At 52.4% G+C, this 112,033-nt stretch carries 115 protein-coding genes, 1 tRNA gene and 1 riboswitch (2 of these 117 only partly in view); of the genes, 64 read left to right on the top strand and 52 right to left on the bottom strand.

The features are described from left to right. From G549_RS0110270 to ybgC, 7 genes are all read left to right on the top strand, one after another. Nucleotides 1-255: the final stretch of a hypothetical protein gene (locus G549_RS0110270; RefSeq protein WP_027834959.1), read on the top strand. It extends 282 nt beyond the left edge of the window; 255 of the gene's 537 nt are visible here — the last part of the coding sequence; its start codon lies beyond the left edge, outside the window; the stop codon is at nucleotides 253-255. A gap of 45 nt (nucleotides 256-300) precedes the next feature. Beyond that, nucleotides 301-1,350: a Holliday junction branch migration DNA helicase RuvB gene (ruvB, locus tag G549_RS0110265; protein WP_027834958.1), complete on the top strand. Its 1,050-nt coding sequence runs from the start codon at nucleotides 301-303 to the stop codon at nucleotides 1,348-1,350. Nucleotides 1,351-1,418: 68 nt separating this feature from the next. Continuing rightward, complete coding sequence (locus G549_RS19870) at nucleotides 1,419-2,231, top strand: metallophosphoesterase (protein ID WP_036221869.1); 813 nt, start codon at nucleotides 1,419-1,421, stop codon at nucleotides 2,229-2,231. Between the two features lie 20 nt (nucleotides 2,232-2,251). Beyond that, nucleotides 2,252-2,740 carry an NUDIX hydrolase gene (locus G549_RS21375; RefSeq protein ID WP_051213613.1) on the top strand — a complete coding sequence of 163 codons (489 nt, stop codon included), beginning with the start codon at nucleotides 2,252-2,254 and terminating at the stop codon, nucleotides 2,738-2,740. 3 nt (nucleotides 2,741-2,743) lie between these two features. Beyond that, on the top strand, nucleotides 2,744-3,229 hold the full coding sequence (locus tag G549_RS21370) for an NUDIX hydrolase (protein ID WP_051213612.1): 486 nt from the start codon (nucleotides 2,744-2,746) through the stop codon (nucleotides 3,227-3,229). Nucleotides 3,230-3,245: 16 nt separating this feature from the next. Continuing rightward, nucleotides 3,246-3,701, top strand: coding sequence for a hypothetical protein (locus G549_RS21365; protein WP_051213611.1), 456 nt, complete (start codon nucleotides 3,246-3,248; stop codon nucleotides 3,699-3,701). Beyond that, nucleotides 3,701-4,123, top strand: coding sequence for a tol-pal system-associated acyl-CoA thioesterase (gene ybgC / locus G549_RS0110240; RefSeq protein ID WP_027834957.1), 423 nt, complete (start codon nucleotides 3,701-3,703; stop codon nucleotides 4,121-4,123). Before G549_RS21365 ends, ybgC begins: the two co-directional genes overlap by 1 nt. Here ybgC and G549_RS19850 read toward each other — a convergent pair. Then, nucleotides 4,120-4,686 (bottom strand): TetR/AcrR family transcriptional regulator, encoded by a 567-nt coding sequence (locus G549_RS19850; RefSeq protein ID WP_051213610.1) that lies wholly within the window; start codon nucleotides 4,684-4,686, stop codon nucleotides 4,120-4,122. The two genes, ybgC and G549_RS19850, sit on opposite strands and share 4 nt — an antisense overlap. A gap of 38 nt (nucleotides 4,687-4,724) precedes the next feature. On the opposite strand from G549_RS19850, the gene G549_RS0110230 reads away from it, so the two are divergent. The 12 genes from G549_RS0110230 to glmM all read left to right on the top strand — a co-directional run bounded on the left by G549_RS0110230 (nucleotide 4,725) and on the right by glmM (nucleotide 17,883). After that, nucleotides 4,725-5,807 (top strand): DUF418 domain-containing protein, encoded by a 1,083-nt coding sequence (locus G549_RS0110230; protein ID WP_156905533.1) that lies wholly within the window; start codon nucleotides 4,725-4,727, stop codon nucleotides 5,805-5,807. Between the two features lie 199 nt (nucleotides 5,808-6,006). Then, complete coding sequence (tolQ, locus tag G549_RS0110225) at nucleotides 6,007-6,711, top strand: protein TolQ (protein ID WP_027834955.1); 705 nt, start codon at nucleotides 6,007-6,009, stop codon at nucleotides 6,709-6,711. Beyond that, entirely contained in the window at nucleotides 6,711-7,160 is a 450-nt protein-coding gene (tolR, locus tag G549_RS0110220) for a protein TolR (protein ID WP_036221866.1), read from the top strand. Before tolQ ends, tolR begins: the two co-directional genes overlap by 1 nt. A gap of 2 nt (nucleotides 7,161-7,162) precedes the next feature. Beyond that, nucleotides 7,163-8,197 (top strand): cell envelope integrity TolA family protein, encoded by a 1,035-nt coding sequence (locus tag G549_RS21830; protein WP_027834953.1) that lies wholly within the window; start codon nucleotides 7,163-7,165, stop codon nucleotides 8,195-8,197. A gap of 56 nt (nucleotides 8,198-8,253) precedes the next feature. After that, complete coding sequence (tolB, locus tag G549_RS0110210) at nucleotides 8,254-9,567, top strand: Tol-Pal system beta propeller repeat protein TolB (protein WP_245985801.1); 1,314 nt, start codon at nucleotides 8,254-8,256, stop codon at nucleotides 9,565-9,567. Nucleotides 9,568-9,656: 89 nt separating this feature from the next. Then, nucleotides 9,657-10,481 (top strand): 4,5-DOPA-extradiol-dioxygenase, encoded by an 825-nt coding sequence (gene ygiD, locus G549_RS0110205; protein WP_027834951.1) that lies wholly within the window; start codon nucleotides 9,657-9,659, stop codon nucleotides 10,479-10,481. Nucleotides 10,482-10,636: 155 nt separating this feature from the next. Then, nucleotides 10,637-11,125, top strand: a complete 489-nt coding sequence (gene pal / locus G549_RS0110200) for a peptidoglycan-associated lipoprotein Pal (RefSeq protein WP_051213609.1) — start codon at nucleotides 10,637-10,639, stop codon at nucleotides 11,123-11,125. A 146-nt stretch (nucleotides 11,126-11,271) separates the two neighbouring features. Beyond that, nucleotides 11,272-12,294 carry a tol-pal system protein YbgF gene (gene ybgF, locus G549_RS19840; RefSeq protein WP_051213608.1) on the top strand — a complete coding sequence of 341 codons (1,023 nt, stop codon included), beginning with the start codon at nucleotides 11,272-11,274 and terminating at the stop codon, nucleotides 12,292-12,294. Further along, nucleotides 12,288-13,586, top strand: a complete 1,299-nt coding sequence (gene tilS / locus G549_RS19835) for a tRNA lysidine(34) synthetase TilS (protein WP_051213607.1) — start codon at nucleotides 12,288-12,290, stop codon at nucleotides 13,584-13,586. Before ybgF ends, tilS begins: the two co-directional genes overlap by 7 nt. Before the next feature lie 167 nt (nucleotides 13,587-13,753). Next, entirely contained in the window at nucleotides 13,754-15,691 is a 1,938-nt protein-coding gene (gene ftsH / locus G549_RS0110185; RefSeq protein ID WP_027834949.1) for an ATP-dependent zinc metalloprotease FtsH, read from the top strand. 104 nt (nucleotides 15,692-15,795) lie between these two features. Beyond that, on the top strand, nucleotides 15,796-16,425 hold the full coding sequence (locus G549_RS0110180) for a LysE family translocator (RefSeq protein WP_027834948.1): 630 nt from the start codon (nucleotides 15,796-15,798) through the stop codon (nucleotides 16,423-16,425). Between the two features lie 114 nt (nucleotides 16,426-16,539). Further along, nucleotides 16,540-17,883, top strand: coding sequence for a phosphoglucosamine mutase (glmM, locus tag G549_RS0110175; protein WP_027834947.1), 1,344 nt, complete (start codon nucleotides 16,540-16,542; stop codon nucleotides 17,881-17,883). A 15-nt stretch (nucleotides 17,884-17,898) separates the two neighbouring features. On the opposite strand, the gene G549_RS0110170 is transcribed toward glmM, so the two are convergent. After that, nucleotides 17,899-18,834, bottom strand: a complete 936-nt coding sequence (locus G549_RS0110170) for a DMT family transporter (RefSeq protein ID WP_027834946.1) — start codon at nucleotides 18,832-18,834, stop codon at nucleotides 17,899-17,901. A 166-nt stretch (nucleotides 18,835-19,000) separates the two neighbouring features. On the opposite strand from G549_RS0110170, the gene G549_RS0110165 reads away from it, so the two are divergent. From G549_RS0110165 to serA, 3 genes are all read left to right on the top strand, one after another. After that, nucleotides 19,001-19,693, top strand: coding sequence for an outer membrane protein (locus tag G549_RS0110165; protein WP_027834945.1), 693 nt, complete (start codon nucleotides 19,001-19,003; stop codon nucleotides 19,691-19,693). 170 nt (nucleotides 19,694-19,863) lie between these two features. Further along, nucleotides 19,864-21,024 (top strand): phosphoserine transaminase, encoded by a 1,161-nt coding sequence (locus G549_RS0110160; RefSeq protein WP_027834944.1) that lies wholly within the window; start codon nucleotides 19,864-19,866, stop codon nucleotides 21,022-21,024. Nucleotides 21,025-21,102: 78 nt separating this feature from the next. After that, the gene (serA, locus tag G549_RS0110155; RefSeq protein ID WP_036221860.1) at nucleotides 21,103-22,686 is read left to right on the top strand and encodes a phosphoglycerate dehydrogenase; all 1,584 of its coding nucleotides are present in this window, start codon (nucleotides 21,103-21,105) and stop codon (nucleotides 22,684-22,686) included. 100 nt (nucleotides 22,687-22,786) lie between these two features. On the opposite strand, the gene G549_RS0110150 is transcribed toward serA, so the two are convergent. Next, nucleotides 22,787-23,002: a SlyX family protein gene (locus G549_RS0110150; RefSeq protein ID WP_036221858.1), complete on the bottom strand. Its 216-nt coding sequence runs from the start codon at nucleotides 23,000-23,002 to the stop codon at nucleotides 22,787-22,789. Beyond that, nucleotides 22,989-23,999 (bottom strand): DMT family transporter, encoded by a 1,011-nt coding sequence (locus tag G549_RS19830; RefSeq protein WP_051213606.1) that lies wholly within the window; start codon nucleotides 23,997-23,999, stop codon nucleotides 22,989-22,991. Before G549_RS19830 ends, G549_RS0110150 begins: the two co-directional genes overlap by 14 nt. A 165-nt stretch (nucleotides 24,000-24,164) precedes the next feature. Between G549_RS19830 and G549_RS0110140 the strand changes: the two genes are divergently transcribed. Both G549_RS0110140 and G549_RS0110135 read left to right on the top strand, forming a co-directional pair. Next, nucleotides 24,165-25,457 (top strand): adenylosuccinate synthase, encoded by a 1,293-nt coding sequence (locus G549_RS0110140; RefSeq protein ID WP_027834941.1) that lies wholly within the window; start codon nucleotides 24,165-24,167, stop codon nucleotides 25,455-25,457. A 60-nt stretch (nucleotides 25,458-25,517) separates the two neighbouring features. Beyond that, the gene (locus G549_RS0110135; protein WP_027834940.1) at nucleotides 25,518-27,890 is read left to right on the top strand and encodes a hypothetical protein; all 2,373 of its coding nucleotides are present in this window, start codon (nucleotides 25,518-25,520) and stop codon (nucleotides 27,888-27,890) included. A gap of 1 nt (nucleotide 27,891) precedes the next feature. On the opposite strand, the gene G549_RS19825 is transcribed toward G549_RS0110135, so the two are convergent. The 3 genes from G549_RS19825 to thiB are packed head-to-tail and all read right to left on the bottom strand — an operon-like array spanning nucleotide 27,892 to nucleotide 31,169. After that, entirely contained in the window at nucleotides 27,892-28,509 is a 618-nt protein-coding gene (locus G549_RS19825; RefSeq protein WP_051213605.1) for an ATP-binding cassette domain-containing protein, read from the bottom strand. Further along, on the bottom strand, nucleotides 28,502-30,187 hold the full coding sequence (locus G549_RS0110125; protein WP_027834939.1) for an ABC transporter permease family protein: 1,686 nt from the start codon (nucleotides 30,185-30,187) through the stop codon (nucleotides 28,502-28,504). The genes G549_RS19825 and G549_RS0110125 overlap by 8 nt, the downstream gene beginning before the upstream one ends. Next, nucleotides 30,159-31,169: a thiamine ABC transporter substrate binding subunit gene (gene thiB / locus G549_RS0110120; protein ID WP_051213604.1), complete on the bottom strand. Its 1,011-nt coding sequence runs from the start codon at nucleotides 31,167-31,169 to the stop codon at nucleotides 30,159-30,161. Before thiB ends, G549_RS0110125 begins: the two co-directional genes overlap by 29 nt. A 70-nt stretch (nucleotides 31,170-31,239) precedes the next feature. Further along, a riboswitch (TPP riboswitch) is annotated at nucleotides 31,240-31,334 on the bottom strand. Between the two features lie 39 nt (nucleotides 31,335-31,373). Here thiB and G549_RS0110115 point away from each other — a divergent pair. Both G549_RS0110115 and G549_RS0110110 read left to right on the top strand, forming a co-directional pair. Then, nucleotides 31,374-32,084 carry a thiamine diphosphokinase gene (locus G549_RS0110115; RefSeq protein WP_027834937.1) on the top strand — a complete coding sequence of 237 codons (711 nt, stop codon included), beginning with the start codon at nucleotides 31,374-31,376 and terminating at the stop codon, nucleotides 32,082-32,084. Further along, nucleotides 32,062-32,691: an FMN-binding negative transcriptional regulator gene (locus G549_RS0110110; protein ID WP_027834936.1), complete on the top strand. Its 630-nt coding sequence runs from the start codon at nucleotides 32,062-32,064 to the stop codon at nucleotides 32,689-32,691. Before G549_RS0110115 ends, G549_RS0110110 begins: the two co-directional genes overlap by 23 nt. Nucleotides 32,692-32,703: 12 nt before the next feature. Here G549_RS0110110 and rpoH read toward each other — a convergent pair whose 3' ends face one another. Further along, nucleotides 32,704-33,576 (bottom strand): RNA polymerase sigma factor RpoH, encoded by an 873-nt coding sequence (gene rpoH, locus G549_RS0110105; RefSeq protein ID WP_027834935.1) that lies wholly within the window; start codon nucleotides 33,574-33,576, stop codon nucleotides 32,704-32,706. Between the two features lie 168 nt (nucleotides 33,577-33,744). Next, nucleotides 33,745-34,773, bottom strand: coding sequence for an RluA family pseudouridine synthase (locus G549_RS19820; protein ID WP_036221855.1), 1,029 nt, complete (start codon nucleotides 34,771-34,773; stop codon nucleotides 33,745-33,747). Between G549_RS19820 and G549_RS0110095 the strand changes: the two genes are divergently transcribed. Continuing rightward, on the top strand, nucleotides 34,772-35,128 hold the full coding sequence (locus G549_RS0110095) for a DUF6476 family protein (RefSeq protein ID WP_027834934.1): 357 nt from the start codon (nucleotides 34,772-34,774) through the stop codon (nucleotides 35,126-35,128). The two genes, G549_RS19820 and G549_RS0110095, sit on opposite strands and share 2 nt — an antisense overlap. 9 nt (nucleotides 35,129-35,137) lie before the next feature. Here the strand turns inward: G549_RS0110095 and G549_RS0110090 are convergent, their stop codons facing one another. Together G549_RS0110090 and G549_RS0110085 are read right to left on the bottom strand one after the other, a co-directional pair. Continuing rightward, entirely contained in the window at nucleotides 35,138-36,217 is a 1,080-nt protein-coding gene (locus G549_RS0110090; protein WP_169449638.1) for a coiled-coil domain-containing protein, read from the bottom strand. 225 nt (nucleotides 36,218-36,442) lie between these two features. Beyond that, a complete protein-coding gene (locus G549_RS0110085) occupies nucleotides 36,443-37,015 on the bottom strand; it encodes a DUF1134 domain-containing protein (RefSeq protein WP_027834932.1) in 573 nt (190 codons plus the stop codon). A 134-nt stretch (nucleotides 37,016-37,149) separates the two neighbouring features. Between G549_RS0110085 and G549_RS19815 the strand changes: the two genes are divergently transcribed. The 8 genes from G549_RS19815 (at nucleotide 37,150) to G549_RS21355 (ending at nucleotide 44,887) form a co-directional block, all read left to right on the top strand. Beyond that, on the top strand, nucleotides 37,150-37,680 hold the full coding sequence (locus G549_RS19815) for a YHS domain-containing (seleno)protein (RefSeq protein WP_051213603.1): 531 nt from the start codon (nucleotides 37,150-37,152) through the stop codon (nucleotides 37,678-37,680). 126 nt (nucleotides 37,681-37,806) lie between these two features. Further along, complete coding sequence (gene chpT / locus G549_RS0110075) at nucleotides 37,807-38,454, top strand: histidine phosphotransferase ChpT (protein ID WP_036222307.1); 648 nt, start codon at nucleotides 37,807-37,809, stop codon at nucleotides 38,452-38,454. Between the two features lie 131 nt (nucleotides 38,455-38,585). Next, nucleotides 38,586-41,216, top strand: coding sequence for a hybrid sensor histidine kinase/response regulator (locus G549_RS0110070; RefSeq protein WP_027834930.1), 2,631 nt, complete (start codon nucleotides 38,586-38,588; stop codon nucleotides 41,214-41,216). Further along, complete coding sequence (locus G549_RS19810) at nucleotides 41,216-41,671, top strand: chemotaxis protein CheW (RefSeq protein ID WP_036221849.1); 456 nt, start codon at nucleotides 41,216-41,218, stop codon at nucleotides 41,669-41,671. Before G549_RS0110070 ends, G549_RS19810 begins: the two co-directional genes overlap by 1 nt. A gap of 16 nt (nucleotides 41,672-41,687) precedes the next feature. Further along, nucleotides 41,688-42,053 carry a response regulator gene (locus G549_RS0110060; protein ID WP_027834929.1) on the top strand — a complete coding sequence of 122 codons (366 nt, stop codon included), beginning with the start codon at nucleotides 41,688-41,690 and terminating at the stop codon, nucleotides 42,051-42,053. 27 nt (nucleotides 42,054-42,080) lie between these two features. After that, on the top strand, nucleotides 42,081-43,166 hold the full coding sequence (cheB, locus tag G549_RS19805; protein WP_051213602.1) for a chemotaxis-specific protein-glutamate methyltransferase CheB: 1,086 nt from the start codon (nucleotides 42,081-42,083) through the stop codon (nucleotides 43,164-43,166). Then, the gene (locus tag G549_RS19800; protein WP_051213601.1) at nucleotides 43,166-43,978 is read left to right on the top strand and encodes a CheR family methyltransferase; all 813 of its coding nucleotides are present in this window, start codon (nucleotides 43,166-43,168) and stop codon (nucleotides 43,976-43,978) included. Before cheB ends, G549_RS19800 begins: the two co-directional genes overlap by 1 nt. A gap of 198 nt (nucleotides 43,979-44,176) precedes the next feature. Beyond that, a complete protein-coding gene (locus G549_RS21355) occupies nucleotides 44,177-44,887 on the top strand; it encodes a DUF4386 domain-containing protein (protein ID WP_084634112.1) in 711 nt (236 codons plus the stop codon). Here the strand turns inward: G549_RS21355 and G549_RS0110040 are convergent. Both G549_RS0110040 and ctrA read right to left on the bottom strand, forming a co-directional pair. Beyond that, the gene (locus G549_RS0110040; protein WP_036222295.1) at nucleotides 44,868-45,362 is read right to left on the bottom strand and encodes a GNAT family N-acetyltransferase; all 495 of its coding nucleotides are present in this window, start codon (nucleotides 45,360-45,362) and stop codon (nucleotides 44,868-44,870) included. The two genes, G549_RS21355 and G549_RS0110040, sit on opposite strands and share 20 nt — an antisense overlap. 138 nt (nucleotides 45,363-45,500) lie before the next feature. After that, nucleotides 45,501-46,202, bottom strand: a complete 702-nt coding sequence (ctrA, locus tag G549_RS0110035; protein WP_027834926.1) for a response regulator transcription factor CtrA — start codon at nucleotides 46,200-46,202, stop codon at nucleotides 45,501-45,503. Nucleotides 46,203-46,589: 387 nt separating this feature from the next. Between ctrA and fliI the strand changes: the two genes are divergently transcribed. Continuing rightward, nucleotides 46,590-47,918, top strand: coding sequence for a flagellar protein export ATPase FliI (gene fliI, locus G549_RS0110030; RefSeq protein ID WP_027834925.1), 1,329 nt, complete (start codon nucleotides 46,590-46,592; stop codon nucleotides 47,916-47,918). Nucleotides 47,919-47,949: 31 nt separating this feature from the next. Further along, complete coding sequence (gene fliJ, locus G549_RS0110025) at nucleotides 47,950-48,363, top strand: flagellar export protein FliJ (RefSeq protein ID WP_027834924.1); 414 nt, start codon at nucleotides 47,950-47,952, stop codon at nucleotides 48,361-48,363. 279 nt (nucleotides 48,364-48,642) lie between these two features. On the opposite strand, the gene G549_RS21825 is transcribed toward fliJ, so the two are convergent. Next, the gene (locus G549_RS21825) at nucleotides 48,643-48,849 is read right to left on the bottom strand and encodes a hypothetical protein (RefSeq protein ID WP_156905531.1); all 207 of its coding nucleotides are present in this window, start codon (nucleotides 48,847-48,849) and stop codon (nucleotides 48,643-48,645) included. Between the two features lie 318 nt (nucleotides 48,850-49,167). Here G549_RS21825 and G549_RS19790 point away from each other — a divergent pair, with 318 nt between their 5' ends. Further along, nucleotides 49,168-49,422, top strand: a complete 255-nt coding sequence (locus tag G549_RS19790; protein WP_156905530.1) for a hypothetical protein — start codon at nucleotides 49,168-49,170, stop codon at nucleotides 49,420-49,422. A 109-nt stretch (nucleotides 49,423-49,531) separates the two neighbouring features. Here G549_RS19790 and G549_RS0110005 read toward each other — a convergent pair whose 3' ends face one another. Further along, nucleotides 49,532-50,221, bottom strand: coding sequence for a DUF4386 domain-containing protein (locus tag G549_RS0110005; RefSeq protein ID WP_027834922.1), 690 nt, complete (start codon nucleotides 50,219-50,221; stop codon nucleotides 49,532-49,534). Nucleotides 50,222-50,458: 237 nt separating this feature from the next. On the opposite strand from G549_RS0110005, the gene G549_RS0110000 reads away from it, so the two are divergent. After that, nucleotides 50,459-51,445 carry a phosphoribosylaminoimidazolesuccinocarboxamide synthase gene (locus G549_RS0110000; protein ID WP_036221843.1) on the top strand — a complete coding sequence of 329 codons (987 nt, stop codon included), beginning with the start codon at nucleotides 50,459-50,461 and terminating at the stop codon, nucleotides 51,443-51,445. 82 nt (nucleotides 51,446-51,527) lie between these two features. Continuing rightward, entirely contained in the window at nucleotides 51,528-52,562 is a 1,035-nt protein-coding gene (locus G549_RS0109995) for a glutathione S-transferase C-terminal domain-containing protein (RefSeq protein WP_027834920.1), read from the top strand. 2 nt (nucleotides 52,563-52,564) lie between these two features. On the opposite strand, the gene G549_RS0109990 is transcribed toward G549_RS0109995, so the two are convergent. Beyond that, nucleotides 52,565-53,101 (bottom strand): winged helix-turn-helix transcriptional regulator, encoded by a 537-nt coding sequence (locus G549_RS0109990; protein WP_027834919.1) that lies wholly within the window; start codon nucleotides 53,099-53,101, stop codon nucleotides 52,565-52,567. 39 nt (nucleotides 53,102-53,140) lie between these two features. Between G549_RS0109990 and G549_RS0109985 the strand changes: the two genes are divergently transcribed. Next, nucleotides 53,141-53,509 carry a VOC family protein gene (locus G549_RS0109985; RefSeq protein ID WP_027834918.1) on the top strand — a complete coding sequence of 123 codons (369 nt, stop codon included), beginning with the start codon at nucleotides 53,141-53,143 and terminating at the stop codon, nucleotides 53,507-53,509. A 9-nt stretch (nucleotides 53,510-53,518) separates the two neighbouring features. Continuing rightward, nucleotides 53,519-53,926 carry a VOC family protein gene (locus G549_RS0109980; protein ID WP_027834917.1) on the top strand — a complete coding sequence of 136 codons (408 nt, stop codon included), beginning with the start codon at nucleotides 53,519-53,521 and terminating at the stop codon, nucleotides 53,924-53,926. Between the two features lie 6 nt (nucleotides 53,927-53,932). On the opposite strand, the gene G549_RS21350 is transcribed toward G549_RS0109980, so the two are convergent. After that, on the bottom strand, nucleotides 53,933-54,646 hold the full coding sequence (locus tag G549_RS21350) for an SDR family oxidoreductase (protein ID WP_027834916.1): 714 nt from the start codon (nucleotides 54,644-54,646) through the stop codon (nucleotides 53,933-53,935). A gap of 75 nt (nucleotides 54,647-54,721) precedes the next feature. Here G549_RS21350 and arfB point away from each other — a divergent pair, with 75 nt between their 5' ends. After that, the gene (arfB, locus tag G549_RS0109970; protein WP_027834915.1) at nucleotides 54,722-55,135 is read left to right on the top strand and encodes an alternative ribosome rescue aminoacyl-tRNA hydrolase ArfB; all 414 of its coding nucleotides are present in this window, start codon (nucleotides 54,722-54,724) and stop codon (nucleotides 55,133-55,135) included. Between the two features lie 159 nt (nucleotides 55,136-55,294). After that, complete coding sequence (locus G549_RS0109965; RefSeq protein ID WP_027834914.1) at nucleotides 55,295-56,656, top strand: S41 family peptidase; 1,362 nt, start codon at nucleotides 55,295-55,297, stop codon at nucleotides 56,654-56,656. Between the two features lie 33 nt (nucleotides 56,657-56,689). On the opposite strand, the gene G549_RS0109960 is transcribed toward G549_RS0109965, so the two are convergent. Genes G549_RS0109960 through G549_RS0109945 form a run of 4 tightly spaced genes read right to left on the bottom strand, consistent with a single transcriptional unit; the run spans nucleotide 56,690 to nucleotide 60,027 of the window. Continuing rightward, on the bottom strand, nucleotides 56,690-57,241 hold the full coding sequence (locus G549_RS0109960) for an ATP-binding cassette domain-containing protein (protein WP_027834913.1): 552 nt from the start codon (nucleotides 57,239-57,241) through the stop codon (nucleotides 56,690-56,692). Then, the gene (locus tag G549_RS0109955; RefSeq protein ID WP_051213599.1) at nucleotides 57,238-58,182 is read right to left on the bottom strand and encodes an iron chelate uptake ABC transporter family permease subunit; all 945 of its coding nucleotides are present in this window, start codon (nucleotides 58,180-58,182) and stop codon (nucleotides 57,238-57,240) included. The genes G549_RS0109960 and G549_RS0109955 overlap by 4 nt, the downstream gene beginning before the upstream one ends. Next, nucleotides 58,172-59,107: an ABC transporter permease gene (locus G549_RS0109950; RefSeq protein WP_246778365.1), complete on the bottom strand. Its 936-nt coding sequence runs from the start codon at nucleotides 59,105-59,107 to the stop codon at nucleotides 58,172-58,174. Before G549_RS0109950 ends, G549_RS0109955 begins: the two co-directional genes overlap by 11 nt. Nucleotides 59,108-59,136: 29 nt before the next feature. Then, nucleotides 59,137-60,027 (bottom strand): siderophore ABC transporter substrate-binding protein, encoded by an 891-nt coding sequence (locus G549_RS0109945; RefSeq protein WP_027834910.1) that lies wholly within the window; start codon nucleotides 60,025-60,027, stop codon nucleotides 59,137-59,139. Between the two features lie 231 nt (nucleotides 60,028-60,258). Between G549_RS0109945 and G549_RS0109940 the strand changes: the two genes are divergently transcribed. Both G549_RS0109940 and G549_RS0109935 read left to right on the top strand, forming a co-directional pair. Continuing rightward, entirely contained in the window at nucleotides 60,259-62,412 is a 2,154-nt protein-coding gene (locus G549_RS0109940) for a heavy metal translocating P-type ATPase (protein ID WP_027834909.1), read from the top strand. A gap of 14 nt (nucleotides 62,413-62,426) precedes the next feature. After that, nucleotides 62,427-63,350 carry a cation diffusion facilitator family transporter gene (locus tag G549_RS0109935; RefSeq protein WP_027834908.1) on the top strand — a complete coding sequence of 308 codons (924 nt, stop codon included), beginning with the start codon at nucleotides 62,427-62,429 and terminating at the stop codon, nucleotides 63,348-63,350. Nucleotides 63,351-63,359: 9 nt separating this feature from the next. Here the strand turns inward: G549_RS0109935 and G549_RS0109930 are convergent, their stop codons facing one another. After that, entirely contained in the window at nucleotides 63,360-65,075 is a 1,716-nt protein-coding gene (locus G549_RS0109930) for an ABC transporter ATP-binding protein (protein ID WP_027834907.1), read from the bottom strand. A 183-nt stretch (nucleotides 65,076-65,258) separates the two neighbouring features. On the opposite strand from G549_RS0109930, the gene G549_RS0109925 reads away from it, so the two are divergent. From G549_RS0109925 to G549_RS0109905, 5 genes are all read left to right on the top strand, one after another. Continuing rightward, nucleotides 65,259-65,684: a hypothetical protein gene (locus G549_RS0109925; RefSeq protein ID WP_027834906.1), complete on the top strand. Its 426-nt coding sequence runs from the start codon at nucleotides 65,259-65,261 to the stop codon at nucleotides 65,682-65,684. A 167-nt stretch (nucleotides 65,685-65,851) separates the two neighbouring features. Further along, nucleotides 65,852-66,196 carry an ArsR/SmtB family transcription factor gene (locus G549_RS0109920; protein WP_036221840.1) on the top strand — a complete coding sequence of 115 codons (345 nt, stop codon included), beginning with the start codon at nucleotides 65,852-65,854 and terminating at the stop codon, nucleotides 66,194-66,196. Beyond that, nucleotides 66,189-67,226 carry a permease gene (locus G549_RS0109915; RefSeq protein ID WP_027834904.1) on the top strand — a complete coding sequence of 346 codons (1,038 nt, stop codon included), beginning with the start codon at nucleotides 66,189-66,191 and terminating at the stop codon, nucleotides 67,224-67,226. The genes G549_RS0109920 and G549_RS0109915 overlap by 8 nt, the downstream gene beginning before the upstream one ends. Nucleotides 67,227-67,371: 145 nt before the next feature. Beyond that, nucleotides 67,372-68,766, top strand: coding sequence for an L-serine ammonia-lyase (locus tag G549_RS0109910; protein WP_027834903.1), 1,395 nt, complete (start codon nucleotides 67,372-67,374; stop codon nucleotides 68,764-68,766). A gap of 20 nt (nucleotides 68,767-68,786) precedes the next feature. After that, the gene (locus G549_RS0109905; protein ID WP_210162416.1) at nucleotides 68,787-69,470 is read left to right on the top strand and encodes a formylglycine-generating enzyme family protein; all 684 of its coding nucleotides are present in this window, start codon (nucleotides 68,787-68,789) and stop codon (nucleotides 69,468-69,470) included. Here the strand turns inward: G549_RS0109905 and G549_RS0109900 are convergent. After that, on the bottom strand, nucleotides 69,467-69,913 hold the full coding sequence (locus G549_RS0109900) for a winged helix-turn-helix transcriptional regulator (protein ID WP_027834901.1): 447 nt from the start codon (nucleotides 69,911-69,913) through the stop codon (nucleotides 69,467-69,469). The two genes, G549_RS0109905 and G549_RS0109900, sit on opposite strands and share 4 nt — an antisense overlap. A gap of 154 nt (nucleotides 69,914-70,067) precedes the next feature. Between G549_RS0109900 and G549_RS0109895 the strand changes: the two genes are divergently transcribed. Both G549_RS0109895 and G549_RS0109890 read left to right on the top strand, forming a co-directional pair. Next, complete coding sequence (locus G549_RS0109895; protein ID WP_169449637.1) at nucleotides 70,068-70,343, top strand: VOC family protein; 276 nt, start codon at nucleotides 70,068-70,070, stop codon at nucleotides 70,341-70,343. 12 nt (nucleotides 70,344-70,355) lie between these two features. Further along, the gene (locus G549_RS0109890) at nucleotides 70,356-70,751 is read left to right on the top strand and encodes a hypothetical protein (protein WP_027834899.1); all 396 of its coding nucleotides are present in this window, start codon (nucleotides 70,356-70,358) and stop codon (nucleotides 70,749-70,751) included. A gap of 41 nt (nucleotides 70,752-70,792) precedes the next feature. Here the strand turns inward: G549_RS0109890 and G549_RS19780 are convergent, their stop codons facing one another. After that, the gene (locus G549_RS19780; RefSeq protein WP_169449636.1) at nucleotides 70,793-71,185 is read right to left on the bottom strand and encodes a YybH family protein; all 393 of its coding nucleotides are present in this window, start codon (nucleotides 71,183-71,185) and stop codon (nucleotides 70,793-70,795) included. A 114-nt stretch (nucleotides 71,186-71,299) separates the two neighbouring features. Beyond that, complete coding sequence (locus tag G549_RS19775; RefSeq protein WP_051213597.1) at nucleotides 71,300-72,109, bottom strand: RNA polymerase sigma factor; 810 nt, start codon at nucleotides 72,107-72,109, stop codon at nucleotides 71,300-71,302. 164 nt (nucleotides 72,110-72,273) lie between these two features. Between G549_RS19775 and G549_RS0109875 the strand changes: the two genes are divergently transcribed. After that, the gene (locus tag G549_RS0109875; protein ID WP_027834898.1) at nucleotides 72,274-73,491 is read left to right on the top strand and encodes an MFS transporter; all 1,218 of its coding nucleotides are present in this window, start codon (nucleotides 72,274-72,276) and stop codon (nucleotides 73,489-73,491) included. Between the two features lie 30 nt (nucleotides 73,492-73,521). Here the strand turns inward: G549_RS0109875 and G549_RS0109870 are convergent, their stop codons facing one another. Continuing rightward, a complete protein-coding gene (locus G549_RS0109870; RefSeq protein ID WP_169449635.1) occupies nucleotides 73,522-74,208 on the bottom strand; it encodes a hypothetical protein in 687 nt (228 codons plus the stop codon). Between the two features lie 126 nt (nucleotides 74,209-74,334). Here G549_RS0109870 and G549_RS0109865 point away from each other — a divergent pair, with 126 nt between their 5' ends. Further along, a complete protein-coding gene (locus G549_RS0109865) occupies nucleotides 74,335-74,751 on the top strand; it encodes a hypothetical protein (protein ID WP_027834896.1) in 417 nt (138 codons plus the stop codon). Nucleotides 74,752-74,778: 27 nt separating this feature from the next. Here the strand turns inward: G549_RS0109865 and G549_RS0109860 are convergent, their stop codons facing one another. The 10 genes from G549_RS0109860 to G549_RS0109815 all read right to left on the bottom strand — a co-directional run bounded on the left by G549_RS0109860 (nucleotide 74,779) and on the right by G549_RS0109815 (nucleotide 85,368). Then, nucleotides 74,779-75,141: a GFA family protein gene (locus G549_RS0109860; protein ID WP_027834895.1), complete on the bottom strand. Its 363-nt coding sequence runs from the start codon at nucleotides 75,139-75,141 to the stop codon at nucleotides 74,779-74,781. 9 nt (nucleotides 75,142-75,150) lie between these two features. Beyond that, on the bottom strand, nucleotides 75,151-77,289 hold the full coding sequence (gene flhA, locus G549_RS0109855; RefSeq protein ID WP_027834894.1) for a flagellar biosynthesis protein FlhA: 2,139 nt from the start codon (nucleotides 77,287-77,289) through the stop codon (nucleotides 75,151-75,153). A gap of 19 nt (nucleotides 77,290-77,308) precedes the next feature. Beyond that, the gene (gene flbD, locus G549_RS0109850; protein WP_027834893.1) at nucleotides 77,309-78,679 is read right to left on the bottom strand and encodes a sigma-54-dependent transcriptional regulator FlbD; all 1,371 of its coding nucleotides are present in this window, start codon (nucleotides 78,677-78,679) and stop codon (nucleotides 77,309-77,311) included. Between the two features lie 10 nt (nucleotides 78,680-78,689). Beyond that, nucleotides 78,690-79,055 (bottom strand): flagellar motor switch protein FliN, encoded by a 366-nt coding sequence (gene fliN / locus G549_RS0109845; RefSeq protein WP_027834892.1) that lies wholly within the window; start codon nucleotides 79,053-79,055, stop codon nucleotides 78,690-78,692. Continuing rightward, nucleotides 79,055-79,765, bottom strand: coding sequence for a FliH/SctL family protein (locus G549_RS21345; protein WP_051213596.1), 711 nt, complete (start codon nucleotides 79,763-79,765; stop codon nucleotides 79,055-79,057). Before G549_RS21345 ends, fliN begins: the two co-directional genes overlap by 1 nt. A 3-nt stretch (nucleotides 79,766-79,768) precedes the next feature. Beyond that, nucleotides 79,769-80,836 carry a flagellar motor switch protein FliG gene (gene fliG / locus G549_RS0109835; protein ID WP_027834891.1) on the bottom strand — a complete coding sequence of 356 codons (1,068 nt, stop codon included), beginning with the start codon at nucleotides 80,834-80,836 and terminating at the stop codon, nucleotides 79,769-79,771. Between the two features lie 2 nt (nucleotides 80,837-80,838). Then, entirely contained in the window at nucleotides 80,839-82,452 is a 1,614-nt protein-coding gene (gene fliF, locus G549_RS0109830; protein WP_027834890.1) for a flagellar basal-body MS-ring/collar protein FliF, read from the bottom strand. A gap of 238 nt (nucleotides 82,453-82,690) precedes the next feature. Continuing rightward, nucleotides 82,691-82,969, bottom strand: a complete 279-nt coding sequence (gene sciP / locus G549_RS0109825) for a CtrA inhibitor SciP (protein WP_027834889.1) — start codon at nucleotides 82,967-82,969, stop codon at nucleotides 82,691-82,693. A 147-nt stretch (nucleotides 82,970-83,116) separates the two neighbouring features. Next, the gene (locus tag G549_RS0109820) at nucleotides 83,117-83,794 is read right to left on the bottom strand and encodes a flagellar hook assembly protein FlgD (RefSeq protein WP_027834888.1); all 678 of its coding nucleotides are present in this window, start codon (nucleotides 83,792-83,794) and stop codon (nucleotides 83,117-83,119) included. A gap of 11 nt (nucleotides 83,795-83,805) precedes the next feature. Beyond that, the gene (locus G549_RS0109815; protein WP_027834887.1) at nucleotides 83,806-85,368 is read right to left on the bottom strand and encodes a flagellar hook-length control protein FliK; all 1,563 of its coding nucleotides are present in this window, start codon (nucleotides 85,366-85,368) and stop codon (nucleotides 83,806-83,808) included. Between the two features lie 258 nt (nucleotides 85,369-85,626). Here G549_RS0109815 and mnmA point away from each other — a divergent pair, with 258 nt between their 5' ends. Continuing rightward, nucleotides 85,627-86,766, top strand: a complete 1,140-nt coding sequence (mnmA, locus tag G549_RS0109805; protein ID WP_027834886.1) for a tRNA 2-thiouridine(34) synthase MnmA — start codon at nucleotides 85,627-85,629, stop codon at nucleotides 86,764-86,766. Between the two features lie 424 nt (nucleotides 86,767-87,190). Here the strand turns inward: mnmA and G549_RS0109795 are convergent, their stop codons facing one another. From G549_RS0109795 to G549_RS0109775, 4 genes are all read right to left on the bottom strand, one after another. Then, complete coding sequence (locus G549_RS0109795; protein WP_027834885.1) at nucleotides 87,191-88,759, bottom strand: pentapeptide repeat-containing protein; 1,569 nt, start codon at nucleotides 88,757-88,759, stop codon at nucleotides 87,191-87,193. Continuing rightward, nucleotides 88,752-89,510: a hypothetical protein gene (locus G549_RS0109790; protein WP_036221834.1), complete on the bottom strand. Its 759-nt coding sequence runs from the start codon at nucleotides 89,508-89,510 to the stop codon at nucleotides 88,752-88,754. The genes G549_RS0109795 and G549_RS0109790 overlap by 8 nt, the downstream gene beginning before the upstream one ends. A gap of 318 nt (nucleotides 89,511-89,828) precedes the next feature. After that, nucleotides 89,829-90,023: a hypothetical protein gene (locus tag G549_RS0109785; protein ID WP_027834883.1), complete on the bottom strand. Its 195-nt coding sequence runs from the start codon at nucleotides 90,021-90,023 to the stop codon at nucleotides 89,829-89,831. A 943-nt stretch (nucleotides 90,024-90,966) separates the two neighbouring features. After that, nucleotides 90,967-91,611: a YiaD family glycine zipper/OmpA-like lipoprotein gene (locus G549_RS0109775; RefSeq protein WP_036221831.1), complete on the bottom strand. Its 645-nt coding sequence runs from the start codon at nucleotides 91,609-91,611 to the stop codon at nucleotides 90,967-90,969. A 257-nt stretch (nucleotides 91,612-91,868) separates the two neighbouring features. Here G549_RS0109775 and G549_RS0109760 point away from each other — a divergent pair. The 4 genes from G549_RS0109760 to G549_RS0109745 all read left to right on the top strand — a co-directional run bounded on the left by G549_RS0109760 (nucleotide 91,869) and on the right by G549_RS0109745 (nucleotide 94,403). Next, nucleotides 91,869-91,945 (top strand) — tRNA-Met (locus tag G549_RS0109760). 169 nt (nucleotides 91,946-92,114) lie between these two features. After that, complete coding sequence (locus G549_RS21340; RefSeq protein WP_027834881.1) at nucleotides 92,115-92,702, top strand: Eco29kI family restriction endonuclease; 588 nt, start codon at nucleotides 92,115-92,117, stop codon at nucleotides 92,700-92,702. A gap of 1 nt (nucleotide 92,703) precedes the next feature. Further along, nucleotides 92,704-93,798: a DUF262 domain-containing protein gene (locus G549_RS0109750; protein ID WP_036222278.1), complete on the top strand. Its 1,095-nt coding sequence runs from the start codon at nucleotides 92,704-92,706 to the stop codon at nucleotides 93,796-93,798. Next, nucleotides 93,795-94,403 (top strand): MAE_28990/MAE_18760 family HEPN-like nuclease, encoded by a 609-nt coding sequence (locus G549_RS0109745; RefSeq protein WP_027834879.1) that lies wholly within the window; start codon nucleotides 93,795-93,797, stop codon nucleotides 94,401-94,403. The genes G549_RS0109750 and G549_RS0109745 overlap by 4 nt, the downstream gene beginning before the upstream one ends. On the opposite strand, the gene G549_RS0109740 is transcribed toward G549_RS0109745, so the two are convergent. The 3 genes from G549_RS0109740 to G549_RS19760 all read right to left on the bottom strand — a co-directional run bounded on the left by G549_RS0109740 (nucleotide 94,400) and on the right by G549_RS19760 (nucleotide 96,277). Further along, nucleotides 94,400-95,590, bottom strand: a complete 1,191-nt coding sequence (locus G549_RS0109740; protein WP_036221823.1) for a DNA cytosine methyltransferase — start codon at nucleotides 95,588-95,590, stop codon at nucleotides 94,400-94,402. The two genes, G549_RS0109745 and G549_RS0109740, sit on opposite strands and share 4 nt — an antisense overlap. Nucleotides 95,591-95,681: 91 nt before the next feature. After that, nucleotides 95,682-95,879: a hypothetical protein gene (locus G549_RS0109735; RefSeq protein ID WP_027834877.1), complete on the bottom strand. Its 198-nt coding sequence runs from the start codon at nucleotides 95,877-95,879 to the stop codon at nucleotides 95,682-95,684. A 65-nt stretch (nucleotides 95,880-95,944) separates the two neighbouring features. Continuing rightward, nucleotides 95,945-96,277: a helix-turn-helix domain-containing protein gene (locus tag G549_RS19760; RefSeq protein ID WP_051213595.1), complete on the bottom strand. Its 333-nt coding sequence runs from the start codon at nucleotides 96,275-96,277 to the stop codon at nucleotides 95,945-95,947. Nucleotides 96,278-96,406: 129 nt separating this feature from the next. Here G549_RS19760 and G549_RS0109725 point away from each other — a divergent pair, with 129 nt between their 5' ends. After that, nucleotides 96,407-96,667 (top strand): hypothetical protein, encoded by a 261-nt coding sequence (locus tag G549_RS0109725; protein ID WP_027834876.1) that lies wholly within the window; start codon nucleotides 96,407-96,409, stop codon nucleotides 96,665-96,667. Nucleotides 96,668-97,434: 767 nt separating this feature from the next. On the opposite strand, the gene G549_RS0109720 is transcribed toward G549_RS0109725, so the two are convergent. From G549_RS0109720 to G549_RS0109700, 5 genes are all read right to left on the bottom strand, one after another. After that, nucleotides 97,435-98,421: an AAA family ATPase gene (locus tag G549_RS0109720; protein WP_027834875.1), complete on the bottom strand. Its 987-nt coding sequence runs from the start codon at nucleotides 98,419-98,421 to the stop codon at nucleotides 97,435-97,437. Then, the gene (locus G549_RS0109715; protein WP_027834874.1) at nucleotides 98,418-99,371 is read right to left on the bottom strand and encodes a DNA-primase RepB domain-containing protein; all 954 of its coding nucleotides are present in this window, start codon (nucleotides 99,369-99,371) and stop codon (nucleotides 98,418-98,420) included. Before G549_RS0109715 ends, G549_RS0109720 begins: the two co-directional genes overlap by 4 nt. 99 nt (nucleotides 99,372-99,470) lie before the next feature. After that, complete coding sequence (locus G549_RS0109710) at nucleotides 99,471-99,704, bottom strand: helix-turn-helix transcriptional regulator (RefSeq protein WP_027834873.1); 234 nt, start codon at nucleotides 99,702-99,704, stop codon at nucleotides 99,471-99,473. Nucleotides 99,705-99,793: 89 nt separating this feature from the next. After that, nucleotides 99,794-100,180: a hypothetical protein gene (locus G549_RS0109705; RefSeq protein WP_036221820.1), complete on the bottom strand. Its 387-nt coding sequence runs from the start codon at nucleotides 100,178-100,180 to the stop codon at nucleotides 99,794-99,796. 131 nt (nucleotides 100,181-100,311) lie between these two features. Next, on the bottom strand, nucleotides 100,312-101,556 hold the full coding sequence (locus G549_RS0109700; protein ID WP_027834871.1) for a tyrosine-type recombinase/integrase: 1,245 nt from the start codon (nucleotides 101,554-101,556) through the stop codon (nucleotides 100,312-100,314). Between the two features lie 107 nt (nucleotides 101,557-101,663). On the opposite strand from G549_RS0109700, the gene G549_RS0109695 reads away from it, so the two are divergent. Next, the gene (locus G549_RS0109695; RefSeq protein WP_027834870.1) at nucleotides 101,664-103,223 is read left to right on the top strand and encodes an AAA family ATPase; all 1,560 of its coding nucleotides are present in this window, start codon (nucleotides 101,664-101,666) and stop codon (nucleotides 103,221-103,223) included. Between the two features lie 6 nt (nucleotides 103,224-103,229). Next, the gene (locus tag G549_RS0109690; protein WP_027834869.1) at nucleotides 103,230-104,063 is read left to right on the top strand and encodes a hypothetical protein; all 834 of its coding nucleotides are present in this window, start codon (nucleotides 103,230-103,232) and stop codon (nucleotides 104,061-104,063) included. A gap of 214 nt (nucleotides 104,064-104,277) precedes the next feature. Here G549_RS0109690 and G549_RS0109685 read toward each other — a convergent pair whose 3' ends face one another. After that, nucleotides 104,278-107,001 (bottom strand): UvrD-helicase domain-containing protein, encoded by a 2,724-nt coding sequence (locus tag G549_RS0109685; RefSeq protein ID WP_246778364.1) that lies wholly within the window; start codon nucleotides 106,999-107,001, stop codon nucleotides 104,278-104,280. 787 nt (nucleotides 107,002-107,788) lie between these two features. On the opposite strand from G549_RS0109685, the gene G549_RS19755 reads away from it, so the two are divergent. Further along, the gene (locus G549_RS19755; RefSeq protein ID WP_156905528.1) at nucleotides 107,789-109,489 is read left to right on the top strand and encodes a c-type cytochrome; all 1,701 of its coding nucleotides are present in this window, start codon (nucleotides 107,789-107,791) and stop codon (nucleotides 109,487-109,489) included. Here the strand turns inward: G549_RS19755 and G549_RS21820 are convergent. The 3 genes in view from G549_RS21820 to G549_RS0109665 are tightly spaced (each overlapping or abutting the next) and all read right to left on the bottom strand, a layout consistent with a single transcriptional unit that may run on beyond the window. Next, nucleotides 109,476-110,471, bottom strand: a complete 996-nt coding sequence (locus tag G549_RS21820) for a nitroreductase family protein (RefSeq protein WP_156905527.1) — start codon at nucleotides 110,469-110,471, stop codon at nucleotides 109,476-109,478. The genes G549_RS19755 and G549_RS21820 overlap by 14 nt on opposite strands. Continuing rightward, a complete protein-coding gene (locus G549_RS0109670) occupies nucleotides 110,468-111,580 on the bottom strand; it encodes a hypothetical protein (protein WP_027834867.1) in 1,113 nt (370 codons plus the stop codon). The genes G549_RS21820 and G549_RS0109670 overlap by 4 nt, the downstream gene beginning before the upstream one ends. Beyond that, nucleotides 111,577-112,033: the end of a hypothetical protein gene (locus G549_RS0109665; protein WP_027834866.1), read on the bottom strand. 773 nt of this gene lie beyond the right edge of the window; 457 of the gene's 1,230 nt are visible here — the last part of the coding sequence; the start codon falls outside the window, past its right edge; it ends in the stop codon at nucleotides 111,577-111,579. Before G549_RS0109665 ends, G549_RS0109670 begins: the two co-directional genes overlap by 4 nt.

The following is a 112,033-nucleotide window of genomic DNA, read 5'->3' as shown; positions in this document are numbered from 1 at the left end:
TACGCGCGCGCAGTCGGCAAAGGGCGGGCCTTGATGCGCAGCACGTTTATGCGTCGCGCGGTGATCGCGGGCGGCCTTTATGGGTTGGCGGTTGTCGCTATCTTAATGGTGTTGCTCAGCCAAAGTGTTAGTTCGGTTGGTGTGGTGCAAATCTTGTTTAGTCTGGTGCTAAGCGTTATAGCGGGCACAGCGGTGTCGTTTGTTTGGGCGCAGGTGATTTGGATGTTGGCCAGCCCAACGGCCAAACGGGACTGAAAATTGCGGGCAAAATGCGCGTTTTGAAAATGGTGATCCTTTTTTATGTCGGATAGTGAAGTTCGAAATATTGAAAATCCAAAGCCGGACGAGCTAGACGTCAGCCTTCGACCCTCCTTGTTCAACGACTTTGTGGGGCAGGAAAAGGCGCGCGAGAATTTGCAGGTCTTTATCGATGCCGCCAAAAAGCGCGGCACGGCGCTGGACCATGTGTTGTTTGTCGGCCCGCCGGGCTTGGGCAAAACCACATTGGCGCAGATTGTGGCGAAGGAATTGGGCGTTGGCTTTCGCGCCACCTCCGGCCCGGTGATTTCGAAAGCTGGGGATCTGGCGGCGCTGCTCACCAATTTGGAAGAGCGCGATGTGTTGTTTATTGACGAGATTCATCGCCTCAACCCGCAAGTGGAAGAAGTGCTTTATCCCGCCATGGAAGATTTTCAGCTCGACCTGATCATTGGCGAAGGGCCGGCGGCGCGTTCGGTGCGGATTGATTTGGCCAAGTTCACGCTGGTGGCCGCAACAACGCGAGCGGGCCTGTTGACCACGCCCTTGCGTGACCGTTTTGGCATTCCGGTTCGGTTGCAATTTTATACGCCGGAAGAACTGGTGAAAATTGTGCGCCGTGGGGCACGGCTTTTGGGCGTCGGGATGAGCGAAGATGGGGCGATGGAAATTGCCCGTCGTTCACGCGGCACGCCTCGGATCGCTGGTCGCTTGCTGCGGCGTGTGGCTGATTTTGCGCAAGTAGATGATGTGGCGGAGATCAACGCGCCCGTGGCTGACAAGGCGCTGGGGCGGTTGGACGTGGATGCACGGGGATTGGACCAGCTCGATCGGCGCTATCTGGGCACCATCGCCACCAATTATGGCGGCGGCCCTGTGGGCATTGAAACCATTGCGGCCGCATTGTCGGAACCACGCGATGCGGTGGAAGAAATCGTGGAGCCTTATCTTATTCAGCAGGGATTTATCCAACGCACCCCGCGCGGACGTATGCTGACGGCCCATGCGTTCCAGCATTTGAATATGGGTGTGCCGCAAGGCTTTATCGGCGTTCAAGCCAGCTTGTTTGAAGAAGAGAAGGGCGAGGACTAAGCTCGCCCTATTGGTGCCTGATTGTTTGCGATGATGGGGCCACCCGGACACGCGATTGGAAGGCCTTTATGGTTCGTTTGCACGTACAGCATGATCAACTCACGCCAAAAGACTGGCCGAAGGGCTTTCGGCTCCGCATTGTGGTGCTGGCGGATATTCACGCGTGCACCGCGTGGATGAACGTGCCGCGGATTGACAAAATTGTTGCGCGCGCCAATGCCTTGAAGCCCGATATTGTACTGCTGTTGGGTGATTATCTGTCGGGCATGCATTTGATGTTCAAAAGCTTGCCGCACAATCATTGGGCCGAATCCTTGGCGCAATTGAAGGCCCCGTTGGGTGTTCATGCTGTGTTGGGCAATCATGATTGGTGGGAAGATTTGCAGGCGCAAGCGCGCCGTGGCGGCCCCACCATGGCGGGCAACGCGCTCGAAGAGGTGGGCATTAAAGTTTACAGCAACGAGGCGGTTCGGTTTGAAAAAGATGGCCATGGATTTTGGCTGGCCGGTTTAGAGAGCCAATTGGCCTTGCTGTCCAATCGGCGCATTCCTCGCCGTGGCGTGGTTGGATTGGATGATCTGGACGGCACTTTGGCGCAAGTGACCAATGATGAACCGATCGTGCTGATGGCGCACGAACCGGATATTTTCCCGAAAGTCCCAAGCCGTGTGTCGGTGACTTTGAGCGGGCATACGCATGGCGGGCAAGTGCGGGTGCGGGATCGTTCCCCAGCAGTGCCCTCGCGCTATGGCAATCAATATGCTTATGGGCATGTGGTGGAAGATGACCGGCATTTGATTGTCTCGGGCGGCTTGGGCTATTCGGTTTTGCCGTTGCGCTTTGGGGTGCCGCCTGAAATAAATCTGATTGAGCTGGGCTGATTTGTTTTAGGAAATAATTGATGAGCAATTTGACGTTTGATGAGGGCAATGAGCGGGTCAATGTTCGCTGCGCCGGGATTATTCGGCACGAAGACCATTTGTTGGTGGTGCGTGAAGATGATGATGATTTTGTCTGCCTGCCCGGCGGGCGAGTGCAGCGCGGGGAAAGCTCTTTAGACGCGATCCATCGTGAAATGGATGAAGAACTGAACGCCCAGATCGAAACGCCGCAATTGCGCTATATGCTCGAGAATTTCTTTTGGCGTTATGGCAAACGGTTTCACGAGTTTGCCTTTTATTATGAAGTGGCCAAACCCCTGCACGTGCCCTTTCAGCCGGGGGTGTGCATCACCGGCGAAGATGATGGCAAAGTCCTTAGTTTTGAGTGGGTGCATACCGCGCCGGATGCCTTGGCTGAAATCAATCTGCACCCCTTTTCCATGCGCACGCGGGTGGCGGAATTGCCGCAAGGTTTTGTGCATGAATGTGTTGTCGACCCGGATTATTGATCCATGTCGGTTGATCTGAGCTTCAGCACCTCCACCGCGCATTTTAATGTGCGCAGCGCAGCGATTATCCGGCAGCATAATCACCTTCTTTGCACCACTTTTGACGGCATCGATTTCTGGTTTTTGCCCGGCGGACGGCCTAAGCGCGGCGAAACTTCGATTGAAGGGCTAAAGCGCGAATTTCGCGAAGAGCTGGATGCAACGATTGAGGTGGACGCCCCGCATATCATCGCCGAAAGTTTTTTTGATCTGGCGGGTGAGCACTATCACGAATTGGCCTTCTATTATGTCGCCGACTGTCCGCCGCAAGTGCGGTTTGTTACGGGGGAAGATTGTCATCATCTGGAGGAAGAGGGACGGCATTATCGCTATCGCTGGATAGAACTTTCTCCCACGGTGCTGGCCAATATTGATCTGCAACCGCGCGCTTTGCATAGCCATTTTATTGACCTGCCGCCGTTGCCGCTGCACATTGTGTTTGATGGCTGAAATTGGGAGAGGGCTTATGAAGAAATTTTTGGCTTTGGTGATGATGGCTGGGTTGGCGCTGCCGACGGGTGGTTTAGCGCAAGACAAAGCTGGCGTGCCGGAGGTGTCCATGTTCAAGATGATGCTGGACGCGAACAAATCAGGGTGGGTGGCGTTTCGTGAATATGATGGGCGGCAGTTTATTTATTTCACGAATATGCTCACGTCGCGCTGTCGGTTGAAGGAAATCCGATATTCGATCAATGCAGACAGTCTGGACCAGACATTCGACATGCCAGCCTGTATTCCGGATTCGCCGTTTATGATCCCCAGTGACGGTGGCATTGACGATATTGCCCTGACGCTGGAGCCGGGCACGGCAAAAACCATCACGGTGCAAGCCGTGTTCGAAGATGATAGTGAAACCGAAATATTGACGTTCCGTCCCTGTGAAGGGGTGGGCGATAGCTCGTGTGCAAAGGTGGTTGAATAATGCAATTTGGCGGTGCGCTGCAGGCGGATGGGTCACATGTGTTTCCCGTCCGGGTTTACTATGAAGACACCGACTTTTCCGGCAATGTCTATCATGCGGCCTATCTGAAGTTTTTTGAGCGTGCCCGCACTGAGTTTTTGCGGGCCCATGATGTGCACCACCAACAATTGTTTGAACAGGAGGGGATCGCTTTTGCGGTCCGCTCCATGCAGATCGATTATGATCGCGCTGCGCATATTGATGATATTCTGGAGGCCACAACGTCCGTGCTGGAAATGAAGGGCAGTCGCTTTATTCTGGAACAGATTTTGCGCCGGGGGGAGGACGTGATCACGCGGGCAAAAGTGGTGGCCGTGACCATGAAAGCCAATGGCCGTCCCACGCGCCTGCCCGAACGTTTGCGCGCGCGGTTCGGCGGCTAGGTTAGCGTTTCCGCCAATCTATACAGGGCTGATTTCTCAGCCCGTCTCGGTTTGCGCTGTTCCAAACCGCAGCGCATGCCGAGCGCCTCTGTGGCGTCCAGCAGCATTTCCAAATCCGCCGTCGTCGCCTGGGTGTTCTGAACCAGTGCCTTGGTCATGGCCTTTCGGTTGGCCTCGAAGGGTTCGGCCAGTTTTGGCTGACGGATGGCTGCGGCCAATATTTCAACAGACAGGATTGCATGGGCGGGCGATGATATTTGGCGTAAATAGGCGTCGATAAATGGCTTCAGATCGGCGGATGTGGGGAGAGCAGTTTGCAGTTCGCTGATCAGCGGCGCTAAGGCCTGCGCTTCAATCTGGGCGATCTCGGCGATCAGTTCGTCTTTACGCCGAAAATGATTATAAAGATTGCCCAAGCTGATCTCGGCGTGGTCGGCGATGTCGCGAATGCCGGTTTGCGCGATCCCTTGTTCAACAAAGCAATCCATTGCGCTCTCAAGGATCAGTTGTCGCTTGGCGCGTTTGGCCTGTTCTCTTTTGGTCAGCTCTTTTTTATCCATCATTTTTCTTAGCCTCTTGCAAAATTCAAATCAATCGCCAAATGAATGAACGAACGTTCATTGAAAAGGATTTGATTGTGGTTAATGTGAAGGCTTCCGGCACGCGGCTTGATGGTTTGGATTTGGCGCGACTCATCGCCTTTATCGGTATGGTGGTGGTCAATTTCAACTTGGTGATGGGCTGGCCCGAGCTAGGCGAAAGCCTTGCCCATAAGCTGATTTATGGGTTGGAAGGGCGCGCTGCCGCCAGCTTTGTCGTTTTGGCAGGCGTCGGGCTTGGTTTGGCATTCGAAAACGGTGTGAATAATCTGCTTTTGCTTAAGCGCGCCGGATTTTTGTTGGCCATTGGCTTGATCAATATGCTGATTTTGCCGGCTGATATTATTCACTATTACGCGATCTATTTCCTGTTTGCCGCGTGGTTGTTGACGCTGAACAATCGGGGGCTGTGGCTTGCCATTGTGGGCATCAATCTCGCCTTTATGATCGGGCTGTTGTTTTTCAATTATGATGCAGGTTGGGATTGGGGCACCAATAGCTATCTGGATTTTTGGACCATCGAAGGTTTTGTCCGCAATCTCCTCTTTAATGGTTGGCATCCTGCTTTGCCTTGGCTCAGCTTTTTGGCTTTCGGCATCTGGCTCAGCCGTCGGGCGCTGGGTTCAATTAAATTACAATGGGGGCTGGCGGTCGGCGGGCTCGTCTTCTATCTGACCGTTGAGATGTTGGCGACTGCGCTGCAACAGGCTGCACCCGTTCCCGAACTTGCGCTGTTGTTTGGTACAGCGCCCATTCCGCCAACGCCGCTTTATATGCTGGCGGGGGCCAGCGGCGCTGCCTTTTTGATTGGGACATGTTTGCTGGTTGCACCGGTCCTTTTGCGGATGAAACTCCTGCGGTATGTACAGCCCGCTGGGCAGCAAACCCTGACCCTTTATATTGCGCATATAGCGCTGGGCATGGGGATGTTGGAAGCGTTGGGGATGCTCGAAAACCAACCTGTCGAACATGTCTGGATCGCTTCGGGGGTGTTTTGCACTATCGCGATCATATTCGCCTATTTTTGGTCGTTGCGGTTCAAACGCGGCCTCTTGGAAAGTCTTATGCGCAAAATTTGCGGCTAAACCACATTCATTCCCCGTTCAGCAAGGTTTTATTAACCATAAATGAACCATGGACGGCGTAAAGCATTAAGCTGAAGTGACAATCGAGCAATGTTGGGTTGTGACTTCTTAAATTTGACAAATTTGCCCGTCATGCCAAAAGCAACGGGTGAGTTGTGTCAGGCTTACCGCTTAGTATGTGAAGGATTAGGGGAAAATCATGGAAGCAGAACTCGCCGCGCACGGCTCGGCCGATCTGTCGCTTTTTGCATTGTTCTGGGCTGCGGATTGGGTGGTGAAGGCGGTTATGCTTGGGCTGCTCGCGGCCTCGATCTGGACGTGGGCCATCATCATTGAAAAAAGCGTGATGTATGGCCGGGCGCAACGGGCCATGAACAAATTCGAAAAGAATTTCTGGTCTGGGCAATCACTTGAAGATCTTTACCAACGTCTATCGGACGAAGACCCGCGCGGCATGGGTGCGGTTTTTGTGGCCGCGATGAAGGAATGGAAGCGCAGCCATGAGCAGGGCGCTTCTTCTTATATCGGGGTGCAACAGCGCTTGGATAAGGTGTTGGATATTACCATCGGCCGTGAAAGTGACGTGCTGGAATCGCGCTTGGGCTTTTTGGCCACGGTCGGGTCTGCCGCGCCATTTGTGGGCCTGTTCGGCACGGTTTGGGGCATCATGAACTCGTTTCAATCTATTGCTGCCTCTAAAAGCACCAATTTGGCGGTTGTGGCGCCGGGCATCGCTGAGGCGTTGTTCGCCACGGCCATTGGCCTGTTGGCTGCGATCCCAGCGGTGATTGCCTACAACAAGCTTTCATCCGACGCCAATAAATTGATTGGTCGTTTGGAAGGGTTCGCGGATGAGTTTTCATCGATCCTGACCCGCCAGTTGGAAAGCCGGGAGCAACAATAATGGGTATGGGTGTTTCACGCGGCGCAGGTGGTGCGCGGCGCGGCAGACGCCGCGGCCGTTCACAACCAATGAGTGAGATTAACGTCACGCCCCTTGTGGATGTGATGTTGGTGTTGCTGATTGTGTTTATGGTGGCGGCACCATTGCTCACCGTTGGTGTGCCGATCGATTTGCCGCAGAGCGAGGCGAAAAGCCTCAACACTGAAAGCAAGCCCGTTACCGTGACGGTGACCGCTGATGGTCAGATTTATGTGCTGGAAGAGTTGGTCGATCGTGCAACGCTGTTGACCAAGCTCGACGAAGTGGCCGTCAATGGCACTGAAGAGCGCATCTATGTGCGCGGTGACAATGTGGCCGACTATGGCACCGTTATGCAGGTGATGGGACAATTGTCCGGCGCCGGCTATAGCAAAATCGGGCTTATTACCGAGCAGGAACAGGTTCAGTAAATATGCGCCTGGGGATCACCATATCTGCGGTTTCACACGCCGCCTTGATTGCTGTTGGGCTGATGTCCTTTGGCCAGGCTGATGCGTTTGATCCGCAAGAGATTGAGGCGATCCCGATTGAGTTGGTGCCGATTGAAGAATTTTCCAATATTCGGCAAGGCTCGCTCGACAGCAATGTGATCGAGACGGAGACGCCGTCTGCAGTGGATACGGATACACCTGCTGAGCTGGCGGAGCCAACGGGCAACACGCAAGAAGATCAGGTGACGCCGAAAGACACGCCGGACCCAAGCCCAGCGCCCACAGATAATTCTGCGCCTGAACCGACGCCGCCAACGCCCCCCGCGCCCGAACCTACACCGGAGCCGGTTGAGCCTGAGCCACAGCCGGAACAGGTGGAGCCAAGTGCGCCAGCCCCAGTTGAGGAGCCGACACCAGAACCTGTTGAAGAGCCGACCGAGCAACCTGTGGTGACCGAAGAACCTGCGCCGGAGCCAACGCCTGTGCCGCCATCGCCGCCAGCGGCCACCAGTGCGGTTGAAAAAGCGCGGCAAGTCTTTGCCGCGCAGGAGGCGGAGCGCCAAAAGCAAGCTGCAGCGGAACGGGCACAACAGGAAAAGCAAAGCGAAGAAGCGGACAAGATTTCCGATATCATCAACAAAGAAGAAAGCCGTGGTGGCACCACCGGACAGGGCGGACAGAAAACGGCTGGCAAAACCAGTGGTACAGCGGCTCGGTTGACCCAATCAGAGCGGGCGGCCTTGGCTGCGCAAATGCGCAAATGCTGGAACCCGCCGATTTCTGCCTTGGATGAGGATGGCTTGACCGTGCGGCTTTTGGTTGATTTGAATCGTGATGGTTCGGTTGCTGGCACGCCGCAAGTGATGGATATTTCAATATCCGGTCAGGTTGGCCAGGCCACCGCGTCCGCGGCGCAACGTGCGGTGCGTCGGTGCGGGCCTTATCAATTGGCGGCTGAAAAATATGAAGAGTGGCGTCAGGTTGATGTCACATTTGATCCACGGGATCTGAGATAGATTATATGCAAAGCCGGTCCGAGTTATGCGTTAAAGGGGCGGAATAGGAGATGGAAATGATAACATTCTCGCGTCGAAATGCCTTGAAACTGGGTGCTGCCAGCATGGGGGCCAGCCTATTTGCGCAACCTGCAGCAGCATTGGTGAAAATTGTGGTCACAGGCGGTGACTTTGAACCGATGCCGATTGGGGTGCCGACTTTCAGCTCTGCCGATCCACAATTGGGCAGTGAACTGACGCAAATCGTGATCGATAATTTACGCGGTTCTGGCCTTTTTGCGCCTTATCCAACCGAGCAGATGCCGTTGAAAATGGGTGATGTGAACCAAACACCTGAGTTTGGGGCCTGGCGGCAATTGGGCGCTGATGCGTTGGTGATGGGTTCTGTACAGCGCACGGGCGGGCAAATCCGTGCGGATGTGCGCTTGTGGGATGTGGTCGCGGGTGAAGAAGGCTTTGGCCGTTCCTTTGCCGCCGACGAAAACAATAAGCGTCGGGTGGCGCATATCTTGTCGGATGCGGTCTACAAAACATTGACTGGTGAGGATGGGTATTTCGATACCCGCGTGGTCTATGTGGCAGAAAGCGGCCCCAAGGCCAACCGGGTTAAGCGCCTGGCGATTATGGATCAGGATGGGGCGAATAACCGTTATCTGACGGATGGCGGCTCAATCGTGTTGACGCCGCGCTATTCGCCCACGGGCAACATGCTCTCCTATATGAATTTTTCCGGTGACGTGCCGCAGATTTATTTGTTGGATTTGTCGACAGGTCAGCAGCAGCGCGTGGCAGATTTTGGCAAGATGACTTTGTCGCCGCGGTTTTCGCCCGATGGCAGCCACTTGGCATTCAGCGTCACCACGGGGGCCGACACAAATCTGTATCTGATGAATTTGCAGCAGCGCAAGCCGATGCAACTGACATCTGGTGCGTCGATCAATACCAGCCCCAGCTTTTCTCCAGATGGTCAACGCATTGCCTTTGAAAGTGACCGCGGTGGCTCACAACAGATTTATGTGATGAGCGCAAATGGTGGCGGTGCACAGCGTATTAGTTTTGGTGATGGCCGTTATTCAACGCCCGTCTGGTCGCCCAAGGGTGACTTGATCGCCTTCACCAAGCAAAAGGATGGTCAATTCCATATTGGCACCATGCGGCCTGATGGTTCGGGTGAGCGCGTTCTTTCGTCAAGTTACTTGATGGAAGGGCCAACCTGGGCACCGAACGGTCGGGTATTGATGTATTTCAAAGACCCGGGTGGCGACAGCGGACCGCAGCTTTACACGATTGATGTGTGGGGCCGGAACGAGCGGCGGATTGAGACACCAACTTATGCGTCGGACCCAACCTGGTCGCCGCTATTGGGTTAAGGCACAAAATTGTGCCTTCTTGACCGGTTGCGCTAAGGTGCTTAGCTCGAACAGACACAGCACTTTGGCTGTGGGTCAGGAAGGCGAACATGCTAAATTCTTTGCGATTTGATCAAATGCTTGACCAATTGGCGCCGGCAGAGCGGGCGCCCGTTGTGTTTTTGGGGCATGGCAATCCGCTTTATGCCATCACGGATAATGCGTTTGCGCAAAGCTGGCAGCAACTGGGGCAAAAGCTGGCACGGCCACAAGCCATATTGTGCATATCGGCCCATTGGGAAACACGTCATTCCACGCTGGTGCATGTGGGGGCAATGCCCAAAACCATTCATGATTTTTATGGCTTTCCGCAGGATTTGTTTGATGTGCAATATCCTGCCGCTGGTGCGCCAGAACTGGCGCATGATGTGGCGCTCATGCTCAAAAACCATGCGGCGATCCCCACTGAGGAGTGGGGGTTGGATCATGGTGCCTGGGCGGTGTTGCGGCATCTTTATCCGGAAGCGGATATTCCCGTGTTTCAAATCTCGATCAATCGGGATTTGGATTTTGCCGGGCAACTTGCTTTAGGGCGCGACCTTAAAGCGCTTCGTGATCGCGGGGTACTGATCTTGGGCAGCGGCAATTTGGTGCATAATTTGCGGGCAATCTCGCGCGACGTTGAGGCGTTTGATTGGGCGCAGGAGTTTGACCAAAAGGTTTCGCAATATCTCATTGATCGCAATTTTGGCGAGATGGCGGATCCGGAGCAATATGGTAGCCTGCTGCCACAAGCGCATCCGAGCGTGGAGCATTTTGCACCCACCTTTTATTGCGCTGGCTTGGTGGATGAAAAGGATCAATTGGCGTTCTTTAATGACCAGTTTGATATGGGCAGCTTATCTATGCGATCATTTATTTATTACACGAATTGATTGCGGGTTGCATTTAGGCAACGGAATTGGGCGTTTTTCGCCTTAAAATAGCCGGATTAAGACCGCATTAACCGCGTTAACAAACCCCAAATTAAGATAAATAAGGGTATAACCGGGTCAATCAATTTCGACCTTTTCTGGAGCTATTAAGGACCATGTCCATGGCAAATAATATGATGCGCCTTTTGAAAGGCATTACAATGGTGGCGTTGGTGGCATTTGTTGCTGCTTGTGCGCGTACACCAGACGCAGGTGTTGGCAATTTGGGGCCAGGTCAGGCTCAGCCCGGCACACCGCAAGAATTTTTGGTTGCTGTTGGTGACCGTGTGTTCTTTGAGACCGACAGCTCAGTATTGACTGCCGAAGCCCGTGCGACTTTGGACAAGCAAGCCGTTTGGTTGCAGAAATATTCACAATACAGAGTTTTGGTTGAAGGCCATGCCGATGAGCGTGGCACCCGCGAATACAACATCGCGTTGGGTGCACGTCGGGGCAGTGCTGCTGTCAACTATTTGGTTAGCCGTGGTGTGAGTTCCACACGCATCACCACCAAGAGCTTTGGTAAAGAGCGTCCTGTGGCAGTTTGTGACGATATTTCATGTTGGTCACAGAACCGCCGTGCGGTGACCGTGTTGCTGCCATAAGCACCATTTAAGAATCCTCTGCTGGAGGCGGGCGCCGGGCTTCGCAATTTGCGGACCCGGCGTTTTTTTGTCTTATTTTTGTTTTACCTTCAATCTATTAGGTGGTTTGATGCGTGACGGTTCGTTACGAACGAAGGAGTGACTTTATGTCGGTTATGAACAAACGTTGGGCAAAAATGATTGCTGCAGCGACGATGGGTGTGGTTTGCGCCGGGGCAACCGGTGTGGCGCAAGCAGGCAGCCAGACGAATGACACGGCGTTCAGCCGTTTGATCCAGCTCGAACAGCAGGCAGATTTGTTGAGCAACCATGTTTTGGTGCTTGAACAAGGGTTTGACGGATTGGGCATCGAACGTGTTTCGGATCGCCAGCCAATCACGGTGAAAGTGGCGCAGTCGCGGCAAGTGGCCGAGGTGAATGTGCGCATTGATGCGATTGAAGAGCGGATGCGGACATTGACGGGTCAAGTTGAGGGGCTTCAATTCCAGCTCACTCAAATGCAGACTTTGCTTGAACGCATGCAAGAAGATTATGAATTCCGGTTCCAAGAACTCGAAGGCGGTGCGCTGGGAAAAACTAGTGCGGCACCCCAATCAGATCGCGAGACGCCATCTGGGGGAGTGCCGCAGAGCCAAAGCGAGGGAACTTTAGCCGATCAAGACGTGCCCTTAACACTTGGTACGCCTGAAGGCACGCTGGGTACACTTTCTGATGACGCATTGGCGGGCATCGGCGCGGGGCAGCCTATGGACCTTGAGTTTGATCCGGGTGCAGCCTTGTCGGATGCGGATGCCAAGGCGCAATATGATGCGGGTTACGAAGCCTTGCTGCGCGGCGATTATGTGTTTGCGGAAGACCAGTTCCGGCAATTTATTGGACTGTTCCCGAACAACAGGCTGGCCCCCGACGCCTATCATTGGTTGGGCGATAGTTTGCTCAATCGCGGTGAATATGAAGAGGCGGCGGAAGTGCTGCTCAGGGGCTTTGAAGCCCATCCAAATGCTGCACGTTCACCCGACATGGTGATGAAATTGGGGATTTCCCTAAACAGTGCTGGCGAAAGGGAGACGGCTTGTCGTACGTTTGTGGAGGTGTTGCGTCGATATCCCGACCAACCCAAGGCATTTAAACAACGCGTCTCAGAGGAACAGCGAAAGGCACAATGTTAAATATTGAACGTCAACATCAGTATTTGCTTGAGCCAGATTTTCTGAATTATATTTTCGCGCCGCTTTTTGAAACCCAAAAGGCGGCGCTTGCTGTTTCTGGAGGACCAGACAGCATGGCCCTGATGCATTTGGCCGCGCGCTTTGCAGCGCAGCAGGATCAAGACATTGAATTGGTTGTGCTCACCGTCGACCATGGTTTGCGCCCGGAAGCGGCTGAGGAAGCACAGTTGGTGCAACGTGCGGCACAAGCCTTGGGACTTGCCTGTTCCATTCTGACGCCTGATGCATTTGCCCCCACGTCCCGCATTCAAGAAAGTGCGCGGGAGGTCCGCTATCAATTAATGCAAAATAAAATGCAGGAATTGGACCTTACCCAGCTTTTTACCGCACATCATTTGGATGATCAGGCGGAAACATTTTTCATGCGGCTGGCGCGGGGCAGCGGGCTTTCCGGGCTTGGGGCCATGGGGCGCAGTTCGGTGGCGTTCGGGCTTGATATTATTCGCCCCTTCCTCGACTTGCCTAAGGCCGATTTGGTGTCATTTTTGGATGCAGAGCAAATTACCTATGTGGTGGACCCATCCAATAATGATGAAAAGTTTGAACGCGTGCGATGGCGGCAGGCGTTGAAAGGGTTGCAGCGCTTGGGGCTGCAAACAAAAAATATTGGTCTTTCAACCCGACGATTGCGGCGTGCGGACGCCGCCTTGAATGCCGTTGCAGAGGGTGTTTATAGCGAGCGATTCTTTATCGACCCCTTTGGCTGCGTGTTGTTTGACCATGCGCTGATCAAGTCTGAACCCGCCGAAATCGGGGTTCGTTTGCTGGTGCGGGCGCTTGATGATGCAGGTGGCGCGTCGGCGGCGCCAGACCTCGCCAAAGTTGAAGCGCTCTATGATTTATTGTGCATGGGGCAACTGCATTTGCGGGGGCAAACGCTTGGCGGTTGCGGCATTCGTGGTCATGGCGCTTTAATTCAAGTGTTCCGAGAGGTGGGGCGCCTGAATGATCAACCCTTGTCGCTGGAGCCGGGCGAGAGTTTGATATGGGATGATCGGTTTAAAATCATCTTGGCGGCTGATGCGCCCGCGTCGGTGCAAGTGCAACCAGCGATGGCGATGACCCGCGCTAAATTCGATCAATTGTTGCCTGATTTGAGTTTTGTGCCGATGGAAGCTGTGCGCGCTGCGCCAGTGGTGACCAGCGGTGACGAGATTTTAGCGCTCGGCGAACATGTTTTAGGCCCCAATATTGACGTTTTTCGGATATTTGGTCCCAATGCGCTGTCTTAAGCGCCGCAAGTGCGGCAATTGGTCGGGCGTTTGTTAAACACATTGTGTTAAGAACAGTCATCAAATTGAAGGTCGCGCCCTTGTAACTAAGGGCATTGGACCTTACATTCGATCCAAATTCTCATTGTGTGCGTATAGAGTATGCACATTTATTCAAGGCAGGTTAAATGAACGGTAATTTTCGCAACCTTGCAATTTGGATGATTATCCTTGTTATGTTGCTTGGCCTCTTCCAAATTTTTCAAACATCGTCGCAAACTGCGGGGCTGACACAAAAGACCTATTCACAATTCGTTTCGGATGTGGATGCTGGGTCTGTTCAAAACGTCACCATCACCCAAAATCGGTTGCGCGGCACCCTAAGTAACGGGCAGCAATTTGAAACCTATCTGCCTGAAGGGGTGGATGTGGTGTCCCGTCTTGAAGCCCGTGGCGTGACGATTGAAGCTAAGCCACCGGAATCAAGCCCGTTCTGGACAATCCTATTGTCCTCATGGTTGCCGTTTATTGTGATCATTGCCGTATGGTTCTTCTTTATCCGCCAGATGCAAGGTGGCGGTCGCGGCGGCGCGATGGGCTTTGGCAAGTCGCGCGCAAAACTGCTGACGGAGAGTAATGGCAAAGTAACATTTGAAGATGTTGCTGGTGTCGACGAAGCCAAACAAGACCTTGAAGAGATCGTGGATTATTTGCGCGATCCAGGTAAGTTTCAGCGCTTGGGCGGTAAAATTCCGCGCGGCGTGCTGCTGGTGGGTCCTCCAGGTACAGGTAAAACATTGTTGGCACGTTCTGTTGCCGGCGAAGCCAATGTGCCGTTCTTCACCATCTCAGGTTCTGACTTTGTTGAAATGTTTGTGGGCGTTGGTGCGAGCCGTGTGCGCGACATGTTTGAACAAGCCAAGAAAAACTCGCCCTGTATTATCTTTATTGACGAGATCGATGCGGTGGGCCGTTCACGTGGCGCAGGCTTCGGCGGCGGCAATGATGAGCGCGAGCAAACATTGAACCAGTTGCTGGTTGAAATGGATGGCTTTGAAGAAAATGAAAGCATCATTTTGATTGCGGCGACCAACCGTCCAGATGTTTTGGATCCAGCCTTGATGCGTCCGGGTCGTTTTGACCGTCAGGTTGTTGTGCCAAATCCAGATGTGACCGGCCGCGAACAGATTTTGAAAGTGCATGTGCGCAAAGTGCCGTTGGCACCAGATGTGGATTTGAAAATCCTGGCACGTGGTACACCCGGTTTTTCTGGTGCGGAAATCATGAACTTGGTCAACGAATCAGCATTGTTGGCAGCGCGTCGCAATAAGCGTTTTGTGACGATGGCCGAATTTGAAGATGCGAAAGACAAAATCATGATGGGCGCGGAACGCCGCACCTTGGCCATGAAAGAAGATGAGAAGCGCAACACGGCCTATCACGAAGCTGGCCACGCGCTTGTCTCGCTGATCATGTCGCATGTGTTGGACCCGATCCACAAAGCCACCATCATCCCGCGCGGTCGCGCATTGGGCATGGTGATGAGCTTGCCCGAGAGCGATCAATATTCGTTCTCGAAAGAAAAAGCGTTGGCCCAATTGGTGCTGGCCTTTGGCGGACGTGAAGCGGAGATCCACAAGTTTGGCCCTGATAAAGTAACGTCAGGCGCCGCAGGTGATATTCAGGGTGCCACAAAGTTGGCGACCTCCATGGTCACCGAGTGGGGCATGTCTGAAAAGTTGGGTCGTGTGCTTTATAAGTCAGATCCGCAGGGCATTTACGGCCCAGCAAATGTCGATCACATGTCCGACGATACAGCGCGTCTTATTGATGAAGAAGTTCGCACCTTGGTGGAAGAAGCTGAAACCAAAGCCCGCAACTTGATCAAAGAGCATGAGCAATTGTTTGAAGACATTGCCCAATCTTTGCTTGAGTTCGAAACCTTGACGGGTGACGAATTGCGCGCCTTGCGTGATGGCAAGAAACCAACACGCTCGGATGACGACAACACGCCAACAGCGAAGTCAACAGGCGTGCCACGTGCGGGCAAAGCTGTGCCGAAGAAAAAGCCAAATGATGATGGCAAGGGCACTGAAGGTGATGCGGAACCGCAAACCGATAGTTAAGGTTCTTCAAGATACCAAACGAACAATGAAAGAGGCCTCCGGGCCTCTTTTTTATTGGTGCAGCGGGTGCTAAAGTTGAGGGTGTGCGAACCGGAGTTTGTCTGATGCCGTCGTTTGAAATCCTACTTGCCTTTTTGATCACTACAGCCTTGTTTGCCTATTTGCCCGGCCCGGCGATGATTTATGTTTCCGCGCAGACAATTGCGCGTGGCCAATGGGCTGGCCTAATGGCTGCCCTTGGTGTGCATTTGGGGGGCTATGCCCATGTGATGCTGGCCGCCTTCGGTTTGGCCGCACTGTTGCTGGCAGTGCCTACGCTTTATTTGGTGGTGAAGATTGCCGGTGCGCTCTATCTCATTTATCTCGGCCTGATGATGATCTTCCGCCGCGGCAAGGCGGACCAAGCGGATGAGCCACGCACCAAAAGCGCCAAGCGGGCGTTTGTTGAAAGCATCAGTGTTGAAGTGCTCAACCCCAAAACAGCATTGTTCTTTATTTCGTTTTTACCGCAATTTGTGTCGCTTGATGCCAGCTTGCCGCTTTGGGCACAAATGCTGATTTTGGGCACCATTGTGAATGTTATGTTTTCAAGCGCAGATTTGGCGTGTGTTTTATTCGCGGGTTGGATGCTCAAACGGTTAACAGCCGCTAGCGCCCGCTCAGCTTGGCTTCCACGTATCGGCGGCACGTTTTTGATTGGCCTGGGCGCCAAATTAGCACTGGATAGGTCTTGACCTGAGGGCTAAAGGTATTATTGCCATAATTTAGATTTGGTTTTTGTTTAACTCGTATTTTGAGTTTTGTATTTTCGAACGGATAGGCGTGGCCTATCGCAATTGGATGGGTTTATGGCACGTAAATATTTTGGAACAGACGGTATTCGGGGGAAGGCAAACGGCGATAAGCTGACGCCAGATCTCGCCATGCGCGTTGGCCAAGCTGCCGGGATGGCGTTTCGTCGCGGCGATCACCAGCATCGCGTGGTGATTGGCAAGGATACGCGGCGTTCCGGCTATATGATCGAATATGCCCTGACCGGCGGTTTTACATCTGTGGGTATGGATGTCTATTTGCTTGGCCCGGTGCCGACCCCAGCAGTGGCCATGCTGACCCGCTCGTTGCGGGCTGATTTGGGGGTGATGATTTCCGCCTCCCATAATCCATTCGAAGATAATGGCATCAAGTTTTTCCAGCCGGACGGATTTAAACTGTCTGACGAGATTGAGGAAAAGATTGAAGCGCTGGTGGAAAAAGGCGTGTCGGCCGGGTTGACGCAGGGCCGAGAAATCGGCCGCGCCAGACGTATCAATGAGGTGACCACCCGCTATACCGAGTTCGCCAAGCGCACACTGCCGCGCCACACGGACTTCACGGGCCTTAAAATTGTTGTCGATTGCGCCAATGGTGCGGCATACAAGACAGCACCAGAAGCGCTCTGGGAACTTGGCGCAGAGGTCATTGCGATGGGTGTTGAGCCCGATGGCTTTAACATCAATAAGGATTGCGGCTCTACCGCCCCGGAAGCCCTGTGCAAACGGGTGGTTGAAGAAGGCGCTGATATTGGCATTGCCCTAGATGGCGACGCGGATCGTGTTGTGATCGTTGATGAAAAAGGTCAGATTGTCGATGGCGACCAGTTGATGGCCGCATTGGCCCTTTATTGGCATGAGCTTGAATGGCTGAACGGGGGCGGCATTGTCGCCACCATCATGTCAAATCTCGGCCTTGAACGGTGCTTGAGTGACAATCATTTGCGGCTTGAACGCACCAAGGTTGGCGACCGTTATGTGCTCGAGCGCATGCGTTCGGGTGGCTACAATATGGGCGGCGAGCAATCCGGCCACATCATTCTGTCGGATTTTTCAACAACAGGTGACGGCCTTGTTTCGGCGCTGCAAGTGATGAGCTTGGTACAAAAGCGCCAGCGCCCTGTTTCTGAGGTCTGCAAGATGTTTGATCTTGTGCCGCAGCTTTTGACCAATGTGCGCATTTCTGGCGGCACGCCATTGCATGATGATCGGGTGATCAAGGCCATTGCCAGTGGTGAACAAAAGCTGGGTGCAACAGGCCGCCTGGTGATCCGTCCGTCAGGTACAGAACCTTTGATCCGCGTCATGGGCGAAGGCGATGATGAGGGGCTTGTCAAACAAGTCGTTGGCGATATTGCTCAGATTATTGAGGGCGTGGCCTAAGCCACACCCGCAGATTTAAGCAGAAGGCGGCGGTGGATACTGCCGCTTTTTTTTGCGCCGACGCCGGATAACGCCCTCGGATACGGCAACCCCGAAAAGAATCAATCCAAAGCCCACAAATTGCAATGCGGCCAAACGCTCACCAAACAAGATTGCTCCAAATATGATTGAGGCCGCGGGAATTAAATAGTTGGATTGGGCGACAAAGGCTGCCGTGGTGTTGTCGAGCAGGCGATAGAGCACAATGGTTGTGGCCCATGTTGGCAAAATCGCCAGATAAATCACAGCGGACCACCCGCTGATTGGCACAGATTGCGGCAAGGGCTCAAAGATCAAGGCACATATGGTTGCGGTGATTGAGGCGAATATCAACACGCCGAGAGATTTGGTCATAGCTGGCATCTCCAGCACATTGCGCGAAATCATGCCATTGCTGGCATACCCGCCAGTTGCGATGACCAGTAAGATAAAAGGCAGCAGGGAAAAGGCGGCCGCTGCTGTTTCTTCGGCCCCATTGCCCAAGATGACCGCTGCAACCCCCAAAAAGCCGCACAAAAGGCCCAGTAATCGAATGGGCGTTGCGCGTTCTGCAGGTAAAAAGATCAGCGACAAAAGCATCACTTGGATGGGTACGGTGGCCATCATCAATCCCGCGATGGATGAGGGAATATATTGGCTTGCATAATTGATCAGCATGAACGGCATTGCCGTGCCCAAACTGCCCATTACCGCGCAAGCGAGCCATTGTTTTTTGCCTTTCGGCAGGCTGACGCCGCGCCAAAACGCAAATAAAATCATTAAGATTGCAGCTATTGTGAGTCGTATGGCGGCAATCCAAAATGGGGTGAAGTAGTCGATCGCAAATTTGATGGTTGCGAAGGAGCTGCCCCACACAAGTACCAGAAATAAAAGGAAAATCCAGTCGCCGATGGTGCGCGATTGTGTGGTCATGTCGGGCCTTGAACAGTGGAGAAATAGTTCGGGGAGAGAATCTTAACATAACAGAGTAATTTGAAAAATATTAGGGTTAAATATTTAGGTTAAGTGCGTTTTAAGAAAAAGCGTCGATACTCTTTCTCGGAAAGTCAAGAAAAGTGGCTTGCGTAGAAGGATTAGAATGATGCTTAAGTGGATTGGAGCTGCCCTGTTTGCAGTTGCCTCAATGTTTGGAACGAGCGCTTTGGCCGCCGATTGGCCTCAGCCTGAGCCTGAATTGCCAGAAGTAGATTACGGCCTTTCCGGTGCGTTTTATTTGCGCGGCTCTGTTGCGGGCAACGCAATGTGGGCGCGCAATGTAGAGTTTTGTCCATGTCCAAACTCGGCTACACCAACTGACATGGGCTGGGGCTACAGCCTTGGTGCAGGTGCTGGTTATGAGTTCGGCAACGGTTTCCGTACGGATTTGACCATTGATTGGTTGCGGAACACCGGTTTGACCGCAAATGGCTATTCAGCAGATTTGCGCTCAACCGTGGCGTTGGCAAACGTTTATTATGATTTTGATTTGGGCGGCGTGGGCCTAAGTGCAGATGGCGGTTGGCAGGGTTATGTCGGCGCCGGGTTGGGTAAAGCCTGGCACTACACTTCCGCGACACATGCGACCAACCCAGATCTCGCCGCAGGTGCGGGTAACCGCTCTTGGGCCGGTGCTGTGATGGCCGGTGTTGCCTATGATATGGGCGCTGCAGTTGCCGATATCGGCTACCGTGCATTGTGGCACAAAGGGTTCTCAACCCAAGGGTCTGGCATGTGGGTGCAAGACGCTGTTGCTCACGAAATTCGCGCCAGCGTTCGCTACCGCTTCTACTAAGCTTTAGCGATTATCGATTTGAAAAACCCCGGACCTTGCGCCGGGGTTTTTTGTTGCGTGGCTGTTTTTGTCGGACAATAAAAAGCGTTGACGCGGCGTTCGATTGCCACTATCCCCGTCAGTGGGCCACCCCTCCCCAACGAGGGGCGCCTATCTGAAAGGGTAGCAACATGACAGATATTTTGAAGCCGGACGTGCGCCCGGCGAATCCCAGATTCTCATCTGGGCCGTGCACAAAACGTCCTGGTTGGACACCTGAATTTCTCAATGACAATTTGTTGGGTCGCTCTCACCGCGCCAAGCCTGCGAAGGCTCGCATTCAATATGCGATTGATTTGACGCGTGAATTGCTCAACGTTCCTGATGATTATCGTATCGGCATCGTGCCTGCATCTGACACAGGTGCGGTTGAGATGGCTCTGTGGTCCATGCTGGGCGAACGCGGCGTTGATATGCTGGCGTGGGAAAGCTTTGGCGCAGGCTGGGTCACCGATGTGGTAAAGCAGCTCAAGCTGGACGATGTGCGTGTGCTTGACGCGGACTACGGCAAACTCCCTGACCTTGGCCAAGCGGATTGGACCCGCGATGTGGTCTTTACTTGGAACGGCACCACTTCAGGTGTGCGTGTGCCAAATGCAGATTGGATTGATGCCGACCGCGAGGGCCTAAGCATTTGCGATGCGACCTCTGCTGCGTTCGCGCAAGAGCTTGATTTCGCAAAGTTGGATGTCACCACTTTCTCCTGGCAAAAAGTGCTGGGCGGCGAAGGTGCTCACGGCGTGATCATTCTTTCTCCTCGCGCGGTTGAGCGTTTGGAAAATTATGCGCCGGATCGGCCATTGCCCAAAATTTTCCGCCTAACCAAAGGCGGCAAGCTGATCGAAGGTATTTTCGAAGCGGCGACGATCAACACGCCGTCCTTGATGGTGATTGAAGATGCGATTGACGCCATGGAATGGGCGAAAACGTTGGGCGACAATGGCTTGCAAAAGCGGGCTGACGCCAATTTCAACCTGTTGAATGCATGGGTTGAAGCAACGGATTGGGTCGCCAATTTGGCTGAGGTGCCTGAAACGCGGTCCAACACGTCTGTGTGCTTGAAGATTGTTGATCCTGAGATCACCGCGCTTGATGCAGACACCCAAGCCAAATTCGCCAAGGCGATTGCTACGCGGCTGGATCAAGAAGGCGTGGCCTTCGACATCGGGGCCTATCGCGATGCCCCGGCGGGCTTGCGGATTTGGGCTGGTTCCACGGTTGAGACAGCCGATTTGGAAGCCTTGACCCATTGGCTCGATTTTGCTTTTGCGGCAGAAAAAGCGGCGCTTTAGGCGCCTCCTAAAGAGAAGACCGGCTGACGGAAAACCGCCAGCCTTTTTCCCAAAATTTTGACATTTATGGAGGCTCCTATGCCTAAGGTTCTCGTATCCGACAAGCTGAGCGAAACAGCTGTACAGATTTTCCGCGACAATGGCGTGGATGTAGATTTTTTGCCTGATGTGGGCAAAGACAAAGAAAAATTGCTTGAAATCATCGGCCAATATGATGGCTTGGCCATTCGTTCCGCCACCAAAGTCACTGAGAAAGTGATTGCGGCTGCCGACAATTTGAAAGTTGTTGGTCGCGCCGGTATTGGCGTGGACAATGTGGATATTCCACAAGCAACCGCCAAAGGCATCATTGTGATGAACACGCCTTTTGGCAACTCCATCACCACTGCGGAACATGCCATTTCTTTGCTGCTGTCCTTGGCCCGTCAGATCCCAGCTGCTGATGCATCTACGCGTGCGGGCAAGTGGGAAAAGTCCAAATTTATGGGCGTGGAAGTGACCGCCAAAACGCTTGGTATTATTGGCTGCGGCAATATTGGTGCCATCGTGGCTGACCGGGCCCAAGGCCTTAAGATGAAAGTGATCGCGTTCGATCCGTTTTTGACGCCAGAACGTGCGCTTGACCTGGGCGTTGAAAAGGTCGAGCTCGATGAGCTGCTGGCGCGGGCCGATTTTATCTCTTTACATACGCCACTGACTGACGCGACACGCGGCATCATCAGCGCTGAGAATATCGCTAAGATGAAAACTGGTGCCCGCCTGATCAACTGTGCCCGCGGTGGTTTGGTTGATGAGGTCGCGCTAAAAGAGGCTCTGGAAAGCGGCAAGCTTGCTGGCGCCGCCATGGATGTGTTTGAAGTGGAACCTGCCACCGATAATCCATTGTTTGAGGCGCCAAATCTGATTGCCACGCCGCACCTTGGCGCGTCTACCAATGAGGCGCAGGAAAATGTGGCATTGCAAGTGGCCGAGCAAATGAGTGCCTATTTGATGCATGGGGCCATATCCAATGCGTTGAACTTCCCTTCAATCTCTGCGGAAGAAGCGCCACGCTTGATGCCATTTGTGAAATTGGCAGAAATGCTGGGCAGCTTTGCGGGGCAATTGACTGAGAGTGGCATTAAAGGCGTGCGGATTGAGTTTGAAGGCCATGTAGCGGACCTCAATACCAAGCCGATGGTTTCTGCTTTGCTCACTGGCGTGCTCAAGCCGTTGTTGGGCGATGTGAACATGGTGTCTGCGCCGGTATTGGCGAAAGACCGTGGTATGCATGTGGAAACCGTTAATCGCGAACAGCAGGGCGCCTATGAAAACTATATCCGCCTGACTGTGATTACCGAGCGGCAGGAACGTTCAGTCGCCGGCACCGTGTTTGCGGATGGCAAGCCACGCTTGATCCAGGTGAAGGGTGTGAATATGGAAGCGGAAATCACACCAGCCATGCTTTACATCACCAACGAAGACAAGCCTGGCTTTATCGGCCGTTTGGGCACGTTGTTGGGCAATGAAGGCGTCAATATCGCCAACTTCAACTTGGGTCGTGTGGAAAGCGGCGGTGACGCCATTGCTTTGATCAATATTGACGGTGAGTTGAGCGACAAGCAATTGGCCACCATTGCCGCGCTGGAAGGCGTAAAGCAGGCCAAGTCACTAAAATTCTAAGTCCGTTAGACTAGAAATTCAGCCGATGCGCGCTGCAGCGCGCATCTAATGAGGGTAGGGAAAGCGTGGTTGAGCAGGCTTTCCCTATTTCATTTTCAGCTCAATAATGTGGTGGGCGCTCATCGATCTCACCACCGCCGCCATTGTCGATCTCTTGCATTTGCGCATAGAGCTTGGCGATTTCGCGGTTGAGTTTGTCAAACTCGGTCCATTGCTTGGTGATGGTTTGGTTTAGATCATCGATGGTTTGTTCTTGATAGGCCACGCGCATTTCTAAGGCTTCAATGCGCTCTAACAATTCTTTATGTTCGCTCATTATCCGGCTCTTTCTCCTCTTCCATCGCGGCTTTCAAGGCTTCGCGTTTTTTGGCGGTGCGCACCGCATATTCGGCCATGGTGATGCCTGAAATTATGAAGACTGCCGCAACAAAATGGTAGGTCTGAAGCGCTTCGCCGATGATGATGACCGAAAGGACAGCCCCGAAAAGGGGCAGCGCATTGATGAACAGGCTGGCGCGGTTGGCGCCGATCAACTCCACCCCACGGGCATAAAAAAGCTGCGAGAGAATGGAGGGGAAAAGGCCTGTATAAATCACCAATACCCAGCCGAGCAACGTGATGTCGCCAATGCCGGACACAAAGGCGGGCAGGCCCCCCAAAAAGATTTGATAGAACAGCGCGCCAAGGGTGGCGAAAAAGAAGGTGACTGCCAAAAAGGTCATCCAGTGTACCGTTGGGCGATAGCGCAAGGTGACAGAATAAGACGCATATATGACGCAGGCGATCAGGATTAGTCCGTCACCAATATTGATATCCATGCGGGCCAAGCGCATAGGGTTGCCCGCTGTGGCCACATAGATGACGCCCACGAGGGTGAGCACAACACCTAACAGCTGTAGCGGGTAGGCGCGTTGCCTGAACAAAACAAAGTTGGCGAGCATCACCATCATGGGGATGGAGGCCTGCTCGATGGCGCCATTCACCGCAGTGGTGTGTTTGGCACCCAAGTAAAGAAAGAGGTTGAAACCAGCAAAGCCAACCGCGCCATAAGCGGCCAGCAGCCAGGTTTTTTTGATCAATACGGGCAGATCATTTCTCAAATGCGGCCAAGCAAACGGCAAGATGATCAAGAAACCCAAAGCAAAACGACCCGCAATCAGGCTGGTGGGCTCAATATCGCCCACGGCCAATTTTCCAGCCACCATATTGCCGCCCCAAAACAGGGAGGTCAGCACCAAAAGCACGTAGGGCTGATTAAACAGTTGATGGAAGGGATTTTTTCTTACGTTTACTGCGGATTGTGGTTTTGTCATAGGTTCACTTTTGCTATATCAGCTTCGCTTATCAGGTTTTGAACCGGTTCTAAACACCCAAGTGAACCGAAAGATCAGCTTTTGCGGGCAATGGGTATCTTTTTGGGCATTATTCTGTCCCAATCCTATGTCAATGAAACTGATCGCGAAGGAGAAATAGTTTAAATGGCAAATGTTGTTGTGATCGGCTCCCAGTGGGGCGATGAAGGCAAAGGCAAGATTGTAGACTGGTTGAGCGAACGCGCCGATGTTGTGGTGCGGTTCCAAGGCGGTCACAATGCCGGCCATACTTTGGTGATCGATGGGGTCACATATAAAACAGCATTGTTGCCGTCTGGCGTTGTGCGCCCGGGCAAATTCTCCGTGATTGGCAATGGTGTGGTGGTTGACCCGCACCATTTCGTCAAAGAGCTGGCGCTGTTGCGCGGGCAAGGGGTGGCGATTTCGCCTGAGAATTTGATGGTGGCGGACAATGCGTGTTTGATCCTGTCGCTGCACCGCGAGCTGGATAGCTTCCGCGAAAATTCAAATGCGGGCCTGAAGATCGGCACCACCAAGCGCGGCATGGGCCCCGCTTATGAAGATAAAGTGGGTCGTCGTGCCATCCGCGTGGCTGACTTGGCTGATCCTGAGGTTTTGAAAACCAAGATTGAGCGCTTGTTGCGTCACCACAATGCCTTGCGCCGCGGCTTGGGTATTGACGAAATGAAAGCCGAGACCATCTATGACGAGTTGATGGAAGTGGCTGACGAAGTGCTGCCTTTTGCCGGCCGGGTTTGGGAACGATTGAACCAAATGCGCCGCGATGGCAAACGCATTTTGTTTGAAGGCGCACAAGGCGCGTTGCTGGATATTGAGCACGGCACCTACCCGTTTGTGACCTCGTCCAACACCATTGGTGGCCAGGCGGCCAACGGCTCAGGGCTTGGGCCTGGCGCTTTGGATTATGTTTTGGGCATCACCAAAGCCTACACCACGCGTGTGGGTGAAGGACCTTTCCCCACTGAGCAGTTGAATGAGATTGGCGAATATCTTGGCGAAAAGGGCCATGAGTGGGGCGTAAACACGGGCCGTAAGCGGCGTTGCGGTTGGTTTGACGCAGTGTTGGTGAAACAAACAGTTCAGGTTTCTGGCATCAATGGTATCGCTTTAACCAAGCTCGATGTTTTGGATGGTATGGAAGAAATCAAAGTTTGTGTTGGTTATGAATTGGATGGCGAGCGGATCGATTATTTGCCCTCCACCATGCAAGGCCAAGCAAATGTGCAGCCAATTTATGAGACCCTGGCAGGTTGGCAAGGCACCACAGCGGGCGCACGTTCGTGGGCGGATTTGCCAGCAGAAGCAGTGAAATATGTACGGCGGATCGAAGAGTTGATCGGCACCCCTGTTGCGGTTCTATCCACATCTCCGGAGCGTTTAGACAGCATTTTGGTGCATGACCCTTTTCAAGACTAAGTTTTTTTCGCTACAACTAATAAGGGGTTAATATCCCAGGGGAATGAGTTTGAGTAGCTAATGGCAGATTATAGAGAGCTTTTGCGCCGGGCGATTGACGCCTTGCCGGAGAATAACGGCACAGCCCGACGGGCTGTTTACGAAAAAGCGCGTTCTGCGCTGGTGACGCAATTGCATGCGATTGACCCGCCCATTCCCCCGCGTGATATTACGCAGCACCGTTTGACCTTGGAGGATTGTATTCGCCAAGTTGAACAGGAAGCGACTGAAAAACTTCTGCAAGGCCTGTCGCATCGCGAGCAAGAAGAGGTCGTGGAAGAGACGGCTCCAGAACCTTCAACAGCTGAAGAAGCGCAAGATGACGCGGTCATGGACGCTGCGCCTTCGCCTGAGGACATGGATGTTGAGCCGGAAGCTGCGGATGAGCCTGCTGTTGCAACACCGGAAGAGGACATAACGGAGACCGCGCCAGAGGATATCTCTGCAGATGAGGAACCTGCAGGTGCGGAAGAAGTTGTTCCGCAAGATGACTCCACCGAACCCGCTTCGGATGATAATACCGCTGCTGAGCATGTAGTGGACGAAGAGAGCGTTGACGATAGTTTTGAGCAAGCGCCAATTGGCGAAGATTTTGCAGCCGAAACTGAAGCCACTGATGATGATATTTCAGATGCAGCTTCCGACGACACAGATTTTGCTGAACCAGACACAGCTGCAGAAAGCGATGACGCGCCGACAGAAGCGCCCAAATCTTCTGATGTTTTGGAGCCTGACCATTCTTCTGCTGAGGACGCGGATGTTGCTGAGGAGCAGGTGGATGACAGCGCTAATGATGATGCTGAAGAAGCGCAAGACGACGATGTTGAAGCGCCCCTTCAGGATGTAGAAGAAACGTCGGACGAAACATCAATCGATGATTTGGTTGAACAGCTGGAGACGTCCACCGACGATCAAAATGATTATCGTGCGTCCAGTGTAGATGATGTCATTGCGCAAGCGCGCGCGGCTGCTGCGGTAGATGCGCCCATCCCGAATGTGAGCGCGGAGAAGCCATCGTCAAGCACGAACATTGAGGCGGCGCTCTCAAGTGTGCGCGAAGTTGATGTGGACCTTGATGATCCCAGCACTGCAGATGCCGACAATGACGACGCGCAAGCGGCGATTGATCGTGCGCTGATGGCTTTGGACCGCGAAGCAGAAGGCAAACATGATGCCGATGCTGATGAAGCGCTGATGGATGAAAGTTCATCAGGTACGATCACTGCGGCGACCCGCGACGAACCAGAGATGATTGAAGACAGCCCGGAGTTTGTTGAAGATGAACAAACTGGCGGCGGTGGCGGTCTTTTGGTGTTTTTCGGCGTTTTTGTGTTGCTGATCGCGCTGTTGGGCGGCGGCACCTATTGGGCGTGGCGCGAAGGTTATGTCAATCTTGATCCCATCTTTAAACAGGTCGGGTTGAGTGAATTTATCGTGGGCGAACCTGCGGATAACGCAACGGCAAATGATGACCAGCCTAGCGATCAAGCGGACACGCCATCCGAAACGAATGTACGTGATGTCACGCCAGGAAATACGGAAACATCGACGCCAGCTGAAAGCAATACGGCACGCTTGACCCCCGAGGTAGATGATAGTTCGGCGGCCGCGGATGAAGGCGATGCCCCTGTTGCTGCTGATGACAATGTCACCAACCCGGATGATAGCACGCCGACAACGGACGACAGCGCGACAACAGATGTGGCGGAAACGCCGACAACGAGCGACACGCCAGCAGATGAGAGCACGGATACGGCGACCAATGATGACGCGCGGTTGCCCAGCGCTGACGATACGACGGCGACAGATGAGACGCCTGAAAATCCGTTGAATGTGGAAGACCCGAATACGCAAGCCGCTGCTGCGGGCGCACAATCCTTGTTGATCGAGGAGCAAACGAGCGGCTCCGGCGGTGCGGTGCCGTTTTCGGGCCAAACCGAATGGTCGCGTGAAGTTGATGAGTTGGGCTTACCAACCATCCGGGCCGTGGCGTCCATACCAGCGCGTAATTTGTCGGTCGATGTGTTGATCCGCAAGAATAGCGATGAGGCGCTGCCAGCAAGTCATTTGATCGAAGTGAACTTTAGCGTCACAGACAGCTTCTTGGGCGGCAGCATTGCCAGCCTGCCTGGCGTATTGATGAAAAACCAAGAATTGGCGCAAGGCACCACTTTGGTTGGCGCCTCGGTGCGGATCGTGGACAATTCATTCCTGTTCGCCATGAGCGGCGCGGAAAATGATGTGGCTCGCAACATCGAATTATTGGGTCAAAATGGATGGCTTGATCTTCCATTGATCTACAGCACAGGGCGCAAAGCGATATTGACGCTCGAAAAAGGCGCACGCGGCACCGAATTGTTCGAAGAAGTGCTGGCCGAGTGGGCCGAGAATTAGGCTAAAGCGCGTGCAGCTTTCCCCCGGAAAGGGAGAGCTGCCGCGTGGCCAATTCGGTTAAATCTTTTTGATGATGGCTCACCAAAATGGTGTGCCATTTTTCTTGGGTCACTAACTGGCGCACCAATTGCCGCATCTCGTCTGCAGTTTGGTCATCAAGGGCGGAAAACGGCTCGTCAAGCAGCAAGATAGGGCGGTCGCGCCCCAAGGTGCGCGCCAGGGCCACACGTTGCTGCTGCCCGCCTGAGAGCTCTGCACATATGGATTTTTCAAACCCGTTCAGGTCAACTTGCGCCAATAGGGCGGCCGCACCTTTGGGTTCGTCCAGGCCCAGCTCAACATTTTTTTGTGCGGTGAGGTGTTCAAACACATTGTCTTTTTGAAACAGGATCGAAATCGGGCGTTGCTCTGTAGGCAGTGGCGTCAATTCTTGATCATCGAGGGCGATGCGGCCGCTTTGCGCACGCAAAAACCCTGCGATCAAATCCAAAAGGGTGGATTTGCCAGAGCCGCTTTTGCCCGAGATGCCCAATATTTCTCCCGCCTCAACCTGCAATGAAAAGTCATATTGTGGCGCCTGAGGACCATAGCTGAACTGAAGTTGGTTGATATTAAGCACGGCGTTTAATCCTGAACAGATGGGGCAGGGCCCAAAAACTAAAAATCACAAGCGCCAAGAGGATGCCTGCGATCAGCGCGGCGTCGTTGGAGCGATAGCTGCCTAGGGCACGGTACATGAGCCACGGCAAAGTGGAAAATTCGTCAGTGCCGAACAGGGCAATCACCCCCACATCGCCGAGGGAGAAGGTGAAACCTAAAGCAAACACATAGCCTGCCTCTCGACGGGACAAGGGCCATTCAATATGGCGGAAACGTTGCCATCCGGTCATGTTGAGGGACATGGACAGTTTGCCATAGCGGTTGGCCAATTTCTCATAGGATGGAGTGAGGGCGGCGCTTGCCAGCGGCAAAGCCAACAGGGCGTTGGCCAAAATCAGGACCCAGATGCCGACCGCTTCTGTGGGCAGCGCCAGATGGCGGGTGATGAGAAAGAAGCCAAGGCCCAAGACCATAGCGGGCATGGCCATATAGGCGAAGATAGGCGCGCCCAAAATCATGCGGAACAGGCGGGGCCATCGCGCTGTGCCCAGCTTTTCGGCGCGCTTCAGCTCGCCGCGGGCGGTCGCCAGCAACGTGGCCAAAACCAGAGTAAGGCTCGCGCTGACGCTGGCGATGGTAAGGCTGGCTTGCAAGGCGCGTAAAAACTTTTCTTGGCCCAGATACGGAATAAGCGCTGGCGAAATAGCCTTTTGGATAATGGCAAAAAGCGGCGTCAGATAAAATGCCGCCACCAGCAGGAGCAGGCCAAGCAGGACCCATTTTTCGCGACCGATGGCTGGCCACAGATTTTGCATGCTGGCTTCGCCAATCATCATGCTTTTGGTATTCCAATTGGCGGTGGGCACAATAATGATCAGGCAGAAAAGCAGCTGCGTGGCGGCCAGAAGGGCGGCGCGGTTTAGGTCAAAGTCGAGCCGCACGGCTTCGAAAATCGCGACCTCAAAGGTGGCATTGGCAGGGCCGCCGCCCAGCAACAGCACAAGTGCAAATGAGGTGAAGCACATCAGAAAGATGGTTGCGGCGAGGCCGGGGATGGCCGGTTTCAGCGCGGGCCATTCGATATAGCGAAAGCGGGCCATGGGACTGAGGTTTAAAGAGCGGCCCAATTTCAATTTTGTCGCCGGGGTGCTGGCCAATCGGTCATAGAATAAACGCGCGGCGAAAGATCCGTTGAGCAGGGTGTGGGCCATCAATATGCCAACCAGCCCGAAAATGGAAAAATTCAAATCGAGATCAAAAAGTGTCTTTGCCCCTTCGCGCAACCATCCGGCGCGCCCCCAAACGGCCAGCAGGCCGAAGGCGACAATGATGGTGGGCAGCACCAATCCAGCCGAGAGCAGGGCGAGGGCGAGGCCTTTGCCTTTAAAGCGTAAGCGATATAGCGCCACCGCGGCGAATGCGCCAACGATCAGCGAGAAGAAAACCGACAGCCCGGCCTGAATGGAGCTCATGCGCAACAGATGCAAAAGATTGGCGCTGAGGGCACTTTGATTTGAGGGCAGATTTTGCGCGGCATTGACGATAACGAACAACACCAAAAAGATCGTGGCGAACACAAAAAAGGTGATCAGTAGGCCACTGAAGAAGCGCCAGTTAAAAGGCAGACGCGCCGCCGCACGGGGCGGCGACGCGTTTATTGATGTCGATTTATTGGCCGATTGCGGCAAAGAAGTCATCAATATATTGCTTTGTGTTTTGCCCGACGGTCTCGTCGTCCAAGATCAGGCTTTTTTCTTCTGGCAACGGGGTGTCGAACCCTTCTGGCAGGCCATCATCCAGGGCCACTACTGGGAACATCCAGTTGGTGGTTGGAATGATTTTTTGGCCGTCTTGGCTCACCAAGAAGCGCAAGAAATCACTTGCGAGATCTTTTTGCTCGGAGCTTTCCAGAATGCCAGCCAATTCCACTTGAACATAGTGGCCTTCTTCAAACTGTGCGGCCAGATATTTGTCCTCTTCCTCCGCGATGCGGTGGTAGGAAGGGGAGCTGGTGTAAGACAACACCATATCCACTTCACCTTCCAGGAACAGACTATAGGCTTCTGACCACCCTTTGGTGACGGTCAGGATATTTGGTGCAATATCGGCCCAAAGCTCATCTGCTTGATCGCCTTTGGCTGCCTGCATCCAAAGCACCAGGCCAAGGCCCGGGGTGGACGAACGTGGGTCCTGAACAGCAATCTTGAAATTGTCGTCCATTGCCGCCAATTCTTCGAAAGAGGATGGTGGAGTTTCGATTTTGCTGCTGTCGTAAACGAAGGCAAAATAGCCATAGTCGAAGGGCACGAATTGGTCCGACGCATAGTCCACAGGCAGGTCGAGCGCTGAAAGGTCCACATTGTGGTCAGCGAACAATGCGGTGTTTTTGGCTTCAGCGGCAACGCTGGTGTCGAGGCCAAGAATGATATCAGCTTTGGTGCCAGGGCCTTCCAATTGCGCTTTGCGCAGGGCGCCAATTGACGAATCAGCGCCAACGAAATCAACTTCGCAGTCGCAGTTTGCTTCAAATCCGGCTTTAAGTTGTGGCCCTGGGCCCCAATCTGCGGCAAAGCCGTCATAGGTGTAAATGGTGAGGGTGGGCTTGTCTTGCGCGGTTGCGGCGGCAACAAGGGTTGAAAAGCCCACAAGCGCCGCAAGTCCGATTTTTTGAAAAGACATTTCTTTCTCCTTGGAAACAGGACATATTGCGATCGTGCTTGAAAGGGGAAAGTCGAAGGCGGGAACTTGGTTCCGTGTCGCTCAAACTCCCTCCGCCAGCATGACCTGGTTCAGGTTCAATGGGTGAATTCTCAGCTCATCGTATGAGCACCCCAGTGAGACAGGGCCAACCTATCTGAAATGGAATAAGATTCAAGAGCGAATATGCGGCAAGATAACCACGTTTTTCCCGAGTTAGAGTACGATACGCCTGTTGTTGTGTTGGGTGGCGGGTTCGTTGAAATTGCCGAACTGCAGCGCTTGGTGGCCAAAGGCTATCCCGTGGTGGCGGCGGATGGGGCGGCGCATGTGGCGCTGGCGGCCGGGGTGCCGATTGCGGCGATCATTGGCGATATGGATTCATATGTGCCTGTGCATAATTTGCCGAAGAAAACGCAAATTGTGCATGTGCCGGAACAGGCCACAACGGACTTTGAAAAATGCCTCTATCGGACCAAGGCGCCGACCTATATTTGCCTGGGCATGATCGGCAAACGGTTCGATCATTCGTTGGCAGCCTTACATGCGGCGCAAAAATACGGGCAGACCAAAAAACTGATCCTGGTGGATGAAACCGATGTGATCGCGGTGATTTCCGGCCCGGTTTCATTTGATGTGCCTGTTGAGACGCGGATATCCGTTTATCCCCTGTCGGCTATTGAAATGGACTATTCCAAGGGGTTGGCATATCCGCTTGATGGGCTATGTTTGGCGCAGGGCGATGTGATCAGCACTTCCAATTGCGCGGTGGAGCCGAACATTGAAATTGTTCCCCATGGCGACCATGCTCAGCCCTATTTGTTGATTTTGCCCAATCAATTTTTGGACGTTTTAACTGAAATAGAGATGTCAAATGTATCAGCCCCCCGCTTTTAAGGAAGATCGCCCCGAGGTGTTGCGGCAATTGGTGCAACGCCATCCCTTGGCCATGTTGGCCTGCAATGGGGAGGGCGTGCCGATCGTCAATCATGTGCCGATGATTTGGAAAACGCAAAATGGGGCGCCGGTTTTGCTGGCGCATTTGGCGCGGGCCAATGATTTGATAAAGCGCATGGATGACGGGCAAGAAGCGCTGGCGATTTTCCAAGGGCCAACGCACTACATCACCCCCAACTGGTATCCGGGCAAAAAAGAGCATGGCAAAGAGGTGCCCACCTATAATTATATGGTGGCGCATTTGCGCGGCACGTTGCATTTTCACGAGGATGCCGACTGGCTGTTATCGCAACTGAACGGCCTGACCGATCAGATGGAAGCAGGGCGGGACGCGCCATGGTCTGTTGACGATGCTCCTGATGAATTTACGACGCGACAGCTTAAGGGCATTTACGGGGTGGAATTGCGGATCACCGACATGGTGGGCAAATGGAAAGTCAGCCAAAATCGTGCCGCCGCCGATCAGCAAGGCGTTGTTGCGGGATTGCGCGGGGAAGGCAATGACGAGGCGCTGCATATGGCAGACCTCATCAGCTCAAAACAATAGATTGGCGTTGGGTTAGGCGTTTTCCAGCATGGCGCGCTTAACTTCAGCTTGCACTTTTTCAAACGCCCGCACTTCGATCTGGCGGATACGTTCGCGAGAAACGTCGAACTCCTGCGCCAGCTCCTCCAACGTCAATGGCGGCTCTTTCAGGCGGCGGGCTTCAAAGATTTTTTGCTCCCGCTCATTGAGCACATTCATTGCGTCTTTCAGCAATTGCATGCGCTCGTCAAATTCTTGACTGTCACCGAGCACTTTTTCCTGGCTGGGGGCTTCGTCCACCAACCAGTCTTGCCATTGTGAGGCCCCTTCGTCAGAGCGCATGGGTGCGTTCAGCGAAGCGTCGCCCGTGAGGCGTTCATTCATAGACACCACTTCATCTTCGGAAACCGATAGGGTGGTGGCGATCTGTTTGATTTGATCCGGGTGCAGCGCGCCATCTTCAAGCGCGGCCAATTGGCCTTTCACTTTGCGCAGGTTAAAGAACAAACGCTTCTGCGCTGCCGTGGTGCCGATTTTCACCAATGACCAGGAGCGCAAGACATATTCTTGAATGGAGGCGCGGATCCACCACATGGCGTAGGTGGCCAAGCGGAAGCCTTTATCCGGTTCAAAGCGTTTCACCGCCTGCATCAGGCCGACATTGCCCTCGGAAATAACTTCAGAAATGGGCAGGCCATAGCCACGATACCCCATGGCGATTTTCGCCACGAGGCGCAAATGTGAAGTGATGAGTTTTTGTGCTGCTTCAGGGTCTTCATGCTCTTTATAACGTTTGGCGAGCATAAACTCCTCGTCAGGTTCCAGCATTGGGAACCGGCGGATCTCCTGCAAATAGCGTGACAATCCACTATCGGATGTCAGTGTCGGCAAATTAGACTGGGCCATAAAGCACCCTCACTCCTACCATGATCGCCATTTATGCTTTGCGCATCAAACGGCAATTGTGCGCTTCGAACTCGAACACGCGGAAAATCAATTAGCTCGTTCACTATATAGGTTCGATATAGGGTATTTCATCCCCTAAAGTTGAAAAAATATCATGCAAATTTGTATTTATTGTGAAAAATCATCTTCAGACGCCGCTGAAAGCGCAGATTCAAGTTCTGACATGTCTTTAGGCAGCGGCGCGGTGAATACCATTTTTTCCTTGGTAACGGGGTGCTCAAAGCCCAACAATGCAGCGTGCAGCGCTTGCCGGTTGAGCGCTTTGAGCGCTTGTTGCGCGGGCATGGGCAGATTGCGGATCTTGCTTTCCATGCCAATGCCATAGTTGGCGTCACCCAAAAGGGGGTGACCAATATGGGTCATGTGGACCCGGATCTGATGGGTTCGCCCGGTTTCGAGACGACATTTGACGCGCGCAACCGTCCATTTGTGGCCGCCAAAAACATGGTCGAGCTTAAAATGGGTGATGGCGTTGCGGCCGCCTTCTTTAAGCACAGCCTGTTTGGTGCGATTTTTGGGGTCGCGTCCAATTTGGGTTTCAATTCGGCCTTTGGGCGGGCGCGGCTCGGCCCACACCAATGCGATATATTCGCGTTCCAACGGTCCCGTGCGCCCATGATCAGCAAATTGCGCGGCCAAGTGATTGTGTGCCTGCTCGGTTTTGGCCACCACGATGACGCCCGTTGTGTCTTTATCTAGCCGATGCACGATGCCAGGGCGCTTAACGCCGCCAATGCCGACGAGGCTGTCGCCGCAATGATAGAGCAGGGCGTTGACCAATGTGTCTTCATCCAGCCCCGGGGCCGGGTGCACCACCATGTTGGCCGGTTTGTTGATCACGATCAGTGCATCGTCCTCATGTAAAATATCCAAGGTGATATTTTGGGCGAGGGGAGCGGCATCAACAGGTGGGGGTAAAATCAAGTTGATCTGTTGATCTTGTTTGACGCGGTATTTCGGCTCGCTTATGGTCGCGCCATCAATGGTGAGCGCATCTTGGCGGATCAGATCTTGGCAGCGAGAGCGGCTGATATCCTGCGCAAAATGGGCCACAACCACATCCAGCCGTTTTCCCACCCATTCGGGGGTAACGGTAAAGTTTAGCGTGTCTTGCGCGTCCGAGGAGTCTGCGGTCATGACGAATAATAGTCCTAATACTGATCAACCCAAAGAAGAGCTTACGCCAGAAGCCGAGGCGGTGATCAACCGGGCGCGGCGGTCCTTTGGTGTGTCGATCATGATAATGTTGGTGGGCTTTATCGCTGTTGCGGGCGCACTTGTCTATCGCGTGATGCAAAATTCTAGCGCCGATCAATATCAGGCGCAGTCAATCGCGCTGCCCCAAGGGGCTGAAGTGCGCAACGCTGTCGCCCAATCCGGCACCATCACACTCACCTTGGATGTTGAAGGGGAAACAGTGGTGCGCATCGTGGATGCGAAAACCGGCAACGTGATCCGCGATATTCGTTTTACTCCAGAGATTTCTGAATAGTCGGCCGATTTATTGTTGGCCAGCGACGCGTTTCAGCGCCTCCATGCGATCAGACACGCGACCTGAGCGGGTGCCCTCGCTTGCGGGTTCAGGCGTGTCCAGCTCTTCAAGGCCTTCATCGGCATATTTGCGCACGCGGTCAAACAGGCTTTCTTCGTGCTCTTCAGGCGCGTCTGCATCATTGGCATAAACGATGTGGCTCACATCTACGGCGAGGTCCTCAAGGCGACGGCGCAGGGCGTCATGATCACCATTTGGGGCATCAAAATTGGCCAAAATATCTTCTTCAATGTCTTTGATGCGGCCGCCAATATCATTAAGCTCATCTTCAAGTGAAAGTTCTGAGGCCAAAGTCGGCGCCGCTTCTTGAGGCTGTGGGCGCACGGTTTCTTCGTCTCGCAATCCTTCTTCAGAAATACGTTTGAACCGTTCCGCTGTGATGCGAATTTGGGCCTCGGCCTCGTCAATCAGGTCAGGAATGCCATTGTCCAGCAAATCTTCGGCGGAGAGTTTGTATTTGGCCTTAATCTGCTTGATCTGCTCCACGCTGGCTTGAAAGCGTTTTTCAAGATTATCGGCGCGTTGCTTTTGCACTTGCACAGCATTGATCAAATTGCCGGTGTCGCGGTCATAATCGCCAGTCATTTTGGCGTCGTTGAATGCTGAGATAGTGGCGGAATTGGCAATGTTGGCCACGGCGCGTGCCTCATCCAATTCCTGGATTTTGTCGGCCAAGTCACGTTCACGGGCGCGCAGGCGCTGAGACAGGTTGGTCGTTTCCACCTCATAGGCACGTACCTGATCGCGCAGGCTCTCATTGCGGTCTTCCATTTCATCTGCAATGGAGATGGCTTCATCATATTCGCGGGTTTGCAGTTCCAGCGTTTCGCGCATTTCCGTGAGTTCGTGCAAATGCGCTGCGCGCTTGTTGCGCAAATCGTCAAGTTGCAGTTCCAGCTTGCGCATGTCCAAAGCATATTTTGCGCGCAGTTGGTCTTTTTCAGCCTTGAATTCGGTGAGGGTAACGGGGGTTGCGGCGGCGATGCGGCGCTTGGTGAGGCGCACAGCACGGCGCCAAACAGACGGCATGATAAGGAGCGCAAGAATTGATGCACACAAAAAGCCAAGTGCGGCAAACATCAAATTCTCGATTAACATGCACCAACTCCCTGAAGCAGCACGCGGACTTTGCGTACGCTCCATTGACGTAATCTTATATGGTGCAGTTTACAAGAAATAACAGCTCAGGTCACCACTATGTTGCTAAATAGTTAACTACAGTGACCTGAGAGAATGTGAAGAGCGCTCAAGCGCTTATAGGGGATTCCATGTGGGCTGTTGGGTAAATTTTAGATAGCCAACATTCACCCCAAGACGGGCGCCAACGCCGGAGCGGATTGGCACGATATAGACGTCTTTATACTTCATAACGGTCATGCCGAGGCCGCCGACCATATAGGCAGAGCCTTCCACACCGGGATAGCGGCCATAAATGGCATTGGTGGACGGCAAATTATAAACCAGCATCATCACCTTGGAACCATCAGCACCAATATCAAAGCCAAGGGTAGGCCCCTGCCAGAAGAGTGAATGGTTGCCTGCGTTCTTGGTGTAAAGCTGTCCTTCGCCATAGCGTACGCCACCGAACAGGGCAGCAGAGCCTTCCTGGCCCAAAATATAGCCGTTTGGCAGGCCATAATTTGACGCTGCGCGTTCCACCACAGAGGCAAGGCCTTGCGATACTTTGCCGAAGAATTGACCACCCGCATCCACCAGTTCGTCGGTCGAATAGTTATCCGACAACGCGCCAGTTTGCGCGTTGGCGCTGAGTGGAGCGAAGGTGAAGGTGACAAGAATTGAGAGTATTAAAGCGAGGCGCTTAATCATTGCACATGCAGTCCTTTAAGCTTTTTCCGCTGCTCCAACCTTCTTTGGCGAAGTATTGATGCAAAAGAATAGTGTTGCATTAACTTTGGCGTCATCCCTTGTTGGTAGAATCGTGCCGATTGCAACCAGAATAGATGCAAATCAAGGCAATGATGCGGCAATTCGGTAAACAAACATTAACGATAAGAGGGCTTTGGGGCATTTTTTCTTTGCTTTTGAACCTTGGCTTTCTTGTGGCGCCGACAGCGGCCAATACAGAACGATTTATCCTTGATATTTATGTGACCAATCCCTTGTCCGGTTCCGCCATTGAGGGCATGGACCCGGTGAGCTATTTCACCGAGCAGGACCCGCTGGCTGGCACCCCAAAATACGAATATGAGTGGGAAGGCGTCTCTTGGTTCTTTGCCAATGAGGCGAACAAACGTGTGTTTATGTCGTCGCCGGAATCTTATGCGCCGCAATTTGGTGGCTACGGCTTGGCCGGTGTGGCGCGCGGTTATTTGTCAAAAGGCAATCCCCGCATCTATGTCATTCACAATCAGCGGCTTTATTTGTTCTATTCCCCGGGCAATCGTGAAGCGTTTTTGGTCGAAAAAGCGGCCATGCTGAACTATGCGCTTCAAAATTGGGACGGCCTAAAGGTTCGTTTGGCGCGTCGTTAAGGGGAAAATCTCAAGATTTTCAGTATTCAGTGTTGCCGCGCGTTTGTGTGCAGGTAAAACTTGGGGCTAGCGAATCGCGACCAAACATAGGCATTTGGCGCGTTCAACCAGCTTTAAGGAATGAAAATGGCGGATATTGTGCAATTGAGCGGACCAGATCTTGCGGCCATGCTGTGCTCGCGGGTGTGCCATGATTTGATTAGTCCGGTGGGGGCAATTGGCAATGGTCTTGAGGTGCTTGGCGACCCAGACCAAGCAGAAATGGCAGAGTTTGCGCAAGAATTGATCAACAATTCGGCCAAACAGGCCCGTTCAAAACTGGAATTTGCGCGGTTGGCTTTTGGCGCTTCCTCAACTCAAGGCACTGAAATTGATACCCGCGATGCGGAGAAAGTTGCCCTTGGGTATATGGAGGGCGAAAAAGCAGACATTGAATGGCAGATCGAGCCGGTCTTGATGCCCAAAAACAAGGTCAAGCTGCTGCTGAACATGCTGTTGATTGCTGCGGGCGCTGTGCCGCGCGGGGGCAATATCGTGGTGAGCCTTGATGATGCGTCGCCGGAAGATAAAGGCTTTAAGATCCGTGCGACGGGCCCGAAGACCTTTATTCCACGCGGAAATGTGGCATTGTTGAACGGCACGCCGGAAGATGGGCGCGTGGATGCCCAAGTGATCCAGCCCTTCTATACCGGCCTTTTGGCGCGGGAGAGTGGGCTCAAAATTCGGCTGGAACTTGTGGATGAAGCGGTCGAGTTTGATGCATATGCCGGCTAGGTTTTAGCATCACCGAAAAGATTTCGCGGCCCCTAAGTACGACTACTTAGGGGCCGTTTTTTCAATCCCTCATTAACCGTTCTGGCGCAGGCTGATCATCTATTTTGTATGATTTTTGCCGGTGTATCCTCATGGACGAGTTACTTAGCGATTTTATTGTCGAGACAGGCGAAAGCCTTGAGCAGATTGATGCGGCGCTGGTCGCATTTGAGCAGGCGCCGAGCGATCAAGCCATATTGCGCCAGGTTTTCCGGTTGGTTCATACCATCAAAGGCACATGCGGCTTTTTGGAGCTGCCGCGGATGGAAGCGTTGACCCATGCGGCGGAAAATCTGATGGGCCGTTATCGCGACGGGCTGCCGCCCACCGCTGATGGTGTCAGCACCATTTTGCACGTTATCGACCAGATCAAAGCGCAGTTGGACCATATGCAAGCCCATGCGGGGGCGGAGCCTGCGGGGGATGATCAAGCGCTCATTGATGCGCTCAACGGATTGGCAGAGGGGGCTGACGCGCAGGAAGATCAGTTTGGTCCCCAAGCACCTTTCGACAGCGATGTGCCGCTGGACCCGCTGGAAGAGGCGTTTCGCAATGCGCCGGGGCCGGATGATGCTTTGTCCGAAACACCGCAAATGGACACCGACCCGCAAAATACTTTGACCGCGCCAGAAATGGGCAAGCCGACCGCACCGGCTCAAGGGGCCATTCGGGTTCAGTTGGGCGTGCTCGAGCAATTGATGACCATGGTGTCGGAGCTGGTGCTGACCCGCAATCAGTTGATGGCGGTGAGCCGCGAGCATGAAGATGCGAGGTATCACACGCCTTTGCAGCGCCTGTGTTCGGTAACTGCGGAATTGCAGGATGGGGTGATGAAAACCCGGATGCAGCCGATTTCCGCACTGTGGCAGAAAATGCCGCGCATTGTGCGTGATTTAGGCAAGGAGTTGGGCAAGCAAATCCATTTGGAGATGAGCGGTGAGGAAACCGAGCTGGATCGACAGGTGTTGGAGCAGATTAAAGATCCGCTCACTCATATGATCCGCAATGCCGCTGATCACGGGCTTGAACCACCTGCTGACCGCACCGAAGCAGGCAAGCCGGAGGCGGGGCGGATCGAGTTGAATGCTTTTCATCAAGGGGGGCAGATCATCATTGAAATCCGTGATGATGGACGCGGCCTTGATGCGGCAAAGCTCAAGCAAAAAGCGCTGGAGCGCGGGTTGATCACGCCAGCAGATGCTGATGGGATGACCGACAGCCAAGCACATCAATTGATTTTCCACCCCGGCTTTTCGACTGCGCAGGCGGTGACCAGCGTGTCCGGGCGCGGCGTTGGCATGGATGTGGTGCGCACCAATATCGAAATGATTGGCGGCACCATTGATTTGCAGTCGGCGCCCGGTGAAGGCACCTTGGTGAGCCTGAACATTCCACTGACCCTGGCGATTGTGCCTGCGTTAATTGTTGCCAGCCATGATGAGCGGTTCGCGGTGCCGCAACGGGCCGTGCGCGAACTGGTGCGCGTGTCTCCGGCCAAGGCGGTTAAGGGGCATCATTCTGATGCAGAGGTGCAAATCGAACAGGTCAGCGGCGTGCCCGTTTTGCAGCTGCGTGATCAGCTTTTGCCAATATTGCGGCTGGATGAGGCCTTGGGCGCGGCAACAGGACCGGGCGCCGATGGGGGCTTTGTTGTGGTGTTGGAAATTGGCTCGTTCCGATTTGGCTTGTTGGTGGATGCGGTGTTCCACACTGAAGAAATTGTGGTCAAGCCAATGGTTGGGGCGCTTAAAGAGCTTAAGCACTTTTCCGGCACGACCATTCTTGGCGATGGCAGTGTGATCATGATTTTGGATGCGCAAGGCTTGGCCGTCCAAGTCACGCAAAGCGAATTGGTTGATCATGGGGCAACCCATGCTGAACAAGCGCAAGACAATGTGCAAAACACCCAGATCGAACTGTTGTGCTTCAATCTCGATGGCGCGGGGCGCAAGGCGGTGCCGCTGTCGCTGATCCATCGGTTGGAGCAGGTGGAGCTAAGCAAGATCGAGCAAGTGGGTGGACGATCTACCCTGCAATATACCGAGCGGTTGATGCCCATCATCTTTTTGCGTGACTTATCAGAGGCGGAACGCGCATCTGTCCGGCAAAAGCCACTCCTGGTTTTCGAAGATCATGGGTTTTTGCTCGGCATTGTGGTGGATCAAGTGTTGGATATCTGCCTTGCACCGCAACATTATGATTTGGACGGTGCCGGGTTGGGGTATCTAGGGTCTGCGATTTTGGATGGCAAAGCCACTGAGATTTTGGATTTGGCCTATTTTATGGCGCAGGAACATCCCAAACTGTTTGAGCGTCAGGGACAAACAGCCACGCCGCACCGGCAAAAGCTGCTTTATGCTGAGGATAGTGCGTTTTTCCGCAATATGCTTGTACCCATTTTCCAAAGCGCCGGCTTTGATGTCACCGTGTGTCATGATGGCGTGGAAGCGATGGAGCGGGTTGAAGGCGGCGAGCGTTATGATTTGATCGTGACCGACATTGAAATGCCGCGCATGGATGGGTTTGGATTGGCCAAATCCATCTCCAATGCCCCCCATGCGGCGCAAACGCCGATCATTGCCTTGACCTCATATGATGAACCGCGGGCGCGCGATCAGGCCAAGGCCTTGGGCATGTCTGCTTATATCGCCAAGAACGACCGGGCGCAGCTGGATGATGCTTTGGCACAAATGCGCAATCGGCTCGATCGGGAGGTGGCATAATGGACGTTGATCAGATGCAAGTGGTTTGTTTTGAAGTTGGCGGTCAGCTCCTGAGTATGGATGTGACCTGGGTAAGCGATGTGCATAAATTAGATGGGCTGACACCCGTGCCCAAAGCACCATCAATTGTCGCCGGGGTTTTAAATTTGCGCGGTCGTATTGTGTTGGCGCTCAATCTCGGTCAGATTTTGGGCGGCAAACAGGGCGAAAAAGCCGCAAGTTTGATGATAAATGTTCAATATTTAAACGAATCGTATGGATTTTTAGTGGATAGTGTTCGCGACGTCGTCTCGCTGGCGCGGGATCAGGTGCAGCCTTGTCCGCACCATATTGATCCGGTTTTGGCCAGTTTCGCGCGGGGAACCGTGCGGCATGAGGGGCGGTTAATGACTATTTTGGAAGTCGATGGCATGATAAAGAGCATGTTGTCGCAAGATTTGATGCACTGCGCGTAATTTGGGGGAAGATTTTATGAAAACCTGCCTAATTGTAGATGACAGCACTGTTATCCGCAAAGTTGCGCGGCGGATTTTGGAAGAAATCGGATTTGAGGTTGATGAAGCCGAAGACGGCAAAGAAGCCTTTGAAAAGTGCGCCAAGAATATGCCTGATTCAATTTTGCTGGATTGGAATATGCCGGTGATGTCCGGCCTCGAATTTTTAAAGAAATTGCGGTCCTATGTTGGCGGCGAAATGCCAAAGATTGTGTTTTGCACCACCGAAAACGACATTGGCCACATCGCCATGGCGCTTAAAGCCGGGGCCGATGAATATATGATGAAGCCTTTTGATCGCGAGATCCTGGAAGGCAAGTTCTTGGGATTGTACCAAGACTAGGGCAACGGCCCAATTTGGAGTACATGAATGGATGGTCATGAACCGACCGCCGGGCAGGCGGGCGCGGCACGGGTGATGCTTGTGGATGATTCTGCGGTCGTGCGCGGGCTGATGCGCCGCTGGATCGGTGCGCAGGCGGGGCTGAGCGTGGTGGGCACCGCCGCCAATGGCGCGGAAGCGATTGAATTGGCGCGCAAGGTGCAACCCGACCTGATTGTGTTGGATTTGGAAATGCCGGTGATGGACGGGATGACGGCGTTGCCGCATCTTTTGCAAGCGGTGCCGAAAGGCAAGATTTTGGTGGCCTCCACGCTTTCCACCCGCAACGCTAAAATCTCGCTGCAAGCCATGAGCTTGGGTGCCACAGACTATGTGGCGAAACCGGGAAGCGGCTCGATTTCGCGAGACGAATTTGAACGTGATTTGTTGGCAAAGCTGCGTGCATTGGGGCCAAAAAGGCCCCAACGTCGCGCAGGGATGGCTAAGCAATCGGCAAATATTCAGCACACCCATGGCATTACGGGGCTTGCGCTGGTTGCCTCCACTGGCGGGCCGCCTGTACTGTCTCAGCTTATGCCACATTTGCGGCCCTTTGCGCGTCACCTCAGCGTATTTGTGGTGCAGCATATGCCAGCACATTTCACCCCATTGCTGGCCAAGGATTTATGCGATCTCAGTCACTATGCTGGCGGCGAAGCGGTGCATGAACAGGCTGTTGCGGCGGGCCACCTTTATGTCGCCCCGGGCGATTTTCATATGCGCTTGTCAAAGCGGGCCGCCGGGTTGTGCCTTGCCTTGGATCAGGGGCCGCAAGAGCATTTTTGCCGTCCGGCAGCAGACCCGTTTTTGAAAAGTTTTGCCGCCCATTATGGCCCTCAAGGGGCCGTGTTGGTGCTGACGGGCATGGGCAGCGATGGCGCGGAAGGGGCTCTGGCCCTTCGGCAAGCTGGTGGCGTTGTGTTGGCGCAGGATCAGGACTCGTCTGCCGTGTGGGGGATGCCCGGCGCGGCGGTGGCCAATGGGAGCGCCCAACAGGTGGTGAGTTTGGCGCAAATGGGCGATGCGTTGCATCGCTTGTTGCAGGGCCAAACCCAGATCGCGGGGCGCGCCTGATGCTTGAGCAAAGCGTGGCGATCATTGCCCGGTTTATGCAGCAAAAAGCGGGTATTCAGCTGTCCGCCAACAAGATTTATATGATTGAGGCGCGGCTGGAGGCGGTGGTGAAGCGGTTCGGCTTTGCACATATCGATGCTTTGGCCGCCAGCTTGCCGATGGCCATGGGCGAGGTGCAACAAGCGGTCATCGATGCGCTGACGACCAATGAGAGCTTCTTTTTTCGCGATCAAAAGCCGTTTGATGCGTTTGAGCAGGCTTTGTTGCCGCAGGCGATTGCGCGGGCGCGGGACGAGGATCGAAAGGTGCGGATTTGGTGTGCGGCAGCGGCCACGGGGCAGGAGCCATATAGTTTGGCGATGATCCTAGCGGCCAAAAAACATTCATGGTTGCATCAGGGGGCGGAGATCGTCGCCACCGATTTGAGCCAAACGGCGCTGTCGCGGGCCAAATCGGGTCTATTTACCCAATTTGAAGTGCAGCGCGGCTTGTCGGCCCAGCAATTGGTGCAGCATTTTACCAAAATTGATGAGCAATGGCAGATCGCGCCCGCTTTGCAGCATATGGTTCAGTTTGAAGTTCACAATTTGCTGCACAACCCGGCACGGCTCGGCCAGTTCGACACCATCTTTTGTCGCAATGTGTTGATCTATTTTGATGTTGAGACCAAACGGCAGATCCTTACCCATCTGGCGCGGCAGTTGCCGCCGGGTGGCGCGTTGGTGCTCGGCGCATCAGAAACGCTGGTGGGCGTGAGTGATCAGTTCAAACCTGACCCCAATTTGCCGATGGTGTTTCGTCGCCCCGAATAAATCCGCGGCTGCAGTTTGTCGCGCACCTGGTGTGCATGGGCGCGATAGCCCTGTAAATAGCGGCGCTCAAATTGGGGACTTGCGCTAGCTCAAGGCGCGTCTTTGACCCCTTGTTATGCTGATAAAGTTGGTGGAAGCCGCCGACGGTTATTTGGGAACAGGGAGGAGGCTGGCCCGCGCGGGTTGGCTTATATTCAAATGAGTACTTATCGAATGAATGCCGCCGCAGCAGGTGGGCTTTATTTTCTGGGCACTGTTTTTGGCATTGGCAGTGCGGTCTTTGGCGGCGAAGTGGTCTCGTCAATTGTATCCAGCACACCGATTTCGACGCCTGATTTTCTCGCCATGGTCGCAGAAAACGCGTCGCAGATTAATGTCGGGGCTTTTTTCATCCTGATGATGGGTCTTTCGCTCGTGGCGATGACAATCTTTCTTTATCCGCTTTTTAGACGAGATAGTTTCGAGCTTGCCATGGGCATGGTGCTGTTTCGCGGGGCGCTTGAAGGCACATATTATATGATTTCGGTATTGGCCTTGCTCACCCTTGTGGCGCTTGGCCATCAATATGTGGCGGCCGGCGATAATTCGACCGCTTTGCAGGCCATGGGCCAGGTCCTTTATGAATTCCAGAGCTTTCTCGGACCGGTCGGCACCATCGCGTTTCTGATCGGGGCGACCTGCCTTTATATTTCCTTTTATCGCACCAAGCTGATCCCGCGTTGGCTGTCCATCTGGGGTTTTATCGGCGTGGTGCCCTATATGGCCTATGCGCTGCTGCATTTCTTCCATTTGGATAACGGCATCGGCTTCTATTTGCAGATGGTGCTGGCGCCACAGGAATTGGTGATGGGGCTGTGGTTGGTGATCAAAGGCTTTGATCAGGATGCGGTCAATCGGCTGATGGGGTAGGCGTGACGATCGGCTTGCGCATGATAATGTAGGTGGGCCGATCAAACCCCTCGTGGGTGCCGTCTCCGGTTTTGACAAAGCCCATCCGCTCAAAGGTGCGGTGATTTTCCGTAAGCTCAATGCGGGTTTCCAGCTCCAGAACGGCGAAGCCGTGTTCGACTGCCCGCTGTTCGGCCAGTTGAATAAGGGACTTGGCCAGCCCTTTGCCGCGCATATCCTCGCGCACCGCAAGCCTGCCCATATAGAGGCAATCACTTTTGGATCGCAAAAAGATGCACGCATCCGGCCGATCACCGATCACCCAGACTTCGCCCGTTTTGCAGTGCTCTTTGATGCTTTCAACCGTTAAGCGATGCATCGATGAGGGCGGATCAATGCGCGGCGCCATATAGGCGAAGGCGTCTTGAATTAACGCCAGGACGTCGGGCAAAAGAGGGCTGTCCGGGCTCAATCGCGCGGGAAGGGGCTTATTCATTTCGGTCAATGCTTGTGTCTGGGGATATAAATTTGGTCCCATATTGCACAGGCTTTGGGTTACGGAAAGTGAGCATTGCCCAAAAATAAACCCCGCCGAAGCGGGGTTAAGAAGCAAGGTTGAAAGCAAATGCTAAGATCAGGCGCTTTCTGATAGCTCGTTTTCGTCTGGTTCGCGCAATACATAGCCGCGGCCCCAAACGGTTTCGATATAGTTCTTGCCGCCGGTCGCCACTGAAAGCTTTTTGCGCAGCTTACAGATGAACACGTCAATAATTTTAAGCTCTGGTTCGTCCATGCCACCATAAAGGTGGTTCAAGAACATTTCTTTGGTGAGGGTTGTGCCCTTACGCAAGGACAGCAATTCGAGCATTTGATATTCTTTACCGGTGAGGTGAACACGCTGGCCGCCAACTTCAACGGTCTTGGTGTCCAAATTCACGGTCAGATCGCCAGTGCGAATAACAGATTGTGCGTGGCCTTTAGAGCGACGGACAACTGCATGAATGCGCGCAACCAGCTCATCCTTATGGAAGGGCTTGGTCATATAGTCGTCAGCGCCGAAACCGAGGCCGCGAACTTTATCTTCAATGCCGGCAAGACCAGACAGGATCAGGATCGGTGTTTGCACTTTGGCAACGCGCAATGTGCGCAACACTTCATAGCCGCTCATGTCAGGCAAGTTCAAATCAAGCAGAATGATGTCATAATCATAAAGCTTGCCCAGATCCACGCCCTCTTCACCAAGGTCCGTGGTGTACACATTGAAACTCTCTGATTTGAGCATCAGCTCAATACTCTGCGCCGTGGCGCTATCGTCCTCAACTAGGAGTACCCGCATGTCGTTCCCCTTATTCCTGTTCCGTCTTGGAACCTTTATCAACGACACTCGCGGTGCCCCTGATCGTTAACAAATCCTACTGGATATTGATTCAACCCTAATATGAAATAGTTAACAAAGTTTAATTCACTTCTGCAATATGCATTTACACTTATCACATATTTAGGTTAAGCGGTTGAAAAATATGAATAAATTAATGGTTATCAACTTAATAATTTAGTTTAAGAAAGTCTTGTAACTGACTCAATCGACTCAGTGAAGTGGCAATGAATGGGGGGAAAATGGCTTTGGGCAAAAACATAATTTTTTTTGCGTATTTCGCCCTAAAATAGTGAATCCGGGTTAAGGAATCGTTAGCATTAACCGAATCAAAAGGATTGAGGCCGCGTGAAATCATTGATCGCTGACATTGAGGCGATGGACGCCGAGGAGGTCTATGGACGGGTGAAAACCGTGCAGGGGCTCTTGGTGGAGATTATTGGCCCGGTGCGCGAATTGCGCGTGGGTGGCCGCGTGGCGATTGAAGCCCGTGGTGGCGATCGGGTCATGTGCGAGATTGTCGGGTTTCAGGATGATCATGCTCTTTGTTTGCCGTTTGGCCCGCTCGAAGGGGTGCGGCTGGGGTGCAAGGCGATCTTTTATTCCCATGGCGGTTCGGTGCAGCCAGATGAAAGCTGGCTGGGGCGCGTGGTCAATGCCAAGGGCGAGGCGATTGATGGCGGCGAGCCTATTATGCGCGGCGCCACGTCTTATAGTTTGCGGGCTTCGCCGCCCGCGGCGCATGATCGGGCGCGTGTCGGCAATCCCATAGATTTGGGCGTCAAGGTGCTCAACACCTTCACCACCTGTTGCGATGGGCAACGGATGGGCATTTTTGCCGGGTCGGGCGTGGGCAAATCGGTATTGATGTCGATGTTGGCGCGCAACACAGATGTGGATGTGGCGATTATTGGCCTGATCGGTGAGCGGGGCCGCGAGGTTCAAGAATTTATTGAAGATAATTTGGGACCGGAAGGCTTAAAGCGCGCCATTATTGTGGTGGCCACATCGGACGAGCCTGCGCTGATGCGGCGGCAGGCAGCCTATATGACTTTAACGCTTTCTGAGTATTTTCGCGACCAAGGCAAGCGTGTTTTGTGCATGATGGACAGTTTAACGCGCTTTGCTATGGCCCAACGTGAGATTGGCTTGGCCACCGGAGAACCCCCGACAGCCAAGGGTTACCCGCCCACAGTGTTCACTGAATTGCCAAAATTATTGGAGCGCGCGGGGCCAGGGTTAAAAAATTCTGGTTCTGTTACCGGACTTTTTACCGTTTTGGTAGAAGGTGATGATCATAATGAGCCCATTGCGGATGCCGTACGCGGGATTCTTGATGGTCACATTGTGATGGAACGGGCGATTGCCGAGCGGGGAAGATACCCGGCGGTGAACGTTTTGAGGTCTATTTCACGCACCATGCCTGGGTGTGTGCCGACTGAATATCAGCCGGTATTGACCAAGGCGCGGGAATATATGTCGGTTTATGCCGATATGGAGGAATTGATCCGGTTGGGGGCATATCGCTCTGGGTCAGATCCGAAAGTGGATGATGCCATTTCCATTGCGCCGGCGCTCGATGCGTTTTTATCGCAGCGTCAGGACGAGCGGGTGGGCCTTTTGGAAGGGTATCAAACGCTTGAAGAAATTGTTGCCCGCGTAGGGGGTAATGAATGATGAAGGCTTGGTTGGGTAAGGAGTACAAGTCATGAAGTCACGGAATGAGAGTCTCATTCGGTTGAAGAAATTTCAGGTCGACGAAAAGCGTCGCACTGTGATGCAGATTGAAATGATGGTGGCTGATTTTGAACGCATGGCGTCAGAATTGGATCAGCAGATTGAGGTTGAGCATCAAAAAACCGGCATCACCGACACAGATCATTTTGCCTATTCCACATTTGCCAAGGCGGCCAAAACCCGTCGTGACAATTTGATGGCCTCGGCAGACGAAATGCGCGAAAAACTTGAAGCCGCGCAGGACGAATTGGCTGAAGCGGTGGAAGATTTGAAGAAGGTGGAACTGCTCGACCAGCGCGAACATGCGCGCGAAGCGGCAGCAGAAACCAAACGCGATCAAGCCGAAATGGACGAAATCGCCCTGATGCGGCAACACCGCCGCTAGGGACCTAAAAGACCAATTGACTTACCCAGATTGGGAAAGGTTGCATGGCATAAGCTGTGCGGCCTTTTTGGCGTTGGGGGACACATAATAGTCAAAATCAGAGCTAAAATCAGCTACTTGATTATGTTGGGCGGATGGCAAGATTTTCAAAATTGTTTTACTCACCTACCTTGTACTCTCTCTCGGGATTTGGATTTGGCTGCTGCTGGGAATTCGAAAGAACGGATTACGCCGAACATTAGGTCTATTGGCGTTGCACCTTTCGCTACTTGCTTTTGTTTACTTCGCCTTTCGGGTTGAACCTTTGATGGCGCTTCTGAATGCCTTGACGGCGCCAGCCCCGCTTTGGATGGCTATCCGTGATGGCATGGAGTTTAGGCAACTTGTTTTGTTGCTTTTACCATACGCTGCGGTCACATTTTTGATCTTGCTGGCAATCTTTTGTTTGCTCTCGCCTGCCAAGTATTGGACAGCGAGTTTGGCCATGGCGCTTACGCTCCTTGTGACGATCTCAGTTGCTGAAGACACGTCGAAGATTTTGATGTGCCAAGCAGCGGTAGACCGAGGTGTTTCCGAAATTTCACGACATTCATTCTATTGGAGTTTGCGGAATGCTCCCAAAGACTACCAATTCGACTTACATGCCTATGTGGTTCACAACGGGAAGCGGCTAGGTTGGAGCTATCGTGACTTGAATTGGTATGAAATTTCCGAGGAAGTCTATTTTGAGCAAGCTGGCTATCAGACACTAGACTGTTGATCTCGCTTTATGCAGGTTTTATCTCAGAAGCCTGAGGGCATTCTGTGCGCATTGGAGGAAAGTTGCTGGTCAATTCCAGCCATGGCGATGCGGCTTTGGCCGCGCTCGATCCGCGTTTTGAGTTGATTGGCGTGGTCACTTCATCTGGTGGCAAATATCGTGTCTCAGACCGTAATCTGAACAGCTATATGGTGCCGAAGAAACAACAAATGATCAGCGCCGACAGTATCAAGGTCTCCGGCCGTGGCATCGCTTACACCAAGTCACCTTTTGCTTATTTGTTTGAACGCGCAAAGTGAAGATAGCGGCGCATATGGAATATATGCGGTAGCCCATATTCGGTAAGCGCCATGTTTGACCATTGGGGTATGACGCAGCCTTGGGCTGCGCCATAATCATATCGGGTCGCTAGGCGCTGGCGGCTTCTGCCTTGGGCCGCACCCCGATGATCAGCAGGTAAAAGATCATCCAGAATTCGCCGACGGTGGCGGGTAGGGGCAGCAGTTCGGCTACCCAGCCAAAATTGGCGGGCAACAGCACTGTGGCAAAGCAACTCAGCATATAGCCGACGCCGCCCACCATCAGCACATAGCCCAGCCCTTTGGGCATCCAGTTTGAGGTGAGCGTTACATAGCCCATGGGGATCAGCCAGAGGCCGAAAAACAGCATGCCCACCTGCCAGGCGGCGGCGCTGATGGCGAACATCAATTGCACGGTGGCGGCCACATCGCCGCCCGGGGCAAGGCTGGGGGTGAGCGCCACTTTAAGGGCGGTGACCATGGCCGCGCTGCTCACCAGAATGATGATGGCATTGACCAGCCCGAAGGCGGCAATGGACCCGGCTGTCACCGGATTGACCAGCCGGAATAGTTTGAAAAACCAGATCGCGGCCAGCGCCTGGGTCAACACAACGCCCAGCTCCAACGCGATGGTCAGACGTGCCAGCACCTCTTTATCCACCAGATTGGCGGCGGTGTTCGCCGCATCCGCCGGGTCAAAAATCATCGGGCGGAGCAGCAAAAAGCCGAGCATGCCGGTGATGGCCAGCCCGAGATAGGAAAGGCCCGCCAAACGGGCGGTTGTTTTGAGTTCTGACATATTTTGTCCTTGCCTTGGTATGAGAGACTTTTGATGTCTCGCCTAACGCCGCACATATGCACCGCATTGAAGTTTATTGGTGTTATACATGAGTACAACACTAAATCGATATATTTGCAAGGGGTGGGCAATTGGCGCGTGGCGCGCGGGCTTTTTTCTCGAACTTTTGAACAGGATTGCTGCCCACTTTTCTTTTGTGATAGCTTCTCGCTTTTCAGCCAATCGGGGAGTCGTTTAATGGCACAACTTAATGCAGGATCGTCGCTTGAGGACAAGTGCCTGACAGATGCAGAATTTTCCGAGCTGCCCAACTATACCCGCAACAAGGTGCGCGACACCTATAAGTTGCCCGATGGCCAGCGCCTGCTCATCACCACAGATCGCCAATCGGCGTTTGATCAAGTCTTGGCGGCGGTGCCGTTTAAGGGGCAGGTGCTGACCCAAATTGCACGCTATTGGTTTGAAGAAACCAAAGATATTTGTCCCAACCATGTGATTTCATATCCTGATCCGAATGTGGTGTTGGCCAAAGATCTTGAAATGCTGCCGATTGAAATTGTGGTGCGCTCCTATCTTACCGGGTCCACCAACACCAGCATTTGGCCCATGTATCAGCGTGGCGAGCGGGTGATTTATGGCCATAAATTCCCTGATGGCATGCGCAAGAACCAAAAGCTTGCAGCCCCGATCATCACCCCGACCACCAAGCCAGCCGATGGCGGCCATGATGCGCCGATCACGGAAGCTGAGATTTTGGACACGCAATTGCTGACCCCGGCGCAGTGGCATGAGATTTCAGCGAAAAGCCTGGCCCTGTTTAAGCGTGGGCAAGCCCTTGCAGCGGAAAAGGGCCTTATTCTGGTCGATACCAAATATGAGTTTGGCGTCGATGAAGATGGTGTCATCGTTGTGGCCGATGAAATTCACACGCCTGATTCCAGCCGCATCTGGTTGGCCGATAGCTATCAGCAGCGCTTTGACGCAGGTGAAGAGCCGGATAGTCTCGACAAAGAATTTCTGCGCCTATGGGTGGCAGGCCAATGCGATCCTTATAAGGACCCGATTCCGGAGATCCCGCAGGAGACTTTGCTGGCGTTCAGCGAGAAATATATCGCGCTATATGAAAAGCTGACTGGGCAGGCCTTTGAACGGCCGGACATTTCAATATCGGTGCGCGATCGCATTCATCAGTCCTTGGTGCAGGCTTTGCCGGCATATTTTTGAGGGCGACTGACCTTATTGCGTCTTGATGAATGAACCCGATGCTGCTCTGGTGCGTTGAAGTAAAAACACAAAAGGGCGGATCATGACCAAGGACAAAGCCAACATCTCCACCGAAGAAGACCAGACGGACGCGGTGGCGCGGCGCAAAAGCGGTGAGTTTGTGCGCGGGGTCAGCGGCTTTCGCGATCAGATCGGCGATGCGGATTTTCCGGCAGAGCCGGGGCGCTATCATTTGTTTGTGGCGCTCAATTGTCCCTGGTGCCATCGGGTGATTTTGGCGCGTAATGTGCTGGGGTTGCAGAACAGCATCTCCATGGATGTGGCCTTTCCCAACCGCACGGGCGAAGATGACCCGGCTGGCGCGGGGCTTTGGGAATTCAGCCCCGACCGCGTGGCCAGCCTTACGGGCGAAACTTTGCCTGAATGCACCCGCGAGACCGCGACCGGCGAAAATTTCCGTGTCGCCAAAGATATTTACCGCGCTGAAGGGGCGAGCGAGCAATCGGTGCCGATCCTTTACGACAAAAAGGCCAAGCGCATTGTGAACAATGAGAGCGCGGAGATTATCCGCATGTTGGATCGGCACGCCGAGGCGCTGGGCAGCGCGTTGGCGGGGGATCAGCGCCCGTCCCTTTATCCGGAAGATGAGGCGTTGCGCGAGCAGATCGAGGAACTGAATGCGTTGGTTTACACCAACATCAATAATGGGGCCTATAAGGCCGGGTTTTCGTCCGATCAGGCGGTTTATCAAAAAGCGTATGAAGCCTATTTCGAGACGTTGGCCGACCTTGACGAACTGCTGTCGGATGGACGGCCCTTCCTCATGGGCGACCGCTTTACCGAAGCCGACCTAAGGCTGTTCCCCACGCTATACCGTCATGACCCGGTCTATTATGTGCGCATGAAATTGAACGGCGCGAAGATTCTCGACTATCCATATGTCTGGCAATGGCTGTGTCGGGCCTATGCGCTGGATGGGGTAGCGGAAAGTGGATCACTGACCCATTGTCGGCAAGGCTATTTTGGTCGCTCGTGGAACAATGTGGTGCCGCTTGGGCCGTTTAAGCCGATGGATTATCCCGACGCCTATCACCATCCGGAGCTGGCGCGGTTCTAATTCTAGGCGAGATGCGGCGCCATGATGGCGCTGATTTCGGCGCCCGTGCTGGCGGCGCTGTAAATTGGCCGGGGCGGGCGGGCCTCCTGGTCGACCTCCCGGTGGACCCAATTGCGCTCTTCCAGTGCCTTTAAGGCTTGGGAGAGGGCACGGTCTGTTATCGGCGCAAGGGCGCGCTGAATATCATTAAAATGATGCGGGGTGTGGACAATGGCCAGAACGGGCAGGGTCCATGATTTGCGCAACAGGTCGCGATTTTCTTCGCCTGCCAATGTCCATATCTGATGAGAGATTTCTGCGCCGATCCTGCCGGGTGTGGTCAGCCTAAACTCGGGGCGCAGCGGGTGGCCATGGCCGGGGTTGCGCTCCAACAGCCCCATCTCGATCAAATGCGTCATGCTTTGCGCAAACGCGGTGCGCCCGGCGCCTGTCGCGGTGATGAGCGGCGCTTGCCGGCCTGCCACGCCCGCATGCAGCGCCGCCAAAATTGGCACTGACCAAGCCCGCGAAGTGATGTTGACAAGATGCTTAATGTCCATTATTTATAGTTACCATATTTTTAGACAAAGGAAAAGCTCATGTCTCTTATTTCGTTAAACGATACCATCACGATCGCGCTTTCGGTCAAAGATCGTCATGCCAGCGCCGATTGGTACCAAAACATGCTTGGCTTTGAAACCATGTATCATGCCGACGAAGCGGGCTGGTCAGAGCTGCAGACCAACACCAAGGGCGTAACGATTGGCATGGGCGAGCATATGGAACCGGTGCCGGGCAATTGCGTGCCGGTTTTTGGCATTGCTGATCTGGATGCGGCACGGGCGAAACTGGAAGACGCTGGCGTCAAATTTGATGGCGAAACCGATGTGGTCGAAGGCATGGTCAAAACCGCCACCTTTTACGATCCTGATGGCAATGCGCTGATGCTGGCCGAAGATCTGAGCTAGGGGGCACTTATGCGTAAAATTGCATTGTCGATTATGTTCGGATTGGCGCTTTCAGCGCCGGGGTGGGCACAAGGTTTTGGCGAGGCCACAGTGGCCGTACCGGTCACCTCACTGGCTGAGGCGAAGGCGTGGTACGGTGATTTTCTCGGCCCGGACTCCGAGGTGATGGAGCCCGCCCCCGGCATTGTCGAGTTGCGGGCCACGCCAAATATGTGGCTGCAGCTTTATGAAGCCGAAAAAATGCCGGAAGCGGGCACTGTGCTGCGGTTTCTCGTTGAAGACATGGACGCGGCCCAGGCCAAATATGCCGAACGGGGCATTGATGTGGGCGAGGCCATCGAAGTGCCCGGCATTGTGATTTATAGCGAATTCACCGATCCGTTCGGCAACCAGTTGGGTCTTTACGATTTGCCTTGATGCGCCTTAGCCCTTTTTATAGGGCGTGAATTGCGGCCGCAGCTTGATCTCTGAGGGGCAGCTGGTTGGCGGCATATCCAAAACATAGAACATGGTGCGGGCAATATCGTCAGGTTGCACCATTTTCGCCCGGTCCAGCCGTGCGCTGTTCACGAATTTTGTGTTCACAAAGCCGGGGCGGATTAGGCACACTTTGGTGCCATATTCGCGCACATCCTCAAACAGGCGCTCGCAATATCCCGCCAGCGCCTGCTTGCTGGCCACCTGTATGGCGGGCCCGGCATAGCCGAGCGAGCCAATGCAGATCACGGCCCCATGGCCCGACTTGTTGATCGCGGGCAACGCGGTGCGGGATATATGCACAAAGGCCCGAAAATTGGTGTCGAGCGCGTGGTCCCACGCGGCCAGATCAGCTTCGTCTGCCGTTCCCCCGGCATAAGTGCCGGCGCAGTGCACCATCAGTTCAAGCTGGTCGAGTTTGGCGATCTCAGCTTCGATTTTGTCAGGCAGTGAGCTGGTGTCGCTAATGTCTATCGCGGCGGTGAAGGCGGTGCCGCCGAGGTCGGCGCAGCGGTCCGCTAGATCCGCCAGCGCCTTCTCATCGCGCCCCACCAGCACCAACTGATATTGCCGTTCGGCCAGGGCCAAGGCAATCGCCTGACCCATGCCGCCGGTGGCGCCCACCACCAACGCGCCTTTTGCTGGTTTGTTTGCCGTCATGGTCCACCTCCCTTTGCTTTTGCTTACAGTATATGTTTGTTCTTGCGTGATGGGAAATCGACAAAGGTAAGCCTCGTGCGCATCAACGACCAGATCACAATTGAAGAGTGGGAGCTGTCTGAGCAGTTCACCCGGGCCAGTGGGCCGGGCGGGCAGAATGTGAACAAGGTCAGCACAGCGGTGGAATTGCGGTTTGAGGCAGAGCGGTCGCCAAATTTGCCTGATCCAGTTAAGCGGCGGTTGAAGCGGCTGGCCGGGCGGCGCTGGACGCAGGAAGGGGCGGTGGTGATCTTCGTGCAGGAGACACGATCGCAGGCCCGTAACCGCGAGATTGCCCGCGAGCGATTGGTCGATCTGATCCAGAAAGCCACACAAAAGCCAAAACGTCGCGTACCCACCCGACCGACTCGTGCCTCGGTGCGGCGCCGGATTGAGGCGAAAAAGGCGCGGGGCGAAGTCAAAAAACTGCGCGGCAAGATAGACGAATAGGCGCAGAGTCGTTCCTGCTTTTACTATAAATCCAGCACATTGCGGGTCTTTTTCTTGACATTGCCAAGTTGATGCCCATCTCCCGTGCAGCAGAGCGTGGCGTGATGCCCTTCTGCAAAGGGCGGTTACGCGCGGCCGCAATCAAAACTGGAGATTATAATGTCAAATATTGCCTTGCGAGGCGGCTTGGCCGTTTCTGCAATCCTAACCGGCTGCGCTTTATTCAGCATGCCAGCTCAAGCAAATGACCAGTCCGTCAGCGGCGTCTGGCAATCTATCGGTTATGGCCTTTGGTATGATCTGGGGCCGGAAAAAGCCCGCATCTATCAGGTCACTGATGAGACCTGTGTAAACATGATTGAGGTGGGCGGCATCGATTATCGCGATGATGCGATCACCCTGCAGCAGGCCACCATGCCCGGCGTTGGCGCGATGATGGGCGCCAGTGATTTTGAACTGCATCTGCAGGGGGATAAGCTGGCCTTTGAGCTGGGCAAACTGAACCCGGTGCTGGCCGAGCGGCGCTCCGCTTTGCCCGCCCACTGCGCCACCCTAACCGAGGGTACGCCTGATGCGACCTTTGAGACATTGTGGCACTATTTTGATGAAAACTTTGCCTTTTTTGATGCCCGGCAGGTGGATTGGCAGCAGGCCTATGACACTTATCGGCCGCAAGTCACCGCCGATGCTGACGACCAAGCCCTGTTCGGCATTTTGCAGTCGATGCTGGCGCCCTTTGATGACGGGCATGTCTCTTTAATTTCGCCGGTGGGCTATTTCACCGCGGTGCAAAAGCCCGAATGGGCCGCTGACCTTGAGGAAGAGGATGTACCGGTGTTGGCGCAGCAACCTGACGCTCAACTGAGCAATATTGAGCATCACGCGAACGATATTCTGGTCAGTGGTGATCTGACCCCGCAGATCGGCTATTTGCGGATCAACAGCTTTGAGGGGCTGGAGGACGAAGCCGGCGGGTTTGCCAGTCTGAGCGATGCCGTGGACAAGATCTTGCAGCGCCATCAGGATAAAAAGACACTGGTGATTGACGTGCGGGCCAATCTGGGCGGGCACGATACCGCCGGGCTGGTGGTTGCGGGCCATTTCACCAGCCAGGTGCAAAAAGTTTTTGAGAAAAATGTCTGGCACCGGGGCGAATATATCGAATTGAGCGATATTGCGATTGAGCCGCAAACCGACACGCCTTTTGCAGGAGATATCTATGTGCTTACCAGCGGGCTGACCATCAGCGCGGCGGAAACCTTTGCCTTGGCCATGGCGCAGCTGGATCAGGTGCAGCTTGTGGGTGAGCCCACCAATGGCATGTTGTCCGACCAGTTCTTTGCTGTTCTGCCCAATGGCTGGATCGCCACCCTGTCCAATGAGCAATATTTGTCAGCGGATGGTGTGCAATATGAAGCGGTCGGGGTGCCGGTGGATATTAAAGTGCCTCTTGGCGCGTCTTACGCCAGCGGCGAGACTGATCCGGTGCTGGCCAAGATCAAGCAATTGGCTGGCGAATAGATTTCAGGATGCGGCGCTACGGCGCCGCATTTTTTACACCTGCACAAAGGGCCGATTGTCGAGAATATGCACCTTGGCAGCCGTGCCATAGATGCGTTGCAAGAAGGCGCTGGTGACAACGTCTAGCGGCGTGCCCTGTTGGTCGATCTTTCCCTCAGCCAAGGCCACCACGTTGTCGGTATAGGCGCTGGCATAATTGATGTCGTGCAATACGATCACGATAGTGCGGCCATGATGTTCGCACAGATCGCGCAGCACCCGCATCAGCGCGCGGGAGGCGGCAATATCCATATTGTTCAGCGGCTCATCCAGCAGCATATAATCAGTGTTCTGCGCATAGGTCATGGCCACATAGGCGCGTTGGCGCTGGCCACCGGATAGCGTGTCGCCCACGCTCATATTGTCGATCACGATCTGGCCTTTTTGCAGTTTCATCAGCCGGGCGATCAGCGACAAGAGGGTGGATTTGCCCGCCCCGTTGGCGCCCACCAGCGCCGTCACTTTTCCCTTGGGAATGATCAGGCTCAACTCATTCAGAATGGTTTGCTGGCCCAATTGATGGGTGAGGTTCTGCACTGAAATCATTTTTTCAACCTTTGCAATAATAGCAGCAAAAAGATGAGGCCGCCGACAAAATCGATGATGACGGCAAGTGGGGTGCTCATCTGCAGCACCCGTTCCATAAGGGTTTGCCCGCCCACCAGAATGAGGCAGGAGATCAGGGCGGAGCTGAGCAACAGCGTCGAATGATAAGGGCTTGGGGTGACCAGATGGGCGATGGAGACCACCAGCAGCCCCAAAAAGGCCACCGGCCCAACAAGCGCAGTGGAGACGGACACCAGAATGGCGATCACCGCCAGCGCCAGCAATTGCACGGCCCGTACATTTTCTCCCAGATTGATCGCCACATCATAGCCGAGAGAAATCACATCCAACCGGTGGCGGATCGTCCAGACAAAGGCTAGGCAGGCGATAATGATCGCGACGCCGATATAGAGCAGCTCCATATCAAAACTGTTGAAGCTGGCATAGGAGGCGATCTGAATATGGGCATATTCATTCGGGTCGATCATGCGGGTGGCAAAGCTGGTGAGTGAGCGGAACAGGGTGCCCAAAATCACCCCGGTCAAAATCATCCGGGTCAGGTCGCGCCCATGTTCGAAGATCAGCGTGCCGAACAGCAGAAATGCGGCGAGCAGAAGCAACAATGTGTTCAGGGCGAACAGGCCATAGGGACCGAGCGACAGCATGCCCTGACCGCCGACAAAGAACACCATCATGGTGATGATCAGTACATAAAGCGCGTCAAAGCCCATGATGGAGGGGGTGAGGATACGGTTTTGCGCGATGGTTTGAAACAGCATGGTGGAGGTGGAAACGGCCACGCCCACGGCGATAATCGCCAGCAATTTTGCCCCACGGAACGCGAGCACAAAGTCCCAATTGCCGCGCGACCCGATGGTCATGTACGCGATCATGGCGAGGGCGAGCAACAGGGCCAAAAGCGAAAGACGTTTAACGGGCATGGCGTCCCCGCCCATAGAGAATCCACAAAAAGATCAGCGCCCCGACCACACCCATAATGGTGCCCACTGGAATCTCAAACGGATAGCGCACCAGCCGCCCGATAATGTCGCAGACCAGCACCAGGCTGGCGCCGAAAAAGGCGGTGATGGGCAGGGTGCGCCGTGCATTGTCGCCATAAAGGCGGGAGACAATATTGGGGATCACCAGCCCGACAAAGGGAATCATGCCCACGGTGACCACGGTCAATGCCGTGACGATAGAAATGGTGATCAGCCCCAGCACCACCACTTGATTATAGTTCAGCCCGAGGCTGATGGCCGTGGTGCGGCCCATACCGACAATGGCAAATTGATCGGCGATCAGATAAGCGAGCAGCGCAACGATGGCCGCGACCCATAAGGTTTCATAGCGCCCCTGCAACACGCCGGAAAACTCGCCTGTGGTCCAGATTTCAATATATTGCAGCAGGTCCGCCTGATAGGCGACAAAGGTGACGCCCGCGCCGATAATATCGCCATAGATCAACCCGACCAGTGCAATGTAAAGCGGTTTGCTCGCGGGCAGTCTGGTGACGATCAGCATCAGGCCGATGCTGGAGACCAGCGCCGTGGCGGCGGCGATGGAGATTTGCGCGATCAGCGGTGTGGTGGGGAAATAGAGAATGGCGATCAAAATGCCCAGCATCGCGCCTTGGCCCGTGCCCGCTGTCATCGGCTCCACAAACCGGTTGCGCACCAGAAGTTGCATGATGGTGCCGCACACCGCCAAGGCGCTGCCGGTGATCAACACGGCCAAAGTGCGGGGCAGGCGGCTGATCATCAGCAGCTCCAGCTCCGCCGGGTTCAGCAGCTGCTTCGGGTGAAGATCGATCACCCCGACAAAAAGCGAAAGGGTGGCGACGCCCAACAGCACCAAAAGGGCCATGAGTATGGTCGCCCCCCGTTTCATTTGGCTTACTCGCCTTTAAAGGTGGCTTGGATATCGTCCAGAATGATGTTCATGGACTGGATGCCACCGCCTGCAATGTAAAGCGGGGCGGAGGAGAGATAGACCACCTGGCCGTTTTTCCAGGCATTGGTTTCATGCACCAGCGGGTTGTCCAATGTGGCTTTGGCGCTCTCGCCATCCTGCCCAATCGCGGCCAAACGGTCGATCACGATCAAAATGTCGGGGTTGGTGTCTTTGATAAATTCAAAGCTGGCGGCTTCGCCATGAGTGGATTGCTCCACATCCTTGGCAGCTTCTTCCAGATCGAGATTGGTGTGCAACCAGCCAAAACGACCACTGGCGCCATAGGCGGACACTTTTGGGCCATTGGTCATCAGGATCAGGGCTTTGCCCTCGCCGTCAAGCAGCGCCTTGGTCTCGTCCAGTTTGGCTTTGAAGGCTTCAGCCAGTTCAGCGGCTTTGTCCTGCTTGTCGAAAATCTCGCCATAGGCGGCCAACCGGTCTAGCCCTTGGCCCACGGTATCTTCCCAGATGGTCATATCGATGGTGGGGGCGATTTTGTTGAACGCGTCCACATGGGTGGAAGAGCGGCCACCGGCGACCACCAGATCCACATCAAGCGCCGCCAGCGCTTCAAAGTCTGGCTCAAAGAAAGATCCGACGGGTTCCGCGCCTTCAACCGCGCCATCCAGATAGGACACATAATACGGGGTCAACACCCCATCGGCTTTGACGCCAAGGGCGTTCAGCGTGTCGAGGGCCGACACATCATAAACAGCGATCTTTGCGGGGTTGGCGGGAATTTCGACGTCGCCTTTATAGGTTTCAACGGTCACAGTTTCGGCGAATGCAGGCGTTGCCAACAGGGAGGCGGCAACAAGAAAAGAGCGTAGCATTTGTTTTCTCCAGAACGGATAAGTGGGTGGTGCGACCTTTAAGTGGAGCGGATAACTCATATTAAAACAGGAGTCCATATTTAATATGAGTTTTTAAGTCCTGTTATGTGAATTTTGTGCAGGCGAGGTTTTCGGCTGTGGAAATAATTTTGAAATAAGGGCTTGAATCTCTAGTCACTTGAGGTCCTATCTTTATCAGCGACTCATCGGCGAACGAGATGGAAAAGCTATATGGACCGCGTCAAAAATGAAGTGTGCGAATGGACTGTAACCGGCATGGATTGCGGGTCTTGCGCCAATAAAATCAAAACGGCTTTAGATCGTTTGCCCGGCGTTGAAGAGGTTGATGTCGCGCTGATGAATGAGCGATTGCGCCTGACATTGGATGAAGCGCAAACGCCGCGTGGTGACATTGAGAAAACAATCCAAAAACTCGGTTTTGGCGTGCAGGCGGCCGATGTCGACGACGGTCATAATGATTTAGATGCAGGCGTTCGTCCCCCTGCGCCGCAACCGAAATGGTATCAGTCGCCCAAGGGCAAGCTGGTGGTTGGCACCGGCTTGTTGCTTGCTGCAGCATGGATCATCAGTTTGACGACCGGGTCGGAAATTGGCCATTGGGCTTTTATTGTTGCCTGCGTGGTCGGACTGTTCCCGATTGCGCGGCGGGCGCTGGCCATGGCGCAAAGCGGTCAGTTCTTCACTATTGAGATGTTGATGAGTATCGCCGCCACAGGCGCCTTGTTTATCAATGCAGCGGAAGAAGCTGCTTTGGTGGTCTTCTTATTTGCTGTTGGCGAATTGCTGGAGGGTGTGGCCGCCAATCGGGCCCGCGAAGGCATCAAGGCCTTGGCCAATTTGGTGCCCAAAACCGCATTGTTGGAAACCGATAGCGGGCCGCGCCAAGTGCCTGCCGCCAATCTGCGGATCGGCCAAGTGGTGATTGTGCGTCCCGGCGATCGATTGCCTGCGGATGGCCAGATCGCAGAGGGTCATAGCGGCATTGATGAAAGTCCGGTCACCGGGGAAAGCGTGCCGCGCGCCAAAGGGCCCGGCGACGATGTGTTTGCCGGGGCCATCAACACTGAGTCGACTTTACGGGTGAAGGTCACCAAAGACCCGGAAGAAAATACCATTGCCCGCATTATTCAATTGGTGCAGGAGGCAGAAAGCGCCCGTGCGCCGACAGAGCGTTTTATTGATCGATTTTCGCGCTATTATATGCCCGCCATTATTGGCGTTGCGGTGCTCGTCGTGCTGGTGCCGCCATTGGCCTTCGCGCAAGATTGGGGCACATGGATTTATCGTGGCCTGGCGCTGTTGTTGATCGGCTGTCCGTGCGCCCTCGTGATTTCGGTTCCTGCGTCCATTGCTTCGGCATTGGCCACAGGGGCAAAGCGCGGCTTGTTGATGAAGGGCGGCGCGGTGATCGAGGCTGCTGCCAAAGTCACGCGGGTGGCGTTTGATAAAACCGGCACGCTAACTCATGGCCGCCCGGAGATCACCGATATTGTCAGTTTGGGCGCCAGCGAGGACGAATTGTTGCGCCTTGCTGCGGCGGTGGAACAAAGCTCAAGCCATCCGTTGGCGGAAGCAATTGTGAACCACACCAAGGCGCAGGGCTTGGCCATTGCACGGTCCAGTCAGGAACAGGCTTTGGCAGGCAAGGGCGTGAAGGCGCAAGTGGAGGGTGCATTTGCCTTTGTCACCAGCCCCAAATTTGCTGCTGATGAAGGGGTGCTCTCCGCCGAACAATTGGAAATGGCCGCGGAAATTGAGGCGGCGGGAAAAACTGTGGTTGCGGTTTACCGCGACGGCAATGCGCTTGGGCTGATTGGTTTGCGGGATGAACCCCGCGCCGATGCCCAAACGGCCATCGATCAGCTCAAGCAAATGGGCATTACTTCGGTGATGCTCACAGGCGATAATCCGCGCACGGCTGCCGCCATTGCGGGTGATCTCGGCATGGACTATCGCGCAGAAATGTTGCCGCAAGACAAACTTGAGGAGATTAAGCGCCTCACCCAAAATGATCTGGTGATGATGGTGGGCGATGGCATCAATGATGCGCCCGCGCTCAAGCAAGCACATGTGGGTGTTGCCATGGGGTCCGGCACGGATGTGGCATTGGAAACAGCAGATGGCGCGATCCTGCGGGACAGGGTGATCGATGTGCCAGGGAAAATTCGCCTTGCCCGCGCCACCATGGCCAATATCAAGCAAAATGTGACCATTGCGCTGGGGCTTAAAGCGGTGTTCTTGGTGACCACCATTTTCGGCTTTACGGGACTTTGGATCGCCATTTTGGCCGATACAGGGGCCACGGTTTTGGTCACCCTCAATGCGTTGCGGTTGCTCGGCTATCGGCCCGAGCGCACCAAGTAATCTGGAGTAGGATTATGGGGCATCACCACCATCATCACGTGGACCCGAATGATGGGGACGCGAAGGTTTTGTGGGCCATTCTGGTCAATATGGGGTTGACCGTGGCCCAGATTGTTGGGGGCATTTTTGCGGGCAGTTTGGCGTTGATTGCCGATGCGCTGCACAATTTTTCCGATGCGATTTCGCTGATCATCGCCTTTGTGGCGCGTAAGATCGCCCGCCGCCCAGCCGATAAAAGCATGACGTTTGGTTATGGCCGGGCAGAAGTGGTGGCAGCGCTGATCAATTACACCACTTTGATCGTGATTGGCCTTTATCTCGCCTATGAAGCGGTGATGCGGTTTTTTGATCCGCAGCCGGTGGATGGCTGGTTGATTGTGATCATTGCCGGCATCGCGCTGGTGGTGGATGTCATCACCGCCTTGCTCACTTTTGCCCTGTCAAAAACCAGCGTAAATATTCGCGCCGCCTTCCTGCACAATGTGGCCGACGCGCTTGGTTCTGTCGCGGTGATCTTTGCGGGCACACTGATCCTTTTATATGACTGGCGGCTGATTGACCCAGCGGTGACGCTTTTGATTGCGGGCTATATTTTGTGGCAGAGCTTTGCCGAAATTGGCGGCGTGATCCGCATTTTGATGCTGGGCGCACCGGAGGAGGTTGATCTTGATGCCGTGATTGAACTGATGCGCAACGCGGACGGGGTCCGTGATGTGCATCATGTGCATTTCTGGCGGATGCAGGAACATCAAAGCGCATTGAGCGTGCATCTGGTGCTGGATATCAATGATGTGGAGGCCGCTGGTTGGGTGCGCGATGCCCTCAAAAAACAACTTCACGATCAATTCGACATCGTTCATGTCACGCTGGAAATCGAAGCCCACAACGAACCCTGCACCGATCCGCAATTGATCGGGCATCAGGACGCGGGGGCGTAAATTGCCCCGCTATCCGGCCCCAAATTGCGCGAAATGCAACTCCGCATAGGCACCCCGTTTCGCCAACAGCTCTTCGTGGCTGCCTTGCTCAACGATCTGGTTATTGCTGACCACCATGATCCGATCTGCATTGCGGATGGTGGCCAAGCGGTGGGCGACCACCAGCGTGGTGCGGCCTTTCGATAGCTCATTCAGCGCGTTTTGAATGGCAACTTCTGTGGCCGTGTCCAGAGCGGATGTGGCCTCGTCCAGCACCAGAATGGGTGGATTTTTCAAAAAGATCCGCGCAATGGCCAAGCGTTGTTTTTGCCCGCCAGACAATTTCACGCCGCGTTCGCCCACAACGGTGTCTAAGCCTTCAGGTAAAGACAGCACATAGGTGTCGAGGGCAGCGCGGTTCAGCGCTTCCATGATCTCGTCGTCGCTGGCGTCCAGTTTGCCATAGGCGATGTTTTCGCGAATGGTGCCGCCGAATAAAAATACGTCTTGCGCCACAATGCCGATTTGGGCGCGGAGCGATTTTTGCGTCACGTCGCGAATGTCGATGCCGTCAATGGTGATGGCACCACCGTCCAGTTCATAAAAGCGGGGGAGCAGCGAGCAGAGTGTGGTTTTGCCTGCGCCGGAGGGGCCAACAAAAGCGATGGTTTCACCAGCCTTGATGTTGAAAGACAGATCATTGAAAATCTTATCGTCGCCATAGCCGAAGCGAATATTTTGGTAGGCGATGTCACCTTTGACGTGGCCCAGCTCTTTGGCATCGGGGCGGTCGGCGATGTCGGGGCGCGTATCGATCAGTTCGGTAAAGCGGCGGAACCCTGCAATGCCTTTTGGGTAGCTTTCCAGCACCGATGTGATCTTATCAATCGGGCGGAAGAACAGGTTCACCAGCAGCAAAAAGCTGACAAAACCGCCATAGCTCAACTCGCCAATGGTCACGAAATAGGTGCCTGCCAGCATGGTCAGCACGATGATAAAGCGTGTGTTGAAATAGGTGAGGGCGATGCTCGCTGTCATATAGCGATAGGCACTCAGCTTCGTGCTGCGATAATTTTCGTTATTGTGTTCAAACAGCTTTTGCTCATGGTCCTCATTGGCAAACGCTTTCACCACGCGCACGCCGCCAACGCTTTCTGCGATGCGGGTGTTAAAGTCGCCCACTTGCCGAAACAGTGTGCGCATATTTTGCGTCATGCGGGTGCCATAATGGCCAATTGTCCACGTCATGATCGGCACCACAAACACGGAAATCAACGCCAGTTTCCAATGCACCATAAACATCAGCGCAAAGGCGCCGACAAAGGTCATGATGGCGATAAACAAATCTTCCGGGCCGTGGTGAGCAATTTCGCCCACCTCTTCCAAATCTTTGGTGACGTTGGTGATCAGGTTGCCAGTTTTATGATTGTCGAAATAGCTGAAGCTGAGCTTTTGGATATGGTCGAACGCTTGCCGCCGCATGTCCGTCTCGATGGAAATGCCCAAAGCGTGCCCCCAATAGTTCACCACGCCCATCAGCCCGGTATTCACGGAATAGATGAGCAGGAGCAGCGCCGCGGCGCCGAAAATCAGCGTCCAGTTTTGGCTGGGCAAGAGCTGATCCACAAAGGCTTGGACAGCCACGGGGAAGCCCAGCTCCAACAGGCCCGCAAGCACGGCGCAGCCAAAATCGAGGAAAAACAAACCCTTATAGGGCGCATAATAGCTAAAAAAACGACGTAACATTGTGCAAGGCCAAAGGCTGATATCGAACAGGATTGTGCTCAGGAGAGCCGCACAGAATTTCAGCTATTGGGCTGGATGGCAATGAGGCGCGATCTTTTTGTTGCTCAAGCTAGCGATTAATTCTGAGCTGTGGCAAAATTATCGAGGGTCTATTTAGATAAAACACTATTTAGGATTGATTTTATGCATATTCGCCACCAATTGCTGTCGCTCATCTTAATGGCGGCGTCTGCAATCTGTGTTTGGGCGGGGAGCGCGTTGTATTTCGAGGTGTTCTTTCCTTTACAATATCCAACCCATATTGCGCCGGCGATGTATTTGTTGGGGTGCAGTGTGCTTGGCCTAATAATTTTGGCGGCTAGGTGGATGAAAAAAATCAAGAAAGACTGGGTTGTAGATGTAATCTTGCTGGCGCTCTTTATTGTTGCGGCGCTGACTGGGCCTGATTTTGCGCGTCTCTACATATGGATTGCGGGCTTCGCATTTCTGTTTCTGCCGATATTTTCCTTTGGCGATAGCCGCCAAGATAAGTGGAGAGGTCTGCCGCCAGACGAGACGGAAAGAATCTCCGATATAGGATATTCAGCAATACCTCGTGACGATGATTAAGCTTTGACAAATGGCAATGTCTGGAAGCGCTTTCACGGGCGGTAGAGTTTCTGTCATTCCAATTTTTCCCAACGCATTTCATTTTCCACTGCCATTGACATCTCTAATATTTCGATATATCTAGAAATATAGAAATATAGAAATATTAATTGAAATGGATAAAGACCATGACTGTTGAAATTGAACGCGCGGCGCAAGCCTTTTCGGCCATGGGGTCGGAACCCCGGTTGCAAGTGTTGCTCTGTTTGGCGCGTGCAGGTGATGCCGGGCTGTTGGTAGGTGATATTCAATCGCGCACGGGCATTCCCGCCTCCACGCTAAATCATCATCTTAAATTTATGGCGGCGGCGGGTCTGATTGATCAGGAAAAGCAGGGCCGAACCATCGTCAATCGCGCCAATTTCGACTTTTTGGGCCATGTGGGTAGCTTCATTGTTGATCAATGCTGCGCCGATGCGTGCCTTACCGAACCAAGTTTGGCTGCTGCTTCAAAGGAAAAAAGCAATGTCTGATATTTCAGCACGTCAGCCGGTCACCCCCGGCAATATCTTTAAGTTTTTCACGCAAGTGCCGATAATGATCGCGATCATTCTGGCGCTGGTGGCCGTGCTCGATTGGGCCAACTTCGGCCCCATCGTGCGGTTCGCCATTGAAGCCTTTTTGTCCACCTTGCCGTTTTTGATGGTGGCGGTTCTGCTGATTGGCTACCTCAAAGCCACTGGCGCTGAAGGCGTTATTGGCAAGGCCTTTGAGGGGCGTGAAGTGCAAATGATTTTTATGGCCGCTTTGGTGGGCGGGTTGGCACCCTTTTGTTCATGTCAGGTGATCCCCTTTATCGCTGGCTTGTTGACCGTGGGTGCCCCAATTTCGGCAGTTATGGCCTTTTGGCTGTCGTCCCCTTTGATTGACCCGCCCACCTTCGTCATCACTGGGTCTGTTCTGGGTTGGGAGTTTGCGATTTCCAAAGCCGTGTTTGCGATTTCGCTTGGGTTGCTCGGGGGCTTTGGTCTCAAATTTATCGGCAAGCGTGGCGCGTTGGCTGATCCGCTCAAGCCGAGCTATCGCAAATCAACATGCGGCGCATCGAAATTTTCCAGCACACCCAAATGGACATTCTGGCAAGAGGCACCACGCGTGGATGTGTTCAAGACCGAAAGCCTGAATAACCTCAAATTTTTGGGCAAATGGTTGGCCTTTGCCTATGTGCTTGAAGCCTTGCTGGTCACCTATGTGCCGGCCTCTTTGGTGGCGCAATTTGTTGGCGGCGAGGGCATTTTGCCCATCGGTTTGGCCGCCCTTGTGGGTGCCCCTGCTTACCTCAACTCCTATGCCGCGGTGCCGCTGGTGAATGGCTTGCTGGATCAAGGCATGAGCGTTGGCGCGGCGATGAGCTTTATGATCGCCGGGTCTGTGAGCTCTATCCCGGCCATGACCGCGGTCTTTTCGCTGGTGAAAAAGCAGATTTTTGCTCTTTATCTGGGCCTTGGCATTGGCGGTGCGATCTTGTTCGGCACTATCTATCAGATGCTTGTGGGCGGTTAAGTTCGTCCCTCAACGAAAGTATATTTGGAGGCGGTGTAATTTTCTTTGCACTGCCTCCTTTTCAACGTTACTCCTATAGCAAAACAAATGCATCCAAGATTGCATAGCAATTTTGAGTATTGCGATATGCTAGGGAAGAGTTGAAATGTTTGTAAGCGTCTTCGACGTTTTTAAAGTCTCGATTGGCCCGTCTTCATCGCACACGATGGGACCCATGGTTGCCGCCAATCAGTTCTTGGAACATCTTATCAAAAACAAAGGCCGCTTTGATCGCGGCGATCATTGCCACATTGAATGCCAGTTGCAAGGTTCACTCGCGTTTACAGGCAAGGGCCACGCGACGGATCAAGCTGTGCTGTTTGGGCTGCTGGGTTTTTCGCCAGAAACATTTGATCGCGACGAGGCGGAAGACAAGCTGGAATTGCTGCGCATCGGCAAGATGATTGAACCTGTATCCGGGTTTAAGATCGGCCTTGAGGGCGACAATGCCATTGTCTTTGACTATGACAGCCAGGATTTGGCCCATCCGAACACGATGGTGTTGAGCCTGCGGGATGAGGCGGGCGAGGTGCGCTATAGCCAGACCTATTTGTCGATAGGTGGTGGCTTTGTCATGACCCAGGATGAATATGAATCCTCTGAGCAATTGCCCGTCACTGATGTGGTGTCCGTACCGTATCCATTTAAAAATGCCGATCAGATGCTGGAGATGGGCAAGAAGAGCGGCAAAAGCATTGTTGAAATGAAGCGCGCCAATGAGCTGTCGCATATGAGCGAGACCGATCTTGAGATCGGGTTGAAAAAGCTCTGGGAAGTGATGGACAATTGTATTGATCGTGGCCTTGGTTCAGATGGTATTTTGCCCGGCGGATTGAAGGTGCGGCGGCGTGCGGCAGGGGTGAAACGCAAATTGCTGGATGAGCGCGGCACCAATTTGCAAATGCCACACGCCATCAATGATTGGATTTCGCTTTACGCCATGGCGGTGAATGAAGAAAACGCCGCGGGGGGGCAGGTTGTCACCTCGCCGACCAATGGGGCGGCGGGCGTATTTCCGGCAGTCATCAAATATTATGTGGATCATGTGCCCGGTGCGACGCAAAAGAAAGTCTTTGAGATGCTATTGGCGGGCGCGGCCATTGGCGGCTTGATCAAGCACAACGCCTCCATTTCGGGGGCGGAAGTTGGCTGTCAGGGTGAAGTGGGTTCTGCTTCCGCCATGGCGGCAGCGGCGCTTTGTGCCGTTTTGGGCGGTACCAATGAGCAGATCGAAAATGCCTCTGAGATTGCCTTGGAACATCATTTGGGCATGACCTGCGATCCGGTCAACGGGTTGGTGCAGGTGCCCTGTATCGAGCGTAATGGCCTTGGCGCCATTAAGGCAGTTGCCGCCGCGTCGCTGGCGCTCAATGGCGACGGCGTGCATGTGATCTCGCTCGATGCGTGCATCAAAACCATGTACGAGACCGGCAAAGATATGGACAACCGCTATAAGGAAACGTCCCTTGGCGGCCTCTCCGTAAACTATACGGCGTGTTAAAATGAAGGGAAAAGCGCACTGTGGACCATTTGGATTTGGACGATGTTTTAGCCGACTTTGTTGAGCTTGAAGGCGGTCGCGTCGATTTGCGCGACGATCGCATTCAGGCCAAATGGCAAGTTGAGTTGAAACCGTTCTGTTTATCCAAATATCCCGTCACACAAGCGCTTTACCATCAGGTCACCGGAAATAATCCGGCGCGCTTTACGGGGGCAAATCACCCGGTAGAGCATGTGTCCTGGTATGATGCGGTGCAGTTCTGCAATCAGATATCAACCCATTTCGATTTGCGCCCTGTTTATCAGATGGGCGAAAGCAAGGATCATGTAACCGAGGATCTTTTGGCAGACGGGTTCCGCTTGCCCCATGATGCAGAATGGCAGTTTGCCGCGTTGGGCGGGCAGTCATCGCCGCTCTATGGCGAGATTGGTGAGATCGCGTGGTTCAAGGGGAATTCGGGTGGCACAACCCATGAGGTGGGGCAGAAGGCGCCTAACGCCTTTGGCTTGCGCGATATGCTGGGCAATGTCTGGGAATGGTGTTTCGACGTGTATGACCCCGAAGTCTATGGCAGCTATCGCATTTTTCGTGGCGGCGGCTGGAACGATCCGGAGCGCGGATGCCTGGCCACCAATCGACGGCGCAGCCATCCCACATATGACATAGACGATCTTGGATTCCGGTTGGCGCGGACGCGGCGTTAGCTGTTGCTTGTGCTGTGACATCTTGCATCGGCCGCATCAATCTGGCGTTGATAATATTCAACTGTCTTGATGGGATCCTGCTGCATAGCCTTTGCAAAAGAGTCCGGTGCCTCGGTCTGGGCGTCATGTTCGGTCGACCAGACCATAATGTTTAAAAAAGCAGGCAGGAGGGCGCGGGCCTTTGCCGTGGGCAGGTAAAAGACCTTGCTTTTTTTCTGGGCGTCGACATGCCGGGTTAACATGCCCGTTTGTTCCAGATGGGCGAGGCGGTTGGCCAGAATGTTGGTGGAGATTTTTTCTTCAGACGTCAGGAACTCGCCATAATAGCGTTTGCCGTGCAGCAAAATATCCCGCAGCAGAATGAAGCACCATTTGTCGCCGAAGATGCCCGCAGCATAGCGCACCGGGCAACCTGCCCAGTCTGTTTTGTTGTGGTTTTTCATTCCCCAAATATAGGCTGAAAAAAATCTCTTGCAAATTAAAAGTGAACTTCATAGATTTAACTTGCATTTTGCAAGTGAATTGGAGGAAATGATGTTTGTGCCATTTGTATGGTTTGATAATGTCGGGCCCAAAAGGGCCGAAACAACAGCCTTTTTGGCAAATTTATTTGGGTGGGTGGCCAAGGATATGGGGCCGGTCAGTATGTTGAGCCAGGGCGAGCAATTGCCCTTTGCCGGCACCACGGATGAGATGGCGGACGTTCAGGGCTGGGTGCCTTATGTGGAGGTGCCAGTGCTGTCCGATGCCGTGCGCCGCGCAGGTAAATATGGCGCGGACATTTTGGCGGAGAATCTGCAAGGCCCCGCGGGTACGGCCAGTTTTATCCGCGATCCGGGTGGGGCGGTTCTCGCCCTCTGGCAGCGGGCATAGGAGGAGATCGAGATGTTGAAACACTTAATCTCTGTTCTGGCGTTTGTGGTGGTCACCTTTGGCGTGCAGGGCCTGTCCCATTTTGCGATCAACAAGGCGCATTATGGAAAAATCGCTTTTATGCGGGCTGATCCCATTTTGCCGCTTGGCATCAGTGTGATGGTGGTGCAGGGCGTGATTATGTCCTTGGCGCTAAGCCTTTATAGCGCCCAGCCAAGCCTTCTGGATGGGCTGCTTGTGTCTCTCACCTTTGGCGCTTTTCTCGGGCTTTATATTGCCCTTGTCGAGCCGTCCAAATATGCCGTCCCCTCTGTCACCTCGTGGACATGGGTGGAAGCCAGCGCCAGCCTCGTGCAGTTCAGTCTATATGGACTGATTTTGGGCCTTGTGCATCAAAGCCTGTCCTGAGCAAAGAGAAGCCCCGACATAGTGATGCCGGGGCCATTTTACTAGTCGGCCATCAGATGGCTGCCATTGGGGTCATCAATCACCAATTTCCATGTGCCATCTGCTTGCTTGCGCAAAACAGATACGCTCAGGCCGGTTTCCTTGATTTCCTGCCCGTCGGGGCCTGTGCCGGTCATATCCCAGGGGGCGATGTGCAGGGCAATGTCGCCCGCCACATGCACATCGTGGCCGCTATAGGTGAATTGCGGCTTGATTTCCGCCATCGCCGCAAACATGGCGCGCAATTGGGCGGCATCATTGATCGGCTTGCCTGGTTCAAACACCACGGCGGCGTTTGGCTCATAGGATTGCATCACCCCGTCAATGTCGCCATTTTGAAAGGCGCTGGTCATGTGTTCAACGGCGGTGAGGGCAGCTTTTTGTGCGTTTGTCATGGTTGGTTCTCCTGCATTTGCATTAAGGGTTGAGGTCAAAATTAGGGCGAGCGAAGCCACCCGGGTGAAAACACGGTTCATCAAATTCTCCGATTTGGTTGAGTTGGTTGTGGGTTAGTGCTGCGGTTCCACCAGGCTCAAAATCTCAACTGCAAAGTCTTTTGGTGATTTGAGTGATCCGGTGGCATTTTGTAATTTGCTGGCCAAAAGTGCGTCCACAGTGGTCTGGGCATATTCTTTGGCCTCTGCGTAACTGGGCGCGTCGGCAAAGATCGGGTTGGGTTTGTGCGCAACGCAGCCTGTGGCCAAGGCATGCGGCAGTTTCTTGTTGCAGCGGCAGGGCGCTTTGGGATTGGCCAGCCCGCAAGATTGTGCGGTAAAGGCGACGATTTTGTCTCTGGCGCGTGACAATCGCTTGCGGAAGGTGGCGGGTTCGATTTCCAAAACTTCGGCTGCCTCTTTGTGCTCCAGCTCGAAAATGTCGCCCAACACATAGGCGGCGCGATGGTTTCGGTCGAGGCATAGGCCCATGGCCATTGTGCATTTGATGCGAAACTCATTGATCATGGTGTGGTCGTCTGGCGCGGCGTTCTGATCGTCCACCAGATCTTGCGTCAAATCGCTGGCAAACTGATTGAAGGTCAACGCCGGGTCATTGGCCCGCACTTTTCGTGCGGTCAGCAAATAATTGGTGGCGATGCGATAGGCCCAGGTGTCAAATTTTGCGTCGCCGCGAAAGGTCGACAGTTTGGTGATGATGCGAATAAGAATTTCTTGGGTGGCATCAAGCGCCTGATCTTCATCTGCCAACATGCGCAGGGCGAGCCGATGCACGCGGTCTTGGCAATGGCGCACCACATGATCCAATGCCGCCGCATCGCCTTGCTGTGCGTTTTCAATATGTGTCGAAATCTCTTGCGTCATCTTGTTCGCCTCGCGTGTTGATGAAGAGTTAGACAGCAATTGGTGACCAAGTGTGACAGCTTTTTTTAAAAAAGTTGATGTGGCGTGATGGAAAAGCGCTTGACCTCAACTTGACTTGAAGTTGTAGATGAAAGGGCATGGCTCACTTTTTGAAGGAATAAGCTATGCCTTTTTCTCTGTCTTTCCCCTCCGTTTTACGCGACCCGCGCGGCATCGCTCTGTTGTTGGCCGCCACGCTCACCACCATGGCCAATGCCACCATCAGCCCGGCGCTGGCCGGGTTGGAACTGCGCTTTGCCGACCATCCGCAGGTGGAACTGCTGACGCGGTTATTGGTGCCTGCACCCTCCATCAGCGTGGTGCTGTTTGCGCCGTTTATCGGCATATTGGCCGATCGAGTCGGGCGACGGATGCTATTATTGTCCGGCGTTATACTATTTGTGCTCAGCGGTTTGGCGGGCGTGATCCTGCAGGATTTGAACAGTATCTTTGCATCCCGCTTGGTGATGGGCGTGGCCGTAGCGCTGATCATGACGGCCCAGACCGCCTTGATTGGCGACTATTTTGAAGGCGACCAGCGCCAGCAATTGATGGGGCTGCAAATTTCCGCCCGCAATTTTGGCGGTTTTGTCGCGATCTTTCTGGCCGGGCTGTTGGCGGCCATCGCGCCGGAATTTGCCTTTTTGCTCTATGGGCTGGCCGCGCTGTTTTTGCCGCTGATGTGGCGGGTGATCGTCGATCCACCACGCTTGAGCGCCGCGCAACGGGCTACCGGTGCTAATGCCCGACCTGCGCCACAACTGGGCTGGCCATTGGTCTTGCTTGGCATGATCCTGTTGCAAATGCTGACCAGCCTGATCTTTTTTGTGATGCCCACCCAATTGCCCTTCTTTCTGAAAAGCATGGGGCTGGACCCGGCACTGGCCACCGGCAATGTGCTCGGCGCGCTCACCATTTCCGGCGGCATAGCGGCGCTGCTTTATGCCCGCCTGCACAAACGCATTGGCGCAGCGGGCACGCTTGGCCTCGGCTATGGCATTATGGCCGCAGGTTTTCTGGTGTTGATGGTGGCCGCCAATTTCTGGCTGGCCCTGATCGGCGCCATTCTGGTGGGCTGGGGCTTTGCATCAGTCATGCCAAATTTTGTCGCCATCGCCTTAAAAGTCACCCCGGCGCAACATCGCGGCCGCGCTGGCGGCCTGCTCACCATGTCGGTGTTTCTGGGGCAGATCATTTCGCCCTTCGTCAGCATGGCTTTGATCACCCGCTATGGCTTTAACGGTCTTTATGGGGTGATTGCTGCCCTATTGTTGGTCTTTGCCCTTTGCGGGGCGGGTCGGGCTTTAATGATCAGGCACACAGCACCGCCTTTGACCAGCTAGTCCTCACCTTCGTCGCAATGGGCAGAAGTCCTATTTGGACCGAAAGCAATCGCCCATTGTGTCTATCACCCGCTGCACATCACCCGCCTCAATCGCCTGATTCAGCTCCGTCTTGCGGGCAGGAGAAAAGCTGTGGTTGGGGTGCACGGTTTGGCGCATGACTTTTTTCTTGTCGATATAGTCGGGCGGGGTAAAGCGTGCGCGATAATAATATTCGATATCCGGGTGCAATTCGATGATGGGGCCGATGGCGTTGTAGCTGAGAAATTTGTTGGCGCGGCCCGGTTCATCCGTCTGGATATAGCCGAAAATTTCGCGGATTAGGGTGGCGATCTCTTCTTCTTTGGCGGATTCAGGGGGACGGGAAAATTTGCCACAGAAGAAGAAGTCAGTCTCTTCTGCATTTTTTGTGAGCTCTATAAGCTTTGAGACTTCGGCGAACAGTATGCAGGTGCGTTCCACATCCAATGGCGTTCCCAGAACATGGTGCAGCCAGGCCTTTTTCCGGCTTTCGCTAGTGCCTGTGTCTGCAAATGAAGGATAGCGCTTCAGGTATATTTGAAATTGCAGGCGCTGCGCCTTGGCGCATTCGCGCTCACTTTCATCCCGTATGGCCGCAAAGATCGCATCATGTTCATCTTGGGTCAGTTCGTCGAAGAGCGGATGTGGATGAACCTTAAAGGACCAGTCTAGGGCAAATGCCAGGGATGTTGGCATAATCATTGAGATGACAATCAAGAAAGCATTTAAAAAACATTGATTTAGTATTTTTCGCACGGAAACTTATCTCCGGTGTCTCGGGGTAAATTACAATCATGTCCTCACCAATAATTGAGGATACTTATGTCAAATACTGAAACAGATCCAAAAAAATGTCGAGATTTGTCCTACGGGATTAGAGAAAATCAAAAGCTTATTCGTGGAGTTAGTCAAAAAATTGCTGACTTCTACACACAAAAAAGTAATGTGGAAAATCAATTATCTGAATTAAATGAAGAGATTTTCGACTTGCAAAAGCAGCAAGCCGTGCTGATGGCCTCCACTGTGGCCAGCAGAGGGGCAAGCGCAGCAGCCGCGGGCATTTCTGCCGAAAAGATTCAGGTTGATATCATGGCGAAGGAAATCAAAAAGTCCAAACTAGAAGCAGCAAAGCGAGATCTATTGCATCGCATTTCAAAAGCTGAATCTGCCAGATACAGTTATCAATATCATCTCGAACGTTTGTCAGCGGAAGCGAACAGGCTCAACTGCACGATCTAGATCAGCTAGCTGATCGTTTTTCGACTCCTAATCCAAATGCGTCCATGTATCCGCGCCGTCAAAATGGCGGATGCGGATGCTGTTGATCACGTCGAGATCGGCCATATTCAGATTGACGGCCATGCGGCCTTCGCCTGGGGTGGCCAGTTGCTGCCACAATATGGTCGTGCCGCATCTGTTGCAGGTGCGGAAGTCCAGCTCCCTATCCCCATGGGAATAGGAGATGCTGGTGCTGTCATCCAGCCCTTCAAGCTTGATGTTGCTGGCATCTGAATAGATCCACAAAGTGCCGAGGCGCCGGCAGATCGAGCAGTTGCAGCGATTGGCATAGGGCGGCGTGTCGTTAAATTCATAAGAGATTTGGCCGCAATGGCAGGTGCCCTTAATCATGTGACGCTCCTAAATGCTGCCGATCGTTTTTAGCTTGGCGCGCGGGTGCACTTCGTTCTGGCTCATCACCACAGTTTGTGGCCGGAAGCGCTCGATAATGGAGCGCACATGCGGGCGGATAGAGGGTGAGGTGATCAACACGGGCAGCTCGCCCACTTGCGCGGCTTCTTCAAAGGCCTGTTGCACGGCTTGGATAAATTCATGCAGGCGCGACGGCGCCATGGCCAGATGCCGTTCGCTGCCTTCGCCCACCATGGCGTCAGCGAAATCGCTTTCCCAATCATGGGACAGGGTGATGATGGGCAAATTGCCATCAGGGCCAGAATTGGCGGCACACAATTGGCGGGATAGGCGGGTGCGGACATGTTCGGCCATTTGTTTGGCCGTTGCTGCGCTGCCCGCAACTTCGGCGACACCTTCAAGGATGGTGGGCAGATCGCGAATGGAAATACGCTCGCCCAGCAAGATTTGCAGCACGCGTTGAATGCCGGAAACGGAAATCAGGTTTGGCACAATATCGTCGACCAGCTTTTGCTGTTCGGACGGAAGATTGTTCAACAGTTCCTGCACATTTGCGTAGGACAGAAGGTCTGAGACATTGGACTTCAAAATTTCGGTCAAATGGGTGGAGATGACCGAGGCAGGGTCCACAATGGTATAGCCTTTGATCTCCGCCTCATCGCGCAGGCCACTGTCGATCCAGGTGGCGGGCAGTCCGAATGTGGGCTCAATGGTGTGGGTGCCGGGCATGTCGATTTGATTGCCCATCGGGTCCATCACCATATATTGCGAGGGGTAAACCTCGCCGCCGCCGGAATCCACTTCCTTGATGCGCACCACATATTGGTTCGGCTGCAATTGCATATTGTCGAGAATGCGCACTGAGGGCATCAAAATGCCCATATCTGTGGCCAGTTGGCGGCGCAGCGCTTTGATCTGTTCGGTCAAGCGGTCGGTGCCGGTCTCATCTTCCTTGACCATGGACAACAGGCCATAGCCCAGCTCAAGCTTCAGCTCGTCCATTTTCAACGCGTCAGTGATCGGCGGCTCTTTGGATTTTGGATCGGCTTCCACGTCTTTGGCAGTTTGTTCAGCCAACTCGTCGGCGGCTTTCTTATCAATCTTGCCGCGTGATCGATAGGCGAGATAGCCCATGCCGCCAGCCAGGGCCAAAAAGGGAATGGCGGGCATACCGGGCAAAATGGCCATAAGTGCCATCACACCGGCGGTCATGCCCAATGCGCGGGGATAGCCGGAGAACTGTTCGCCCAAAGCTTGGTTGGCGCTGCCGGTCACACCGGCCTTGGAGACCAGCAAGCCTGCGGCGGTGGAAACGATCAGGGCCGGAATTTGCGAAACCAGTCCATCGCCCACGGTCAGCAATGTATAGTTGTTGGCCGCTTCGTTGAGCGACAATTGTTGTTGGCCGACACCAATAATGATCCCGGCAACGATATTGATGAAGGTGATCAAAAGCCCTGCGATGGCATCGCCACGCACGAATTTCGAGGCACCGTCCATGGCGCCGAAGAAAGAGCTTTCATCTTCAAGATTTTTCCGGCGGGTGCGGGCTTGGTTTTCGTCAATCAGGCCAGCAGACAGGTCGGCGTCAATCGCCATTTGCTTGCCGGGCATTGCGTCCAAGGTGAAGCGGGCAGCTACTTCCGCGATCCGGCCAGAACCTTTGGTGATCACGATGAAGTTCACAATGATCAGGATGGCAAAAACGATAATCCCGATGACGAAGTTGCCCTGCATCACGAAGTTGCCGAAGGCCTCAATCACATTGCCCGCGGCGTCGGTGCCCAAATGGCCATTGGCCAGGATCAGGCGGGTGGACGCCAGATTGAGCGCCAGCCGCATCATGGCCGCGATCAGCAATACGGTGGGAAAGGCGGAAAATTCGAGCGGTGTGCGGATAAACAAAGTGGTCATCATGATCAAAACAGAGAACACGATGGACACGGCCAGCAGCATATCGAGCATGATGGCTGGCATAGGCATGATCAGCACCACAAGGATGGAGATCACACCAATGGCGAGGGCAAAGTCACCCTGACGTACCAGCTCGATCATGCGGCCGATCGAAGGAAAACCGCTTGTTCGTACTGGTTGCTCAGTTGTTTCGGTGGTTTGGCTGTCGCTCATTTACCGTTGTTGCCTTTGACTATGCTGCACTGCCGCGATTCTCGCCCGGCGCGGGGATCATTTCCCCATCTTGAGCATATTGGTTGAGCTTGTTGCGCAATGTTCGGATAGATATCCCCAGAATGTTGGAGGCGTGGGTGCGATTGCCCAAGCAATGGTCCAGCGTGTCGAGGATCAGTTCTTTTTCCACATCCGCAACGGTGCGGCCCACCATGGCGCGCGCGGCGGTTTCAGCCGTTTGCGCAGCCTGTGCGGCCAAATTGTTGGCAGCTGCCGCATCGGCAAGGCCGGTGCCATCTGGCAAGCGAATGGCTTCTGCATCGATTTCATCTTCAGTGGCCAACAACACCGCGCGGTGCAGTGTGTTTTCCAACTCACGCACATTGCCCGGCCATGGCGCGCGCACCAGTTCTTGGCGGGCGTCTTGGGAGAGGGGGCGTTCCTCCACGCCATTGGCTTGCGCGTATTTCTTGATGAAATGCTCGGCCAACACAGGAATGTCACCGGGGCGTTCGCGCAGGGCGGGGATTTTCAAATTCACCACATTCAGGCGGAACAGCAAATCTTCCCGGAAATGACCGTCTTTTACGCTCTGGGTCAAATCGCGGTTGGAGGTGGCCAAGATGCGGATATCGACGGGCACAGGCTTGTTGCCGCCCACGCGATCAATCACCCGCTCTTGGATGGCGCGTAGCAATTTGGCTTGCAGCCGCACGTCCATTTCCGAGATTTCGTCCAGCAGCAATGTGCCGCCATTGGCTTCTTCGAATTTACCGATCCGGCGGCCAACGGCGCCAGTGAAGGCGCCTTTTTCGTGGCCGAACAGTTCAGATTCCAGCAAATTGTCCGGGATGGCGGCGCAGTTGATCGAAATGAATGGTTTGGCAGCGCGCTTGGAGTGGGTGTGCACATATTTGGCAATCACTTCCTTGCCGGTGCCGCTTTCCCCCGTGATCAACACGCTCGCGTCGGAGGGGGCGATTTGATCCGCCAGTTTGACCAGTTTGGCCATGGCTGGATCACGATGCACAAAATCAGAATTTTCGCGCGCAACGGCCTGAATGATGGCGGCGATCAATTCCGCATCTGGTGGCAAGGGGATATATTCTTTTGCCCCAGCGCGAATGGCGTTTACGGCCGCCGCTGCATTTGTTTCTGTGCCACAGGCAACCACGGGAATGTGGATGCGTTCGGCTTCAAGCGCGGCCAACAGGCCCGGAATATCGGCCATAACATCGGCGAGCAACAGGTCTGCCCCGCGTCCGGCGCGCAGGCTGGCCAGCGCAACCTCGATGCTATCGGCGTGGGCGACTTTCGCGCCGCCTTCCATCGCCAGTTTGGTCGCTTCGCTTAATTGGCCTTCGAGTGCGCCAATAATCAGAAGTCGCATTTTATTACTCCTAATTCGCCTTGATGATTTCGGTCATGGTGATGCCGAGCTTGTTTTCCACAAGCACAATTTCACCACGCGCCACCAGGCGATCATTTACATAAATATCAATGGCCTCGCCCACTTGCCGATCTAGCTCGACAATGGTGCCCGCATCCATTTGCAGCAATTTGGCGACCGGCATGCGGGTGCGGCCCAACACGGCAGAAATGCGCACGGGCACATCAAAAACGGCTTCCAGATCGGAGGCGTTTTTCTCCACATTGCTTTCCTGCTGCGTATCGCTGGCGCCAGGTTGCATCTCTTCGAGTTGATCGGCCATATCTGCTAGAGAAGGGCCATCTTCATTTTCGATGGGATCGTCGGTATCGCTCATTATACTTCCTCTCCAATCAACATGTCGGCATCAGGCAAATCATGTGTTGCCTCTTGGTGCTGATCAGTTGCATTGGCAGTTTCGGGATGGGGGGCGCGGCCGGTTTTTGCCTGCACATATTGGGCCACCTTGCCCTCAATTTGTTCGGCGATGGTGGCGAATTCGCGCACCAATCCCCCGTCAGACCATTCGATCCGGCAATCGCCGGGGGGAATGTCGGGTTCGCCTAAAATGATTAAGCGGCCTTCAAAGCCAGAATTGGCGGCATGTTCTTCAGCAATCTCTTTGATGTGTGTGCTCAATTCTTCATTGCAGCGAATGGCGACATGGCCTGCCTTGCCCAAAGTCGACAGACTATCGGTCAACAGGGCTTTAATTTCTGTCTCGGGCTGTGCCGCCACCAGATGAGCGGCAAGTTTTTTGCCCACGGTTGCCCCCATTTGGGCAGCGGTGGCCAAATGCTCGTTCTGGGCTTTGTCCATGGCCTGGCTAAAGGCACCGGCTTGGTTGGCCAGGCTTTGGGTTGCGGCCACTATTTGTTGCAACGCCACTGTTTGCGCGCTTTGTTCGCCTTCGGCATAGCCTTGGGCGTGGCCTTCAGCACGGGCACGCTCTAGCATTTGATTGAGTTCTTTATCCTCAATCAATTGCGAGTCACGGGTGGCCTTTGAAAGGTCCAAATCAAAGTTGAATTTTGCGGGTTGGGCCATCACCTATCCAATCATCTCTTCTTGGTTGCCGCCTTTAGTGATGACGATCTCGCCTTTCGCGGCCAAATCTTTGGCCAAGTTCACCATGCCAGATTGGGCCTCATCCACATCCTTAAGCCGCACAGGCCCCATGGCGTCCATATCGTCGCGCATCATCTTGGCAGCGCGGGCTGACATATTGGCCAAGAACTTCTCTTTGGTTTCGTCGTTTGCGCCTTTCAATGCCAAAGTGAGCAATGGTTTTTCCACTTGCTGCAACACGGTTTGGATGGCGGTGCCGTCCAAATTGCCCAAATCTTCGAATGTAAACATCAGGGCTTTAATACGTTCGGCAGATTCAAGATCACGTTCTTCCAAAGCGGTGAGGAAGCGTGCCTCAGTTTGCCGATCGAAGGCGTTAAAGATGTCGGCCATTTGTTCATGGCTGTCGCGGCGGCGGGTGTGCGACAGGGTCGACATAAATTCGGTGCGCAAGGTGGTTTCGATTTTCTCGACAATTTCCTTTTGCACGGGTTCAATGGCCAACATGCGCTGCACCACGTCCAGGGCCAACTCATCGGGCAAGTTCGCCAGCACTTTTGAGGCGTGTTCCGTTGAGATCTTGGTCAGCACCACAGAAATGGTTTGCGGATATTCATTCTTCAAAAAGCTGGCCAACACGTCTTCTTGAACATTTGACAGTTTTTCCCAGATGTTCCGTCCGGCCGGGCCGCGAATTTCTTCCATGATCATGTCCACCCGCTCCTGCGATAGGAAGGAGAGCAGCAGCCGTTCGGTGGAATCGACGTTACCTGACAGATCGCCATTGGTGGTCAGGCTGGTGATAAATTGCACAAAAAGCGTATCGAGCATGTCTTGGGTGATCGGGCCCAACTGGGACATGGCGCGTGAAAGCTGGCGGATTTCAATATCGTCCAGTTCCTGAAAAATGGGTTTGCCATAATCAGGGCCAAGCGCCAGCAACAGCACGGCGGCTTTTTCGTCACCTGCAAGTTCACGCTGGTTTGCGCCCTCTTCAACAACCAGTTGGTTGCCGGTGTTTGTGACTTGATTTGCTTGTCCTTCGGCCATACTTACGCTGCCTGACTTAACCAGTTACGGATGATCATGGAGGCCTGCTTCGGGTTTTCCTCGACCAGGGTTCCAACTTTTTCAATGGCTTGGACTTGGGCCTGTCCAAGGCTTTGGACTTCATCCAGCCATTCATCTTTGGCTGCGCCCTTTTTGCCCATGCCACCTGAGCTCTCTTCAATCTGGGCGTTTGCCTTTTCCGCAGCGGCGGCTTCAGCGGCGGCCATCAAAAGCGGTGTTTGATCTTCCGGTTCAAGCACACGCTTGATCAGCGGCCGCATGACAAAGAATACGAGAGCGAGGGCAATCAACAGTGTAACAGCCATCTCGACTGCCGCAAACAGGTCGTCGCGGGTGAAGTCGAAAATGCTGGATTCTGATGGTTCAAATGTCAGTTCAGGGCGCTCAGCAAATTGCATGTTGACCACTTCAACCTGGTCGCCACGGTCGGCGTTAAAGCCAATGGCTGAATTGACCAAATCGCGGATTTGGTTGATCTCTTCTTGTGACCGGGGGGCGTAGGTTGCGTTGCCCTCTGGTGTGCTTTCATACACACCATCCACAACAACTGCCACAGACAGACGTTTTAGAGCACCTGCTTCGATAATCTCTGTTTCGGTCACGCGGGAGATTTCGTAGTTGATGGTTTCTTCAGTTGTTGAGGACTGCTCTGAGCTGCCGCCGTTTTCACCCGCATTTTGCGTAGCACCGGGCAATTCGTTGGCAACAGAAACCTGGCCATTGTTGGCAGGGCCTTGTGCTTCATTGGCCAATTCGCGGGTTTGGGCTGAACGCACCACTTGGCCGTTGGGGTCGAAGCTTTCCGAGGTGCGGGTCAAGCGGTTCATGTCCAGCTCGGCGCTCACTTGCACACGGGCGCGGCCTGCACCGACCACATTTTCCAACAGGCCTTCCAAGCGATTGCGCAACCGAGTTTCTACGGCCAATGTCCGCTCTTCAATGGCGGTGGTGAGCATGGTTTCTTCATCGCCTTGGGTGCCTGCGGCGAGCAACTTGCCTGAATTGTCGACAATGGAGACCATGTTGGGGCTCAAGCCATCCACGGCTGAGGCGATCAAATGTTGCACCGAACGAATTTCGCCGGTGGAGAGGGCGCCGCGCACTTCTAGCGCGATCGAGGCTGAAGGTTGTTTGGCTTCGCGGCGGAACAGTTCGCGCTCTGGCAACACAAGGTGCACGCGGGCAGATTTTACGCGGGCGAGGGACGAGATGGTGCGGGCCAACTCGCCTTCAAGCGCGCGCAAGTGATTAACGTTTTGCACAAAACTTGTGGCGCCCAATGTGTTTTGTTGGTCAAAGATTTCATAACCGACTTGTCCGCGGGAGGGCAGGCCGCTTTCAGCCAGTTGCATGCGGATGTTGGTGATCTGGTCGCGCGGCACAGAAATGGCTTCGCCATCCCCTTTAATTTCAAAGGGAATGCCCATGGCGCGCAATTCTTTGGTGATGGCGGCGGAATCGTCAAAAGAAAGGCCCGTATAGACCGGTGCCATTTGTGGTGTGGACACACGGAAAATCAAAAATGCGAAAAAGCCGATCATGAGCACCGCAGTTACAGCCATCGCTGCCACCCGTGCCAATCCCATCCTCGCCATAATCGCTGAAAAACTATTCACAATACCACCCGCGTTACAAAAGTCTGATTCGAGGGAAAAGCCATAAAATCCCCACTCGGCAAAAATTACCTAGTAGAAGGTAAACATTGTATTAACCAATTGCGCAAAGTGCATTAATTTGGGAAAAAAGTAGGGTAAAACACAAAAGCCCGCCAAAAATGGCGGGCTTTTGAAAGATTGTTGTCGCTTTAAAGCGATTTTTGCCTATCGGGTCCGTTTATGACTCGCGATAATGTTGCACCCATGTTGTGCGCAACCCGGCCAAGCCATGTTTATCGATAGAGGCTTGCCAGTTCAGAAATTCATCAACGCTAAGTGTGTAGCGGGTGCAAGCCTCTTCAAGACTTAACAAACCACCACGTACCGCGGCAACGACTTCTGCTTTTCGACGGATCACCCAACGCTTAGTATTGGTTGGAGGAAGATCGGCAATTGTTAACGGGCTGCCATCGGGTCCGATGACATATTTTACTCGTGGACGCATCTGTGCGGTCATTTTACTCACTACTCAAACCTGACCAAAACTAATAGCTAGAGACTAGCCCTATGCTCTTAAAATTTGGCTAAGGCTCTGGTCAGATTTGATTAAGAGTTGAGAAAAATGCAGGCAACGCCCCGGATTGCGGCGGTTATTTAGTTTGACTTAGGCGGGCAATCCCACTTTTGCGACAGCGGAAAGCTCCACTTTTGTCCCATTAACGACCAAAATTGGTTCTTGTCCTGCAAAGTCAACTGTTTGCACCACGCCCGAGGTCATGGTGTAATTGTTGATCTTGCCACCATTGGCGTTTATCGCGTCGATCGTAATGGAATATTTGCCCTCGGGCGCAATGGCGCCATCAGAGGTTTTGCCATCCCATGTGTAATCATTTTCACCGCCATCGAGGGGTTTCTTTTCCGTGAACACTACGGCCCCGGCGCTGTTTTTAATGGTGATGGTGGCCTCGGCAGCGTCTTCGGTCATGCCATAGGTCCAAGTGGCGTTGCCACCTTTAAGGTCGGCCTGATTAGAGAACGCGGTCACTTCCTTGCCGATATAGGAGACGGCTTGGGAGGTGAAGTTCTGTTGGTTTGTCGCAATTAGGGTTTCCAAAAACTCATTGGTTTTGAGCTGCTGTTCAACACCGGTGAATTCCACCATTTGGGATGTGAACTGGTTGGTGTCCAGCGGATCAAGCGGGTTTTGGTGTTTCAATTGTGTGGTCAAAATCGACAGGAACGTGTCGAAATTTCCCGCAATTGTCTTGCGCGAAGAATCTAGCTCCGATGGTGCGGTGCCAAAGCTAGATGCTGCTGCAGCTGATTGTGCTGGATTAACCATACATTATGCTCCTAAACCCAAAGGTTTAATCCATCCGGCCGCGCGGTGCCGCGCAATACCAAGGATGGATTTTCGGTGATGCTGTTTTCTGATGCGATCTCAGAATTGTCATTGCCTGCTGCGTTCTGATCGCTGCCATTTTGGCTAAATTGTTGACCCTGGCTGCCATTTTGATCTTGCTTCAATGAGAACTGCAAATTGGCTTTGTCGGTGTTCAAGCCGGCCTGCTGCAAGGCGCGTTCAAGGGCGCGTTGATCGCGTTGCAGGAAGTCGAGCGTTTCAGCGCGTTCAACTGTTAGCCGCGCGGTGACGTTCTTGCCGTCCATTTCGAGCTGCACGTCGATTTTGCCCATTTCAGGGGGATTGAGGCGAATTTCGAATTGTTGGGCGCCATTGCGGATTTGCCGCACCACTTCAAAGGCGAGGGCTGGCAGGTTGATCTGCTTTTGCGGCGATTGCTGATGCGCAACCTTATCCAGATGAATCTGGTTTTGGTGCTGGGTTTCGGTGCGCTGAATATTCAGTATTTTATCGACACTGGTTTCCGTGGAATCCAGCTCGCTGGCCAGTTGGGCCGATTGGTTCAAATTTGCCGTGGCGTTTTGCGCCGCATAGCGCTGGTCAGCCATTAATTTGTTTTCAGCAGCAGCGGCTTTCAGGCTTTGGCTGAATTCGGGCTTGGCCTCAGCGTCCTGCCCCTCAAGGGCGGCGCTAATGAGATTTGAGCTGGATCCGTTTTGCAAAGCCTTCTGGGTGGAGGCCTCTTCGCCGCTGGCCATCAGTTTGGCCAAGGGGTCCACTTCGCCCTCTGCGTCGGTGGATGGCGCGGTGTTGGCAGCAGTGGGCAGTTGTGCTGTCTTTTTCTCCACCAGCTTGGCAATGGCAGCCTGCGCGGTTTCCGGCAGCTTTTCAGACAATTCTTCCAAACGCCCGATCATTTGGTGAATGTTGAGTGAGAGCTTGGCGTTTTCCTTTTGTGCAGCGGCTTGCTCGCCATCGGCTGCGGCCGTACTGAGTTGCGCGTCAGCTTTTTGCAACGCGTTTTCCGGGCTGAAATCGCCGAGCAAAGTATCAAGCCGTGAGAGCATTTTGCCCAGTTGCATCAAATTGCCCGGGCCTTTTGCTGTTTCCGCCTGGCGCAGGGCGCCAAACTGGTCGGCAAACATGCCCATGGGCAGCGTGCTGGCGGCATCATAGCGTTTCGAGTGGTTGTTGACGGCAGCGGCCAATTCGGCAAAAGCATCTTGGGCTTTGCTGATTTGCTGCGGGTCGGGCATTAACAGTGCATCAAAGGCGGCCGCGATGGGGGAAAGGGCTTCTTTTAGCTTTTCCAACGCTGCCTTAACCTTGGCGGTGTCCAACTCGAGTTTGCCGGCGCCGGTGAGCGGTCCCATTTCAGCTTTCAGGCTGACGGCTGCGCGCATGTCTTTATTGTCGCCGCCCATCAGCGCGCCCAAAATTGCTTCAAAGCCAGAGCTGCCTTCGCCTTCAACCGAGGCTTCAGCGCTTACATTGCCGCCGAGAAAATCAACCAATGGTGTGTTTTGTAGACCAACTTGCACGATCAATTCCACTTGAAATAGAGATATCCGGTTTTAGTGATGCAAGTAATGGGCCAGTTTTGAGAATTTATATAAATACTTGAATATATTCATTAAAATCACATTTGGGTGTCAGCTGAAAGCGTGCAAACTGCATAAGACGGCAGAATTGGCCGGGCCATTGGGCATTTCTTGCCCATCGGGCGCCATCAAAATGATTGAATTGGGAAGCTGTCGCTGCTAAAAGCCGATGCTTATCCGTTGGCCCTTAACCCCAATTAGGATGGAAAAATGAATTCTCTGGGTATCGATAAACCCGCCAAGGACACCCGCGTTGTGGTGGCCATGTCGGGCGGCGTTGACAGTTCGGTTGTGGCCGGGCTTATGGCGCGAGAAGGTTATGATGTCATTGGCATCACCTTGCAACTTTATGATCATGGCGAAGCGATCCACCGCAAAGGTGCGTGTTGTGCTGGGCAAGATATTCACGACGCCCGCCGCGTGGCCGCGTCGTTGGATATTCCGCATTATGTGTTCGACTATGAGAGCAAGTTCCGCGAAAGCGTGATTGATGATTTTGCCGATAGCTATGTGCGTGGCGAAACGCCTATTCCGTGCGTGAAATGCAATCAGACGGTGAAGTTTCAGGATTTGCTGGAAGCCTCGCGGGAGTTGAATGCGGATGTGCTGGTCACCGGCCATTACATTCAATCGCGGCAAAGCAATGGGCAATATTCGCTTTATCGCCCGTTGGACCAAGGCCGTGATCAAAGCTATTTCCTTTTTGCCACCACGCAAGAGCAGCTCGATTACCTGCGCTTTCCCCTGGGCGGCATGACCAAGGATGAGGTGCGCGACATTGCCCGCGATATGGGGCTTGTGGTGGCTGAGAAAAGCGACAGCCAAGACATTTGCTTTGTGCCCAATGGCAATTATGCGCAGATCATTCAAAAGCTGCGCCCAGAGGCGATTGATCCGGGGGAGATCGTGCATTTGGATGGCCGCGTACTCGGTGAGCACAAAGGCATTATTCATTTCACCATTGGCCAGCGCCGTGGTTTGGGCATTTCCGCTGGCGAACCGCTTTATGTGGTCAAGCTGGAACCTGAATCAAAGCGCGTGATCGTTGGTCCCTATGAGGCGTTGGCCACCCGTTCGGTGAAACTGAAACAGGTGAACTGGCTGGGCGGCATGAGCCTTGATGAAATTGAGGAAATGGGCCCAATCAATATTGAAGCCAAAGTGCGCTCCACGCGGCCACCACAGCCCGCGCGCTTGAGCGTGAAAAATGGCGAAGTGGAGGTTGAGCTGGTCGGCGGTGAACATGGTGTTTCACCGGGGCAAGCCTGCGTCTTTTATGCGGATGATAGCGAAGACACGCAAGTGTTGGGCGGCGGCTGGATTGCTCAAGCGGTGAGCGCCGCGGCCTAAAAACAGAATTTCCCTCCCCTCGATGGGGACGGATAAGGGGTGGGGTGACATACAGCCGCTAGACACTCCGCTGCACCAAGAGTGCTGCGATTTTTGTCAAAGGCGTAATCACCGCATTTTCTGATTTACTTCTATTCGACGCCACGCATCGGCCTGCACATGCGTGGCGCAAATGCGCACCGGGGTCCTTTATGCGCTAGCCCTTGATTTTCCCCGGACAATTTTTCCGAGACCAACCTAACCCTGATCCGGCATAACGTCAGCCGAACCAGCCCCCGCCACCAAAATTGGGCCAGAAACCGCTTTTTGCCATTTTTGAATTAATGGCGGCTGTGCGGACAAAACTGCCGTTCACTCTATCCGCACCAGAGACTGCTCCCACAAGCGAAACTCAGAGCCATGCTTTGTTCGAAATAGTCAGTACTCATATTGCTACGTCGGGATATTTTTCTTTAACCATTTCCAAAAAAGTCTCACCTTCATCTAAATTCTTGAAGTGGCTGAGAGCCGTGTTATAAAAATTTATCTTCTCATGGTGGTTGTCAATGCGTTCAAATTGCTTTTGCAGAAACAGTAGTTTAGCTCGTTCATCCGGCAAAAGAGACAATGCCAAAAAAGTAGCACGCCTTGAAACTTGACCCGGATGCAGCTCCGCTGTTTGGAAGATTTGGTCTCTATAATGCTTCACTAATTCCGGCTGCCCTGAGAGGAATTTCAGCGCACTTTCCCGACTTGCCCGTGTGCCTTCTGTGTTAAGACATAAATCCAGAGCATCCCGTATATGAGGCGAGCTCGGCACGCAATCAACGAGAGCAGAAAATAAGTAGAAGAGCTTGATATCATCGATCCCTTCCTCGCTCATCAATTTAAACAGATAATCGCCGAATCTGTTACCTTGAAAATTTCGACGAGCCACCGAGATCGCTGATAGGTATGCAAAATTGGACGTCCCAGTAAGTGTCTTATTGATAGCACCAACAATAAATTCGTCTAAATCTTCTGACAAGCCAAGGTCATGTTCGAGAGATCGCATGGCGGCACCCTTCATTGCGGACTCTCCATGTAAAGCTGTATTCAGCAGCAGTTCCATCACATCGGAGTCAACGTGCCGAAAATAAGATAGCATGAATAGAGCATTAGACTGGACAATGTTATCGTCATCTTCTTCCATAATGCCGTACAAGAGGGGTTTGATATATTCTTCATCAAACTCTTGAACAGGCAAAGCTTCAACGGCGAATCGACGGACTAGGCAACTTCGGTCATTCAGTGCAAAGTCGAGAACAATATCTTTGATGCTCTCGACCGCACCATATTCTTGTCCGAGTCGTTTCACGGCGTCGGCGCGCCGACTAACGAACTCAGACCATGTAGCAGTTGCGCACAGAGTTTCGATTTCGCTGAATGGTTCAATTACATTTTCCGCAACGCACTCCTCAATAAGGTCTTTCACAAAGGTAGTACGTTTCATCACGCTTACTTCTAGTATGAATTCGCGTAGCCAGCGCGGGCAGCTATTGAACTTTCGAAACGAAGGTAGCATGCGCTTTATGAGGCCACGCCTCCTATAGCCCGTCTGACGTTCGAGCAAATGAAGTAACGGCCCTACCTCGTAAATGCCGTCCCCTCGAATTTCTGCCATTAGTTCGAGAGCCCAGTTCGGCACTCCCCCGTATGTCGTGTCAGTGGAGATGATTTTCCACGATTGTGACTGATCCTGTGGAGCTGCCTGCGGCGGGTGTCCGCTGACCGGAGCTCTATCCGGGTTGAATTGAGTACCTTCCAGTTGTGCATCAGTCACATCCGCGTCCGACAAGTCGAAACTTCGCAAATCCTGTCCGCGTAAATCGGCACCTCGCAAGTCAGCGTCGATGAAATCTTTGCCAGGATCAAGTCCAGCCGCATGCGCAAGTGTTTCGAAACTCAAACTTGTGTTCAGCGCTAGATTTTCGAGATCCTCATTCAGTGACGTTAGCTGCCGCTCATCAATCATCCTGCTCCTCGTTCAGCTCGACAGCGTGCCAATCCAGCGGGATTGGTGTTTTGCACAGTGTCCGACGAATACGGATCTTGGCGATCAATCGCTTGTTTACGGACCCAAATGCGCCAGTACGGTCACGAACGAATACGTCGTGTGGAGAAATAGTAGCATGCAATGCGACCTTAGGTGACGGTCCGTCAGCCACAACGCGAGCGAAATAGGGTGATTTGAGCGCAGTCCCCAAAAGGATACTATGCTCCAGTACGGCCTCGAGAATCCAGGCCGGGTGTTTCTCATCACCCACCGCAACGACCGCATGCCGCTCATAGGTGTATTTGTCGATTAAAGACTCTTTTTGTACCTGATCCTGCGTGCGCGAAATGCCAGCTTCAGACTTCAGGCCGTGTGAAAATTTACCGCCAGGTTTGTCCTCGATCGAAGCGCTTGCTGCCAGTTCGAGTGATGCTTTGCCGGTCTTCGATCTCGATGAACCACCTTCTGTTTCGTGGGTACGTTCACGGGCTACTGTCAAATTCTCATTCGTTACGCTGTCGTGAGCCCAGTCATCGTCTGGCATTTTGGCATCGGAAAGATCGAACGCGATCTTGACGGCACGCACACCAATTTCGAGTGAACTGTCGAACAGGCTGAGCTTGAAGAATCGTGCTCTATACGTTCCCAAACGAACCGTTAAACCAAAACTCCAACCCTCTCGATTCGATTGGCTTTCCTTCATCGAACCAAATATCAAACGTGTGAGCATTAGACGTTCCATTTACACTTGCATACCGCATCCAGACTGCGGTAGCTATAAAATCAGGCGCAAAATGTTCGCTCGATCTCGGGTAAATATTTATTCAATCACATAAGTATACATGCGAAGGCGCTTTCAGGAAACCGCCGCTGAGACTATTGCCATCAATCCAACAGCTTCAATAGCTTTGCCAACTCGGTTGCCCCCTATTTCTCACTTCCGCTTTGCCTGTCGCCCCCCTCATCGGTTAGTTCCCTCGAACATGTAAATCTCGCTGTTCCTCAATTATAGGGTACGAGGGTCTACATTTCTAGGGCTATTCAGCCATCAGGTTTTGTTGTCTTTCTCTAGCGCTTGAATCTGGCGCATCTGAAGGCCAATCTGGTAGCCTTCGTGATACAATCTCGCATGCTCGCCACCGGCTATGTCTTTGATGATGCTAGGCGGCTTTCCGCTCAATGCGTCATTGATACCCACACGCTTATGCAGTGGAGCCATCAGTCTTTCGAATAGTTCGCCCATAGTAATTCTCCTTGCTAGAAAGCAGACAGGTGAGTGTTCATTCTAGCATTAACCTGGCAACTCTCGAGATTTGTGAAGGCCAGAAAGAACAATGCGCTGGCCAACTCAGGCGTAAGAAAAAATATCACACATCAAGTATGCTGCAAAGAGGATCCTTTTTGCAGCGGAGAAAGTCTTAATTGGGCTCAAAGCGGTCGTCTACGGCGAACAAGTGCTTCTTGACCTGTGTTAGAATAGAATGGCGCGACAGGCTTTGTTTGGTTTATGGCTTTTTGAGACTGTGCATAGGCCTGCAACAGTTCAGCGCAGAAGTGCGGCAGGGGCTTCGCTTTGCGCGTCCATTTTTTGCCTCGGGGCGGCGCTGAGAAATCCACCCGGACGTGGTCGCCTTGGACTAGATCCGGGGTCAATGCAGCGCAGGTGGCAGGGCGGTGCACAAATTATGGTAAAGACGGGAGATGTTTCCCACTTTTTTCACCAAAGCCCAATAAAATCAATCACATCGTTTTTTCTTATCAGCGGTCTCTCAGCTGGTGGCATAATGGGTTTGTCTTCTTTGAAGCTTTGCGGGTTGCTGACGGGCAATGAAAGCGAAGGGATATCCTTTAAAAGAAGAGGTTGGCCGTGCCATTGGACGCAGAGGCGCGCGAAAATAGATGCAGCTTGACCCGACACCGAGGGTTGCCTGCTCGCCTTTGGGCGGGCAGCAGGGGCTATTGGGTCAGCACCCCGCAAGCGGTCTAGTTTTGAACAAACCAACCATGTGAGGCGATTATGGTCTCAAACAATATTGCAAATTGAGGAGATCATTGTCGCCTCGCATCCGCAACTGCGGGCAAAATTGCCGCGCAGCGCTTTGGCGTGGCCGCTTCCCTGCGCGCGCTTGCACAAAAAACGCCCCACACTTGGTGCAGGGCGCCTTCAAATTCAAAAACGGACCTGATTAGGTCAATGGTGAGATTTGGATCTCAACGCGACGGTTTTGTGCCCGGCCGCTTTCTGTTGCGTTTGAGGCAATCGGTTGAGTTTCGCCCAAGCCGGTTACATAAATCCGGCGCGGATCTACACCACGGCCAGAAACATAGTTGGCCACAGACATGGCACGGCGATTGGAGAGCTCAAGGTTATATTGATCTGAACCGGTCGAATCGGTGTGGCCATAAACATCAACCAAGGTCTTTGGATAGTTTTGCAGCACCACCGCCACGGAGTTCAATGTCTCATAGAATTGTGGCTCAACATTTGATTGGTCGGTTTGGAACGTCACATTTGACGGCATGTTCAAGATGATCTGGTCGCCTTGACGGGTCACGGTCACGCCGGTGTTGGCCAGGCTGGAGCGCAGCTCGGCTTCCTGACGGTCCATATAGGCACCAACGCTTGCGCCGGTGAGGGCACCAAGGCCCGCGCCGATCAGCGCTGCGGAGCGTGCATCTTTATTGGCCACAGAAGCGTAGACCAAACCGGCCACCGCGCCTGCGGCGGCACCACCTGCGCCACCTTTCACAGCGTTTGAGTTCCACCCTGTTGTGGTACACGCCGACAGCGAGAAAGCTGCGACGGTTGCAAGAAGAAGTTCTTTTTTCATTTTGGCCTCAGTTTGCTGGCAAATTTATTTGGTTATCTTAAGCTATAATGCGGCAGGATAAAGATGGTTCATATTTTGCCGAAATTGATTTTTTCGAGGTTGGATTCCCCCGTGTGGAATGGAGGGTGGGAAATTAGATGAGAAATGTCAAATTTCTTGATGCATTGTTGCTTGACATTGCGCCGCCCCCCGCATTATATCCCCCGCAGCAAAGCGCAACAGCTTTGCCAAATCTTCCATCGAAAGATGTCTTTCGGGGCGGGGTAGCTCAGTTGGTTAGAGCAGCGGAATCATAATCCGCGTGTCGGGGGTTCAAGTCCCTCTCCCGCTACCAAAATTTTCCTTTTATTGCAGGTTGTTAGGTGTGAGAAAGCCTTTGCGCATTGGCGCGTGGATTGGCTTGGGTTGCGTTTGGGTCGCGAAGTTCAAGCGACTATGAATTTGTCACTTCAAATCATTCAAGAAATCTGCGACTGTAAGAACTTATTTGGAAGAGATTTCTTATGGATAGACCATTTAACCCCCTTGAAAAGGCACATCTTGCTGAAAGTACTGCGAGAGCATTACTACTACGACCGTTGGAAAAGCTACCGCCTAGCGAACCCTTTGAGGCCGCTGGAATCTATGCGATTTATTATTTAGGAAAATCAGAATTTTATCGAGGGCTAAACAATAAAGGGGAGCCAACCCCTATTTATGTAGGTAAGGCAGATCCTAAAGGTGGACGTCAAGGTGCTCTCGGATGGGATACCCCACCGGGATATGCGTTGCATAATCGTTTGAGAAAGCATGCGCAATCTATTGCGGCCGCAGACAATTTAGATCTATCTGATTTCCGTTGTCGCTATCTGTGGGTTGATGAAGCTTGGATCAGACTCGCTGAACGTGTCCTTATAATGTGGTTTAAGCCAGTTTGGAATTTAGTTGTAGATGGTTTTGGTAATAACGATCCCGGTTCTGGTCGTTATAAGCAAGCGCGATCTAGTTGGGACACCTTACACCCGGGTAGGGAATGGGCGATGAAGTGTGCTCTTGGTCGAAATCCAATCGATCAGATTGTTAAAAAAATTGATACACATTTGGAGAATTGATTTGCCTTTAATTGACCAAGTCTCAGAAGCAAAACACGATGTCTTTACTGAGACTATTCAAATATCAGTGAGTGAATTGTCAACCATGTATGAGGAAAATGAGTTGATAATAAACCCAGAGTTTCAAAGATTATTTCGCTGGGAACTAGCGCAGAAATCAGCTCTGGTTGAAAGTATACTTGTTGGCATTCCCATTCCTTCCATATTTGTTTTTGAACGAGAGGATGGAAAATGGGAGTTGATTGACGGATTGCAACGGATTTCGACCTTATTGGAGTTTCAGGGCAAGCTAAAGCTTGATCGCACAGTTCTGCCTCAACTGAAGTTATGTGGTACTAAGTATTTAACGGGGTTGGATGATGTTGTATGGAGCAATGACGGATTAGCTGAGCCTGGTATTGAATTGGAAACTGCGCTGAAGCTGAATTTCAAGAGGGCTCGCATCCCGGTTGAAGTGCTAAAGCAACCTAGCAACGAAGAAGCAAAATTTGAACTCTTTCAAAGATTGAATCGCGGGGGGCAACAAGCGAATGACCAAGAAATTCGGACGTGCGTAATGGTCATGCTAGATGCCGACTTTGTAGCGGACATTCGCGAGCTAGTAAGTACGGAAGCGTTCAAGAATGTATTTGGAATTACTGAAAAACAGCAAGAAGAGCAAGGCGACCTTGATTATGTTACACGTTGTTTGGTCAGTATAACTGAATATTTTGATCAGTCATATCGAGATGTTTCGAGTTATTACTCAGATAAGATTGCAAGTTTAATTACTGAAAAGCGCCATATAGAAGCGCTCGATCGATTTAAGGACACCTTGAACTTTCTATATGACAACTTCGGAGATGATGCGTTGAAGCCGACCAACCCCATAGTTCGAAACACTATTTCGCATCGAAATATAGAATTGGTTTTCGTTGGAGTCGCAAGAAACTTAGAAGGAATTATTTCAACCGAGGCGCCGGTTAAGTTCGTAACGGAAAAAATCGATGAGTTGTGGAAAGAAGTGCCAGATAAGGATTTTTCCAGACCAGGGATGCGCTCTACCCAACGGCTAACTATGACCTTACCTTATGGTTCTAATCACTTTCAGCTATGATCGACGACTTAGGCAAGGTTAAGACATGGCGTATTCGTGAGCTTACAACTTTAAATGTTGTTTGGAAATCTACGAATGAGAGTCATAAATCGGCGCTTCAGCGTGCTTTGGTTGTAATGTGCTACGCACATTGGGAAGGATTTTTTTGTGACGGTATGAAATTGCTATGCTGCAATTTGGCAAATAGTGAAATACCAATTTCAGCAATTAACGAAGATTTAGTTATTGCTGCGTTGCAGTCGGAGTTCGACAAGTATAAGGATGGTAAAGATAAATTGCAGTTAAAACGAGATTTGGTGCGAGCAGCTAAAGATCGCCTACATTCGCCATTAGGGGAAGATTGGAGCGTTTTACTACCTAATTCAAATTTAAACTTTGAAACAGCTTGTTTTACATTAGAGCTTCTTGGTGTCATCAAGCCATTTGACGCGCATAGGATTTTCATTGATCATCAATTGGTGGGTTGGAGGCATAAGATCGCACATGGTGATAATCCAAAACTAAATACGGAACTAATGCTGGACCATGTGCACAAAACCATGCGTTTGATGGATTTATCACAAGACTATTTCATTGATGTCTATGCAAAGTATATTGCAAGCTAATTGAGTATATGAAGTTTTTTTAGAATGCTATGTGCAATTACTCTTGCCAATTCCGTAGGTACTGCGTTTCCAAGTTGGCGCATCGTTTCAGTCCACGAGCCATGAAACTCAAAGTCATCCGGAAAAGTTTGTAATCTCGCGCATTCTCTTACTGTAAAGTATCGTACTTGCCCATCGTGAAAACGCAACATATTTTCACCACCAGGCACACCGTGAACGCCTGCCTTGAGTGTCTTCGCAGGTTCATCAAGTGGGCTTCCTGTGTGACCTTTGTATGCCTTTGCGCCTGGTTGCGCGAAGTGAGCTGTTACTCGATTGCTTTTGACGTTGCTTTTAATAGAGCGCGAGTATGGGGGTGGAAGATCAGCAAGAGCATCGCGAACCGTTGACCAGGGCAATAGATCGATTTCTTTTTCCAAGTTAGTTAGGTTGTTTTTTGACAGTTCGGTATAAATTCTTTGTTCTTTTGGAACTTTATGACGGTCCCAATATCCACCATTTTTAGTTTGGTCTAATATTAGTCTATACTTCGAATGTGTTTGGCTAGGGAATGACCACGATATATTTAAGTCTGATCGAAAGCCTACGAAGAAGACCCTTTCTCTTTTTTGGGGGACACCATAATTTGCTGCATTTAAAACTTGGGTTTTTACTTGATAGCTATGGTGGTCATAGCTGCTTTGCTTTTGATGAAGTTCAAGCCTGCATAAATGCTCAAACCATTCTTCACCTGATTTTTGGACAATATCAGGGAACGTCAATTGCAGTCGAATATATTCAAAATAGTTGCTAAAAGTGCTGCGTGTCAGTCCTTTTACGTTCTCAAAAATGAATGCTTGGGGTCGCAACTCACGAACAGCTCGAATCGCTTGAGGAAACAAATCGCGATTGTCAGAGTTCGCTTTATGCTTACCTCCTAACGAGAATGGCTGACATGGTGGCCCTCCGCTTACAAGTTGCACATTCTTGGTGAGCGTTGAAAAGTCGAACTCTTCGATGTTTCCGTGAAAAATTTCAAGGCTATTGGAATTTGTTGCCGTAAAAAATGACTTATTTTGCTGTAATGTTTGGCAGGCCCATTTATCTTTCTCAATAATTGCTGTCGTCTTAAACCCTGCTCTTTCCACTCCCATCGCCAGGCCTCCAGCGCCTGCAAATAGTTCGACGGAATTAGGGTAAGATGTCATAGGTATGCCCTTAATATGTTTCTATGAGTGCAATTCAGTTTACATGTGGAGCTATGATTTACATGATTACGGAGCGTCCGAAAATTGAAATTTATGGCTGAAGGGCTGCTTTCGCCTCCTTTTCCCCATCTGATCCCTTCACCCATTGCCAAGGCGTGCGTGGCTTGTGTGCAGCCAGCGCCGGATAGTTCTTTTTATCGCGTGCTGATGTGCGTAGTTTTTCACGCGCTTCGCGTGGGTCGATTTTCAGTTCTTCACAGATTTGATTGAGCGTAATGATTTCAGTCATGATCGTCTCCATGTTTTGACGATCAATCCATAAGACAGCCCATCTTGCCTTGTCAGGGATAAACTTTATTTTCCCTTGAAGGCTTGGAGTAAGGCGAGCGACTTGGCCAATTCGTCATTATTCATTTGCGCAAGCACACGGTTGATTGCGCTAACCAGTCGACCACGTTCCCCTGAAGATAAAGTTTGCCCCTCGTTGCCAAATAGTAAGGTAACCTCGACGTTTAATGCATTGGCGATTGTTTGGGCGGTCGAAAATGTTGGTGCTGCAACGCCACGCTCTATTTTACCAATCGTTTCGATTGACACCCCGACAACTTCAGCCAAGGCTTCTTGGGTCAGCCCTTGGGATTTCCTGTGGTTGCGCACGTTTGTGCCAAATGTCTGCTGAAGTTCCATATCGCCTCCTCGAAGCATAAGGCGATAAGACGCATCTTGTTTTAAGGAATAAGAACCTAGGGTTTTTGTTTATAGGAATTAAAACTTCTTATATGGTGATTTCATATGTTTTAGCTCTGATTGTTCAAGATGCCAATTTTCACAACCATACTTGCGGTTTCAATCCTTATCGGTGCAGTTGCTGCATTTGAGCTTTATGCGCTTTTCGTTGCGCCATATTTCATTCCCCAAGAAACCATTGATTTGATTGTTGAAGACCTGATTGCTGACCACGGCGACAAAGCGCTGGAAGTGGCGATTGCGCGTGAAGATTGGGCACAACAGGACACCGACACATTTGAACGTGGAAAATGGCGCAGGGTCAGGCGTGAGCTTGAGAAACGTCTTTGACCTGTAATTAAACCACCAGAGACACAGCTATACGCGTGCGCGGCAGCGTTGCAATGAGCCAGCGCTGACGTTCAACGCTAAATACGTGGTGTAATCGCATAAATGACCACCTCAGTGCTTGTGGCGCAATTATGAGCGCCGTGCGCACGAAATAGACCGTCTAATAACCCCAATATTCACCCATATGGCACCCAGCAAGAGTGGCCACAGGTGATGATGAGTATGGAGCTGTTGATTTGGTTAGAAAAAATGAACTGAAGATGAGTCTGATAGCAAGATGAATAGTCAGCGTGTCGGTCTAGGGATCAAAACGGTTGACTACAGGAGGTATGGGGGAGGGCGCTTTTTTATTGCGACGCCCATATATGCGGATTGGTGTCCATTTTTAGCCCCAAGGTTTTGGAACTGTAGCTTCTGACAGATGAAAAGACGTGGTGTTCACGCGCGCGTGTGTACAAACATATTTAGACTTACTAAGATAATATATAATAATATCAATGATTTAATACCTCTGGTAGGCGATAAATAGAATGCTGTGGGTAATCTCAGTTTTTGTGAGAAAATTCAATTAAATCAATTAGCTATTATGTCTGGTAGATTTGCATATGGTATGACGTTCAAGAACGCCAAGAACGCCAAGAACGCCAAGAACGCCAAGAACGCCAAGGGCGTCATGCTTTCTCATGGCGAAGTTAAGGGTTGTAAGTGCGCCAAGAATTTGTGTGACGCTGTTGACGATCTTGGCGCACTTACTTTTTCACCTGTGGCTACTCTTCATCTGGCAAGCTCAAATACCACTTGTCTTTCTTCTTGGTTGACCTCACGCCTAGTGAGCGCCTTGCACGTTCCAGCGTCTTCTCAGAAATGTCGCGTGCAGCGGCCTCTTTCTCAACTGAGGTTGTTGGCTCAGGTCCATTTTTGAGGAATACACGCAAAAACTGAATAGCCTCATCAAGGGCTGACATGCGTGTTCCACTGTTTGGATTGATTAAATCATCGATTGTGATGTCTGAAGAGCCAAGCCAATTCAGTTGGGCCATTTCTCCTTCTTCTTCAGAGTACAACTCGTAGGTCTGCGTTTTGCCCCGTGGGGCGATGTTATGTTTAATGTGGACGACCAACTTCGTGTCACTGTCGTTGGGGTGTTCACATACCAAGAAAGCTGAACGCGCTGCCCCAATGACATCCATTGACCCCCCACCACGATAAATTGCCTTGTCATGTTTTGCCTTTGTCAAATGGCGAACAATCAAAACTGCTGTTTCACCAGCCTCAGCGATGTCCTTCAAGAACGACAATAGCTGGCGAATTACGTTTGGTTTGTACATGTCTTGGCCACTTGGGACATAAGCGAACAAGGGGTCCAAAATGAGTAAGTCAGGTGGCCTGCGACGAACTTCGCGCATGAGCGCCTTTAGGCCATTTTCATCAAGAGAAAGAAAGTCCCCCTGCACACGAATTTGTTCAGCATCGCCCCCCATCGCATCAATGCGTGGGCGAATGGTGTATGCTGCATCGTCCTCAGCACTAAGGTACAAGACACGTCCCTTATCAAGCTTTTGCCCATCAGGAAGCTCACCTCCAATTGATATTTGTGCAGCCAAATGCATGGCTAAAAATGATTTGCCAATGCCTGGGTCACCTTCCATGATTGTGATCATGCTGAAAGGTATGAATGGCTCCCAGAGCCATTCAATTTCCTTTGCTTCAATCCCATCAAGGTCGACAAATAGTTCTTTTTTCTTGCTGCTCATGATTTTGACTCCAGCTTGGATATGATGCGTGACAGCTCTGCATCCAGCGCGCCAAGGCAATTGGGATACTTGTCCTGAAAATAAGGACTGTTCCAAATCACGCTGGCTATCTCGTCAATCGTGGCGCTGACTTCCCACAGACCCACAACGATGTGGAAAATCTGACTAGATCGGTTTCCTTCATGCACCTTCTTATGCCTAATCAAAGACCTTGCTTTTGGGTCGAGATCGCGACGATATTTTTTTAAGACGTCAATGGTTCTGTGCGCCTTGTGATTGAAATCTAAATCCAGAGGTATGGAGTCATAGCTTCTACCCTTGATTTTGAAGGGCTTGGGACGCGCCTTAATTGGCGTCTCACCAAAGTGTAGCAAACGAACAAAAGGTTCATCATACTTCTTTTTGTGGTTGATTGAACCGGGTAAACGAAGAAGTTTGTTTACTGGCCAACCGTTCTTGTCGCCTCCGTGACGATAGGTGAGCGCACGAGAGTGTTCTTCTGCTTCTAAGGGCGTCAGCTTTTTGTCCCATTTCCAAATTGATTGAGAATTTCCCGGTGAAGTTTCCCAGATCACTGAAGGGTGGGGTTCGAAGATGAATGGGTCAGCGTCATCGACATCGCAAATGGCATAACGCGTATCTCGTGCAAATTCTTTCTTGCGCTTGGGCTTGCTGAACAAATTGACACAGAAATACTGATCCCAGTCCCAACGGTTATATTGCTCGAGCAAGCCGTTGGACTTTACCAGTCCTGTGATCTTCATGGATTTCTCCACGAACTGTTTTGTCTTGCGATGCCTAAAGGCGAAGACCCCATAGGATGGGTTTTCGACTGAGGGAAATTCGTGCCAGAGGCGCGCTAGGAAAAGCTCCTGATCGTGAATAGTTGCCTTGTCGTCTTCAGGGTCTTCAAAGAGGTGTTTGAAGTCTTTGTTGTAAGTGGTAGCCATTGTGGCCTCCTAAATCTAGGCACAGCTCTACCGTTCACGCGCAAAGCGAGTTAGGCGTAACTGTGATGTTGGAAAGAAAGGGGCTAAAACGCCCCTTGATTAACTTGCGTCAGCATAATGCCAGTGTGCACGCTCGGCTTTTCTGGCATTGATCCAGTCGTGGATTTCCTGCCTATCCCAGCAAACTTTTGCTGCGCTGAGCCTAATGCGTCTAGGGAAGGCATTTCGACCTTCAGCACGCAATAAAGTTGAGTTAGATTGATCAATACCAAGCGCCTTTAAGTCGGCTCTTGTCAGAAATACCTTCTCAGTCTTTTTGGTCGAGTTGGTCATGGCTTTGCTCCTTTTTTAGCGGTTTAGCTATGGCAAAAGGTGCAGCATTTTTGCTGTTCGGGCGAGCAAACTTCAGGAGGTTTTGAGCGCTATTTCTTTTCGTTTCCTCTGGAGTTTTTCTTGACACGTTGCACGGCTATTTTGATGTCGTCGTCTAGTTGTTTATGGAGGCCAGTGATCTCTTTAAACGCCAATCGAACCAATACGTTCGCTCGTGTGCCCATTCTGTTTTTGTATAAGGCTAGTTGCTCTTCGAGAATTTCGACAATGCCGTTTACAATCTCAAACTGTAGTTGTGTGGAGTGTCGTATTGAATGAGTGGCCTGCATATCGAGTTCAATGAATGCTGCTTCAGCAAAATCTTCAATTTCATCTAAAAGCCTAAGCGCCTTTTCAAAGTCAGGTTGAAACTTAGAATGGTCGAACATTGGGCTTTTGAATAAGTGTCGATTTTTAGCGTCAAGCGCTTCGCTCAATCTCGCAATGGGCTCAAGAACATTAGTTTCAATGAAATCGCGTTGTTTTGAAGGATCAACTTTGTCTGGCCCACCTTGGAAATTTGATGGGACAGTTGTGATTTGGATTAGGTATGGCTTTGCGAACTCTCTTAGTTCTTTGCCAAGTTCGCGGAATTGATCTCTGCCAACATTTCTAGCTTCCTTGTGGCATTCGTCGACCCATTTGGGGCCAAAGAGCTGGTCACCATCTCGATTTTGTTCGCCCATAATTCTAATGCTTCAAGTTTTTCATCTAAGTATAGATGGCGATTATAGACGGCTGCGACGCCGGAGAAGATACCTGATTTGTGGTTCAGGATGGCTTCAATGATATGAGGGGCAACACGCAATTCAGCCATGCCTGTGGCCATTGTGCGTCGAAGATCGTGAAAACGCCAACCAGGGGCATCAAGGCCAACATGCTCATCAAGTCGACGCTTTAGGCGACCGAAACCAGAAATAGGAGAGGTGCCTGTCGTGGTGAACACATAATCGCTGTTCAAGAAGCGTGGAATTGAGTTCAGGATATCAAGTGCAAGTTTGGGCAATGGCACGAAATGGGCAGTGCCGTTTTTTACACGGGACGAAGGCAGGGTCCACAATCCCCTATCGAAGTCTAACTCAGACCAACGCATGCCAGCCACTTCACCTCGACGTTGACCCAATAGAATGAGCAGTTGCGTGAATTGGGTGAAGGGGTAGCCTTCTTCAATTGCACCATACCAACACGCACAGATTTCTTCATGGGTTAGAACACGTTCGCGTGGCACCTCCTTTGTGGGTGGGCGCATATTGGCCACAGGGGAGACATCAAGGAAGCCTCGATCTACAGCCCAGTTCATCAAGGTTTTGATTGCAGCTAAAGCACGATTGGCGCGTGTGGCTGTTCCATTAGCGACAATGCGATCCAACACCTCATGCACGTCACGGCGATGGATTTGATCAATTGGGAGCGAATATAAAGGCGTATACTTCGTCAAAATCGACTGTGTTTCTTTCCACCCCTTATTGCGCGGCTTCGCATATCGCTCAATGAACTGGTCGATCACGTCCTTAAGCACTGGCGCGGAGCGCTCAGGTGAGCCAGCAGCGCTGTTTTCAAATGCACCTAGGGATATGTCGCGCAAAATGCTTTGGGCCTTCTGACGCGCTTCTGCGAGCGACATCAAAGGATAATCACCAATTTTGATGCGACGTGCTCGACCGTTGATGCGCGTGTTGAGGTAAAACACCTTCTTGCCAACGCTCGACACCCTGACCATAAAGCCAGTCAAAAGCTCATCGCGCACTTCATAGCGTTTACCCACAGCAGCAGGTAGCGCATCAATTGTTTTTGTGGTTAGCTTCTTTCTCATGCCCACAAATTAAGACACAAGACATCCGCGTGTCAGGGTATGGTTTGGGGCAAGATGGGCAGGATGTTGTATCGGTACAATGGTTCTAGGAGTTCCTCGGGGGAGCTATGTTTTTCAAAGTAATTGAGAATTGGAGTGAAGTCCCTGCGGATGCAAAGGATCAAGCTTTCTTGCTAGTGGATAGTTGGGATGACTGGTTTAGTTTCCAGACGATGTTCACTCTTTGGGTTTTTGATGAAGAGAGTAAAAGGCACCGGGTAGGGTCTGTTAAAATTGGCCAAATTGGTCTACGCGCCTCTGGGAGGAGTGTTGAACCTGCACCGGATGTCCGTACGCCTGATCTGGAACAAACCTTTGATGGACTGGATGATCGGTTCTTCTCCCTTGGTCAAGAAGAAGACTACTACGAAACCCTGAACAGCCTCTCCAGGAGCCAGCGGCAGCGTGTGCTTATCGGCCTTAGGGACTGCGCCTATGACCTGGAAATCTTCGCTGCTGTGCGCTCAGAAGAAGTGATGGAAATGTCGCTTCTACGGGGTGTAAATCCGACAAGCGTTAAGGGGCGGTTGCACCGACTGTCACACGGTGATGCAACACTAACGGAGTACAAGTTTAACTACATGTTCCCTGTGCAGAACGAGGGGATAGAGCCGCCCTCAATAAGGTTTGAGGTGTTTCCAGAGTCTAGGCCGCCGACGAATGTCCATGTTCTTATTGGTCGGAATGGCGTGGGCAAAACACGCTGTATGCGAGGTATCGCCTTGGCGCTTCTTGGCCGTGAACACGAAGCTGACGACGATGCTGTAGGCGAGATTATTGAAGATGCGGCGGAAGATGAATGGTCGTTTGCAGGGCTTGTGGTGACATCCTTTAGCGCTTTTGACGATGCCCCGATCCTTCCTTCTCCTGATGATGCGATACGCTGCGAGCAGGTAGGACTACTTGAATGGCGGACCGACGAATATAACAAAGATTTTGTTTCGAGAAAGACACCGCTAGATTTAGCACAAGACTTCACAGAGAGCTTTGCGCTTTGCCGACAAGGTTTAAGATCAGAGCGATGGCTATCCGCCGTTAAGACCTTGGAGGCAGATGACCTTTTCGCTGAGGCCAATGTTCCCGCATTATTGGAAATGGATGATGATGGATGGAGTGAGGCCGCTTTCAGTCTCTATAGAAGACTCAGTTCTGGTCATGCAATTGTCCTATTGACGATAACGAAGTTGGTAGAACTCGTTGACGAGCGCACGCTGGTCCTCTTGGACGAACCTGAGGGCCACCTGCATCCACCACTCTTATCTGCTTTTATCCGGGCACTCTCCGATTTGCTTGTTAAACGCAACGGGGTGGCCATTGTCGCCACGCACTCTCCTGTGGTCTTGCAGGAAGTTCCGAAATCCTGCGCATGGAAATTGCGTCGGTCGGGGGCTGTCTCGGTAGTCGAGCGCCCCGTAATCGAGACCTTTGGAGAGAATGTGGGAGTCCTTACGCGAGAGGTCTTTGGGTTTGAGATTACCAAGTCTGGTTTTCACCGTATGCTTGACGATGCTATAAGGGGCGGTGGGTTAAACTACGAGCAAACAGTTGATTATTTCGGTGGGCAACTCGGTGCAGAAGCGCGTGCGGTGGTTCGCGCACTAGCCTCTGAACGTGACGGGGAGATATGAGTTCGGATGCGTAAACTCGACTTGCCGAATAAGGCTGCAAGCAGTGTTCTAGCACTTTGCATTCAAAGCATTCGAGATGCGGGTCTTAAAGAACGCCTTACTGCCGCCATGGATCATATCGAATTTGCTGAAGCATCCTATTTAGAGCATGCTGAACTTGGAAAGCTATTTCAGATCGTACAAGAAGCGGACGTAGATGGCGTAACTGCTGAGGAAATGAAGCGGGTCTATAAGGGCACCTTTGCTCGGAGCAAAAAGACCCGTCATATATATGACCTCATCAAAAAGTTGCCAGCGAATGACATATGCCCAATGTGTGGCCAAAGGACTGTTGGCACTCTAGATCACTACTTAGCTCAGTCATTGCATCCGGCACTTACGATAACGCCAGCAAACCTTTTACCGTCTTGCGCGGATTGCAACAAATCCAAGCTTGATGCGCAACCCTTGCAGGAAAACGAACAGACGTTGCATCCATATTTTGACAACGTTGATGACAGTGCGTGGCTCTTCGCCGAGTTATTGGAAGAAAGCCCTGCTGCGCTAAGATATGTCGTCAAGCCTCCAGCTGGGTGGTCGGCAACAAAACAGGAGCGAGTGCTGCATCATTTCGTTGTCTTTGGACTAGGGGCTCTGTATGCGTCTCATTCCGCTGCTGAGTTGGTAAATATCCGATATGGGTTGCAGCGCATATCAAAGCTTGGCACAGCCAAGGAAGTGAGAGAGCATCTGCAACTTCAGTTTGAAAGTCATCAAGACGCGCATCCTAATTCTTGGCAGACGGCGATGTACCGGGCGTTAGTGGCCTCCGACTGGTTTTGCGAGGGTGGCTTTAACTGAGTAGCGGAATGGCATGCGCTGGGTTGAGCCGATTATGTCGGTAGGCTTGAATAAGGTGCTATGAAACCAGTCGAAATAATTTTGCGTTGTGATTTTAAACACGATCAACAAGATGATACAATTACTTGAGTAGGCGAGGGGCAACCCACTCGCCATCCTATTCCGCGTTGTAATCTAACAAGAACAAGCATGTAGGGCTATTGAATTAGTCAGCTTACTTTGCCTTGCCGTCGCAACGCGGGTAGCTGACACATCCAAGAAATGGACCATATCGACCCTTTTTTTCGATTAACCATCCATCGTTGCAATTCGGGCAATTAGGATATTCAGCGCCGCAAACGCACTTACTCAAGCCGTTGTTTTCTCTACGAACAGGCAAGTCAGTTCCACAGGCATTGCAGGCATTCAACGAGTGCCCACACAGGCTTACATGTTCACATCTAAACCAGGTGCGACCATCCTTCGTTGGGATAGGGATCAGGTGCCCACCACATTCCCCACACACATGGTTGAATTCTTCTTGTTGTCCAGCGCCAACGATCCTGTACTCAGGGTCTTCCATCAATTCAGTCACAAAAGCTGATTGCTTTGACGCCGAACTCATAAGGGTCACAGATTTGCGGGCACGCGTGAGTGCAACATACATTACGCGGCGTTCCTCGGCATTTTCAAAGGGCTCAGCTTCGGGAGAGACAAGGCTTAGAAGAGGATCGTCAACAATTTCAGACGGAAAGCCCATACGGCCCCGAAACATATTCAGGACCACCACATGATCCGCTTCAAGTCCCTTTGAAGCATGGATTGTACGAAACGATATCTCCAAGTCAGGGAACTCGCGACGTAGCTGAGAGAGGTTATCTGGGGCGAAGTGCCTATATCGTCCCAGCAGCAACACTGAAGCTTGTTTCCCTGCCCGGGTGTCTTCTTGCAGTGAGTTAAGTACCTGCTTCAAACTTCTCTTCTGGTCGTTCTTGAAAGTCGTGACAACTCTTAATGCAGGCTCACTAGACGTCCCAGCCGGTATCACTGTTTTTGTCAACTGGGCCGGATTTTGAAGCACAAACTTCTTGGCAGTATGTGCAATCTGATCGATAGAGCGGAATGTTCGGCCTAGATCCACAGTGCAGTGGATACCGGTTTGACCATCTAGCTCACCTCCAAACTCATTGCCAAAATCTCGCATAAGGTTGATGTCAGACCCCGCGAACCTATAGATCGACTGCCAGTCGTCACCAACAGCGAATAGTCGGGCATCCCTATGTTGTGCTTTTAATGCTTTGACCAAACGACCTCGACTGCGGGAAATGTCTTGGAACTCATCAACCAAGATGTGTTTGAAAGGGCTGCGATACTCCTTCGTCTCAACATACTTGGTTGCCCGCAGGATCATATCTTCGAAATCGATACGCCCGTTTAGTTGTGTTTGGTATTCAGAATAAACTTCCTCAAAGATAGACAAAAATGCTTTGGCCCGGGTACCAAACCCTAGGGTATGTCCTTTTTCGATACAATCGTTGAGCTTGTATCCTCCTCCTTTGTAGTGCTTCAAAAAAGTTCCAAGCAACTGTACAAAACTATCGACTTGGTTGAGCTCGACCACTCTGTCAAAGAGTGTTTCCGGGGGCCTCGGATTGCTGGTTTCAAAGGGGGCAATTTTATCAGCGAGCGCATCCAGCAGTTGACCGTCTTCACGCTCATAACTGAATGTCTCTATTAGGGTCGTTTCATGTTCGGCGTGGACACTACGTTTCCATTCCATACCCGCGAGATATTTTTCTCGGTCGACAAAAGGCGCTGTTGTTAGGAGATAGTTACCGTCCGCCGATTTCTTACGTCGAACCCCAAAGTGCTCAATGTAAATGCCACTTTTTATTAGGCGAAAGTCTGGACAATAGTCGCGAAAACCACCTCCAGAAACTTTGTGTTCGTAGTTGGGTTCATACTCATAATCGATGCCGTTCCTATAAAGCCAATTGGCAATCATTAATTCTTCACGGCTTTTGACTTTTTCACCCTGAAGCGTACGTAAGTCGAGTTTTTCGATGTAGGTATAGTAGCTGTGCTTTTTTTTGAAATCCCACTCGCTTTTCTCTTCAAGTCGGGTATGGGAAAACCAGCCAACAATGGAATTTGCTATTTCAGTTCCCGTTTTGACCAAGGCTCTCAGAATGTTTTTTATCAAGGCAAGGTATGCTTTGTCATCTGTGGCATGGGCGGCCAGTGCTGGCTTGCTTCCTTCAACTGTTCCAATGATGTCATAGGCCAATGAGTGAAAAGTTCGGGCCTCCAATGACACCCCGCACTTTACCTTGATCCTCTCGCTCATCTCGTTGGCAGCATCTCTTGCAAATGCCAAAAGGAGCACTTCTTCCGGTTTACGCGTACCGGACTTCAGCAGGTAGCCTGATTTGGCCGTTATGACGCTGGTCTTCCCTGAGCCAGCGCCCGCTAAGATCAGTGTTGCATCTTCATCTGTAACGATTGACTTCCTCTGTTCAGGCGTTAGTGGGTTGCTTTCAAAGGTATCAAAGAAGTCTGACCACTCATCCAGTTGATGCGTCTCAAACGCTGTAATTGCTTGCTGTCTAATGCGTTTGACGTTTAGCACGAACGACTGAATTGCTTCGATGTCGTTTCGGTGGGTATCCTCAAGCGCCTCCTGCGGCAGTTTTGAAAGTAGGCGCTGGTCAAGGTAACGTGCACGTTCCAATATTGGTGACACAACGCATGCCGCCGGATAAGTCGCAGGGTTAGAAAGCTCAGTTATCTCACCAAGCAATGCATTTATGGCTGCGCGGTTGTTTTCAAATTCGGCTTGATTGGTCGCTTCCCAGTCCAAACGAATTGCGTTTGAAAAATTCAAGGCGTCTTCGAGCCGGGCTCCTTTGAGCATGCGAACCGGTTGATCATGCATTTGGAGCTTCAGTGATGCACCCAAAAATCCCCCCTCTACAATTGGAGCGGACGACAACTCTCTCAGGGTGACAGTAGCAGGGTGCCGAGATTGGATGGAGATTTCATTCCCATCGTAGCGAACGTATTTGGCATGCCTGCCAAATGGATTGAGAAGGAAGCCGACCAACGGTTTTGGCTGTAGGCGGTTCAATATTGGGTGTCTTTCAAATTGATGAATAAATAGCCTGAGTTGCAAGGTATTGAAAAGTTAGAGGCCCGAATAATTGAATGCAAGTGTCAAATTGCAAGCTTGAATTGGTGGCAAGGTTGGTGGCTGGGTGCTTTATGGGTGCTTAAAATATTGGGCTAGGATGAACCGCGTTGGTTTGCTCTGCAACTGGTTGAAAACACTTATGGTATTGAAGTGACAGGGGTTTTGCGCTGGCTTGAGCCTGTGTGAGAAAGTATGAATTGAAACCTGGACCCCATCATAATCCGCGTGTCGGGGGTTCAAGTCCCTCTCCCGCTACCAAAATTTTCAATTGATTTATTGGCTTAATTTGTTCAGCTAGGTTACCTTGTTCTGAATGTATAGTTACTTTTTGGTTGGAATTTCATGCTGAACAATTTGGAATTGATCCATATTTAGATTTTGACAGTTGAGCAAAGCCGACAGACCTGGATTGTTTTTTCGTATTTGATGTGCGTTAGGCTGCTTGCGCTGCAAATAACAAACTGCATAATCAAACTGAAAGTTACATCTGCTGTTCAAACTAGTTGTTTGTTTTAAATTGAATGTATAGCAGAAGTTGATTTTTTTGGATTTTTAATTGAATACGAAAGACATTTCCATGAGAAATCCCCATGTACTGCTGCTTAGCGTTGCGGTTGTTATCTTTTCCTGCTTTGCAGTTTTCTATTTTTGGGGAACGGAACTCACAAAATTTAGCGGTCGTTCTAGTGAATACGCGTTACTCGAAGACACATTATCGACAGAAGATCAAAAAGGAATTGCTTATTTTGCATTTGGTGACTTCTCAGCCCTTGATAGCGATAGCTTGAGGGTCTCAGCGTCGCCGTGGAAGCTTTCGACTGCTGCTTTGGCGCTTGCTGCTGCCGACGGTGAATTGAACGATATATCTACCGACCAAGTTCCGCATATCTTTCGCCAGTACGGGTTTCATTTCCCGGAGCGAATTGGCAATTGGCCAGAAGATTTGGCTGCGCCAGAATTGCTTTGGCCACTAGGGCAAAATGTTGGTTATGCAAAAGGGCACATGCTGCCTATTGGTGTGACGATAGGTAACATTGGCTGCGCTGCCTGCCACAGTAGCGTGATGTACACTGCCGATGGTTCTCCGGACTTAGATCGCGTTTGGCTCGGCATGCCGAACGGGTCGATTAATCTGGAGGCGTATACGCAAGCCTTATTTCAAGCGATGTTAGATTATGGTGTCAACACGGAGTTGATGTTGGCTGCGGTGGACCGGCTTTATCCGGAGACGAGTTTGAGTGAAGCATTCACATTGCGGTGGTTTATCTTGCCTGAAATGAAGGCACTCATTGCCAAGCGAAATAGTGAATTTGGGAGGCTCTTGCCGTTCCGCACGAGCTTGGCCGGCGCCACGAATGGTTTGGATTCCCTCAAGCGAAGGCTTGGTCTAATACCAGAAGGTGCAGTTTTGACAGAGAGTATATTCAACTCAGTCCCCGACCTTGGCGGTAGGTTATGGCGTACCAAACTGCTCAATACCGGCACCTATGCAATCCCAAATATTGATCGCAATGCAACGATCTGGCCGGCTGACATTGATGAGGGCCATCGTCGGGATCTCGCGGGTATAATTGCCTATTTCACTGTGCCGAGCATGGGGGTTAAGACGGAAGTTGCGCTAACGTCTATCGAACCTTCACTTTGGATTACGCGATGGATGCAGCATTACAAACCCCAGCCATTTCCGGGTGATATTGACCGTGCATTGTTGCCGCTTGGCAAACAGGTATATGCGCAAAATTGTGCTTCGTGTCATGGTACTTACAGTGACAATTTGGATGCGCCCGAACTGCTTTCATTTCCAAATTGGGAAGGGAATGTCGGTACAGATCCGCAACGTGCGCTCCTCTTGACAAAAGAGATCGCGGATACAGTCAATTCATCTTTGTTTGGCCAACATATCTCAGCGCGCACTGTCACCAGTTATACAGCACCGCCACTGACTGGGATATGGGCCAGCGCACCCTATTTCCACAATGGTAGTGTGCCCACGCTGTGGCATTTAATGAATCCTGAATCGCGCCCAACTCGCTTTAAAGTTGGCGGTCATCGGCTCGATCTCGATCTGGTCGGTATCGCAGGAATTGATGATGGAGAGGGAGGATGGTTGCCACCTGATGATCACTCACCGTGGTCGATCCCAGCTGATGTCGACACAAATGCTTTTGGCCTCTCTAAATCTGGCCATGAACAGGAATTTGTTCACCTCAGCGAAGATCAGAAACTGGCGTTGCTGGAGTATCTTAAGCTGTTGTAAAAAGCTCTGATGCGGGAAGACGAATACGTGTAGGTCGAGCAGTTGACGGCAATATGCCAAGCCGGAAGGCATTTATTACACGGCGGTTGTCATTAATGTTAAATCGATGCGCAACTGCTTGACGATGGGGAGGGCTGTCGGCCAGCACCGCCATCGGCCACGCCATCACGCCGACCAAAGCAAATCTAAGTAGCAATTGGTAAAATGCGGCTCCGCTTTTAACTGGGTCTTCGCCAAAAGGCCTATGGAACAAGGCAATTGCGGCGCTGGAACGTGTAAGTTCTTTCTCCGAGATCAACGAACGTGCCACATTCAATCGGTCACAGAATTCAAATATTGGTTTGCGCAAAATGATATTTGCACCTATCGCCTCAATTAACGTCATGTTGAGTGCTTGTGCGTTCAGGCCATCACGTTTCCAGTTTTCATGCTTCTTTGAGAGACGCATCCATTCAAGTAGTTCGGCGCGATATGAGGGGTTTCTGAAAAAATCAAGGCTGGCTTCGTCGTTAAATGATGCGAGCCAAGCAATTTCTGTTTCTTCAACTACTGCTACCGCATCGCCGCTTTTTTCGCATATATCTTGAATTGCTTTTAATGTCTTTGTTGTTGCAGGCATAAATCCCCCGCGCCATGTAACCCGACGATCTATCGCGTCGACCAAACTGTCGGCCGTGTTTGAAGGGGCCGTTGAAATAAGAATTTCGGGAGAGCCCTCTACTAACGAGACTTCGTAGCCTTTTATCGCCAATCCTATCGTAGTTAGGGCAAGACGCGTTCCCTCAAAGGCTGCGCCTAGACTTACGGATGCGTCGCGGCGTTCTGGATCGCCAATGGACAATACTCTGGTGCGATCGAGGAATAACCTGAGTGTGCCGTCTTTGTTTAGTTCCCAACGTGTCGGTTGGGTGTTGTGAACAGATGGTGCAAGATTGGCCTTTGCAACAATGTTGGATAGGCCATCGGGAGATAGATTTGTCAATTCAGCACCTTCTTATATAGATGCAAACGATGCATCGGGCGCGCGTGTGCTTTGCTTTTCTGCGCTAGGCTCGCCTTGTTTTGATCGGCAATCCAAGTGTTGCCTAAGTGGGTGTATTTAGCCTTCTTTAGCGCCAAAATGACTTGGCGCAGCACAACAGGATTGACGCCTTGGCCTTGCAATTCAGGTATGACCCCTGAGAAAATCAGAACTGCCCGCTTGCACGTAAATTTGTGCCAAAGGAAATGCCAGATGGCGTTAAGAGAGAATTTGGAACCGATTTTTTTTAAAAATGGGTTGAGGTCGGGAATGCATATAATGCACGCGGCAGGTTGGCCTTTCCAATATAAAACAGCGGAGATGCGTGGATCCATTACCCATTTCATATCTTGCGCCTGAAAATCATATTCGGCTTTGCTTACCGGAACAAACATCGGGTTTCGGGCAAATGAGGCGTTGAGTATTTTGCGTGAATCTTCCATGCGATCGGCAATTTCGCTTCTTTTGATGGGGCGAAATTCAAAATCTGGATTATCGAGTACAGCTTGTTGCTTGGGGCCAATTGCGGGCGCCTCCGCATTCTCAAGGTCAAGCTCAAATGTCGTCATGGGGAACTCGGCGACATAGCCGTTTTCTTCCAAATGCTTCGCAATGTGTGGCGGGGAATAAATAAGGTCAGTATAGGGAGCGAAGTCAAAATGATCGGTAACAATACCAATCTGCTGCATGGCGGTCAGATTGAAATTGCCGATAATCTCATCAAAACCGCGTTCTTTCGCCCATAGTTCAGCGGCATTGAGAAGAGCCGTTGCTGCATCTTTGTTGTCAGCGCAATCAAAATAACCAAAATAGGCACGGTTCAAATTGTGTTTTCTGTTGGATGCGCGGTGAACATGAGCTGTAATGCGGCCAATTGGCTTCCCACTCTGATGGGCAGTGAATATGCATATATCGTTTGGGTGATCTTTGAATAAAGGATTGGTTTTTGGTGAGACAAACCGCTGCAGATCTGACTTAAGTGGGGAAACATAATGCGTGTTTTCGCCATAGGCATTTAATGGTGCTTGGAAAAATGCTTCAAAGTCTCCTTGTTTTATCTCCAAAGTCATACAGTTTTCCCCTTTTGCTGAGAATGTTTTTCCCTGCGCTCTGCAAGCAATCTTGAAAGTCCGAAGGCCGCTGCTAGGTCATTGTCTACGGTGCCGGGGGCGAAGCCAGATTGTCGTGTCGCTGCAATGATGAGAGGAGATTGCGCGACTAAGTAGAGATGAGTCGCCCCATAGGATTCGAACAAAGTGCGCAATTGACTATCTACTATGTGGTCATTGGTGCGGTTGTTGGACAAGTCAGCCAGCGACAGCACCGGTTTGCTCACCAGCTTTCTCGACAGAGCGGATGTGTCATAGTCCTTAAGATCAGAACTTTTCAAAAGCAACACACCACTTAAAATGCCGCAATTTGACAATTTGCTTATGTAGTCGTCGAGTTCGGTTGAAGGGGCTGACATTATAAGTGTTAGCAATTCACTTTGCGTCTTTTCAGCTTGTAAATGCAGATCATCG

Source organism: Maritalea myrionectae DSM 19524 (assembly GCF_000423365.1).
GTDB classification, from domain to species: Bacteria; Pseudomonadota; Alphaproteobacteria; order Rhizobiales; family Devosiaceae; genus Maritalea; species Maritalea myrionectae.
Note: the sequence above shows the minus strand (reverse complement) of the source record. Positions and strands in the feature narration are given on the sequence as shown.

Bases quoted from the DNA above. Each gene is read 5' to 3' on its own strand.
- G549_RS0109925 (WP_027834906.1), top strand. From the start codon at position 65,259: ATGCATATTCGCCACCAATTGCTGTCGCTCATCTTAATGGCGGCGTCT.
- tolR (WP_036221866.1), top strand. From the start codon at position 6,711: ATGGGTATGGGTGTTTCACGCGGCGCAGGTGGTGCGCGGCGCGGCAGA.
- G549_RS19760 (WP_051213595.1), bottom strand. From the start codon at position 96,277: ATGGAACTTCAGCAGACATTTGGCACAAACGTGCGCAACCACAGGAAA.
- rpoH (WP_027834935.1), bottom strand. From the start codon at position 33,576: ATGGCCCAGTCTAATTTGCCGACACTGACATCCGATAGTGGATTGTCA.
- thiB (WP_051213604.1), bottom strand. From the start codon at position 31,169: ATGTCTTTTCAAAAAATCGGACTTGCGGCGCTTGTGGGCTTTTCAACC.
- G549_RS0109735 (WP_027834877.1), bottom strand. From the start codon at position 95,879: ATGACTGAAATCATTACGCTCAATCAAATCTGTGAAGAACTGAAAATC.
- G549_RS0109820 (WP_027834888.1), bottom strand. From the start codon at position 83,794: ATGGTTAATCCAGCACAATCAGCTGCAGCAGCATCTAGCTTTGGCACC.
- G549_RS0110040 (WP_036222295.1), bottom strand. From the start codon at position 45,362: ATGAATAAGCCCCTTCCCGCGCGATTGAGCCCGGACAGCCCTCTTTTG.
- G549_RS0109875 (WP_027834898.1), top strand. From the start codon at position 72,274: ATGCCTTTTTCTCTGTCTTTCCCCTCCGTTTTACGCGACCCGCGCGGC.
- fliG (WP_027834891.1), bottom strand. From the start codon at position 80,836: ATGGCCGAAGGACAAGCAAATCAAGTCACAAACACCGGCAACCAACTG.
- fliJ (WP_027834924.1), top strand. From the start codon at position 47,950: ATGAAGTCACGGAATGAGAGTCTCATTCGGTTGAAGAAATTTCAGGTC.
- G549_RS0110000 (WP_036221843.1), top strand. From the start codon at position 50,459: ATGGCACAACTTAATGCAGGATCGTCGCTTGAGGACAAGTGCCTGACA.
- G549_RS0109690 (WP_027834869.1), top strand. From the start codon at position 103,230: ATGCGTAAACTCGACTTGCCGAATAAGGCTGCAAGCAGTGTTCTAGCA.
- G549_RS0110070 (WP_027834930.1), top strand. From the start codon at position 38,586: ATGGACGAGTTACTTAGCGATTTTATTGTCGAGACAGGCGAAAGCCTT.
- cheB (WP_051213602.1), top strand. From the start codon at position 42,081: ATGGATGGTCATGAACCGACCGCCGGGCAGGCGGGCGCGGCACGGGTG.
- G549_RS0110125 (WP_027834939.1), bottom strand. From the start codon at position 30,187: ATGACTTCTTTGCCGCAATCGGCCAATAAATCGACATCAATAAACGCG.
- G549_RS0109935 (WP_027834908.1), top strand. From the start codon at position 62,427: ATGGGGCATCACCACCATCATCACGTGGACCCGAATGATGGGGACGCG.
- G549_RS0110115 (WP_027834937.1), top strand. From the start codon at position 31,374: ATGCGGCAAGATAACCACGTTTTTCCCGAGTTAGAGTACGATACGCCT.
- G549_RS21375 (WP_051213613.1), top strand. From the start codon at position 2,252: ATGAGCAATTTGACGTTTGATGAGGGCAATGAGCGGGTCAATGTTCGC.
- G549_RS0109985 (WP_027834918.1), top strand. From the start codon at position 53,141: ATGTCTCTTATTTCGTTAAACGATACCATCACGATCGCGCTTTCGGTC.
- G549_RS19830 (WP_051213606.1), bottom strand. From the start codon at position 23,999: ATGACAAAACCACAATCCGCAGTAAACGTAAGAAAAAATCCCTTCCAT.
- G549_RS0109785 (WP_027834883.1), bottom strand. From the start codon at position 90,023: ATGGGCGAACTATTCGAAAGACTGATGGCTCCACTGCATAAGCGTGTG.
- G549_RS0110160 (WP_027834944.1), top strand. From the start codon at position 19,864: ATGACAGATATTTTGAAGCCGGACGTGCGCCCGGCGAATCCCAGATTC.
- G549_RS0109955 (WP_051213599.1), bottom strand. From the start codon at position 58,182: ATGCCCGTTAAACGTCTTTCGCTTTTGGCCCTGTTGCTCGCCCTCGCC.
- G549_RS19780 (WP_169449636.1), bottom strand. From the start codon at position 71,185: ATGACAAACGCACAAAAAGCTGCCCTCACCGCCGTTGAACACATGACC.
- fliN (WP_027834892.1), bottom strand. From the start codon at position 79,055: ATGAGCGATACCGACGATCCCATCGAAAATGAAGATGGCCCTTCTCTA.
- G549_RS0109960 (WP_027834913.1), bottom strand. From the start codon at position 57,241: ATGATTTCAGTGCAGAACCTCACCCATCAATTGGGCCAGCAAACCATT.
- G549_RS21825 (WP_156905531.1), bottom strand. From the start codon at position 48,849: ATGGCCAAACTCGCTGTCCAATACTTGGCAGGCGAGAGCAAACAAAAG.
- G549_RS0109930 (WP_027834907.1), bottom strand. From the start codon at position 65,075: ATGTTACGTCGTTTTTTTAGCTATTATGCGCCCTATAAGGGTTTGTTT.
- G549_RS0109910 (WP_027834903.1), top strand. From the start codon at position 67,372: ATGTTTGTAAGCGTCTTCGACGTTTTTAAAGTCTCGATTGGCCCGTCT.
- flbD (WP_027834893.1), bottom strand. From the start codon at position 78,679: ATGCGACTTCTGATTATTGGCGCACTCGAAGGCCAATTAAGCGAAGCG.
- serA (WP_036221860.1), top strand. From the start codon at position 21,103: ATGCCTAAGGTTCTCGTATCCGACAAGCTGAGCGAAACAGCTGTACAG.
- G549_RS19800 (WP_051213601.1), top strand. From the start codon at position 43,166: ATGCTTGAGCAAAGCGTGGCGATCATTGCCCGGTTTATGCAGCAAAAA.
- ybgF (WP_051213608.1), top strand. From the start codon at position 11,272: ATGTCGGTTATGAACAAACGTTGGGCAAAAATGATTGCTGCAGCGACG.
- tolB (WP_245985801.1), top strand. From the start codon at position 8,254: ATGATAACATTCTCGCGTCGAAATGCCTTGAAACTGGGTGCTGCCAGC.
- G549_RS21345 (WP_051213596.1), bottom strand. From the start codon at position 79,765: ATGGCCCAACCCGCAAAATTCAACTTTGATTTGGACCTTTCAAAGGCC.
- fliF (WP_027834890.1), bottom strand. From the start codon at position 82,452: ATGGCGAGGATGGGATTGGCACGGGTGGCAGCGATGGCTGTAACTGCG.
- G549_RS19850 (WP_051213610.1), bottom strand. From the start codon at position 4,686: ATGATGGATAAAAAAGAGCTGACCAAAAGAGAACAGGCCAAACGCGCC.
- G549_RS0110090 (WP_169449638.1), bottom strand. From the start codon at position 36,217: ATGCCGTCTGTTTGGCGCCGTGCTGTGCGCCTCACCAAGCGCCGCATC.
- G549_RS0109865 (WP_027834896.1), top strand. From the start codon at position 74,335: ATGTCAAATACTGAAACAGATCCAAAAAAATGTCGAGATTTGTCCTAC.
- G549_RS21365 (WP_051213611.1), top strand. From the start codon at position 3,246: ATGAAGAAATTTTTGGCTTTGGTGATGATGGCTGGGTTGGCGCTGCCG.
- G549_RS0109790 (WP_036221834.1), bottom strand. From the start codon at position 89,510: ATGCTCACACGTTTGATATTTGGTTCGATGAAGGAAAGCCAATCGAAT.
- ybgC (WP_027834957.1), top strand. From the start codon at position 3,701: ATGCAATTTGGCGGTGCGCTGCAGGCGGATGGGTCACATGTGTTTCCC.
- G549_RS0109795 (WP_027834885.1), bottom strand. From the start codon at position 88,759: ATGATTGATGAGCGGCAGCTAACGTCACTGAATGAGGATCTCGAAAAT.
- G549_RS0109775 (WP_036221831.1), bottom strand. From the start codon at position 91,611: ATGAAAAAAGAACTTCTTCTTGCAACCGTCGCAGCTTTCTCGCTGTCG.
- G549_RS0110110 (WP_027834936.1), top strand. From the start codon at position 32,062: ATGTATCAGCCCCCCGCTTTTAAGGAAGATCGCCCCGAGGTGTTGCGG.
- ygiD (WP_027834951.1), top strand. From the start codon at position 9,657: ATGCTAAATTCTTTGCGATTTGATCAAATGCTTGACCAATTGGCGCCG.
- sciP (WP_027834889.1), bottom strand. From the start codon at position 82,969: ATGACCGCACAGATGCGTCCACGAGTAAAATATGTCATCGGACCCGAT.
- G549_RS0109860 (WP_027834895.1), bottom strand. From the start codon at position 75,141: ATGATTAAGGGCACCTGCCATTGCGGCCAAATCTCTTATGAATTTAAC.
- G549_RS0110005 (WP_027834922.1), bottom strand. From the start codon at position 50,221: ATGTCAGAACTCAAAACAACCGCCCGTTTGGCGGGCCTTTCCTATCTC.
- G549_RS19870 (WP_036221869.1), top strand. From the start codon at position 1,419: ATGGTTCGTTTGCACGTACAGCATGATCAACTCACGCCAAAAGACTGG.
- G549_RS0109715 (WP_027834874.1), bottom strand. From the start codon at position 99,371: ATGGCTACCACTTACAACAAAGACTTCAAACACCTCTTTGAAGACCCT.
- G549_RS21830 (WP_027834953.1), top strand. From the start codon at position 7,163: ATGCGCCTGGGGATCACCATATCTGCGGTTTCACACGCCGCCTTGATT.
- G549_RS0109745 (WP_027834879.1), top strand. From the start codon at position 93,795: ATGATCGACGACTTAGGCAAGGTTAAGACATGGCGTATTCGTGAGCTT.
- G549_RS0109670 (WP_027834867.1), bottom strand. From the start codon at position 111,580: ATGACTTTGGAGATAAAACAAGGAGACTTTGAAGCATTTTTCCAAGCA.
- flhA (WP_027834894.1), bottom strand. From the start codon at position 77,289: ATGAGCGACAGCCAAACCACCGAAACAACTGAGCAACCAGTACGAACA.
- G549_RS21340 (WP_027834881.1), top strand. From the start codon at position 92,115: ATGGATAGACCATTTAACCCCCTTGAAAAGGCACATCTTGCTGAAAGT.
- G549_RS0109710 (WP_027834873.1), bottom strand. From the start codon at position 99,704: ATGACCAACTCGACCAAAAAGACTGAGAAGGTATTTCTGACAAGAGCC.
- G549_RS21350 (WP_027834916.1), bottom strand. From the start codon at position 54,646: ATGACGGCAAACAAACCAGCAAAAGGCGCGTTGGTGGTGGGCGCCACC.
- G549_RS0109725 (WP_027834876.1), top strand. From the start codon at position 96,407: ATGCCAATTTTCACAACCATACTTGCGGTTTCAATCCTTATCGGTGCA.
- G549_RS0110140 (WP_027834941.1), top strand. From the start codon at position 24,165: ATGGCAAATGTTGTTGTGATCGGCTCCCAGTGGGGCGATGAAGGCAAA.
- ftsH (WP_027834949.1), top strand. From the start codon at position 13,754: ATGAACGGTAATTTTCGCAACCTTGCAATTTGGATGATTATCCTTGTT.
- G549_RS0109720 (WP_027834875.1), bottom strand. From the start codon at position 98,421: ATGAGCAGCAAGAAAAAAGAACTATTTGTCGACCTTGATGGGATTGAA.
- G549_RS0109965 (WP_027834914.1), top strand. From the start codon at position 55,295: ATGTCAAATATTGCCTTGCGAGGCGGCTTGGCCGTTTCTGCAATCCTA.
- glmM (WP_027834947.1), top strand. From the start codon at position 16,540: ATGGCACGTAAATATTTTGGAACAGACGGTATTCGGGGGAAGGCAAAC.
- G549_RS0110230 (WP_156905533.1), top strand. From the start codon at position 4,725: ATGAATGAACGAACGTTCATTGAAAAGGATTTGATTGTGGTTAATGTG.
- G549_RS0110095 (WP_027834934.1), top strand. From the start codon at position 34,772: ATGACGAATAATAGTCCTAATACTGATCAACCCAAAGAAGAGCTTACG.
- G549_RS0110150 (WP_036221858.1), bottom strand. From the start codon at position 23,002: ATGAGCGAACATAAAGAATTGTTAGAGCGCATTGAAGCCTTAGAAATG.
- G549_RS0109695 (WP_027834870.1), top strand. From the start codon at position 101,664: ATGTTTTTCAAAGTAATTGAGAATTGGAGTGAAGTCCCTGCGGATGCA.
- G549_RS0109995 (WP_027834920.1), top strand. From the start codon at position 51,528: ATGACCAAGGACAAAGCCAACATCTCCACCGAAGAAGACCAGACGGAC.
- G549_RS19810 (WP_036221849.1), top strand. From the start codon at position 41,216: ATGGACGTTGATCAGATGCAAGTGGTTTGTTTTGAAGTTGGCGGTCAG.
- G549_RS21355 (WP_084634112.1), top strand. From the start codon at position 44,177: ATGAGTACTTATCGAATGAATGCCGCCGCAGCAGGTGGGCTTTATTTT.
- G549_RS0109950 (WP_246778365.1), bottom strand. From the start codon at position 59,107: ATGGCCCTTTTGGTGCTGTTGGGCGTCGCCACCCTTTCGCTTTTTGTC.
- G549_RS0109945 (WP_027834910.1), bottom strand. From the start codon at position 60,027: ATGCTACGCTCTTTTCTTGTTGCCGCCTCCCTGTTGGCAACGCCTGCA.
- ruvB (WP_027834958.1), top strand. From the start codon at position 301: ATGTCGGATAGTGAAGTTCGAAATATTGAAAATCCAAAGCCGGACGAG.
- G549_RS0110085 (WP_027834932.1), bottom strand. From the start codon at position 37,015: ATGATTAAGCGCCTCGCTTTAATACTCTCAATTCTTGTCACCTTCACC.
- G549_RS0109700 (WP_027834871.1), bottom strand. From the start codon at position 101,556: ATGAGAAAGAAGCTAACCACAAAAACAATTGATGCGCTACCTGCTGCT.
- G549_RS0109990 (WP_027834919.1), bottom strand. From the start codon at position 53,101: ATGGACATTAAGCATCTTGTCAACATCACTTCGCGGGCTTGGTCAGTG.
- G549_RS0109740 (WP_036221823.1), bottom strand. From the start codon at position 95,590: ATGACATCTTACCCTAATTCCGTCGAACTATTTGCAGGCGCTGGAGGC.
- G549_RS0110060 (WP_027834929.1), top strand. From the start codon at position 41,688: ATGAAAACCTGCCTAATTGTAGATGACAGCACTGTTATCCGCAAAGTT.
- G549_RS21370 (WP_051213612.1), top strand. From the start codon at position 2,744: ATGTCGGTTGATCTGAGCTTCAGCACCTCCACCGCGCATTTTAATGTG.
- pal (WP_051213609.1), top strand. From the start codon at position 10,637: ATGTCCATGGCAAATAATATGATGCGCCTTTTGAAAGGCATTACAATG.
- G549_RS0109940 (WP_027834909.1), top strand. From the start codon at position 60,259: ATGGACCGCGTCAAAAATGAAGTGTGCGAATGGACTGTAACCGGCATG.
- G549_RS0109980 (WP_027834917.1), top strand. From the start codon at position 53,519: ATGCGTAAAATTGCATTGTCGATTATGTTCGGATTGGCGCTTTCAGCG.
- G549_RS0109870 (WP_169449635.1), bottom strand. From the start codon at position 74,208: ATGCCAACATCCCTGGCATTTGCCCTAGACTGGTCCTTTAAGGTTCAT.
- G549_RS0109890 (WP_027834899.1), top strand. From the start codon at position 70,356: ATGTTGAAACACTTAATCTCTGTTCTGGCGTTTGTGGTGGTCACCTTT.
- G549_RS19820 (WP_036221855.1), bottom strand. From the start codon at position 34,773: ATGACCGCAGACTCCTCGGACGCGCAAGACACGCTAAACTTTACCGTT.
- G549_RS0110165 (WP_027834945.1), top strand. From the start codon at position 19,001: ATGATGCTTAAGTGGATTGGAGCTGCCCTGTTTGCAGTTGCCTCAATG.
- tilS (WP_051213607.1), top strand. From the start codon at position 12,288: ATGTTAAATATTGAACGTCAACATCAGTATTTGCTTGAGCCAGATTTT.
- mnmA (WP_027834886.1), top strand. From the start codon at position 85,627: ATGAATTCTCTGGGTATCGATAAACCCGCCAAGGACACCCGCGTTGTG.
- tolQ (WP_027834955.1), top strand. From the start codon at position 6,007: ATGGAAGCAGAACTCGCCGCGCACGGCTCGGCCGATCTGTCGCTTTTT.
- G549_RS0110180 (WP_027834948.1), top strand. From the start codon at position 15,796: ATGCCGTCGTTTGAAATCCTACTTGCCTTTTTGATCACTACAGCCTTG.
- G549_RS0110135 (WP_027834940.1), top strand. From the start codon at position 25,518: ATGGCAGATTATAGAGAGCTTTTGCGCCGGGCGATTGACGCCTTGCCG.
- G549_RS0109920 (WP_036221840.1), top strand. From the start codon at position 65,852: ATGACTGTTGAAATTGAACGCGCGGCGCAAGCCTTTTCGGCCATGGGG.
- G549_RS0109900 (WP_027834901.1), bottom strand. From the start codon at position 69,913: ATGAAAAACCACAACAAAACAGACTGGGCAGGTTGCCCGGTGCGCTAT.
- G549_RS19815 (WP_051213603.1), top strand. From the start codon at position 37,150: ATGCAAATCAAGGCAATGATGCGGCAATTCGGTAAACAAACATTAACG.
- G549_RS0110170 (WP_027834946.1), bottom strand. From the start codon at position 18,834: ATGACCACACAATCGCGCACCATCGGCGACTGGATTTTCCTTTTATTT.
- G549_RS0109915 (WP_027834904.1), top strand. From the start codon at position 66,189: ATGTCTGATATTTCAGCACGTCAGCCGGTCACCCCCGGCAATATCTTT.
- chpT (WP_036222307.1), top strand. From the start codon at position 37,807: ATGGCGGATATTGTGCAATTGAGCGGACCAGATCTTGCGGCCATGCTG.
- G549_RS19775 (WP_051213597.1), bottom strand. From the start codon at position 72,109: ATGACGCAAGAGATTTCGACACATATTGAAAACGCACAGCAAGGCGAT.
- ctrA (WP_027834926.1), bottom strand. From the start codon at position 46,202: ATGCGGGTACTCCTAGTTGAGGACGATAGCGCCACGGCGCAGAGTATT.